The sequence below is a fragment of the Paenibacillus sp. B01 genome, assembly GCF_009649995.1.
Classification (GTDB): domain Bacteria; phylum Bacillota; class Bacilli; order Paenibacillales; family Paenibacillaceae; genus Paenibacillus_O; species Paenibacillus_O pasadenensis.
The window spans coordinates 4,326,728-4,440,386 of record NZ_CP045802.1 but is presented as its reverse complement, the minus strand read 5'-3'; the positions used below and the strand labels follow the sequence as shown (position 1 = coordinate 4,440,386).

Sequence of the window (113,659 nt, the reverse complement as noted above, 5' to 3'; positions counted from 1 at the left end):
GCAGAGGAAGGCAAGACGAAGCTCACCGTATGGGCGATGGGAGACAGCAGCAAGCCGATGGAGCAGATGGCGGCCGCGTACCAGAAGGAGAACCCGGACGTCTCGATCCAAGTGCAGGCGATTCCGTGGGGCAGCGCGCATGACAAGCTGCTGACGGCCGTCGCCTCCAAAAAAGGTCCGGACGTGCTTCAGATGGGCACGACGTGGATGCCGGAGTTCGCGGCGGCCGGCGCGCTGGCCGACCTGACCGCCGACCTGGCCGACTACCCGGAGCTGGCCGCGGACAATTTCTTCGACGGCACGGTCACGTCCACGCAGTTCGACGGCAAGACGGTCGGCGTGCCGTGGCTGGCGGAGACGCGCGTCCTGTTCTACCGCACGGACGTGCTGCAGTCGGTCGGCTACGATCATGCGCCGAAAACCTGGGATGAGCTGCTCGACGCTTCGAAGAAGCTGACCGAGCGGGGCAAGGACAAATACGGCATCGGCCTCGATCCCAAGGAGCCGACGCTCAGCTTCATGTTCGCCCGCCAGAACGGCTCCAAGCTGATCGAGGACGGCAAGGCCCAGTTCGATCAGCCGGCATTCGCGGAGACGGTCCGCTACCTGGACGGGTATTTCAAAAACGGCTACGCGCCGGTCGATCTCGGCCTCGATACGTCCCAGACGTTCGGCGGCGACGGCATGGTGCCGATGTTCATCAGCGGCCCGTGGATGATCAAGACGGTCGCGGACCAGATCCCCGACATCGAGGGCAAGTGGGCGACGGCGGTGCTGCCGTCCAAGGACGGCAACATGAGCTCGCTCGGCGGCTCCAACCTGAGCGTATTCGGCTTCACCGAGCAGAAGGCGGCCGCGATGAAGTTCATTGCGTTCCTCAGCAAGCCGGAGAACCAGCTGGAGTGGATGAAGCAGACCGGCGAGCTACCGGCGAACAAGAAGGCGTGGGAGGACCCGCAGCTGAGCGGCGATCCGAACATGGCCGTCGTCGGCGAGCAGCTGAAAAATGCCGAGCCGATGCCGCTCGTCAAGGCGTGGGACAACATTTCCCAGAACTTCCTCAAGACGTTCGAGGAGATCTACCGCGCGGACGCGGACATCGACGCCAAGCTGAAGGACTTCAACGAGCAGTCGCAGAAGCTGCTCGACAAGTAAACGAACGAGGCCGCGGCGGCGGCCGGAGGACGGGAGCAGCCCGCCGCCGGCTTCCGCCTGCCGTTCGGAGCGGCCACGACTTGCAAAGGAAGTGAGTGTATGAAGGGTTCCTCCAAAATGGCGCCGTATGTGTTCATCGGACCGACGCTGCTGCTGCTGGCGGTGTTCTCGCTGCTGCCGATCCTCGTCGCGCTGGGCATCAGCCTGACCGACATGGACCTCGCCGGGCTGGCCGACTATTCGTCCATCTCCTTCGTCGGCCTGGCCAACTATGCCGACGTGCTGGGCGATCCGGTATTCCTGCTGGCGCTGCGCAACACGCTGTTCTACGTCGTCATCGGCGTGCCGCTCGTCATCGCCTGCTCGCTCGGCGTGGCGCTGCTCATCCAATTCGGCCGCTCGCGGCTGTTCAAGGTGTTCCGCGTCGTCTACTACTTGCCGTCGGTGACAAACGTCGTCGCCGTGGCCGTCGTCTGGAGCTATCTGTACAACCCGGGCATCGGGCTGTTCAACTACATCCTGACGTCGATCGGCTTCGACAAGGTGCCGTGGCTGACGGAGCCGACGATCGCCAAGCTGTCGCTCATCCTGCTGGCGCTGTGGCGGAGCATCGGACTGAACATGATCATCTTCATCGCCGCGCTGCAGGGCATCGACCGCTCTTATTACGAGGCGGCGCAGCTTGACGGGGCGAGCGGCTGGCAGCAGCTGACGCGGATCACGCTGCCGATGATGCGCTTCGCGATCTTCTTCGTGACGATCACGACGATGATCGGCTGGCTGCAGTTTTTCGAGGAGCCCTTCGTCATGACGCAGGGCGGACCGCTGAACGGCACCGTCTCGGCGTCGCTGTTCATCTACCAGAACGGCTTCCAGTACAGCCACTTCGGCTATGCGGCCGCCGGCTCGTTCGTGCTGTTCTTCCTCATCATCGCCGTCACGATGGTCCAGCTGCGCCTGCAGCGGAAGCAAGCCGAGGAATAGGAGGAGGCTCTCATGAAACAAGCGACGACTCGAAAGCCCGCCTCGGCCGCTCCGAGAGGCCGGCTCCAGCAATGGGCCGCGGGCATCGTGCTGACCGTATTCGGCATCGCCATGGTGCTGCCGTTCGTCTGGATGGTGCTGTCCGCCTTCAAGACCGAAGGCGAGATCAAGCGCATCCCGCCGACGCTGTGGCCGGAGGCGTTCACCGTGGACAATTTCACCCGGCTGTTCACGGAGATGGACTTCGGCACGTACTTGGGCAACACGCTGCTCATCACGCTGTTCTCGTTCGTCGGCCTTCTGCTGAACGCGATGGCGGGATTCGGCTTCGCCAAGTACCGGTTCAAGGGGCGGGAAAAGCTGTTCCTGCTCGTGCTCGCCACGATGATGATCCCCGGCCAGGTGACGATGATCCCGGTCTACCTCATCCTGAACGGCGTCAGCCTGACCAATACGATGCTCGGCATCGTGCTGCCCGGCTTCACGAGCGCCTTCGGCATCTTCCTGTTCCGCCAGTTCATGAGCACGCTGCCGGAGGAGATCATGGAGGCGACGCGGCTCGACGGCGCGAGCGAGTACCGGCTGTTCGCGCAGGTCGTGCTGCCGATGTCCAAGCCGATCCTCGCCGTGCAGGCGATCCTGACGTTCATCGGCGGCTGGAACAGCTTCCTGTGGCCGCTCATCATCGCCAACGACGAGAAGCTGTACACGCTCTCGGTCGGCCTGCAGCTGCTCAAAGGGCAGAACACGACCAACTTCGCCCTGCAGATGGCCGGCGCGGCGTTCATGGTGCTGCCGATCATGGTCATCTTCATCTTCTTCCAGCGGCAGATCATCGAGAACTACAATATTTCCGGCATCAAGTGAACGGATGAGAAAAGGATGACAGCGAAAAGCGCCCCTTCAGGGCGCTTTTTTCGCTTTGTTGCAGATCAGCTTGTAATGCCGTCCGTAGCCTTTGCCGTACTCGACGATGCGCCGGATGATCGCCGGATCGTCGAGCTTGGTGAACGGGCATGGATCGGGCCGCGTGTTCACCTCGAGAATCCACGGCTTGCCGCTCGTATCGACCGCCAGGTCGAGGCCGAGCTCGCGCAGCGCCGGGTACGACCGGCCGAGCTCGCCCGCCGTCTGCAGCGCGATCCGGTCCATGCGGCGCAGCAGCGCCTCGGCCTCCGTCTGGCCGAAGGCGGGCGCGAGCAGACGCATCGGCTCGAAGATCGTGCCGCCCTGGCTGCCGTTGCTGACGATCTTGGCGGGATGGGCGACGCGCGCCGCGGTGCCGTTGCATGCCCATGCCCCCGACCGGTCCTGCTGGATCATGAGGCGAAAATCGAACGGACGTCCTTCGTGCTCCAGCATGCGGATGCCCCTCTGCACCAGATAGGGCGTATCGCCGATGCGCTTGGCGAGCGAGCGGTACAGCCCGCTGCGCGTCGCGAAGCGCCGCACCTTCTCTCCGCTCTGGTAAGCCCAGCCGCTGCCGGTCCGCTCGACGCGCATGACGCCGATGCCCATCCGGCCGACGTCGGGCTTCACGTAGACCATGCGGTGCTTGCGGAGCAGCTCGGCGAGCGACTCCTCGTTCAGCCAGCGCGTCGCGGGCACGGACTTGGCCAGCTGCGGATGCTGAAGCAGCCGCTGCGTCTTTTCCATCTTGCTGGCGACGGATCGCCGGGTGGCGTCGCCGCCTTCGCCGCTAGACATGCCGCTGGCTCCTCTCGCTAGGGATTGGTTCCAGTGTATGGGCAATTGGCGGCGGGCGACTGGGCGCGCGGGGAAGGATCGTGACCGTGGAGCTCGTAGAGCCCCATTTGCCGTTGGCGGCGGCGTTGCGGGCACATACGCACGAACCTGACAGGCGTCATGGGCATACGGTAGTGCGATGGGCGGAATCGACTCCGCCGACTAGAGGAGGGCGAAGCGATGCGGACAGCGGAGTGGAGCGCGGCGATCGGACGGCTGCGCCGGAGCTTTCCGTGGATCGATGGGCTGGCAGGGGCAGCCGTCGAGGGAGCGGCGGGCAGAGCGGATGCGGCGGCCGGGGCAGCGGAAGGAGCCGGCGACGGTCTGGCCGCAGCACTGCAGCTGCTGGAAGGCTTGCCGCTGCTGACGGCGTCGGCGCTGGAGCGGCACTACTATGCCGAGGGCAACCCGCTCGCCGCGCAGCCGGGCCTGAACGTGTACCGCACGTCCGGCACGAGCTCCGGCCGGCGCAAGGCGATCTACTACTCGCCGCAGGACGAGGCGGATTACCTGCGCGTCAAGCTCGACGTGTTCCGCGAGCTGCTGGCCGGCGGCGAGTGGCGGACGGCCGTCTCCGACATGGGCACCGGCCATGCCGAGGCGACGGCGGGCGAGGTGTTCCGCGAGCTCGGCCTGTCCGTGGAGACGCTGCCGTTCCGGCTGCCGATCACCGAGCATGTCGCCGCGCTCGAGCGGCTGCGGCCGGAGGTGCTCTACACGATGCCGTCGATTCTCGACCGCATCCTGGCGGCGGCGGCGCGGCCGGGGGAGCTCGGCATCCGGCGCGTGCTGCTCGTCGGCGAGCTGGCCTCGCCGGGATGGCGGCGCGCGGCAGCGGCTCGGCTCGGCTTGACCGAGCTCGACATCGCGGATACGTACGGCTCCATCGAGATCGGCACGATCGCCTCCTACTCCCCGGAGCATGGCCGCTATTTGCTGGCTGACGGGCTGCTTGCGGAGGGCGTGCCGGCGGAAGCGCTCGGCGACGGGCTGGAGCCGCTGCCGGAGGGCGAGGCGGTGCTCGTGCTCACCTCCGCGCTGCGCGAAGCGTTTCCGGCGCTTCGATATGTCACCTATGACGTCGTGCGCGACCTGCGGCCGATCGTCGCAGGCGGCCGGCTGCGCCAAAGCTTCGCCGGACTCGTCAAGCGCATCGGACCCGACCTCAAGCATGGCGAGAAGATCAGCCTCTATGACATCGAGGACGCGGTCAGCCGCCGGCTGCCGGACGCGCGGCTGCGCGTCGAGGTGCGGGGCAACCGGCTGGCAATCGGCATCGACAGTCCGTCCGCCTCGGACGAGGAGCTCGAGCTGGCGGGACGGGACGTGGAGGCGCGCATCCCGGCGATCGGGGAGATGATCCGCAGCGGCTTGCTGGAGAGCATCGCGGTGCGGCGGGTGCGGCTCGGGGATGAGGCGGCCGAAGGGCCGATCAAGCGCAAGAAGATCTTTTACGGAGAAGGAGAGACGCCGTGATGCGGGAACCGGATCTGAATGGAGGCATCGCGTCGGCGATCGGGCGGACGCCGCTCGTGCGGCTCTCGCGGCTGTTCGAGGGGGAAGCGTTCGAGGTCCATGCCAAGCTCGAAGGGATGAATCCGGGCGGCAGCGCCAAGGACCGGGCCGCGCTCCATATGCTGAAGGAGGCGATCCGGCGCGGAGAGCTGGCCGCCGGCGGCACGGTCGTCGAGTCCAGCTCCGGCAATCTGGCGATCAGCCTCGCCCAGCTATGCCGTCAGGCGGGCCTGCGCTTCGTCTGCGTCGTCGATCCGCGCACGACCGAGGCGCATAAGGCGCTCATCTCCGCTTACGGCGGAGAGATCGAGCTGGTGAGCCGGCCCGATCCGGCGACCGGCGAGTTCCTGCCGGCGCGCATCGCCCGCGTGCGGCAGCTGCGGGCGTCGATTGCCGGGGCGTACTGGACGAACCAGTACGCCAACCCGGACAACGCCGCCGCGCATGAAGCCACGACGATGGCCGAGATCGCCGAGAAGCTCGGCACGGTCGACTGGCTGTTCTGCGGCGTCAGCTCCTGCGGCACGATCCGGGGCTGCTCCGACTACATCCGCGGCCGCGGCTGGCCGACCCGGATCGTCGCGGTCGACGCCCAGGGGAGCGCGCTGTTCGGCGGGGGCAGCGGCGTTCGCCGCTTTCCCGGCCTCGGGGCGGCGCTGGAGCCGGGGCTGCATCGCGCGGACTTGGCCGACGAGGTCGTCCGCGTCAGCGACGCCGATTGCGTGCGCGGCTGCCGCAGCCTGCTGCGGCGCGAGGCGATCCTCGCCGGAGCTTCCTCGGGCGGCGTCGTCGCCGCGATCAAGCGGATGGCCGGCAGCCTGCCTGCCGGAGCGGTCGTGGCGGCGATCCTGCCGGACCGGGGCGACCGCTATCTCGATACGGCGTTCGACGCCGGATGGGCGAGCCGCGAGCTCGGCCTTGGACCGGACGAGGAGCTGGCCGCCGCGCCGTGACGGAGCGTTTGAGCGGCAGCGAGACGGGCAGCAGCGAGACGACGGTCGGGGAAAAGGCCAGGAAGCGCAGGAAAGAGGAGGAGAAGCGATGCTTTACTTGAACGACGAGCATATCCGCGAGCTCGGCTGGGACTGGAGCCGCTTGGCGGATCTCATCGAGGAAGCGGTGCGCACGATGGACGCGGGCGGTAGCGCCGCTCCGCTCAAAGGCTATCTGCGCTTTCCCGGCACGCCGAACCGGATCATCGCGACTCCGGCCTATCTCGGCGGAAGCACGGAGCTGGCCGGCATCAAGTGGATCGCCGGATTTCCCGGCAACCCGCAGCGCGGGCTGCCGCGCGCCCGCAACCTGATCGCGCTGAACGATCCGTCGACGGGCGAGCCGCTCGCCGTGCTGCGCAGCGATCGGCTGAACGGACTGCGCGCGGCGGCGGTCAGCGGCGCCATGCTGCGCTGGTACGCCGAGCTGCGTCCGGCGTCCGGGGGCGGCTTCACGGTCGGCATCATCGGCTGGGGGCCGATCGGCCGCCTGCATCTCGACATGGCGGCGGCGCTGCTCGGGCCGCGCCTGGAGCGGGTGCTGCTGCATGACGTGCGCGGCATCGCGGAGGACAGCATCCCGCCGGAGCTGCTCGGCCGCGTCGAGGCGACGACGGACTGGCGGGAGCTGTACCGGCAGTCGGACGTGACCGCGACCTGCACGGTCGCGCCGAGCCGCTACATCGACGAGCCGCCGCCGCAGGGAGCGCTGCTGCTGCATGTGTCGCTGCGGGACTACGAGCCGCACAGCGTCGCCGGCCTGCGCACGTTCGTCGACGACTGGAGCCAGGTATGCCGCGAGGATACGGACATCGAGCGGCTGCACGCGGCGGGGCTGCTGGCGGAGCCGGACGCGCTGACGCTGGCGGACGCCGTCTGCCGCGACGCGCTGGCTCCGCTCGCGGGCGAGACGATCTTTTTTAATCCGATGGGGCTCGGCATCTTCGACCTGGCGCTGGCGGGGGATTTCTACCGCCGCGCGCTGGCGGAGGGGCTTGGGGTGGGGCTGGATTGACCTGACGAGATCATTAAGGTCGCAAGGATGATTCTGCAGGAGGGGGAAGGGAGCACGTTGCGCCGCCAGGCGTGATGCGCTTCCAGACCCGCTAAGCTCCATGCCCGCCAAGCTCCAGACCTGCCGAGCTCCATGCCCGCCGCGCCGCTTCGCTCGCCCATCGGGGCGAGCGAAGCGGCGTTCCCATACGCCTGCTCCGCGATCTAATGATACTCACAGACCTTATTTCGTCCGATTGGCGCCGAATGAAATCCTAACGATACGGACAGACCTTATTGCTGCCCAAGTCGCTCCCGAAGCTGCTTTTTCGACAAAATAGCGCTCCTCCGTATCGTTGGCTGCGAAAAAACCATCAAAACCGCCGAATAGCGTTTCCTGGTATCATTGAGACGTCAAAAAGTTCGATCTGGCTGCATAACCAGCCCCTCCTCCCAACGAATCTTCGTTCATGAACCGTCCGCGGTCGGGTCATGCCCGCGAGCTTCCGCATAAGTTCATCATCGTCATCTGATGACGGGATATGACTCGTTCTCGATTCGCGCGATAGGATCGCTTTGCTTTGGAGGAAATTTTAAAGTTGACGATCTTGCTTTTCATCCCTAGAATAGGTTGTGCAAACGTTTTCTGTGAAAGCGCTTTATATTTATCCTGGTGCTTGCCGTCCCGTGGATTGCCTTCGTTCCTTGGACGAGCGGGTATCTTTTTCCACCCTTATGCAAACGTTTGCTTAACGATCATTGTCTTAGGAGTCATTCATTCAGAGGAGGGTCTAGTTGAACATGATCATGAGCGCTACGACGAAGCGTTTCGCTTCCATCACCGCCATTTTCGCGCTGCTGCTGTCGCTGTTCGCCGGGGCTTTGCCCGTGCAGGCGAACGCGGACGCGGCGGCTGGCGAAAACGCAGCCGTGCAGGCGGAAACGGCGCCGCCGGTGGCGGATGGCCATCTGCGCGTCCATTACCAACGTACGGACGGCAACTATGAGGGCTGGGGGCTATGGCAATTCGAGGACGTCGCCCAGCCGTCTTCGAACTGGCCGAACGGCGGCACGCCTTTCCCGGCCGGACAGGCCGACGGATACGGAGCGTACGTCGATATTCCGCTGAAGGCGGACGCCAAGAACGTCGGCCTCGTCGTCATGAAGCCGGCCAACGGCGACAAGGACGCCGGCGACAAGAAGTTCTCGCTGGCCTCGCCGGCGATGAACGAGGTGTGGCTGAAGCAAGGCTCAGATGCGGTACATAGCTTCGAGCCGGTCGAGCTGCCGGCCGATACGGTGCGCGTGCATTATCAGCGCTCCGATGGCGAGCATGCCAAATACGGCGTATGGTCGTGGGGAGAGGTCGCGGCTCCTCCGTCCACATGGCCGACCGATGCGGCGATGTTCTCCGGCGAGGACGCCTATGGCGGATTCGTAGATCTGAAGCTCAAGGAAAACGCCCAGGAAATCGGCTTTCTGCTGCTTGATCCATCCAAGGGCGACGCCGGCAAGGACGGCGGCGACAAGAAGTTCGCCTACGTGAGCAGCTACAAGCATCTGTTCGTGAAGCAGGGCGACGACAAGGTGTATATCTCTCCGTTCGGCGAGCTGCCGGTGAACGAAGGAGCGCCTGCGCTCCTGTCCGCTCAGCTGCTCGCCGGTGGCCGCATTCATGCGGACTTCACGCTGACGACAGGTCTGGATACGGCGGCGCTCAAGGAGGCGCTGCAGCTCAAGGACAAGAGCGGAGCGCAGCTTTCGATCGCTTCCGTCGAGATCGACAGCGCGACGTCGATCCGCATCCAGGCGGATTTCTCCGACGCCCAAGCGCCGCTGCAGCTGACCTACGAGGGCAAGACCGTCGCCGCCGCTGCCGGCTGGCGCATGATGGACGAGCTGTACGCCTACGACGGCAGCGATCTCGGCGCGACCTATGCCGCCGGCGGAGCGACGCTCAAGCTGTGGGCGCCAAAGGCGTCAAGCGTCACAGTCAACGTCTACGACAAGGACGACGCGACCGTCAAGGTCGGCTCCCTGCCGCTCGACCAAGGCGAGCGCGGCGTCTGGTCGATCCAGCTCCAGCCGAACGATCTCGGCGTGACGGATTTCAAGAACTATTTCTACCAATATGAAGTGACCAATGGCGGCGTGACGAAGCGCGTGCTCGACCCGTACGCCAAGTCGATGGCCGAGTTCCACGTCAATACGAAGGGCGAGACGGGAGCGGACGGCGACGCGGTCGGCAAGGCGGCGATCGTCGATCTGGCCGGCACCGATCCGGAAGGCTACGGCTTCGCCGACATCGACGGCTACGAGAAGCGAGAGGACGCGGTCATCTGGGAGATCCACGTCCGCGACTTCACGTCCGATCCGTCGGTCGAGAGCGACCTCCACGAAGCGACCTGGGGCACGTTCGACGCCTTCAAGCAGAAGGTCGACTACATCAAGTCGCTCGGCGTGACCCATGTGCAGCTGCTGCCGGTGATGGCCTGGTACTACGGCGACGAGGCGGCAATGAAGGAGCGCGAGCTCGCCTACTCGGCGATGAACAATGAGTACAACTGGGGCTATGATCCGCACAGCTACTTCTCTCCGGACGGAGCATACTCCGAGAATCCGGCCGATCCGGAGCTGCGCGTCCGCGAGCTGAAGGCGATGATCGACGCGATCCACGACGCCGGCATGGGCGTCATCCTGGACGTCGTCTACACGCATATGGCCAAGGCGGACTTCCTGAACGACATCGTTCCGAACTACTATGCGTTCCAAGGACCGAACGGCAACTTCCTCGGCGGGTTCGGCAACAACCTGGCGACGAACCGCAAGATGGCCGAGAAGCTCATGGTCGACTCGGTGAAATATTGGTTCGATGAATACAAGATCGACGGCATGCGCTTCGACATGATGGGCGACGCGACCTATGAGTCGATCCAGAACGCTTACGACGCGGCCGCGGCGATCAACCCGCAGGCGCTGTTCATCGGCGAAGGCTGGCGCACGTTCGCCGGCCATCAGGCAGATCCTTACCTGGCGGGCCACGGCGCCGATCAGGACTGGATGGACAAGACCGACGATGTCGGCGTCTTCTCCGACGAGTTCCGCAACGAGCTGAAGTCCGGCTTCGGCAGCGAAGGCGAGCCGCGCTTCATCACGGGCGGGGCGCGGGACATCAGCGTCATTTTCAACAATATCAAGGCTCAGGCCGGCAACACGAAGCAGGACGATCCCGGCGACATGGTGCAGTACGTCGAGGCGCATGACAACCTGCCGCTGTACGACATCGTGGCGCAGGCGATCAAGAAGGATCCTTCCGTTCCCGAGAACAATGAGGAAATTCTGAAGCGCGTCCGTCTCGGCAACCTGCTGACGCTCACGTCTCAAGGGACTGCGTTCCTGCATGCCGGTCAGGAATACGGCCGCACGAAGCAGTGGCTCGGCGAAGGCGTGCCGGAGCAGAAGTACCATGAGCTCAAGGATGAAAAAGGCGTTACGTTCGGCTATTTCGTCCATGACTCCTATGACTCCTCCGACGCGATCAACAAGTTCGACTGGGCGAAGACAACGGATGCGAACGTCTACGGCGAGAACGTCAAGACCGTCGAGTACACGAAAGGCCTCATCGATCTGCGCAAGTCGAGCGACGCGTTCCGCCTCGGCGACAAGGCCCTGGTGGACCGCAATGTGACGCTGCTCCAGGTTCCGGAAGTGAACGCGCAGGATCTGGTCATCGCGTACAAGAGCCAGTCCTCCGACGGCAAGGACGACTTCTATGTGTTCGTCAACGCCGACAGCAAGTCCCGGAAGCTGACGCTCTCCGAAGACCTGACCGGCGGTCTGGTCGTCGCGGACGACGACGAAGCGTTGGCGGCGGGCGTATCCGCTCCGAGCGGCTTCTCGCTCGAGTCCGGCTCGATCACGCTGCAGCCGCTGACCGCGGTCATCATCCGCACGGAGGGCAAGACGGCTCCTCCGACGGAGAAGCGCTACGTGCAGGTCAACTATATCCGTCCGGACAAGGGCTACAAGGACTGGAATATGTGGGTATGGAATACGGGTGTCAAGAACGACCAAATCGATTTCCAGACGTTCGACAACGGCATCGCTTCGGTGCTCATCGAGGTCGCGCCGCAAGCGACCAGCGTCGGCTTCGTGCTTCGCAGAGGCACCGATTGGAATACGGCGAAGCAGGATATTCCGGATGACCGCATCATCCCGCTCGTTCCGGGCGAGGCCTTTACGAAGGTCAACGTGACGAGCATGGTCCGCGAGCTCGACATCAAGCCGAGCCTGACCGGTCCGACGCTCGACGACGGAACGATCACGTTCCGCTATCGGGACGATGCGCTGTTCCGCACGAACCGCATGAATGAGATCGAGGGCGTGAAGCTCCTCATCGGCGGACAGGAGCATGCGATGGCGTATGTGCCGGAGCAGGAGCTGTTCCGCTACGTGCTGAGCGGCATCGAGCCGGGCACGCATGAGTATTCGTTCGCGGTGACGAAGAACGGCCAGACGGCCGAGATCACCGATCCGAAAAACACGGTGGATGGAAAGTCGACCGTCACTTATGTACGGCCGGATGTAGCCATCTCCGCATCGGCATCCCCGGCAGCGATCGCTGCAGGCCAGCACGCCGTGCTGGAAGTGGAAGCGGAAGCTTCCGAAGAAGTTGCATTCAAGGAAGCTTATCTGGATCTGACGGCGCTTGGCGGACCGGCCAAGGTGAAGCTGGACACGGAGCTCATGCAGCAGACGGTCGCCGTCAAGGACTCGGTGCCTGCGGGAGAGAAGATAATCCCGATTACGCTCGTCGATTCGTACGGCAATCGCCACCATGGCAGCGCCGAGCTGACGGTGCAAGCGAAGAGCGCGGCCGGAGGCAAGCTGGACTTCGACTTCGACGAGTCCCGCATCTACTTCGTGCTGACCGACCGCTTCGCGGACGGCGACGAGACGAATAACTTCAACGTGAACAAGAACCATCTGGAGGCGTATCATGGTGGCGACTTCCAGGGATTGATCGACAAGCTCGACTACATCGAGGATCTCGGCGTCAATACGCTGTGGATCACCCCGATCGTGGACAACATCGACTTCAACAAAGGCACCGACTTCGGCGGCGAGCAGTACGGCTACCATGGCTACTGGGCCAAGGACTTCGCCAAGCTCGACGAGCATCTCGGCGATCTGGACACGTTCAAGCAGCTCATCGACGAGGCTCATGACCGCGGCATCAAGATCATGGTCGACGTCGTGCTCAACCATACGGGCTACGGCATGAAGCCCGGAGATCAGTACCCTGGCGTGACGCAGGCAGACAAGGATCGCTTCGCGGGCATGCTTCGCACGGACGGCCTCTCCGCCGATACGGATGCGATCAAGGGCGAGCTGGCCGGCTTGCCGGACTTCCTGACGGAAAATCCGGACGTCCGCAGCCAGGTCATCCGCTGGCAGACCGACTGGCTGGAGCGCGCGAAGAGCGATCGCGGCGATACGATCGACTACTTCCGCGTCGATACGGTCAAGCATGTCGAGGACACGACGTGGAAAGCGTTCAAGAACGAGCTGACGCGCATCGATCCGAACTTCAAGCTGATCGGCGAATACTTCGGCGCGACCGTCGACAGCGACGGCGGCACGCTGCAGAGCGGCCAGATGGACAGCCTGCTCGACTTCGGGTTCAAGGGCCAGGCCAAAGCCTTTGTCGAAGGCAACGTAGAGGCGGCAGACGCTTATCTGGCGGAGCGCGCCGCCAAGCTGGACAATACGCGCGTCATGGGGCAGTTCCTGAGCAGCCATGACGAGGACGGCTTCCTGAGCGAGTATGTCGGCGGCGACAAGGCCAAGCTGATGGCTGCCGCGGCCATGCAGATTACGGCCAAGGGCCAGCCGGTCGTCTACTATGGCGAGGAGCTCGGCCGCTCCGGCAAGAACGCCCGCGACATGGGCAAGGGCGAGTTCAGCGAGAACCGCGGCGACATGCCGTGGGACAAGCTGGAGTCCGAGTCCAAGCTGCTGGCGCATTACCAAAAGCTGCTCGGCATCCGCGCCGACTATTCGAAAGTGTACGCCAAAGGCGAGCGGGTCAGCCTGGAGGCTTCCAATGAGAAAGGCTACATGGCCTTCCTCAACCGCTATGAAGGCGAGCAGCTCGTGACGGCGCTCGGCGTCAAGACCGCCGCGCAGGAAGTGACGCTGGCCGTGCCGTTCGCGGCAGGCAGCAGCGTGAAGGATCTGTACGGCGGCAAGACCTACGCGGTCTCTGCCGACGGCAAGGTGACGTTCTCGCTGCCAGCGATGGCGGATGGCGGCACGGTCGTGCTGGCGAGCGTGAAAACGACGCCGACGCCGACACCGGCAACCCCGACGCCGACGCCGGCAACCCCGACGCCGACGCCGGAGAATCCGACGCCGACACCGGCAACCCCGACACCGACGCCGGAGAACCCGACGCCGACGCCGGCAACCCCGACGCCGACACCGGCAACCCCGACACCGACGCCGGAGAACCCGACGCCGACGCCGGCAACCCCGACGCCGACACCGGAGAACCCGTCGCCGACACCGGAGAATCCGTCGCCGACGCCGGGGAATCCGTCGACACCGTCGCCGGTCACTCCGACTCCGACTCCGAGCGCCTCTCCTGCCAAGCCGGAGAACGTGGTCGAGCTGACCGCGGATGCGCTCAAAGCCTCGGCTTCCATCACGCTTGAAGCCGGGATCGCGGAACTCCGCCTGCCGCTTGACGCGAGCACGATTCTGGGCTCGAAGCCGCTGGAGCTGAAGCGCGAGGGACTGACGGTGCAGCTGCCGTCCGCTCTGCTGGCGCAGCTCGCCAAGCTGATGCCGGCAGGCGAGTCGGAAGGCGCGTACCTCCGCTTCCAGGCCGCCGAGCTGGATGCAGCGGCAGCCGCAGCGGCCGCGGATCAAGCGGCGACGAAGCTGGACGCCGAAGTCAAGCTCGGCAGCAAGCTGGTGGAGCTGAGCCTCGCCGTCGTGACGAAGGCAGGCCAAGCCTACTCGCTGGATCGCTTCGAAGCTCCGGTCCAGCTGACGTTCGCGCTGGACTCCGGCGTGAGCTTGCAGCTGGCCGGCATCTACTACCTGTCCGGCGAGCAGCCGGAATACGTCGGCGGCAAGCCGTCGGATGGACGTCTGACGGCCAGCGTAAGCCACTTCAGCCGCTATGCGGCGCTTGAAGTCGACAAGACGTTCGCCGATCTGTCCGGCCACTGGGCCGAAGCGGCCGTGAAGCGGCTGTCGGCGAAGCAGATCGTCGCCGGCACGAGCTCCACGACGTTCACGCCGGCCAAAGCCGTCACCCGCGCCGAGTTCGCCGCGATGCTGGCGAGAGCGCTCCGACTGGACGCGCCGGCAGCGGGCAGCGCGTTCAACGACGTTCCGTCCGGCGCCTGGTACGCCTCCGCCGTCGAGGCGGCTCGCCATCACGGCATCGTCAGCGGCAAAGGAGACGGAACGTTCCAGCCGCACGCGGCGATTACCCGCGAGGAGATGGCGCTGATGCTGGTCCGTGCCTACCGCGCGCAAGCGGCGGATGCCGCAGCTGCAGCTCAAGCGGCTGCTGTCCGCGATCTCGACCGCGTATCCGCATGGGCGGCCAAGGACGTGCAGGACGCGCTGGCGCTCGGCCTGCTCAAAGGCCGCGCCGACGGCAGCTTCGCGCCGGCGGCTTCCGCAAGCCGCGCGGACAGCGCGCAAGCGATCCTCAATCTGGCGGATCGTCTCGGGCTGTAGCGAGCCGAGGCGACTCCAGCAGCATGCTTCATGCAAAAAGGACTGCCCTTACGGGGCAGTCCTTTTTCGGTCTTCAGGTACAGGCTGATTTCCGCCTTCCGGGGAGAGAAGCACACAAGCGGCGCGTCTCCGCATGGCTTACGAGCTGAAAGACGAAGCAGTCCGAAGCGAGCATGCTGGATTTCATCGAGAGCGTAGACAACCCGCAGAAGCGCGAAGATGCCTATCGGCTGCTGGACCTGTTCACGGAAACGACCGGACAGGAGGCGAGGATGTGGGGGCCGAGCATCATCGGCTTCGGCTCCCCTATCCTTACAAGTACGCCTCCGGTCACGAATCGGTGCAGGGGCCTTCAACCAACCCCGTCACCTTTTCGCCCACGCCGGTTCATTCAAGGCTGGCTTTTATGAGCTGCTTCCGATAAGCCATCAGCTCCGCGATCGCTTGAAACTGCCGCTCCAGCTGACCGTTCAGCTTCTCCAGAGCGAGCTCGAAGGAAGTCTCGACGCTGGAGAGCTGCCGGCCGTCCAGCTCATCGAGCAGCTTTTTCATGTTGTCTATCGAATAGACCGATTGTCTCAAGCTGCTGATGACAAGGATCCGGCGCAGCTGGCGATTCGAGAACAGGCGGTAGCCGTTGGCGGGATTCCGCTCGGAGGCGATTAGCCCCTCCTTCTCCCAGTGGCGGATCGCGGATGGCCGGACGCCGGCCAGCTCCGCCGCTTCTCCGATCGTCCTTCCTTTCTTGCGGTCCGCTCTCTCTGGCGGATCCGACTCAGCCGACCGGATCCAGACGAGGAGCGACTCGACCCGCTCCTTTTCCGCCTGGATATCGGCTTGCTGCCGATTGACGCCCCACAGCGCCTGCCCGCCTCGTCCCTGCTTGAGGAGCCGCATCGTTTCGTAGGCGAGCGGGATCGAGCCGGCCTTCAGCAGAGCCCGGATCGTCTGAAAAGCTTGCCGATGAAGCTCGGCATAGCCTCTGCGTCCGCTTTCCGTTCGAGGCACATCCGGGATCAGGCCCAGATCCTCGTAGCGGCGCAGCGTCGTCGTGCTGACCTTCAGGAGCTCGGCCAGCTGGCTAGGCGCGTAGAGCTTCTGCATCTTCTGCATCTTCTGCATCGCCTCACCTTTCCTCCTTCATGTAGAACCTTGAAGCGCTACAACAACATTGAACCGGATTGAGACCCGCAAATCAAGGCTTTCCGCCCGTCGAACCGAAAGCTTGCCTTCATGTAGTAGCCTAATAAGGAGAGGGAAAAGGAAAGGAAGGATGCCGAATGGACCGAAAGGCGAAGCTGTCTCGCGGGGAGATCGATGTCGGGGTTGCGGGGAGGCCGGATGGCCGAGTCGTCCTGCTGCCGGGAGCAAAACGGAGCGTATACGGAAAGGAGGCCGATGCGCTCTTGCAGTGGGGAGTCGACCCGCTTCTTGGAGAGCGGTTCGTTCAAGGGCTGGCGGAATCGTTTCGGGTCGTATATTTCGACTATGAAAGCTATCTTTTCTCGAATCCGTATCCGGAAGGCTTGACTGCCGAGCGAGCCGCAAGGGACATGCTGGAGATCGCGGATGCCGCGGAGGTCGGGCGCTTCAGTTATTACGGGTACTCGTGGCTCGCTCTGGTCGGCTTGCAGGTGGCGATCCGCACCGATCGGATGGAAAGCCTCGTCATGGGAGGTTTCCCTCCTCTGGACGGGCCTTATGCAGAGATGCTTGAGGTGACCCGCCGCACGCATGAGCTGGCCCGGCAGAACTGGCTGCGGCCTGGCGCTTCCGTGCCGCCTCCAGAGTCTCCGCCATCCATGGAAGAGCATGACTGGGACAGCGCTCCGGTCACGGTCGATCCGCAGGTCGCGCTGCAGTTTCGGACGTTGTATGAAAGCCTGGCGGACTTCGATGATCGGCGCGTCCAGGACAAGCTGGGGATGCCGAGGCTGGTCTTTGCCGGAGAAAGGGACATGATCGCCTACGGGGAAAGGTTCGGCGGCGTGACCGTCGATATCGCCGGGCCGATCGAGCGCCATCGGAGATCCATGGAGCGGGCAGGATGGCGGGTGGAGCTTCTTCGGGGAGCGGATATGGACCATGTGAAAGCGATGCAGCCGGACGCCGCGCTGCCGCTGATCAAGCCCTGGCTGGAAAAAGCTCTGGCTCCCCGATGACCCGGCATCGGTCGCCCGAATAGCAAAAAAACGGAGGATCTCCATGCCAGGCATGGGGATCCTCCGTTCGTGGTTGCAGCCGTTTCTTAGAAGTCGGAAGCGACAGCCTTCACTTTGTCCAGACCTTCGCGCAGAATGTCGGCGGAGCGGTCGCGGAACTGGTTGTGGCCTTCGATGACGAGCTCTTGCACGTCGGCTCCGAACAGGCCGAATGCGCCTTTGAGCGGACGGACAGCCGCTTCGAAGTCGGCCATCGGACCTTCGGAGTACACGCCGCCGCGCGCGCTCAGCAGCACGACTTTTTTGCCTTTGGCCAGGCCTTCCGGACCGTTCGCCGTGTAGCGGAACGTCTTGCCGGCTTGGGCGATGTAAGCGACATAGTTGATCAGCGGAGCCGGAGCGGCATAGTTCCACAGCGGAACCGTGATGACGACCTTGTCGGCTTCGAGGAACTGGTTGACGTATTGGTTGACGCGATCGGCCGCTTCCTGCTCCTCGGCCGTCAGCTCCATGCCTTGCGCGCCTTTGAACATCGCGGTCATCGCCGTGTTGCCGTAGAACGGCAGGAGCTCCGTGTACAGATCAAGCTCGGTCACCGTGTCGCCGGCATGAGTGCTCTTATAAGAGTCCAGGAAGGCGTCGTACATTTGAACGCTGACGGCCTGATCCGAAGGACGGTCGTTTGCTTTGATGAATAGAACGTTTGCCATGAAAAAAATCGCTCCCTTGAAAATGAATTGTGACTGAATAAGTCACAGTATAGCGTGATAACTAAAAATGTGCAACTAACTTTTTTTAGGACTGAGGACAGGATCTGGGGATCGGTCCTGAGGATTCGATAGCTTGCCCGTTGGAAGCGATCTCAATGTGTCGATTCCGGGGCGGTCGGCATATTTACACGATAAGGAAAAATCTGTATGCTAGATCCATCGAAATGAGGTGGGTTCATTGAAGGATGGGTTGGCTTCGACCCTCGGCGAGCCGATCGGCAGGGGGAACACGGCGACGATTTACCGCTGGGGAAAAACGGAGGTCGTCAAACTATTCCATGACGGTTTGACGGCTCGTCAGGAAGCCGAGAAAGAAGCGGCCAAGGCCGTCTTTTTTCAGAAGCTCGGCTTGAATGCCCCTTCTTTTGGCGGATTCGTCGAGTTTGAAGGTCGGCCGGGACTGATTTATGAGCGGATCGAGGGCTTGACGATGCTATGGACGATCGAGCCGTCGGCGGCAAGCGTTTCCGCCCATGCCCGGATGATGGCTCGTCTGCAGAACGAGCTGCACGGCGTCCGCGCCGAGGGCGGTCCGGAGCTCAAGACGGATATGGCGCGGATGATCCAATGGGCGCCTTGGCTCACGGAAAGCGAAAAGCAGGCGTCTCAGGCCGTGCTGGACGTTCTGCCTGCAGGCGAGCGAGTATGCCATTATGATTTTCATCCGGACAATATCATCCTGTCTCCGCGAGGACCGGTCATCATCGATTGGATGAACGCGCTCGTCGGCGATCCGGCGGCGGATGTAGCCCGCAGCTCGATGATGCTCCAGGGGCGGTCGCTTCCGCCCGGCGCTCCGGAATGGGTGCGCCGGCGCGAGCTCAGGGAGCTATTTCATCACGACTATCGCCAGGAGTACTTCTCGCTGTCCGGGATGGACCCGGCGCTGGCGGATGCCTGGATGGTTCCGACCTTCGCGGTCCGCGCTGCGGAAATGGACCGTGGCGACGACGGCAGGCATGCGGCTCAGCTGCGCAGCCTGCTCGCCGCGACGCCAGGAGGATGGACATGATTCTAATCGTGCTTATCGCGCTTCTTATGCTGACGTTCAGCCTGTACCAGAAAACGAAGTCGGTTCAGGAGGATTTGACCGCCATTCGCGAAAAGCTCGGCCTGCTGCGGCCGGAGGAGCTCGCGGAGCGCGAGCTGAAGCGGGCGATGGAGGAGGAAGCGAAGCTTGCGGAGCGCGAGACGCATGATCCCGAGCTTGAGGCGTACAACCGCGAGATCGAGGAAGAGCTGGAGAGGATGCGCGGGCCAGAAGACCCCACCTCTAGCGCTGGGGGCTCGGGGCCTGGCGCGCAGGTGCGGCTGGTTCCGGCTGCCGTCGAGGATGCGCCGCGACTTGCGCAGATGAATCGGATGCTGATCGAGGATGAGCGCAGCTCGAACCCGATGAGCGACGAAGAGCTGCTGGAACGGATGCGCGGCTGGCTCCTCTCGGAGGAGTGGCACGCCCAATGGATCATGCTTGACGAGCGGACAGCCGGTTATCTGCTGCATCGGCGGAGCGAGGATGGGAACGGCCAGATCCGGCAGCTGTTCGTGGAACGGCAGCATCGGCGCAGCGGCATCGGGCAGCAGGCTGTCCGGCTGTATGTGGACCGCCATGCTCCTGCAGGCACGGAAGTGACCGTCGATGTTCTGGAGAGCAATCCCGAAGGGATGGCTTTCTGGAGAAGCGCTGGCTTTCGGCCCTATTCGACCCGGCTGAAACGGCCGACAAAATCTGCGGCCGAAAAAAATGCCGCTGAATCCGAGGAGGAGCAATGAATTCGGCTACCGGCTTTTCCGCATTTAGCTTCTTTTTGCCCCTTGGCATTGGCATCGTCTACCTGCTATTGATTGGTATTGGATTTTACGTGCTCTATCTTCTAATTAAGCTGCTGAAACGCGCTATCGCCGCGCTGGACATCTACCTGGACGAAAAGCGCAACCATCGGCTCTAGTTCCTTACGCCGATACAAAAAAATCCAAGGCTCTCATAAGCCTTGGATTTTTTGTTCAGCCGGCGTTGGCCGCTTGCCGGTTCAGCTGGCGGCGGATCGCCTGGACGGCTCCGATATGCAGTCCTTCGTGAAAGATCGTGCGCACAAGCACTTGCTCGATCGTATGCATCCCCATCTCCGTCGGCGGATAGCTCTCCTCGAGCCGATCGCCGTACCGCTCCCTCAGCTGCAGCGGCTGCTGCCGCAGCAGCTCCAGCAGCTGGCCGTACGAGGGGGTCTCGGCCGTGAAGCGGCTCGGGTTCGTGCCGTATCCGAACCAAGCGGGGAAGCCTGGCGGCAGGGGGACCTCCTCCTTCGTCAGCGCCCGGATCCACAGGTACTGGTCCGTGAACACATGTCCGAGATTCCAGCGGATGTTGTTGGCGAATCCGTCCGGGATCCGGTCGGCGGCGTCCTCGCCTGCCGCCTCGGCGAGTTCGAGCAGCTCGCTCCGATACGCTTCAAGCTGGTTGAACAACACTTCATGCCGGGTCTGCATCGCTCATTCCTCCTCCTTTTTCCACGACTACTTTGCCATCAGAGGACCGAATTCCTCCAGTCGTGTAAAAATCGGGGAGAAAATGTCGCGTCGTCGTCCCGATCAGGCTATGCGCTTAATGCGCGTGGTCATGCTCCACGCCATGCTCATGCTCTTCGCCGTGGGCATGGCCGCCCGCGCCGAGCAGCTGGATGCCGAGCAGGCTTTCCAGATCATGCTCCTGGATGTAGGCGGAGCCGCCGACGAGCCGGATCGGAGCATGCAGCTCCGCCGCCTTGCCACCTGCCTTCGCCGTCCGGCCGCCGATCGTCAGCTGCACGGACAGGCCCTCTCCGCTCACCGCGATGCCGGCGCCGGCTTGCCACTGCACGCGCAGGCCGAACGCCGCGGCCGTGCTGCGCAAAGGCAGCCAGGCATGATCGTCCTGCATCAGCGGAGCGGCCGCCAGCGGCACGGATTTATCGCCGCGCTTCAGCGCCGGCTCCGCTGCCGCTGGAGAAGCGGACGGCTCGGAGGCGGACGGCGCATCGTCGCCGCCCTTTTTCTCCAGCAGCTCCAGCCGGGTCGGCTCGCCGCCGACCTCCAGGTAGCGGACGAGCTTGCCGGAGGCCAGCTCGACCTGGGCGATCCGTCCCTCGCCGGGCAGGCTGACATAGGCGTAGCGCGCGCTCGTGGCGATATCCGGCAGCACCGCCTTGTCGACATGCTCATGGAAGTCGGCGCTCCAGCCTTGGCCGATCGCCGTCGCGCGCAGCAGGCTGCCGCTGGCCGAGTCGCGGATCTCCAGCGTGCCGGATCGGCGCAGGCTCAGCAGGTACGCCTGATCCGAGGAGACCGCCTGGCGGATCGACGGCTCGATCGCGACCGTCTCATACGCATAGGGCTGGCGGCTGGCGTCCAGCTTGTACAGCAGCGGCAGCGTGCCTTCCGTGTAGCCCCAGAACACGCGGTCCTTGCCCTCCAGGAAAGCGGCGACGCGCTGCTTCTCCGGATAGTCGATGCGCGCGACGGCCTTCGCCGTCTCCGCGCCCTGCGTGCCGACGACCAGCGTGCCGTTCTGGCAGCCGAACAGCAGGCGGCCGCTCGGCTCGTCCTCGGCGATTCCGTGCAGCACCGGGCAGCCGGCGATGCGCGTCTTTTCCTGGCCGCTCTCGAGGTCGAGCACCTGGACGAAGCCTTGCTGCAGATGGCCGACGTAGAGCAGGCCGCCCGCCTCGGCATAGTGGTAATGGGCGTTGCCCGCCAGCGCGAGCTTGCGTACGCTCACGCCGTCCAGCGAGTCGAGATCGCCGCTGAGCAGCAGCAGCTCCGCTTTGGATTCGTTGGCGATCGTCGGCAAGCCGGCCACGGGATGCGAGCTGTCGGGCGAGTAGCCCTCGAACGTGCGTGAGACGATCGGAGGACGGGCGGCGCCGGTCGCCGGATCGAAGCCGGTGTTCACGACGGTGACGTAATCCTTGTCCGTGTCGCGGCCGCGCGTGACGAACAGATGGCGGGCGTCCGGCGCCAGGCTCAGGCTCATGATCGAGGCCGGCGTGGACAGCCGCGAGACCGTCTTGCCGCTCGGCAGATCGATCGTGACGAGATCGCCATTCTGGCCGTCGGCCACGAACAGCCGGGCTTCGGCTGAGGTGCTTTCCGAAATGCGTTCTACCGTCCCGTGCGCCATGGCGCCGGATGCAGGCAGCAATAGAGCAAGCGCGCTCAGCGAAAGCGCGAATGCGGACAGCTTGTTCAATCCAACCCTCTCCTATATGTAAAAATTACAAACAAGGATGATGCTACAGCTATTCGGCAATGCTTGTCAATGCTTTTTTCAAGGAATGGCGGCTGAAGGATGGACGAGCCGGCGGTGCTGGCCGTATAGTGGAAAGTAAAATCGGAACCGCCGAACGGAAATGAGGACGGAAGCATGATTACGCTGCGAATGACCCAGTCGCTGCTGAAGGACATGAAGGCGAAGCCGGACGAGCAGGCGGCGGACGGCCTGTACAGCTGGCATGCGAACATCATCAAGCTGAACAACCGCAAGCAGATCCTGCTCGTCAACGACGAGACGCTGCTCTGCCTTTTTCTCGAGGGCATCCGCGCCGGCCAGCTCGACAAGCTGCAAAGCGCCTTCGTGCAGACGCTGCGGGAGTACCTGCTGCAGCAAAAGCTGGAGGAGCGGGCGGTAAGCCTCTACCTGGAAGAAGCCACGACTTTCTCCATCGCCAAAACGAACAGCCGCAGCGTCATCGGCACGATGACGGAAATCTCCTTCTTCCAGCGGGATGATTTTGCCCATCCGCTTGACCGCATCGGCTATCATAACCGCATCATCCGAAAGCCGCTGAACTACGACCGGCCGATCGAAGCTTTCCAGAAAGCGCTGTGGCTGAACATGAAAGCAAGAGCGGGCGGCTGACGTCCGGTGTTTCCCTGCTCAGACAAGCAAGCCGTCCCGTTCGCGCGGGGCGGCTTGCTTTCGCTTCCGATTCAGATGAATTTCCGGCTCGTCTTTTTGCCGTCGCAGCTGAAGACGATTTTTTTGTCCTCGACGACCGTCTCCAGATGGACCGCCTTGCCCCAGAGGTTGACGACATGCGGCAAGGTGCGCTCGACGTACTTCAGGTCGAGCTCGACGCCCTCGTACTTGTGCCCGAGATACAGCTCGCCGACGCGGTTGAAGTCCCCGTTCAGCACCTCGAGCACGGGGAAGCCGCCGTTGATGCGGGAGACGACGAGCTGCTCGCGGACGTTTTTCCACGTCTTGTCGGTGATTTTCCACTCCGGGCCCTTCTTCTCGAAAATGTACAGGTCCATGTCCTCGACGAGCTGCTTGGTCAGGTAGTTGCGGAGGAACGAGGTGTCGGAATCGAGCTCGCGCACCTCGAAGATCTTCTCGCGGCCGCGTCCCGGCTTGTAGCCGAAGCGGCGCCGGTCGTCCTCGCTCGGCTCATCCCAGCGCTTCTCGATGTCCTCGAAGATCTTCAGCCCCAGGTAGTACGGATTGAGGCTGCCGCGTCCGGGGATGACGACGGAGGAGTTGAGCTTGGCGAACTCGATCGTCTCCTCGCTCGTCAGGTCCATCTCGCGGATGATGCGCTGATGCCAGTAGGAGGCCCAGCCCTCGTTCATGATCTTGGTCTCCATCTGCGGCCAGAAATACAGCATCTCCTCGCGCAGCATGCTCATGATGTCGCGCTGCCAGTCCTGCATCGTCGGACTGTGCTCCTCGATGAACCAGACGAGATCCTTCTCCGGCTGGCGGGGGAAGCGGTGGTGGTCCGGCTGCACGTCCTGGTCGCCGGCATCGTCCTCGTCGAGCGACCAGAGGTCGTCGTAGGCGCCCGCGGGTGGCGCTTCGGCTTCCTCGGCTTCCCGGCGCAGGAACTCGCCCTGCAGCGACTTGTCGAGCTGGCGCGGCTTCACGAGCGCGGGATCGATATGCTCCTGGATGGCGAGCACCGAGTCGATGAACGCCTCGACCGTCTCCGTGCCGTACAGCATCTCGTACTGCGTCACGCGCTCGGCCGTAGCGGACATGCTCTCCACCATGTCGCGGTTCGTATTGCGGAAGCGGGCGTTGTTTTTGAAAAAGTCGCAGTGGGCGAGCACATGCGCGACGATGAGCTTGTTCTGGATGAGCGAGTTGCCGTCGAGCAGGAAGGCGTAGCAGGGGTTGGAGTTGATGACCAGCTCATAGATCTTGCTGAGGCCGAGATCGTATTGCAGCTTCATTTTGTTGAAGGACTTGCCGAAGCTCCAGTGGGAGAAGCGGGTCGGCATGCCGTAGGCGCCGAACGTATAGATGATGTCCGCGGGGCAGATCTCGTAGCGCATCGGGTAAAAGTCAAGGCCGAAGTCGGCCGCGATCTCCGTGATCTCGTCGATCGCCCGCTCCAGCTGGCGGATCTCGTCCTGAGTCATGTCCGTTCCATCCCTCCGTGCGAAAGTTGAGGTTCATACCCAATCTATGCGCCGGTGGACGGGACTATGAGGGATGGGGGCAAGTGCAGTCCCTGAAGAGATGGGGTATACTTTCCCTAGAACGATCCGAGGATGCAGGAACTCGAAGGAGGAGAGACCGATGTCATTTCCGGACGAAAAAGCCGTCTACAGCTACCAGGACTGGCAGACATGGGAAGGAAACTGGGAATGGATCAACGGGAAGGCGTACAGCATGTCTCCCGCCCCTACACCGCTCCATCAGTCCGTCGTCGGAGAGCTCCATTTCGCTTTGCGAGCTTACTTCCAGCGCAGAAGCTGCCAAGTCTTCGTCGCTCCCTTCCGCTTGGAGGCGGATGCCTGATGGGGACGATCGGCATCACCTCCGACCTCGTCCAGAGGCTGATCGCCCGCCAGTTCCCCCAGTGGAGCCGTCTGGAGGTGCGTCCGGTCGACGAGAGCGGCCATGACAACCGCACGTTCCGCCTCGGTCCGGAGCTGGCCGTCCGCCTGCCGAGCCATGAGCGCTACGCATCCGCCGTGGAAAAGGAGCAGAAATGGCTCCCCGTCTTTCAGCCGCATCTGACGCTGCCGATCACCGTGCCCGTCGCCAAGGGCGAGCCGGATGAGGAGTATCCGCTGCCCTGGTCGGTCAATCGCTGGCTGGCCGGCGAGCCGGTCTCCCGTGCGGCGATTCGCGATAAAATCGAGTTCGCCGAGGATCTTGCCGCTTTCCTGCTGGAGCTGGAGGCCATCGACGCGACGGACGGCGTGCCGGCAGGCGAGCAGAATTTTCATCGCGGCGGCGATCTCGCGGTTTATGAAGACGATGCCCGCTCCGTGCTGGCGAAGCCGGGCGCTCCGTTCGATGCCGCGCTGCTGACTGAGGTCTGGGAGAGGGCGCTGGCGGCGCCGTTCTCCGGCCAGCCGGTCTGGCTGCATGGAGACGTCGCGGTCGGCAACCTGCTGGCGAGCGGCGGCCGCCTGAGCGGCGTCATCGACTTCGGCACGATGGGCGTCGGCGACCGGTCCAGCGATTTGGTGATGGCATGGAATTTTTTTGATGACCCGAGCAGAGCCGTGTTCCTGGAGCGCATGGCCGCCGACGAGGGCGTGATCGACCGCGCCCGCGGCTGGGCGCTCTGGAAGGCGCTCATCACCTACGAGTGGCATGAAAAAGGCTCGGAGCTGTCCGAATGGGGCAGGCGCGTGATCGATGAGATCGCGGCGGAGTATCGCGGCCGGCGGAGCTGACGGATCGTCGGCTATCCGGGCCGATAGGAGGGGGACAGCGTTCGGGGCCGGCATCCGGCACCGAGCGCTCTTGACCGTTGCGCAGCGGAGTGATATAACCCAGTGAGTAAGTACTTACTTTTGAATCGGGAAGAATGAGGTGAACGGAGGTTGACCAGCAACCTGTTCCAGGAAATCCTGCTCTCCGGCGCATCCAAGCTGACGGTCAAGCAGGAGCGGATCGTCGAGGCGGCCATTCAATTGTTCGCCGAAAAGGGCTATTCCAATACCTCGACGGCGGAAATCGCAAAAGCGGCCGAGGTGTCGGAGGCGAGCATCTTCAAGCAATACGGGACGAAGGAGAAGCTGCTGCTTCATCTGCTCGTCCCTCGCGTCAAGGAAATCTTTCCGGTCATGGCGGAAGAGGTCATTGGAAGCATCGTCCGCACCAACTCGTCGCTCGAAGGGTTCCTGCGGGCGTTCATCCGCAACCGGGTCGATTTCGCGCTGGAGAACAAGGACATCCTCCGCGTCCTGATCAAGGAGCTGATCTACAAGGAAGAGCTCAAAAACGACATCCTGCCCTATCTGGCCGATGTCGCGGCTTCCCGGCTCATTCCGGTCATCGAGCTGTTCCAGCAGCGCGGGGAGCTCATTGAACTGCCTCCAGCTATGCTGCTCAAAAATCTGTTCACGTTCGTCGGCGGATTTTTCGCTTCGCGCCTCGTGCTCCTGAACCAGGACGTCATCGAGGACGAGGAGATCGAGGAAGCGGTCCGCTTTCTGCTCCGCGGAATTGGAAATCCATCGTCTATCTAAAGGGAGGGTCCTGACATGCAAGCCAAAGAAAAAAAGCTCGTTCTGCTCGCGCCGGTCATCGCGCTGCTGATCGTATTCGTATTCTCGCTCACGCTGTTCCCGAGCGTGCAGGTCAAGCCTCGGCAGCTGCCGATCGCCGTCGTCAACGAGGATCAGGGAGTCGAGATCTCCGGCCAGCCGAAGCTCAATATGGGCGAGACGATCGTCGAGACGATCCGGCAAGCGCCGACGGCCCCCGGCGAGGAGCCGGCTGTCGAGTGGGTCGTCGTGAAGGATGAGGATGCGGCGCGGCAAGGCCTGAACGACAAGGACTATTATGCCGCGCTCGTCATCCCGCAGGATTTCAGCGCCAAGCAGGCTTCGCTGCGGACTCCGTCTCCATCGTCGCCGGAGCTCCGGATCTACCTCAATCAGGGCCTGAACGCGGCGGCGGCTGCCGCGGCCGGCCAAGTGCTGAACGGCGTCGTCGATACGTTGAGCGAGAAGATCCGCGCGCAGGTGCTGGATGCGTTCCAAGCCCAGGGAGCGACGCTGTCGCCCGACCAGGCGGCCGCGCTCGCCGTTCCGATCGCCAAGAAGGTGACGAACGTCAACGAGATCGGCACGAAAAGCGCAAACTGCAACGCGCCGATCTCGCTGTTCCAGCCTCTCTGGATGGCGAGCATGGCCTGCTCCGCCGTCCTGTTCCTGGCATTCGGCAAATCCGCGGCCTCCGATCGCAAGCGGTCGCTCGCGACGAAGCTCGTCCACATCGGCGCGGGAGCCGTCGTGGCGCTGATCGTCGGCTTCGGCTTCGCCTGGATCGCGGAGGCTATGATCGGGCTTGCGATTCCGCAGTTCGTCGATACGGCTCTGTTCCTCGCGCTTGCCTTCTTCAGCTTTTTCCTGCTCATCACGGCCGTGGTGTCCTGGCTGGGGCTCAAGGGCATCGCCGTGTTCGCGCTGATGCTGTTCTTCGGCGCTCCGCTGCTCGCTCTGGCTCCGGAGATGATGTCGCCGTTCTACCGGGACTGGATCCATCCTTGGCTGCCGATGCGGTTCATGGTCGACGGACTTCGGGAGCTGTTCTTCTTTGGCAAAGGACTGAGCTGGAATCATGCCGTCGCCGCGCTGACCTGGATCGGAGCGGGCGGAGCCGCCGTCACGCTCGCTTCGGCTCTCAAGTCCGGCGCAGCCGAGAAGCGCCGCCGCCAAGACTCTGCTTTTCGCTGAAACAAGTCGGATATCTGTATGTCATCCCGCTCGTGAAGCCGTTATAATCCATTACAAACGACAGCATGCGGACGGAGCAGGCCGAATGTCCGCATGCTTTTCAGGAAATGGAGGGCTTGGACGGATGAACATACTGGCTTCCGCGGACCGGCTGAACCAGGTGGCGGATCGGGTGGTCGACTATACGTTCGGGATGGATCTGACCTGGGACTGGCCGGGCGGCGTCGCGTTTTACGGCGTCAGCCGGGCATACGAGGCGACGGGCGACAAGACGTATCTGGAGCGGATGATCCGCTGGGTCGACGAGTATATCGAGGTCGGCCTGCCCGGCTGGACGGTGAACACCTGCGCCATGGGGCATATGCTGCTCACTCTGTACGAGGAGACGAAGGATCAGAAATACCTCGACATCATCCTGAGCAAGATCGATTATTTGGAAAATCGCGCGCTGCGGTTCGGCGACCGGGTGCTGCAGCATACCGTGTCGTCCAAAAACGACTTTCCGGAGCAGTGCTGGGCGGATACGCTGTTCATGGCGGCGTACTTCATGCTGCGCGTCGGCGTCAAGCTGAACGAGAAGCGGCTGATCCATGACGGGCTGCATCAGTTCCTGTGGCACATCAACTACTTGCAGGACGAGGACAACGGCCTCTGGTACCACGGCTACACCCACGTCCACCAGAACCATATGTCCGGCATCCACTGGGCGCGCGCGAACGCCTGGGCGGCCTATACGATGTCCCGAGCCGCCGGCGAGGTGCCGGAGGGCTACCTGTATCCGCCGATGATGCATATCTGGAGCTCGTTGCGCGACCAGCTCGCGGCGCTCAAGAAGCTTCAGAAGGACGACGGCCTGTGGGGGACGGTGCTGGACTGCCCGGATGCGTACGGCGAGGTGTCGGCGACAGCGGGCATCGCCGCGGCGATGGTCCAGCAGGGCAACCCGCTTCATACGAAGTACGTTCAAAAGGCTCTCGACGGCGTGCTGGCGAATATCGCCGACAACGGGCGGGTCCGAAACGTGTCGGGCGGCACCGCCGTCATGAACGACGTCGACGCTTATCTTCAGATCGACCGCAAATGGGCGCAGGGCTGGGGCCAGGGGCTGGCGCTCGCGCTCCTCTCGTCCGTCATCCAGCGGGCGGCAAAGCGGAATGAAGCCGCAGCGGCCGGGCCGGCGGAAGAAGAGGCGGCAAGCGCAACGGAATAGAAGGACAACAGCGTCGGCGGATCCCGCCGGCGTTTTTGCTTGCGGGGAAAAAAAAAAGCGGCCCGCCGGTGGCAGCCGGCGAGCCCAAGATGATGCTCTATTCAAAGGGGGGTCATGTGTTCATTTTAAGCATCGAATCTTAAACCAACCTGAAGAAAAAATCTCAATCCCGTTACATCTCGTTTACAAATGAAACTGCCGGTGGAAAACAGGTTAAGCCGAATCGGGCCTCGCGGGGGAAGAGACGCGCCTCTATGATGGAGGGAGATGCAGAATAAAGGAGCAGGAACGACATGGCAATCGACAAGCGCGGCCGTCTGAACGAAGAAATATTTACCTATAAGCGCACCAAAAACAACGGGATATTCCTCTATTGGAATGGCAAACATGTAAAGACTCTCGCCGGCAAGGCAAGCGACAGGTTCTTGAGCGCGATTGCAGGCCAGGACCATAAAGGAACGCAGCTCGTCATGGCCAAGCTGACCGGAAACTTCAAGCACGGCAACGAGAAGGACGACAAGTCCAGTCATTGAGCCGCCTCCGCCGAAGAGCTCTTGCCGGCTGCAAGGGCTCTTCGGCGCGTTCAGGCCGAACGGGACGGCTCGAATTGCGTTTCGGAAGGATGGTTTTCGGTTGAAAGGAGAGAAGCAAGAAGCTTAGGTGTAAATGTTTATTTACAGCGATAAGGGCCGGGTGTAAGATACATCATGGCTCCGGCGCAGACGGGGCCGCCAGCACTCAACCATGTCAAGGCGCAGCGAGCGCAAAGGGGAAAGCAAGCATGATGGCAAACCGAATGAAACGGCTGCTGATCGGCCGGCCGATGAAAAGCAAGGAGCTCGAAGGAGAGAAGCTGGGGCGGCTGAAGGCGCTCGCCATCCTGTCCTCGGACGCTTTGTCCTCCGTCGCCTACGGCACGGAGCAGATCCTGATCGCCTTGATGGTCGCCGGCTTCGCCGCGGTCTGGTACAGCATCCCGATCTCGATCGCGGTGCTCGGCCTGCTGCTGATCCTCATCCTGTCGTATCGCCAGACGATCTTCGCCTATCCGATGGGCGGCGGCGCCTATGTCGTGGCCAAGAACAACCTCGGCACGACGACCGGCCTGTTGGCCGGCGGCTCGCTGCTGATCGACTACATCCTGACCGTCGCGGTCAGCGCCTCCGCCGGCACCGATGCGATCACGTCGGCGTTCCCGTCGCTGCACGACCACCGAGTGCTGATCGCGACGGTCGTCATCCTGTTCCTCACGCTCATGAACCTGCGCGGCGTCACCGAGTCGGCCTCGGTGCTCGCGATTCCGATCTATCTGTTCGTCGTATCCATCTTCGTGCTTATCGTCTCCGGCGTCATCCGCTACCTGACCGGCGGAGCCCATCCCGACATTCCAGAGCTCGGCACGGCCGTCAGCAACGTCAGCCTGTTCCTGCTGCTCAAGGCGTTCAGCTCCGGCTGCTCGGCGCTGACCGGGGTCGAGGCGGTGTCCAACGCCATCCCGAACTTCAAGCAGCCGGCCGAGCGCAACGCCGCCGCGACGCTCGTCATGATGGGCCTTATCCTCGGCGGCATGTTCCTCGGCATCAGCGTGCTGGCGTATTGGTACGGCATCACGCCGAGCCACAACGAGACGGTCGTGTCGCAGATCGCCGCCTCGACGTTCGGCCGCGGCTTCCTGTACTATTTCATCCAGGGCGTGACGGCGCTCATCCTGTTCCTGGCGGCCAATACGGCGTATTCGGCGTTCCCGCTGCTGGCGTTCATGCTGGCCAAGGACAAATACATGCCGCATGCGTTCATGGTGCGCGGCGACCGGCTCGGCTTTTCCAACGGCATTCTATTCCTCGCCGCGTTCTCGATCGTGCTCGTCGTGCTGTTCGGCGGCGATACGGAGAACTTGATCCCGCTGTACGCCGTCGGCGTGTTCATCCCGTTCACGCTGTCGCAGCTCGGCATGATGGTGCGCTGGGTGCGGCTGCGGCCCAAGGGCTGGGGAGGCAAGCTCGCGATCAATACGGTCGGCATGCTGACGACGCTGGGCATTACGCTCATCTTCATCTTCACGAAGTTCTCCCAGGTGTGGATGGTGTTCGTCTTCCTGCCGGTCGTCATGTGGCTGTTCCTGCGCATCCATCGCCACTACGTCAAGGTCGCCGACGAGCTGCGCATCGACCTCGCCGCCGACAAGCCGGTCATCAAAGGCAGCACGGTCGTCGTGCCGGTCGCCGGCATCACGCGCGTCGTGAGCAACTCGATCGGCTACGCCAAGTCGCTCACGGACAACGTCGTCGCCGTCTACGTCGGCTTCGACGACGACTCCATCGAGCGGATGGAGGCCAAGTGGGCGGAGTGGAACCCTGGCGTGCGCCTGATCGTGCTGCGCTCCAGCTACCGCAGCATCACGCGGCCGCTGCTCAAGTTCATCGACACGGTCGAGTGGAAGACGGCGGAGACCGACCATATTACGATCCTCATCCCGCAGTTCGTGACGAAGCACTGGTGGCAGCACATCCTGCACAACCAGACCGGCCTGCTGCTGCGGACGTATTTGTTCAACCGCAAGGACATCGTCATCGCGACGGTCCCTTATCATTTGAAGCATTGACGAGAGACAAGAGCGCTCCGCTCCGATCTCCTGCGGCCGGCTCGACTTTGAATGAAGCCGCTCGAAATGGATACGATAGGGAAGAGCCGAAAAGGGACGAGGCGGGCGCTGCTCGCAGCGTCCCTTTTTCATGGGAACGAATCGGATCCGCAGACGATTGCATCTATTTACTTTATGTATTATACTAACTAAAAATAAGTAACTAATGAGGTGCATCCATGATGAATAATCCTTTGCAGGGCTCGATCGATCCCGCCGTCCGCATCGGCAAGGTCCGGCTCAAGATCCGCGACCTGGACCGTTCCATCGCCTATTATCGCGACATCCTCGGCTTCCGCGTACTGAGCCGCAGCGGCGGCGAGGCCGCGCTGGGCCATGCCGGCTCGGACGAGGCGCTACTGGAGCTGGAGGAAAGGCCGGATGCCGCGGCGGTCGACCGCCGCTCGGCGGCCGGACTGTATCATTTCGCGGTGCTCGTGCCGGATCGCCGGTCGCTCGGGCTCGTGCTTCGCAACATGGCCGAGGCGGGCATCCACATCGGCCAGGGCGACCACTGGGTGAGCGAGGCGCTGTACATCACCGATCCTGACGGCAACGGCATCGAGATCTACCGCGACCGTCCGCGCAGCGAGTGGACGTACGACGAGAGCGGCCATGTGCGCATGGGCACCGATCCGGTCGACGTCGAGGGCTTGCTCGCGCTGGCGGAGGGCCAGCCGTGGGAAGGGCTGCCGGACGGCACGGTCATCGGCCATGTCCACTTCCATGTGGCGGAGCTGGAGGCGGCTCGCCAGTTCTACTGCGGCCTGCTCGGCTTCGATCTGATCGTCGACGGCTGGCAGTCGATGGGGGCGCTGTTCATTTCCGCCGGCGGCTATCACCATCATATCGGGCTCAACATCTGGGCCGGACGAGGCGCCAAGCATCCGCCGGAGAACGCCGTCGGCCTGAAGTTCGCCACGATCCTGTTCCCGGACGAGGCGGCGCGCCTGGCGGCGGCGGACCGGCTGCGGGCAGGCGGCGTCGACGTTCGCGAGGCGGAGGGCGGCCTTGAGGTCGTCGATCCTTCCGGCATCACGCTGCGCCTGTCGATCGGCTGAGCCGAGCGCGGCAGATGCCGGGAGGGGCGCGCTGTGGTATAATCGCCTGCGAGCAAGCTAGACGCGAGGGGAGGATGCCGCAATATGGCCAAAAAGAATCGGGGCCGCGCGCCGGAGCCGCGTCCGGAAGCGGCGGCGAAGCCGGCGACGCTGAAGGATCTGCTGCCGGCGGAGCTCGTCGACCGCCTGAAGAACCAGGCGGGAGACATGCGCGCGGAGCAGGAGCGCGTCCGCGAGGAAGAGCGCCGTCGCGCCGAAGAAGCGCGCAAGGCCGAGCAGAAGCGCAACGAGAGCAGCATGGAGTATCTGCTTGAGAACAGCAGCATGGACTGGAAGAAATTCAAGTAGAATCGAGCCCTTTTTCCGCATGGTCTGCGGCGGATGGACCCTTTCCTTTCCGGCAAGGCCCTTCCCTTCCATAAGGGAGGGCCTTTTCGTTGTTTCACTCGGGCTCGCGGTGGTAATAAAGGAAGCGGACGGCAGCGAGGGCTGCCCGGCTCGGAGCGAAACGAGCCCATCCGGACCGAAACGAACGCGAGAAATCAGGAGGTACGACAACGATGAATTCCATCATGATGACGATGAACGAATACAGAATGCAGGACGATCGGCTGAGCCAAGGCTTTGCCGCCAGCCAGGCCGAGCTTGGGGATCTGGAGGAGCTTGAGCTGACGCTGGCCGAGATGCGCCAATATGTCGAGCGCTACCCGGAGGACGAGACGGGGGTGCTGCATCTGCAGCAGTTCGAGCGCAAGCGCGCGGCGCTCGCCGGCGAGCTGGAGCTGCTCGATGCGGCGATCCTCGCCTGCTCGATCGGCGGCGCGGAGACGGCCGGCTCGCTCCATGTCTAGACAATGAGCGAATTTGCCAACTCCCAGTCCCGCCCGAAGCACCGGCGCAGGACCAAGGCGGCGATGTGGATCGCCGCCTCGCTGCTCCTGCTGGCTGCGGCCGGACTGATCGTGCTGAAGGCGCTAAGCTACGGTCCTGCTGCCGAGGCCGAGGAAGCGCTGCGGGCAGCCGACGTCGAGGTCGAGCAAACCGACTCCTTCATCGCCTTTGTCCCGACAGGCGATCGCAAGAGCCCGTCCGTCCTGCTGTATCCCGGAGCGCTTGTCGATGAGCGCAGCTACGCGCCGCTGGCGCTTGAGCTCTCCCGCCGAGGCTACCCGGCCTATCTCATCCGCATGCCGCTCGACCTCGCCGTGCTGGGAGGGAGCCGCGCCGACGGGGTGCTGGACTCGGCCCGGGACGGGAGCTTTGTCATCGGCGGCCATTCCCTCGGCGGCGTGATGGCGGCCCGATATGCGGCGGAGCATCCGGACCGGCTGGCGGGCGTGTTTTTCCTCGCCTCCTACCCCGACCCCAAGGGCGACCTGAACGGAAGCGGCCTGAAGGCTCTGTCCGTGTTCGCGACGAACGACGAGGTGATGGACCGCGGCGATTGGGGCCAGGCGAAGCGCTGGCTGCCGCCGGACACGGCGTACGTGCCGATCGAGGGCGGCAATCATGCCGGCTTCGGCGCTTACGGCGAGCAGCGGGGCGACGGCAAGTCGACTCTCCCTGCAGGCGCGCAGGCGCGTCACACCGCCGAAGCGATGGCCGCGTGGCTGGAAAGCCTGCCGTGAAAGCGGTCCTCCCGCAAGGCGCATGGCGCAGAGGAATGGAAGCAGCAAACGAGACGAAGCCGCAGGAAGCGGCTTCGTCTCGTTTGCGTTGCATCATTTTCTTGACGGCGCGGCTCGCCTGGCGGAGAAGCTTCGTTGCGGCCTGGCCGGTTCGCTTGTCGTCTCCGTGCTGGCTTGCAAGCAAGCAGCTGGAGTGATGCCGACGAGCAGCTGAACTGCTCCCGGCAAGCAGCCGGAATGATGCCGACGAGCAGCTGAACTGCTGCCGGCTGACGGCTTTCCGCGGCAACGATCCCTGGTGCGCTTAGAGACCCATATTCCGCCTTCATGATCGACTAACGACGCGTCATACGCTTAAACCGCTCCGACGCCCCCATTTCGCTCATTTTTTTCGTCTTTTTAACGGCTAAGCCCGCCACGCGTCGTTAGGCATGGAAATGGCGTCATTTCAACCTGCTAACGATCTGATTCGTCGTCAGCTCCCTGGCTTCGGCAAGAGAATTGCTTCGGCCGCTCGAGCCGCCGCTGAATCGTTCCAGATGGACGATGCCGACTTCGTCTAGAGCCGGTCGGCTTGCCCATTTGCGGACATTTCCATTCCATGATCTAGAAATACGTCCGGCATCTGCAAAAGGATGTCCTGGAAGCGCTTCCCTGAACCGAGTAGACTGGGCTTGGCGCATCTCGCATATGCGACCATCCCAAGGAGGAATCGATCATGATCAAACGCCTCGCCCTGATGGCCCTCGCCTGCTGCCTCGCCGTCACGCTGCTGCTGCCGCTCGGCGCCGAGCGCGCGCATGCCGCCCCGGTCTCGACCTTCTTCAACGTCATCAAGCAGGACGGAGCCGATCCGTGGATGTACAAGCATACGGACGGTTACTACTATTACACGCAGACGACGGGCGGCAACATCACGCTGTCCCGCTCCAGGACGCTCAGCGGCATCGACGCCGGCGAGAGCGCCGTCGTCTGGACGCCGCCCGCAGGCACGATGTACAGCTCCAACCTATGGGCGCCCGAGCTGCACTATCTCGACGGCAAATGGTACGTCTACTTCGCCGCCGACAACGGCAGCAACGAGAACCATCGCATGTACGTGCTGGAGAACGCCAGCGCCAATCCGCTGACCGGCAGCTGGACGCTCAAGGGCAAGATCAGCGACGCGACCGACCGCTGGGCGATCGACGGCACCGTGCTGACCGTCGGCGGCAGCCGCTACTTCCTCTGGTCGGGCTGGGAGGGGACGGTCAACGACAAGCAGCATCTGTACATCGCGCAGATGAGCAACCCGTGGACGATCAGCAGCGCGCGCACGCGCATCGCCACGCCGACGTACAGCTGGGAGACGAACACGACGCCGCAGGTCAACGAAGGCCCGCAGGTCATCGTGCGCGGCAGCACGATCAGCCTCGTCTACTCGGCGAGCGGCAGCTGGACCGACGGCTACTGCCTCGGCCTCATCACCGCCGGCACGTCCGCGAACCTGCTGAACGCTTCGTCCTGGACGAAAAAGAGCACGCCGATCTTCGCCAGCGCGAACGGCATCTACGGCCCCGGCCACCACAGCTTCACCAAGTCCCCGGACGGCGCCGAGGACTGGATCGTCTACCACTCCGCCCGCTGGCAGGGCGCCGGCTGGACGCGCCAGGTGCGCGCGCAGAAGTTCGGCTGGAACGCCGACAATACGCCGAACCTCGGCTCGCCCGCCGCGCCGAATGCGTCGATCGCCGTTCCGTCCGGCGAGCCGTCCCGCGAGCGCTATGAGGCGGAGAACGCCGCGCTCGGAGGCGGCGCGGCGGCGACCAACGAGGCCAGCGCCTCCGGCGGCCGCAAGGTCGGCTACATCGATACGGCGGCGAGCTACGTGCAGTTCACGGTCAGCGCTCCTGCGGCCGGCTGGTACGTGCTCGCGGCGCGCACCGGCAACGGCACGAGCGGCCAGCCGTGGGCGATCCACGGGCTGTCGGTGAACGGCGGAGCGGCCTCGAACTTCTATGTCGCCTACTCCGGCTGGAACAACTGGGGGACGTCCACGGCCAAGGTCTATCTGAACGCCGGCTCGAACACGGTGCGCTTCACCCGCGTCAGCAACTACGCCGAGATCGACAGCCTGGATCTGTTCCCGAGCCTCTGACCTGTAAAAATGTCCACTTCATCTGTAGAAGCGCCATTTTTCGAAGCGTCTCCTTCCCTTACGATAAGGCTATCCAACGAGCCTCGCTCGTGGAAGACCGACATAAAAGGGGAGTATCTCGGATGAGCAAACGCAACCGGAAAAAAGCCTCGATCCTCGCCATGACGCTGATGGTGCCGCTTCTGGCCACCGCCTGCTCGGGCAACGGAAACGGAAATGGAAACGGCAGCGGCAGCGCGGCCGAAAATCAGTCCTCCGGAGGAGGAAGCGGCAAAGCGACGGAAATTCTGTTCTGGTCTCCTTTCTCCGGCTCGGACGGCCCGTTCATGAAAAAGATCGTGGACCAATACAACAGCTCGCAGGACGCCTACAAGGTGAAATTCGTCATCCAGCCGAACGGCGAGTACTACAAGCAGCTCGACGTCGCGCTCAGCACCGGCAAGGAGCGGCCCGACCTGATGATCATGCACGTCGACTCCGTGCCGACGTACCAGAGCAAGGACCAGCTGCAGCCGGTCGACGACCTGGCGTCCCAGGCCGGCATCAACGCCGCGGACTTCGCCGAGGCGCCGATCAAGTACGCGACGATCGACAGCAAGCTGTACACGATCCCGCTCGACATCCACCCGGCCGTCATGTACTACAACAAGGATCTGTTCGAGCAAGCCGGCATCTCCGCTCCGCCGACGAACCGCGCCGAGTTCGACGCCGCCGTCGAGAAGCTGACGAACAAGGACAAAGGCGTGTACGGCTACGTCGTGCCGACGCTGTGGCCGCAGCAGTTCATCTTCCCTTCGCTCGTCTGGCAGAACGGCGGCGAGCTGTGGAACGGCTCCGACGTGGCGTACAACTCGCCGGAGGCGGTCGAGATGGTGCAATGGCTGCGGGATATGGTCGAGAAGGGCATCTCCCCGGGCAACGTGCAGCAGGACGGCGAGAACACGCTGTTCCTCCAAGGCAAAAACGCGATCCAGTTCAACGGTCCGTGGATGAAATCGCAGTTCGACGAAGCCGGCCTGAACTACGGCGTCGCCGTCATGCCGCAGATCGGCAAGGCGAAAAAAGCGGTCTACGCCGGCTCGCACGGCTTCGTCGTGCCGAAGGCGGTCACGGATGCGGATAAGCTCGCTGCGATCGGCGACTTCCTCAAGTTCGTCTCCGGCGACTCGCTCGCTTGGGCGGAGTCCGGCCAGGCGGTCGCTTCCAACAAGGTGCTGGAATCGCCGGAGTTCAAGGCGCTGGAGTTCCAGAGCACGGTCGCCGGCAGCTTCGCCGACGTGCAGTTCGCGCCGAACGTGCTCAACTGGGGCACGATCGTCGAGCCGCTGTGGGGCGAGCTGAGCAACGCGATCCTCGGCAAGAAGCCGGCCCAGCAGGCGATGGACGACGCGGTCGCCAAGTCCCGCCAGGCGATGAAATAATCCGGCTTGCCGGGAAGCGAAAGCGGAAGGACGGCAGAGCGGGCTGTGCGCTCTCTCGTCCTTCTTTCCTTCTCGCCCGCCCGCTGCCCATGAAAGGAAGGACCCATCCATGAAATGGACCTCGCGGCTCACCTCGTTCCTGTTCGTGCTGCCCTATCTGGCCTGCTTCGGCTTGTTCCTGCTGTTCCCGATCCTGTACGGGGTCGTCATCAGCCTCCAGGACTTCGAGCTGCTCTCGAGCGAGCATGCGTTCGTCGGCCTGAGCAACTACATCTCCATCCTCACGCCGGGCACGTACGAGAACAGCCTGTTCTTCCGCGGCCTGTGGACGACGGCGCAGTTCGTCCTCTACTCGGTGCCGCTGCTCATCTTCGTCGCGCTCGCCCTGGCCATGCTGCTGAACGCGCTGCCGGCGCGCGTGCGCGGGCTGTTCCGCACGTTCTACTTCCTGCCGTACGCGCTCTCGGCGTCGGTCATGGCCGTCATCTGGCTCATGATGCTCGATACGAACGCCGGCTTCATCAACAGCCTGCTCGCGCGGCTCGGCTTCGCCGGCATTCCGTGGCTCACCGACACGCCGTGGGCGTGGGTGTCGCTGATCGGAGCGACGATCTGGTGGACGATCGGCTTCAACATGATCATTTTCATCAACGCGCTCAACGAGGTGCCGGAGGAGCAGTACGAGGCGGCCTCGATCGACGGGGCGGGCGCCTGGTCGAAGTTCGTCTCGGTGACGCTGCCGACGATCCGTCCGGTCATGCTGTTCGTCATGATCACCTCGACGATCGCTTCGTTCAACATCTACGCGCAGCCGTTCCTGCTGACGCGCGGAGGGCCGGGCGACACGACGCGCGTGCTGCTCATCAACGTGCTCGACCAGGCGTTCGCGCGCAAGGACATCGGCTCGGCGTCGGCGATGGCGATCCTGATGGCGCTGCTCATCATGGCCGTGTCCGTCGTGCAGTTCAAGCTCACCAACCGAAAGGAGAAGGCTTAGATGACGACTTCGAAACGGAACCAGGCGATCCTTCTCCTGCTGGCCGCGATCATCGCCGCGGTCATGGTGCTGCCGCTGATCTGGATGCTCTCGACCGGCTTCAAGAACGACTTCGAGGCGCTGTCCGGACGGATGGACTTCCTGCCGCGCAAGCCGACGCTCGACAACTTCCGGCAAGGGCTCGGCGGCGAGCTGATGAACACGCCGGTGCTGCGCTGGATCGCCAACTCGCTGTCCGTCGGCGCGATCGGCACGGCGATCGTGCTGGTCATCGACTCGATGGCCGCCTTCGCGCTGGCGCGCCTGACCGACCTGCCGCTGCGCCGGCTGCTGCTGCCGATGTTCATCGCCTCGCTGATGATTCCGGGCGTGCTGACGTTCCTGCCGATGTACATGGAGTTCAACGCGCTCGGCCTCATCAACACGTATCCTGCGCTCATCCTGCCGGCGACGGCGGGCGCGTTCGGCGTGTTCCTGCTGTACCAGTTCTTCCTCTCGTTCCCCAAGGAGATCGAGGAGGCCGGGCGCATCGACGGCGTCAACAAATGGCAGCTGTACGCCCGCATCCTCATGCCGTCGGCCGTGCCGATCCTGGTGACGCTCGGCATCTTCACGTTCATGGGCATCTACAACGACTTCGTCTGGCCGCTCTACGCCACGACGTCGCCGGAGATGCGCACGATTACGGCCGGCATCGCGATGATGGCGACGGGCAGCTACACGCAGAGCTACGGCAAGCTGATGGCGATGACGACGGTCGCCGCGCTTCCGGTCGTGCTCATTTTCATCCTCGGGCAGAAGTCGTTCGTCCGCGCGATTACGAGCAGCGGCGTCAAATAAGGCAGCTTAGAAGGAGAACGAGGCGATGCGGCTGAAAAGGAATCGAGGGACGGCGACGCTGCTAGCGGCGCTGCTCCTGCTTTTGATCGCGGGAGGAGGCTATTGGATGTGGAGCAAGCAAGGACATCCGGATGAAACGGATGCGTCGTACGCCGGACACGGCGGCACGTTCAAGAACACGCTGGCCGAGATCGACACGCCGGATCCGAGCGTCGTCCATCACGGCGGATTCTACTACATGACGTTCACCCATGGCGGCACGGACATCATGGTCATGAAGTCGCGGACGCTCGACTTCCGCTCCGCCGAGCGCAAGGTCGTCTGGCATCCGCCGGTCGGCACCGCCTACTCGGCGAACCTGTGGGCGCCGGAAATCCAGCATGTGCGCGGAAAATGGCTGATCTACTTCGCGGCCGACGACGGCGACAACGCCAACCACCGCATGTACGCGCTCGAAGCGGCGACGGACGACCCGATGGGCGAATACGCCTTCAAGGGCAAGATCGCGGACGAGACGGACAAATGGGCGATCGACGGGCTCGTCATGGAGCATGAGGAGCGGCTGTACTTCATCTGGTCGGGCTGGGAGGGCGACGTCAACGAAGCCCAGAACACGTACATCGCTCCGATGAGCGATCCGCTCACGATCAGCGGGCCGCGCGTGCTGCTGAGCCGTCCCGACCTGGACTGGGAAAAGGCTGGCGGACCGCCGTACATCAACGAAGGGCAGTCGGTGCTGCGCCGGGACGGACGCGTCCATATCGTCTATTCCGGCGCCGGCAGCTGGACGCCGTACTACAGCATCGGCGCGCTCTCGCTGCGCGAGGGCGGCGATCCGCTGCGGGCGGAGGACTGGAGCAAGCATCCCGAGCCGCTGCTCGCGCCGGACGCGGAGGCCGGCGTGTACGGGCCGGGGCACAACTCGTTCGCGGCGTCGCCGGACGGCACGGAGACGTGGATCGTCTACCACGCCACGAGCGGCGAGTCCGACGGCTGGGCGAACCGCAAGGCGCGCGCCGCCAAGGTCGGCTGGACCGCGGACGGCCTGCCGGACTTCGGTCCGCCGCAGCCGCTGGAGGCGGCGATCGAGGCGCCGTCCGGCATGGGCGTCCTGCGGGCGGAGGACGCCCGGCCAGACGGCGAGGAGCTCGTGTTCAGCGACGTCGCCTCCACCGTCGAGACGGTCGTGCCGGTGCTGCTCCACTACCGGATGGCGGAGGGCGGCGCGGGACGCATCTCGCTGAGGTCCTCCGCCGGCAAGGCCGAGACGGCGGAGCTGGAGCCGACCGCGACGGGAGCAGTCGGCTATGCCTACGCCGAGCTGAAGCTGCCGGAGGGCGGCGGGGAGCTGCGGGCGCGGGCGAGCGGCGGCGCGGAGCTGCTGGCGCTGGAGCTGCCGCGCTTCGAGGCGGAATGGGGCGAGATGCTCGGCGGCGCGGAGGAGAACGAGAACGTGTTCGCCTCGCGCGGCGCGGCCGCGCTGCTGCATGAGGCCGGCGCCGGCGTGCGGCTGCCGAACGTGCGCGTGCCGAAGTCCGGCACGTACACGGTGTCCGTGGCCGTGCTGAACCCGGCGGACGGCTCCAAGCTGGAGATCTCCGCAGGCGGCGCGAAGTTGACGCTCGACATTGAGCCGCAGCAGCGGGGCGAGCTGCGGATGTACGAGGCGGAGCTGAAGCTGCCTGCCGGCGCGAGCGCCATCGAGCTGACGGCGCGAGCCGGCAGCCTGCGCGTCGACTTTGCCGACATCTGGATTCGTCCCGGCGGTTGACGGCAGCCGCCTTGCCGGAGGAAACTTAAGGCGACAACGATGAAGCGGCAGGGGGATGGCGCATGAGAAGCGGCGGACAGCTCGGCAGGAGCGGCGGACGGCATGGATGGAAGCGCGATGGCGGCAGCATGGACTGCGAAGCCGGAAAGACGCGGCGGGGCGGAGCGCGCGCAGCCGGAGACGGCGACAGGAGCGCCTGGAAAGGCAGCGGCGGCTGGAGAGGCTGGAGCGGCCGGAGAGGCTGGCGGAGGCTCGGATGGACCGCAGCGGCGGCGGCGCTGCTCGCGGCGGGCTGCTCCGGGGCGGCCGAGCCGCCGCCCGATCCGGGCCCGGCGGTCGAGCCGATCGTGCTCGAGTACTGGACGCCGTTCAGCGGCGGCGACAACATTTTCATGACGGATATCGTGGAAGCGTTCAACTCGGAGCATCCGGACATTCGCGTCGAGCAGATCAACTCGCGGCTGGACGACTACTACTCCCGCCTGCGCACGGCGATCCTCGCCGGCAACGCGCCGGATCTGGCGATCGTGCATGCGACGAACCTGCCGCAATTCGTGCAGAACGGCTACATCGAGCGGCTGGACGAGCCGGCGGCCGCGGCGGGGCTGGACTGGAGCCAGTTCAACGCCAACATCGTCGAATCGACGCTCTACGAGCAGGCCCACTATGCGGTGCCGCTCGACACGCATGCGCTCGTGCTGTACGCCAACCAGGCGCATCTGCGCCGCGCCGGGCTGCTCGGCGACGACGGCAAGCCGCTGCTGGAGCCGGGCAAGGAGGGCTTCCTCCGCTTCCTGGAGCGGCTCAAGGCGAGCAGTCCGCCCGGCGTCGCTCCGCTCGCGCTGCCGAGCACGCGCATCGACTCCGTATGGCTGTGGTGGAGCCTGTACAACCAGATGGACGGCGGCGGCGCGTTCTACAGCGCGGACGGCGGCAAGGCGGTATTCGACAATCCGCAGGCGCTCGAGGCGCTGGAGCTCGTCGACAGCCTTTACCGCAAGGAGCTCATCCCGTCCGGCATCAACGACGCGTTCCAGCTGTTCCACGACGGCGACGCGGCGCTGCTCGTCACCGGCATGTGGGGCACGGGCGCGTTCGAGCAGGCGCCGGGACTGGAGCTGTCGGTCGTGCCGTTCCCCGTGCTGTACGACCATGCCGCCGTCTGGGGCGACACGCATACGCTGGCGCTGCCGGCCAAGGCCGGCTTGACGCCGGAGAAGCGGGCGGCGGCGCTGACGTTCGCCAAGTGGGCGGTCGAGCACGGCGACCTGTGGGCCAAGGCCGGCCATGTGCCGAGCTCGAGCCAGGTCGTGGCGAGCGAGGCGTACGCGCGGCTCAAGTTCCGCAGCGACTATGCGGAGGTGGCCAACGACGTCGCCTACTGGCCGCGCCAGGTGAAGCAGTGGAGCATGATCGAGCTGCTCATCAAGGAGTGGGAGCGGATGATCTACCGGCAGCAGACGCCGGCCGAGGCGCTGCGGCGGGCGCAGGCGGCGGTCGACGCGGCGCTGGCCAAGTAGCGGGCGAAGGAGAGAGGCAGCATGAAGGCATTCGGCATCTGGTTCCGCAGCCTCGAGCTCGCGCGCAAGCTCATCCTCATCAACGCCGTGTTCATCGTCCTGCCGCTCGGGCTGATGGGCGGCTTCGCCTTCGCCCGCTTCTCGGAGACGACGGAGGCCAAGGTCGGCGAATCGCAGCTGCAGGCGATCAAGCAGATGACGCTGAACATCGACACCTATATGAACGAGCTGAACCGGCTGACGGTCATGCCGTACCAGTATCCCAAGGTGACGGCGTTCCTGGAGTCCAAGCGGACGCCGGGGCAGCCGCTCACGCTCGAGGAGATCAGCGAGCTCAACAATTTCGTGACGCAGGTGTTCCTGAACGGACGGGTCGACATCCTCGGGGTGTCGCTCTACGGCCGCGACGGCGCCTCCTATGTCGTCCTGCCGGAGAGCCAGTACGTGACGACCTACAAGCTCGACGAAAGCGTCGCCTGGCTCGACCGCTTCGAGGGCCATTACGGCGAGCCGGTATTCGTGCCGACGCATGACGTGCGCTCGACCGGCGGCATCGTCTACCAGGCGTTCTCGATCGCGCGCGAGCTGCGCAGCTTCGACAGCGGCCGGACGCTCGGCCATATCGTCATCGACGTCGATCCCAAGTTCATCCGCGAGATCCTCTCCAAGGTAAAGCTCGACGCGGAGGAGTCGCTGTACATCGCCGACGACGAGGGGAAGCTCGTCATCCGCAAAGGCGGGGGCGGGGCGGCAGCCGCTCCGCTCGACCTCGCCGGAGCGGGAGCGTCGCTTGTCGCCGGAGGCGACGGGCTGAGCCAGGTCGAGGAGCGGGGCCGCGGCCTGCTCGTCTCCCGCTTCAAGTCGGAGGTGACCGGCTGGACGACGGTCGGCGTCGTGCCGCTCGCCAGCCTGATGAAGGACGTCGACACGCTGCGCACGTTCCTGATCCTGTTCGGCACCGTCTGCGTCGGCCTCGCGCTGCTGCTCTACGTGTTCATCGCGTACCGCGTCACGCAGCCGCTGCGCAAGCTGAGCCGGCTCATGCGGGGCGTCGAGCGCGGCGACCTGAGCCAGCGCTTCCCGGCCGAGGGGCGCGACGAGGTCGGCGCGCTCGGGCAGTCGTTCAACGAGATGACGGCGAAGCTGAGCGAGCTCGGCTACCTGCTCTACGAGACGGAAATCCGCGAGAAGGACGCGCAGATCGCCGCGCTGCAGAGCAAGATCAACCCGCATTTTCTCTACAACACGCTCGGCTCGATCAGCATGTACGCGGAGATCGAGGGCAATCGCGAGATCATCACGATGGCCAACAGCCTCAGCCGCCTGCTGCGCTACAGCCTGAGCGGGCGCAAGGAGCGGGTGACCCTCGGCGACGAGCTCGACCATGTGCGCGGCTACATGAGCATCCAGCAGATGCGCTACGAGGAGCGCATCAAGTTCACGCTGGAGGCCGATCCGGCGCTGCTCGGCTGCGAGGTCATCCCGCTGCTCGTGCAGCCGCTCGTCGAGAACGCGATCAACCACGCGATCGACAAGGGCGCCGGCGAAGGCCGGATCGTCCTGAGCGCCGCGGCCGAAGGGCAGACGCTCGTCATCGCCGTCGCCGACGACGGCATCGGCATGACGGGCGAGGCGCTGGAGGCGCTGCGCGAGCATCTGCGGCATACGCGCGAGCTCGGCGGCAGCTCCGGCAACGGACTGCTCAACGTCCACCGCCGCCTCGTGCTGCACTATGGAGAGGAGTACGGCCTGCAGCTGGAGAGCATGCCGTACCGGGGCTTCCGCGCCGCGCTGCGGCTGCCGCTGCTGCCGCTCGATACCGGAAAGGAGGAGGATTCGGATGCCGAGCATCCTGATCGTCGATGATGAATCGATCTTCCGCAAAGGGCTCCGCAAAATGATCGGCGGCCTCGGCGAGGACTGGACGGTCGCCGGGGAAGCCTGCGACGGCCATGAGGCGCTGGACCGGCTCGAGGAGCTGGCGCCGGACGTGCTGCTGACGGACATCCGCATGCCGCGGATGGACGGCATCCAGCTGCAGCGGCTCGCCGCCAGCCGCCAGCCCGGCCTGCTGACCGTCGTCGTCAGCGGCTACGACGACTTCTCCTACGCGCAGCAGTCGATGCGCCAAGGGGCCAGGGACTACCTGATGAAGCCGATCGAGCGCGAGGAGCTGGCGCGCGTGCTCGGCCGGCTCGGGGAGGAGCTGCGGACGCGGCGCAGCGCCGAGCGCCGGGCGGAGGCCGGCTGGAAGGCGCAGCCGGAGGTGCGCCGCCATCTCGCCGGCCATCTGGCCGAGGCGCTGCTGGCGGGCCGGATCGGGCCCGGCGAGCTGGAGCTGCTGGAGCAGATGGGAGCGAGCTTCCGCCACCCGTACTTCGTCTGCCTCGTCATCAACCTCGACAAGCATTCGGTCGGCGAGGAGCGCTACCGCAGCGGCGATCCGTCGCTGTTCCAGCTGTACATCCAGCAGTTCGCCCAGGAAATGCTCGACCGCCATGCGGAAGGCATCAGCTTCGTGCTGTCGGAGACGAAGGTCGTCGCGCTCGTGAACCGGCCGACGCCGGAGCCGCTGCGCTCCGGCGCGGACTCGCTGGCGGAGATGATCCGCCGCCAGATCTCGTCGCTGTCGCGGCTGACGGTGACGATCGGCGTCAGCGCGCCGGCCGAGGGGCTGGGCGGCATCCCGCGCGCCTACGGCGAGGCGGAGATCGCCCTGCTGCACCGCCTGATCGCGGGCGGCGACTGCGTGCTCGACTACGCCGAGGTCGGCGGCCGCGGCTCGGCTGCCGGCGAGGCGGCCCGGCGCTCGGCCGACCGGCTGGAGCAGGCGGTGCTGGAGGGAGCGCCGGAGCGCATTGCCGCCGAGGCGGCCCTCTGGGTCGGCGAGCTGTGCGAGGCGGCCCGCTCGCCGGAGGCGATCCACCAGCAGCTGTGCAAGCTGCTGCTGCGCTACTACGAGCTCGCGGAGGAGCTCGGGGCGTCGTCCGCCTGGCTCGGCGGCCAGGACATCGGCAAGCGGCTCGCGGAGGTATGCGCGATCAGCTCGCGCGAGGAGCTGTCCGAGCGGCTGCAGGAGCTGCTCGTCCGGCTCGCGGCGGCGATCGCGCAGGCGCGGGCGCTGCAGGAGCGCGATCCGGTGGCGTCCGCGGCGCGCTACATCGCCGAGCATTACCGGGAGCCGCTGACGCTGCGCGACGTGGCGGAGGCGGTGTACCTGAACCCGGCCTATTTCAGCAATCTGTTCAAGCAGCGCACCGGCGAGACGTTCGTCGAGCATCTGACCGGACTGCGGCTGCGCGAGGCCGAGCGCCGTCTGGCGCTCACCTCCGACAAGATCCAGGCGATCGCCGAGGAGACGGGCTTCGCCCATGTGAGGCATTTCAACCGGGTGTTCAAGAGCCGGACCGGCGCATCGCCGAAGGAATATCGGGAACGCATGAGAGGGAGCGCCGAGGCGCGCTCCCGCTAACACGAGGAGGATTCGCAACATGGCAGAACAACCGCGCGCGGAGCATCCGCGGCCGCAGTTTTACCGCGAGGCATGGATCAATCTGAACGGGGAATGGGAGTTCCAGTTCGACGACGCCGACGAGGGCGAGAGCCTCGGCTGGCAGCGGGGAGAGACGGAGCTCGGGCGGCGCATCGTCGTGCCGTTCGCGCCGCAGAGCAAGCTCAGCGGCATCGCCGAGCCGGGCTTCCACGACATCGTCTGGTACCGGCGGGAGCTGGAGCTGCCGGAGGCGTTCGCCGGCAAGCGCATCCTGCTGCACTTCGGCGCCGTCGACTACGAGGCGAGCGTCTGGGTGAACGGCGCGCTCGTCGTCCGGCACGAGGGCGGCCATACGCCGTTCCGCGCGGACATCACGGACGCGCTGCGGGCGGCGGGAGCCGGGCCGCATCGGCTCGTCGTGCGGGCGGCCGACTACAGCCGGGACGTGACGCTGCCGCGCGGCAAGCAGTATTGGAAGGAAGACTCGGCCAGCATCTTCTACACCCGCACGACCGGCATCTGGCAGACGGTATGGCTGGAGGCCGTCGAGGCGACGCGGCTCGACCGAATCAAGCTGACGCCCGACATCGACGCCGACCGCATCGAGCTGCGCTCCTGGGTGAAAGGCCCGCTGCCGGACGGGCTGACGCTGCGCGCCGACATCTCGTTCGAGGGCGAGCCGGTGGCGAGCGACACGTTCTCCGTGCGGCGGGGCGAGGAGTCGCGCGCCATCGCGCTCGGCGACTTCAGCGACCACGGCCTCGGCCGCTGGTGGTCGCCGGAGAAGCCGCAGCTGTACGATGTCGCGCTGCGACTCGTGGACGGCGACGGCAAGACGCTCGACGAGGTGCAGAGCTATTTCGGCATGCGCAAGATTTCCGTGGAGAGCGGGCGGCTGTGTCTGAACAACCGGCCGTACTTCATGCGGCTCGTGCTCGACCAGGGCTACTTCCCGGACGGCAACCTGACGCCGCCGAGCGACGAGGCGATCCGCCGCGACGTCGAGCTGACCAAGGACATGGGCTTCAACGGGGCTCGCAAGCATCAGAAGCTGGAGGACCCGCGCTACCTGTACTGGTGCGACCGGCTCGGCCTGCTCGTCTGGGGCGAGGCGGCCAACGCCTACGCCTACTCCGAGGAGTATGTCGGCCGCTTCACGCGGGAGTGGCAGGAGAGCGTCGAGCGCGACTACAACCATCCTTGTCTCGTCGCCTGGGTGCCGCTCAACGAGAGCTGGGGCGTGCCGAACATCGCCGTCGACAAGCGCCAGCAGCAGCATGCGCTGGCGATGTACCATCTGACCAAGTCGCTCGACGCGACGCGGCCGGTCGTCTCCAACGACGGCTGGGAGATGGTGCGCACCGACCTGTTCAACATCCACGACTACGAGTGGCGGCGGGACGTGCTGCAGCAGCGGTACGCCACGGCGGAGAGCGCCGTCGCGGCCTCGCCGGCCGGCCGCGTGCTGGCGGTCGACGGCTTCCCGTACGAGGGGCAGCCGATCCTCGTCACCGAGTTCGGCGGCATCGCCTACAAGAAGAGCGACTGGGAAGGCTGGGGCTACTCCGGCGCGTCGAGCGACGAGGACTTCGCCGAGCGGCTGGACAACGTCATCTCGCCGCTGGCCGGCGGCGTCGTGCAGGGCTGGTGCTACACGCAGCTGACCGACGTCGAGCAGGAGATCAACGGCCTGCTGACGTACGACCGGCAGCCCAAGCTGCCGCTGGAGACGATCCGCGCGATCGTCGAGGGACGGTACGCGCAGGGCTGAGGCGGGGCAGCGGAAAGAAAAAGCAAGGACGGGAACGTTTAGCGCGACGGGACCGAGAACGGGACGAAGCCGACTCACGGGCTTCGTCCCGTTTTGTTGAGAGTCGACACATTGGAGATAAAGGGAGTATGGTGTTGGGGACTTAGAGTTTATCCTAAAAGATATAGGTAATAAAGGGGCCTGTCGGACGAATTCTGGGAGCTGATCCAAGAAGAGCTTCCGCAGCCAGCAAAGACATGGAAAGCAAGAAGGGAAACGCCCGCGTCGATGGATTGTTGAGACATTGTTTTCATGGCTCAATCGTTTCCGCAAGCTCCTTTTTCGGTTTGAAAAGAAGGCTCGCAACTACTTCGGACTCCTTCATTTTGCTGGCGGAATCATGGTTATGATACGAGTTTTAGCTGTTCATGCTCATTCATCTCTAAGTCTGAGCTAAGTTCTTTTTGACTTGCTTAAATCATATGGATATAAATAATACGAACATATATTCTGTTTTTTTTGCTTGGGAGGAAGATTTATATCATTTGTCGAAATAAAACTCTAACGTGTTAGACTTGGAGTGTAGCGAAATGGTACCGAATCCCACATTGATTTACCATATAACGAGTATTGAGAATCTTCATTCGATCCTCAGCAATAATGGTCTCGTTTGCATTAATCAATTACATAACGAGGGAAGCTCTTTCGTAAATATCGCTTATGAGCAAATTCAATCTAGACGCTCGGAAAAACAGGTTCCTTTGCGTCCGTTCGGTCATTTACACGATTATGTTCCGTTTTACTTTGCGCCGCGATCCCCTATGCTATATACAATTAATCAAGGGAATGTGCCACAGTATCAAGGTGGGCAAAAACAAATTATATATCTTGTATCAACCATACAACAAGTGCTATATCAGAAAATCCCGTTTGTATTTACAGACGGGCATGCGATCATTAACTATTCCAAATTTTATAATGATCCAGCTGATTTGAAACATATTGATTGGGGAATAATAAATTCCCGCTATTGGAATGATACTACAGAATATCCTGACAGGAAACGGAAACGTCAAGCGGAATTCCTGGCTTTAAGTTCTTTCCGATTGACGCAGTGCTTGAAATTGGTGTAATTAATGACATCTTGCAGGACCAGGCACATAAGATCATACAAAATAACTCAATTAATATTCCCGTGAAGGTACGTAGAGAATGGTATTACTAAGGTGGTGAGATTGTGATTGAGTATAAAAAAGGTAACTTGTTGGAATCTGAGGCCGAGGCTTTAGTAAACACAGTGAATTGTGTAGGAGTAATGGGGAAGGGGATAGCACTTCAATTTAAACAGGCCTATCCGGGTAATTTTAAAGAGTACGAAAAAGCGTGCAAAAACAATTTGGTAATTCCAGGTAAAATGTTTATTGTTGATACCGGGTCTAATCCTCGTTACATTATTAACTTTCCAACAAAGCGTCATTGGAAAGGGAAGTCAAAAATTGAAGACATACAGTCTGGATTAATCGATTTTGTCGAGAAAATTCGAGAGTATGGAATCAGATCAGTCGCAATTCCTCCTTTAGGCTGTGGTAATGGCGGTCTGAACTGGGGAGACGTACGGCTACTAATTGAGGAAGCGGCATTGAAGGTTCCTGAAGTTTTATTTATGGTGTATCCACCTCTGGGAAGTCCAGATCCTGATAAAATGCATGTTGGAACTGAAAAACCAAAGTTAACTCGTGCTAGAGCCTTGCTTATAATGCTAATGAATCTATATGCTGCACCTGGTTACAAATTGTCAATTTTGGAAATTCAGAAACTCGCTTACTTTTTGCAAGAGAGTGGAGAGAATTTAAAACTTAGATTCGTTAAAGCTCCGTTTGGACCGTATGCTGATCAATTAAATCATGTTCTTCAAAGACTTGAAGGACACTATATAAGGGGATATGGAGATCGAAATCGGGATGCCGAGATTTATCTTCTACCAGAAGTAACAAAGGAAGCGGAAGACTTTTTGAGTCAATTAAATGATGGGAGTACGGTTAAAAGGCTTCAGGATACCAAACAAATAATTGAAGGCTACGAGACCCCTTACGGACTTGAATTGCTGGCCACAACCGATTGGATTATTAAGCATCATCCTGATTCTAGAGATAATGTAAAAATTGCAATGGATCATTTTAAGGCCTGGAATGAAAGGAAAAAGAACGTCTTTAAAGATACACATATTGAGATGGCTTGGGGTCATTTAACTGCCATAGATTAATTCAGCAAACGATATGAATGCCCTGTCCAATTTAACATTGGAAGGGCATTTTTATCAAACTATCCGAAATGAGGAGAGATACTCCAACTTGGCTTCTCTATCATCGCCGTAGCGAGGATTTTTCCGTAGACGATTCGCAGCTGCTGGCCAGCAATTGAAAAAACAAACGAACAGGACGACACCGAGGGACCTCCCTCTGCATCGTCCTATTCGATTTCCATGAAGTTGAATCGGCTTCAGCTTCGCGCGGAGCTTTATTTCTTGCTCAGCGTGATGCCGAACGCCGAGCCGGGCTCGCCCGCGAAAACGACCGTTCCGCCCGCCGGCAGCACGACGGAGGTCGTGCCGATGGCGACGCTGCTGCCTGCGGGGAGGCCAGCGGCGTCATACACGGTGAATCCGCCTGCGGCCGGCAGCTTCACCGTCATCGTCTTGCCCGCTGCCGCAGCGGGGATCGTGAACCATCTGGCATGGCCGTCCTGCTGCACCGTCACGGCCGACTGCTTGCCCGGATGCAGCGGCTTAACCGCATCCTCGCTGATATAGCGGATTCCGGCCGATTCCAGGTATTCGGCGCCGGCCTGGCGGTAGAAGCGGTAGGCGGCCAGATCGCGGCCGCCCATGGCGGGAATCTGCAGCCGGCTTGCGGCGCTGTTCGGGCCGGTGATCTGCTTGTCGTTCGCATACCCGCCGAACTCGACGACGCGCCGGATGTCCTGCTTCGGTTTCAGCAGGTAGAGCATCGACGTGTATTTTTCATTGAGCGGGTAGTAGGTCTTGCCTTCCCGTTTCGCCCAGGCCGAGGCCGTCTCCCGGGGAAGCGGATTGCTGGCGAGCTTCTGCATCGTATAGTGGGACAGCGCGGTCTGTCCGAGTCCCGGCACCGAAATGTACTGGCGGACCCAGACATAGGTCTGGCCGTTCGTTTCCTTCACGAGCTCGATCTTGGCGGTTCCGGCTTCGTCCATGAACGTTCCGTCTGCCGTATACATATATTTCTCCGCGGGATATTCCGGCGCGTTAGGCAGCGTGACGGACATGCCGTCGCCCTTCAGCTCGACCTTCGCCAGCTGTCCGGACATGCCGTAGTAGCCGGCGAGCTTCTTCATGCCGGCCGGCAGAGGGGCCGGCACCGGCTTGCCGAACGATTTGTCCGGCTTGATGTCCGGGATTTCTCCTTTTTCCTTCAGCGCCTCCAAAAGAATCTGGTTCGCCAGCAGCTGGGCGGTCGAGCTGCTTCCGCCCGAGGACAGGACGGCCGCCGCCATGTCCTGCTCCGGCAGGACGACGAGCGACGCATGGTAGAACATCGTGTCGCCGCCCTTGGTCAGCGCCTGGATGCCGTAATCGCCGAACGGATACAGGCGGACGCTGTCCCAGCCGAGGCCGTAGTCGATGCTGTTGTCCGCTTCTTCGGGCCATAGCCCCCTCTTGTATTCGGGCTGCTTCATGGCCTCCGCCGCCTCGGCCGAGAGGATGCCCTGCTCCTCGTCCGTAAACAGCTGCGAGAACCGCGCCAGGTCCTCCGCCGTGGAATAGATGCCGCCTGCGCCGAAGATGTTGACCGTTTCATTCGGCAGCTGCCGCGCCATCGCCGGGAAGTACAGCCCCGCCATCCGGGCGGGATCGACCCCGTCCGCAGGCGTCCTCGTATGCTCCATGCCGAGCGGATCGGTGAAATGCCGGTGCACGAAGGCGGTGAAGGCGATGCCGCTCACGCGCTCCACGAGCAGCTCCGCGAGCGTGAAGCCGTCGTTGCAATACACGGAGAAGGCGCCGGGATCGGCTTTCAGGCTTTGCTCGGCCAGCTGCTGCAGCAATGTATCGTGGGCGTAGGAGTCCGGATCCTCGAACAGAAACACGTTGTTCAGGCTCGAGCCCGGCAGTCCGGAGGAATGGTTCAGCAGCATGCGCGGGGTGATCTGCTTATGCCGCTCGTCCTTCATCGTGAAGTCGGGCATGTACTGGACGAGCGGGACATCCAGGTCGATCTTCCCCTCGTCGACCAGCTTCATGACGGCTGCTGCGGCGAACATCTTGCTGACCGAGCCGATGCCGTACATCGTGTCCGCGGCCAGCGGAATTTTCCCTTGCTCGTCGTTCTTGCCGTTCTGGCCGGAGACGACGATGCTCCCCTCGTCGATGAGCGCGTACTGGACGCTGACCGTGCCGTACTGCTCGGTGAGCAGCCTTGCCTTGTCCGCGGCGATCCGCTCCAGTCCTTGTCCTTGGGCGGGAGCGGCCCCTTGCGGGGCGGACGGAGCCGCGGAGACGGGCAGCACGGGAGTCGCGACGAGCGCGGCGGCCAGCATCCAGGCGATCCTTTTTTTCATTGAAAATTCCCTCCTTTTGTAAGGCGATCCATCTTTCGTACGCCTGAAGCGCCGGCAAAGTTCAAGATCGGCGATAAAAAGGAGTTTGGTCGCAGCTTCAAGGCTCCTTCTAGGACCTGCCGGCTAGTACAGGTCCGAAGCAGCCCTCGCCCCGAGGCGGGGGCTCGAGCCGGCCCTCCGCCGGGGCGGGGTCCCGGTGTCAGCCCTCCGCCGGCATGCCGCCGCCGTAGCGCCGGACATACTGCGCCAGCACGCGCAGCGGCCAGATGTAGCGGCTGCTGCCGTAGTGCAGGTATACATGCCCCGGCAAGCCGCCGCCGGCGGGATAGCGTCCGCGCCAGTCGTCCGCCTCGAGCAGCGCGCACAGGCAGGCGATGCCGCGCTCGACCGCCTCCCGCGGCGCATGCGGATGGGCGAGCAGCCCCTCCAGCGCCCAGGCGGTCTGGCAAGGCGTGCTGGCGCCGAGCGGCACATACTTGCCCTCGACGTCGCTGGCGCAGGACTCGCCCCAGCCGCCGTCGCCGTTCTGCACGGAGAGCAGCCATTGCATGCCGCGGTACAGGGCGGACGCCGAGCGGGGCGCCTTGACGGCGAGCAGGCCGGCCAGCGCCGCGCCGGTGCCGTGCACGCGGCAGATGCCCCAGCGTCCGGCCCAGCTGCCGTCGCGGTCCTGCTGCGAGACGATCCATGCGCAGGCCCGGCGCACGGCGGCAGCGGCGGCGGCCGTTTCCGCATCGTCGTCCTCCGCCTGCAGCGCGGCGGCGAGCCAGCCCGGCAGCGGGGCGGAGGCCAGCGCCGCCCATTGGAGCGTGCGCGCGGTCAGGTCGACGGTCGGCGGATCGGTCACGATCTGCGCGCTTTGCTCGAACTGGATCAGCCCGATGAGCGGGCTGCCCGACTCGCGCTCGAACGCCGGCCAGCCGCCGCTGCGGTTTTGCAGCGCCCAGGCCCAGCGGCTGCCGCGCTCCTGCGCGGCCTCGCTCCAGTACGGAGCGCCGCCGCTCTTGCCTGCCGCCCGCTGCAGCAGCAGCAGCGCCGCCGTCGTATCGTCGACATCGGGATAGCGCGTATTGACGGCGCTGAAGCCCCAGCCGCCCGGCTTGACGCCGGGAACGCGGCGCCGCCAGTCGCCGGCCTCGCTCTGCTGCCGGGCGGCGACCCAGCGGGCGGCCCGCTGGATCGCGTCCGCTTCGGGGGGCATGCCGCTTTCCAGGAGGGCATTGGCGATCATGGCCGTATCCCACAGCGCGGAGTCGGCGATCTGCAGATGCGATCGCTTCGGCTGCGGCGCCGGGCCGGCCGCGGCATGCTCCGGCGGTGCCGATGCCGTTCCCGTGGACGCCGCCGCCGCCGCGATTTCCACAGCCTCGGCCTCTTCCGGCTCCTGCCAGACGAGCGAGCGGACGCCGTCCAGCGCGCGCCGGATCGTCTCGTCGCCGGGATCGTAGCCGATCGACAGCAGCGCCGCGACCATGAGCATCGTGGCGGTCGAGTACGTGAGCAGCGTGCCGTTCGGCTCGATCCGCTCCAGCAGGTAGCGCTCGGCGCGCTCCAGCGAGGCCGGGTAGAGCGGCGAATGGCCGTCCGCCATCGCCTGCAGCATGCCGGCGAGCGGCTCGGGCAGCAGCGTCGGCAGCGAAAAGCCGCGGTCCTCGCCGGCGATCAGCTCCGTCAGATGCGGCAGCCGGCCCTCGCCGAGGCGGAACGAGCCGGAGCTGAGCACGAGCACCGGCACGAGATGGGCGCGCGCGTGGCCGGACAGGTCGAACAGCGACAGCGGCAGCCAGGAGGGGGCGAGCAGCGCCTCGATCGGCAGCCGCAGCTCCTTGGGCCACGGCAGCTGGCCCGTCATCGCCAGCAGCACCTGCGTCATCATCGCCCGCACGCGGGTCAGGCCGCCCCGCTCGAGAATGAAGCGGCGGGCGTGGACGAGCGCGGGATCGCCGTATTCCAGCGCGCCGCTCGCGAGCAGCGCGTAATACGCCTCCACGCTCGACTCCAGATGGCCTTCGCGCTGATCGGCATGCAGCCGCCAGCCGCCGTCCTCGTGCTGCAGCGAGGCGATGCGGGCGGCGATGCGGCGGATTAGCTCCTCGTCCTGCGGCGGGCGTCCGAGCGCCTGCAGCAGGATGAGCAGGTAGGCGTCGCTCATGACGCCGCTTTCGCATATCATTCTCCAGGCGCCGTCGCCGCTCTGGCTGCGGATCAGCTCCTGCTGCAGCCTCGAGATGGCGGCCGAGGCGAGGCGGGCCGGGTCGGACATGGCGTTCAGGCCTCCTTTCAAGATCGGATCGTTCCGGCTGCAAGGGCATGGGCATGCGTCCAGAGCAAACGCCCGAACCGGGCATATGCTGGACTATTCAAGGCAAAAGGAGTGAAGCATCCATGTCATATGCTGCAGGAGCCGGGGCAGGCTGGACCAGCACGAGCGTTATCCTCGTCCTTTTCATTCTTCTCGTCATCATCAGCCGCATCTTCCTGGTGTAGCGCCTCGGGGCTGAAGCCCGGCGCGCCGCATCCCGCCAGCCAAAGGGCTGCGCATCTTCCGCGACCTGCATGCAGGTCGCGGAAGGGCGCAGCCCTTTTTCATGCCGGACGCCGGCGGACAGGCGGGGCGCCGGGCTCAGCCGGCGGGCTTGGCGAAAAACTTCTTGAGCGCGTCGTACACCTCGCTCTTGTCGCGGATGACGGAGAACAGGAATTTTTTGTCCTGGATATGCTTGTAGGCGGACATGAGCGTGCTGCTGCGGTTGTACTGGTTCACCTCGCCGTAGCCGAACAGGTTCGAGCGCTTCATCAGCTCGTCGATCAGCTTGACGCATTTCTCGTTGTCGGAGGTCAGGTTGTCGCCGTCGGAAAAGTGGAACGGGTAGATGTTCCAGTTCGCGGTCGGATAGCGGCTGTCGATGATGTCGAGCGCCTTCTGATAGGCGGACGAGCAGATCGTGCCGCCGCTCTCGCCGCGCGTGAAGAACTCGTCCTCGGTCACCTCCTTCGCCTCGGTATGGTGGGCGACGAAGACGATCTCCACATGCTCGTACTTGCGCCGCAGGAACTTCGTCATCCAGAAGAAGAAGCTGCGCGCGCAATATTTCTCGAACGAGCCCATCGATCCGCTCGTGTCCATGAGCGCCAGCACGACCGCGTTGGAGTGGGGCTTCATGACCTCCTGCCACGTCTTGTAGCGAAGGTCCTCGGGCGTGATGCCGCCGATGCCCTTGCGTCCGCTGCCCGCGTTGCGGCGCAGGTTCTCGAGCAGCGTCCGCTTCTTGTCGATGTTGCTCATGATGCCCTTCTTGCGGATATCCTGAAAGACGACGTCGGCCGCCTGCACGTTCTCCTTCTGCTTTTGCTCCAGCCGGGGGAGCTCCAGCTCCTCGAACAGCAGATCCTCCAGTTCATCCATCGTGACCTCGGTCTCGAAATAATCCTCGCCCGCCTGGTCGCCCGCGCCCTGGCCCTTGCCGGAGCCCTTGGCCGAGCTCGGATCGACGCCGAGCACGTCGCCGACCTGCGAGTCGCCGTCGCCTTGTCCGACATGCTGCTTCTTGTTGTAGTTGTACACGAACCGGTACTCGTCGATGCTCTTCACCGGCACCTTGACCGTCTCCCTGCCGTTCGACAGGATGATGCTCTCGTCGCTGACGATGTCCTTGAGGTTCTTCTTGATGGCCTCGCGGACCTTCTGCTGATGCCGGGTCTGGTCCTGATAGCCCTTGCGGTGCAGGGACCAGTCCTCGCGCGAGACGATGAACAACGGTTCCGTCATGCCGCTCACCCCGCTTCGTTCGATATTCAGAGTCCGCCGGACCTGTTCTCCAAGTATATTCAGATGGAGGACGATCATGACGGAGCGCCGGGCGGCGCGGACGGGACCGGCGCCGGCGGGTTGTGCTATACTACGGTAGAATCCGTTCCTTCCGGGACGACAGAAGAGGTGAGTCCAACCGATGTTTCCCCGCTACGTCGCCTTCGGCGCCCTTTACGCTCTTGCGGGCGTCGCTCTCGGCGCTTTCGGCGCCCATGGGCTGGAGGCTCATGTGGAGCCGGACCGGCTCGAGATTTTTGAAACGGGCGTGCGCTATCAGATGTACCATGCGATCGGCCTCATCCTGCTCGCCTTCGCCGCGAGCAAGCTCGGCGACCGGAGGCCGCTTCGCCTCGCCGGCCGCCTCATGCAGGCCGGCATCTGGATCTTCTCCGGCAGCCTGTACGTCCTCGTCCTGAGCGGCGTCACCTGGCTCGGCGCGATTACGCCGATCGGAGGCGTCTGCTTCATCGCCGCCTGGGGGATCGCCGCCTGGAGCGCCTGGAGGGCGAGGGGAGAAGGCTGATCTGCCGCATCGGCCCTTTATGCTTTAAAAAAGAAGACCTTGCCTCGGACAAGCATCGAGGCAAGGTCTTTTGAGTTGGGAAAAGGTTCGGGCCGCCAGCCGCCAGCCGGCGGCTACAGCAGGAAGTCGTCGATCTCGCCGATGCCGAACGTGTACACCTGCTTCTCGTCGACATGGTAGACGGTCAGCAGCGAGGACGGCTCGTCCCAGCGCAAGATCCGGCAAGGCACGCTCAGCCGCACGCCTTTGCCGCGGTTGATGCTGAGCCGGACGAGGCGTCCGTCATCGACGCAGCGCCGGATCAGATCGAGCGCGAGATCGCGCAGGCCGTCGGCAGGCTGGCCCGGAGGCGGGACGGGCGCGGCCGGGACGGTCGCGGCGCCGGATGCGGCAGGGGCGTCGGTGTCGGGCAGGAGCGAGAAGCCGATGAGGGTTCCTTTGCCGATCCGGTAGCGGTCGAGCCCCGCCTCGCCGAGGCGCTGCCTGAGCAGCGCCTCGGCCGCATCGCGGGTGCTTGCCTCGACGACCAGATCGGTCTGGAAAGAATAGGTATGGAGTCCTTTTCCATTCTTGATAGCCATAGTTCCTCCGTACTTGATTGAGATAGTTCATTAACTATATCATTGGAATTGTTGAACATATAGTCCTATTTTTCTCGGCATTTCAAGGCGCTCTTTGAATATGGTAGGATGGGTGGATGGACGTTTTTTCTCGCTCCATGCTGGGATGTACGGCAGCGACATTTCCGCCGAGGCGGTTAGGAAGAGGTGGATCATGGGCCAATCGATCATGGAACGGCTTCGCGGCCAGACCGCGGAGGAGCACGAGCGCATGGAGGAGAACCGGTATGCTCGGGCGATCATGGAAGGCACGCTGGATCCTGCGGGATATCGCCGCTATCTGGAGCTGTTCTACGGCTTCATCCAGCCGGCGGAGGAGCGGATCTATCCCGATGCGGAGCTGGAGTCGCTGGGGCTCGAGGCGGCCGTTCGGCAAAAGGCGCCGCTGCTTGAAAGCGATCTCGAGAAGCTGGGGTTGTCGAGGGAGGAGCTCGGCGCCATTCCGCGCTGCGCGGAGCTGCCCGACTTGTCCGATCCGGCGCGCAAGCTCGGCTATCTGTACGTCCTGGAGGGCTCCACTCTCGGCGGACAGATCATTTCCCGCAAGCTGGCGGCCAGCCTCGGGCTGGACGAGGAGCGGGGACTCGCTTATTTCCGCGCCTACGGAGACGATACCCGCAGCCGCTGGCTGGAGATGAGGAGCATCATCGAGCAGGGAGCGGCGGGACGCGAGGAAGAGACGATCGCCGCCGCCAAGGAGACGTTCGCCCTGCTGGAGCGCTGGGTCGCCGCCTCCGCCTGACGGACGCTGCGCGTTCCGCGAATCCAACCGCCTAGGAGGAGAATTCCCATCAAGAAGGAACGAGCAAGCATGGAGGAGGGGACGCTGGACCGGACTCTTCTGGACGAGGGAGGCGCAAAAGCGTGAAAAGGCCGCCGGCCCCCCCAAGCTTTCGCTGGGAGGCCGGCGGCCTTTCGCGTCCGGCTTCAGCCTTCGCCGAAGCCGAAGTAACGAGCGGCGTTGCCGTAGGAGATGTCGCGCACGAGCGCGCCGAGCGTCTCGGCGTCGTCCGGCGCTTCGCCGCGGGCGGCGTACTCGCCGAGCAGCTCGCACAGCACGCGCCGGAAGTATTCGTGCCGCGTGTAGGAGAGGAAGCTGCGCGAGTCGGTCAGCATGCCGACAAAGCGGCCGAGCAGGCCGTGGTCGGCGAGCAGCGTCAGCTGGCGGCGCATCCCTTCGCGCGTATCGTTGTACCACCAGCCGGAGCCGAGCTGCATCTTGCCGGGCACGTCCTTCTGGAAGCAGCCCATGAGCGCGAGCAGCGCCGGATAATCGTTCGGATTGAGCGAGTAGAGGATCGTCCGCGGCAGGCCGCTCGACGTCTCGGCCCGGTCGAGCAGCCGGGACAGCGCGGCGGCCAGCGGCCCGTCCTGGATCGCGTCGAAGCCGGTGTCCGGGCCGAGGCGGCGGCCCATCGGGGTGTTGTTGTTGCGGCTGGCATGGATATGCAGCTGCATCGTCCAGCCCTGAGCCTCGTACATGGCGATCAGCTCGAGCAGCAGCGCCGTCCGGTAGGCGGCCTTCTCCGACTCTTCCAGCTGCTCGCCGCGGATGCCTTTGGCGAAGATCCGCTCCAGTTCCTCCGGCCCCGCCTCGCCATAGGCGAGCGTATCGAGCGCATGATCCGACAGCCGGCAGCCCTGCTCATGGAAAAAGCCGACCCGCGCCCGCAGCGCCTGCACCAGCTCCGCATAGCTGCCGACCGCCGCTCCCGACGCCTGCTCCAGCCGTTCGATCCACGAGGCGAAGCCCTCGGCATGGATGTTCAACGCCTTGTCCGGACGGAAGGTCGGATAGACGGAGAACTCGCTCTCCTCCTCGCGCAGCAGGCGATGAAACTCGAGGCTGTCGGCGGGATCGTCGGTCGTGCAGATGACGCGCACCTGCGAGCGCTTGATCAGGCTGCGCCGGCGGAACGCATCCGTGGCCAGCAGCGCGTTCGCGCGCTCCCAGATATCCGGGGCGGTCCGCTCGCTAAGCAGCTCGTCGATGCCGAAAAAGCGCCGCAGCTCCAGATGCGTCCAGCTGTAGAGCGGATTGCCGACGGCGAGCGGAAGCGTGCGCGCCCAGGCGAGGAACTTGTCGTAGTCCGGCGCGTCGCCGGTGATGAGCTCCTCGGGGATGCCGTTCGCGCGCATCAGCCGCCACTTGTAGTGGTCGCCGGCGAGCCAGGCTTCGGTCAGGCTGCGGAACGGCTTGTCTTCGTAGATCTCTTTCGGATCGAGATGGCAGTGGTAGTCGATGATCGGCTGGCCTGCGGCATGATCGTGGTACAGGCGGCGCGCGGTGCCGGTCGTCAGCAGGAAGTCGTCGTTCAGAAAGCTCATCGCAATATCGCTCCTTGTCGATTGAGGATCGGCGTGCCTGCAGCGTCACGCCGGTATTGAAGGGGGACGTTCCGGGACGGTCTCGGAAGGCGTTCCGTGTTTCGGTTCCGATTTCGCACACGTTAACATCTTGCTGCAAAAAGCGGACGCTACCGCAGGTCCGCCACGCTGTCCCTCGCCATCAGCTCGGTCTTCACCAGCAGCTGGGACGCCGCGAGCGACGGATCGCGCATGAGCGCCAGAAGCTGCTCCGCTCCGAGCCGGGCGATCTCCGCCACGGGACGGCCGACGGTCGTCAGCGCCGGGCTGGCATAACGCGCATAGGGGATGTCGTCGAACCCGATCAGCGACATCCCGGAGGGAATCGCGACGCCTTGGGCATAACAGGCGTTCATCGCGCCGATCGCCATGTCGTCGTTGGAGCAGATGACGACGCTGGGGCGCTCCTTCAGCTCCAGCAGGCGGAGCATGGCGGCATGGCCGCTTTCGGGGCCGTAGTCGCCCTGGACGAAGCATTCCTCGCACAGCGGCAGGCCGTGGCGGATGAGCCCGTCGATGTAGCCGGCCCGGCGCTGCGCGGTCGAGCGGAAGCCGCTTCGTCCCTCGATCAGCGCGAAGCGGCGATGGCCTCTGGCGGCCGCGTAGGCGACCGCTGCGGCGACGCCGTCCCGGTCGCTGGCCGACACCGTCGCGACGCTGGGATCGTCCAGCTGGCGGTTGAGCACGACGAGCGGCAGCGACGCCTGCCGGACATGGTAGATGAAGCCGTTGTCCGCGTCGCTCTGGCTCATCAGCAGGATGCCGTCGTAGCGCTGCGGCGTGACGGAGTCGTAATGCTCCATCATGTCGAGGCCGGCGACGGACAGCAGGTAGTCCTCGCCGATCTGCTGGCGGATGCCTCGGAGCGCCTCGGCGAGGAAGCTGGCCGACGTGCCTTGCGCGATGCTGGAGAAGAACAGGCCGATCGTGTACGTCCTGCGCTGGACGAGGCTCTTGGCGCTGAAGTTCGGCGCGTAGTTCATGTCGGCGGCGATGCGGGCGATGCGCTCGCGCGTCTCTCGCTTGATCTGCGGGCTGCCGCCGAGCGCCCGCGAGACGGTCGTGTGGGAGACTCCGGCCGCGCGGGCGATGTCCTTGATGGTGACCATGCTGTCGTCGTCCTTCCTTTCCCGCCGCCGGCTCGATTCCGTCCTTCCTCCATTTGGCGACGCCTTCATTGTAGGCCCGGCCCGCGAGCCCGTCAAGAACCGGAAAGCGTTTTCCGCACACGTTTTAAAAATATTGGCAGATCATGGAATGCGAATTATAATAGGGCAAGAACTCTGAAGAGGGGCTCGTATCGCCATGACCATCCGGTTCCGCCAAGGCAAGACCTTCTACCGCATCTTCCTGCCGATCCTCGTGCTGGGTGTCGCGCTTGCTTCCGGGCTCGGCAGCTATATTTACATGACGACGACCCATTCGGTCATCGACAGGCTGGCCGCGGGCAAGCTGAGCTTCGTCTCCCAATCCAAAAATACGCTCGAGCAAAGCATACGCACGATTGAATACGCTTTCACGACCTACAGCACGACGAGCTCCTTCCGGGAGGCCGTCTCGCAGCCGATCAGCGAGCAGTCGTTCCAGGAGTTCCGGAGCGTCAACTCGCAGCTGAACTATATCGCCACGATGGGGATGGACGGCGCCGAGTATACGCTCATCAGCCTGCAGCAGCGCTGGCAAATCGCCAGCGGCAAGCTGACCCAGCTCTCGGACGAGGAGCTCCGGCGGCTGCAGGACGACTACATCGGCGGCCGCAGGACGGGCTTGTTCTGGACTCCGACGCAGGACGGCCTGAGGCTGGTCCATACGCTTCCGGCCTTCTCGATCGCCAAGACCGCCGTCGCGCTGTCGGACCTGCCGAAGGCGAGCCTCGACCGGATGCTGGCGACGCGCGAGGATTCGCCGCTGCTCATCCTCAACAGCGAGGGGACGCCGCTGTACGAGCCGCGTCCGCTCGGGCTGGACGCCGCCGCGGTCCGCCTGCTGGCCGGGGAAGCCGCCAAGGGGACATCCGGCGTCGTGACGCTGACGGACAGCTCCGGGCGAAGGACCCAGGCGGCTTACGTCCGCTCGGACTACAACAGCTGGGTATACGCGACGCCGCTGCGTCCGCAGGAGACGGCCCAGGCGCTTCGCCCCGCTCTGTACGGCCTCATCCTGATGGGAGCGCTCATCGCCGGCCTGATCGTCGTCGTCGCTTATTTCATCGCCTACTACTTCGCCAACTCGATCCGCCGCATCCAGGTCCGCCTGCCGAGATCCGCCGGAGCGCAGGCCGCCGACGCGCCGGCCAAGGACGAGATCGACTGGATCGTCCGCTCGATCGACCATCTGCTCGTCGAGAAGCAGAGCCTGGAGAGCCTGCTCGAGACGGAGCTGCCCAAGCTGGAGACGCAGCTGCTGCTGAACCTGTTCCGCGGCCGCATGGAGGCGGACGAGCTCGCTCACCAGCTCCGCCGGTTCGGCTACCGCCTGTCGCCCGAATGCCGCTATGCGGTCATGCTGATCCAGCTCGACAGCTACGGCTCGCGAGGAGCGGCGGACAAGGACATGCTGCTGCTGGCGGCCAGCCATCTCGTGGAGGAGCTCGTGCCGCGCGAGCGAAGGCTGCTGCCGATCGTGCTCAATGAAGGCACGCAGGCGACGGTGTTCACGTTCGACGGCTGGACCGACGAGGAGATCCAGCGCTGCCTGCAGCAGGCGGCCAAGCAGGCGATCGTCGGCGCGCGCGAGCGTCTCGGCGTCTCGATCAGCGTCGGCTTCAGCCGGATCTACCGGGATCTTGCCGGCGGCAGCAGGGAAGCCGTCGAGATGGGCAAGCAGGCGCTCCATCAGCGGCTGCATCTCGGCAAGGAATCGATCATCTTTTACGAGGATGTGGCGGAGGTCGTCTCCGGTCCGGTGCTGCTCCGCTATCCGGCGCAGCTGGAAAACATCCTGTTCGACGCGATCCGCCTCGGCGACGAGCAGGCGGCCGCGGCCGCGCTGTATCCGTTCCTCGCCGAGTGGATGAAGACGAGCAAGAACTCGACCGACTTCGAGGTGATGCTCGTCCGGTTCGTGCACGACCTGATCCAGCTGGAGCAGCTGCTCGGCATCCAGGTGCTGCTGGCGCCGGACAATGAGTCGCTCTACCAGCGCGTGCTGCAGATCCGCAATCCGGAGGAGATCGAGCGGATCCTGATGGAGGGCGCGGTGCTGCCGATGGCCCGCTCGATGAAGCAGAAGACGAACGAGCAGTTCCGCTCGCTGTCGGACCGGATCGCCGCGATCGTTCGCAGCGAGTACGACCGGGAGCTGTCGCTGGAGTCGATCGCGGACCGGCTGCATTACAATCCGAACTACTTGAGCAGCATTTTCCGCAAGGAATACGGCATCACGTTCAGCGAGTTCCTCATGAACTACCGGCTCGAGACGGCGAAAAAATGGCTGGCCGAAACGGAGCTGCCCGTCAAGGAGATCGCGGAGCGGCTGCAGTACCAGAATCCGCAGAACTTCATCCGCTCGTTCCGCAAGAAGGAGAACATGACCCCGGGCGCCTACCGCAAGGAGCGCCGCGGAGCGTGAGCCTCAAGCGGCGCCGCCCCGCGGGCCGCCGGCCGCGCCCGCAAAAAAAGCGAGGAGGGAGCCCGCCCAGGCAGGCTCTCTCCTCGCTTTTCTCATCCCTTGACCGCCCCGAGCAGCGCTCCCTTCACGAAATGCCTCTGCACGAACGGATAGGCGAGCAGCATCGGCAGCGTGGCGACGACGATGACGGCCATCTTGATCGTCTGAGCGGGAGGGACGACGTCGACGGAGCCGCTTTCGGCCTGCATGCCGCTCGAGACGATGACGATCTGCCGCAGCAGCACCTGGATCGGCCAGCGGACGGAGTCGGTGATGTAGAGGATCGCGGTCATGTAGGTGTTCCAGTAGGCGACGGCATAAAATAGCGAGATCGTCGCCACCGAGGGCAGCGCCAGCGGCAGCATGATCTTGAAGAAGATGCCGAGGTCGTTGGAGCCGTCGATCTTGGCCGATTCCTCCAGGCTGTCCGGGATCGCCTGGAAGAAGTTCCGCATGATGATGAGGTTGAACGCGTTGACCGCGACCGGCACGATCATCGAGGCATAGGAGTTGATCAGGCCGAATTCCTTGACGACGAGGAACGTCGGGATCATGCCTCCGCTGAACAGCATCGAGAAAACGACGATGAAGTTGATCGCTCCGCGGCCGCCGAGATAGCGGCGCGACAGGCCGTACGCCATGAGCGCCGTCAGCGCCATGCTGACGATCGTGCCGGCCGCCGTCACGCCGAGCGAGACGCCGAGTCCTTTGAACAGCGTCGGCGTGGAGAGGATGTAGCGGTAGGCATCGAGCGAGAACGTCGTCGGGAACAGGATGAAGCGCCTCGAGACGACCTCGGATGTCGAGGCGAACGAGCTGGCGATGACATGGATGAACGGCAGCACGCAGACGAGCGCGGCCGCACCCAGAAAGCTGTAGTTGAACACATCGAACAGCCGGCTTCCGGGAGCGGGACGGTGGGATCGGTTCATGCGAATTCCTCCTTGGAGATGGTCCATGCTCCGACTGTACCAAGGGAACGGAGTTCCGCCTATAATCACCAGGCGCGGATCTGCGATGCCGTCCGGAAGCGCCGCCGCGCGGCCCACGCCGCTGCGATGATCCTCAGCTGATTCCATGCGCTCCGTCTCAGCTCCATGACCGGAAAAGCCCGCAGCGGCAAGGAAAAGGCCACGATGATCAGCAAATGATTATAGGCGGAATGGCGGGAGCGGGCTATGCTGGAAACAGATTTGACAGCGCTTGCGAGGGGGCAGTGATTCATGAAGGATTCCTTGGCGGCACCGGCGAGCCGCTCGCCCGGAGCCGCTCTGAAAAGCAGGGCCGCGCATCGATGGAAAGGATGGCGGCGAGACAAGCTCCTCTATCTGATGATTCTCCCCGGCTTCCTTTATTTCGTCGCATTCAAGTATTTGCCCATGGGGGGGCTGATCATCGCCTTCAAGGACTATCAGCCCTTCCTCGGCCTCGGCGGCAGCCCGTGGGTCGGACTGAAGCATTTCGAGCGGCTGTTCGCCGAGCCGACGTTCCTGATGCTGCTGCGCAACACGATCGTGCTGTTCCTGATGGACGTGCTGCTCGTGTTTCCGCTGCCGATCCTGTTCGCGCTGCTGCTGAACGAGGCGCGGGCGAGGCGGTTCCGGAACGCCGTCCAGACGCTGCTCTATTTGCCCCACTTCATGTCCTGGGTCATCATCGTCTCCATCTTCTACGTGTTCCTGTCGGTCGACGGAGGCGTCGTCAACGAGGCGCTCGCCAGCGTCGGGCTGCCCCGAATCGACTTCCTCACCTCGCCGGAATGGCTCCGCTTCATGTACATCGGCCAGATCATCTGGAAGGAGCTCGGCTGGTCGACGATCATCTTCATCGCGGCGATCTCCGCCGTCGATCCGCAGCTGTACGAGGCGGCGGACATGGACGGCGCGAGCCGGCTGCGCAAGATGTGGCATGTGACGCTGCCGGCCATCCGTCCGGTCATCATCACGCTGCTGATCCTCAAGATCGGCCATACGCTCGACCTCGGGTTCGAGCATATGTATCTGCTGCTCAACTCCATCAACCGCGAGGTGGCGGAGATCTTCGATACTTACATCTATACGGCGGGGCTGAAGAACGGCCAGCTCAGCTACAGCACGACGATCGGCCTGTTCAAGGGGCTGGTCGGCCTGGCGCTCGTCATGCTGGCCAACCGGCTGGCGAAGAAGATGGGCGAGGACGGCGTCTATTGAATCAACCACATGGAGAAAAGGGGCGAACGACATGGAAACCAAACGAATGAAGCAGGCTGGACTGACGCTGCTCGGATGCGCGCTGCTGCTGTCGGCATGCAGCGGCAATGGGGCGGGAGGACAAGCGGAAGGCAAGGGCAGCGCAGGAGCGAATGCCGGAGCGGCAGGGACGGGCGGCGCGGCCGAGACGGTCGAGGCGGCGTCGATCACCTGGCTGAACGTGCTGCATACCGCCTCGCCTCCGACCGGCACGGTCGTGAAGAAGATCGAGGAAGCGACGAATACGAAGCTTAGCTTCTCCTGGATCCCGGACGCTTCCAAGGAAGAGCGGATCAATACGTCGCTCGCGTCGGGCTCGCTGGCCGATATCGTGACGCTGACGATTCTGGACAATTCCTCGGTGCGCAGCGCGCTCAAGTCCGGCATGTTCTGGGAGGTCGGGCCTTATCTGGACGAGTTCCCGAATCTGAAAGGGATCTCCGCCGATACCCGCAAGTCCGCCTCGATTGAGGGCAAGCTGTATGGCGTGCCGCTGCAGAAGGCGCTCGCCCGCAACGGCGTCATCATCCGCAAGGACTGGCTCGACAAGCTCGGCCTGCCGCTGCCGAAGACGACCGACGAGCTGCTGCAGGCCGCCAAGGCGTTCACCGAGCAGGATCCCGACGGCAACGGCATGGACGACACGACCGGCTTTACGGACCGCAGCGATCTCATTTACGGCGCGTTCAAGACGCTCGGCTCCTATTTCGGCACGCCGAACGTATGGAAGGTCGAGAACGGCAAGGCGACACCGGAATTCGAGACGGAAGGCTACCTGAACACGATGAACTACATGAAGCAGCTCTATGACGGCGGCTACATCAATCAGGACTTCGCCGTGACGGCCAAGACGGACCAGCAGCAGAAGCTGGCGCAGGGCAAGGCCGGCATCTACGTCGGAGCGCTGTTCGACAGCAAGAACCTGCTGAACATGGCCAAGGGCGTGCAGGACGGCATGGAGCTCGCGATGGTGAACGACATTACGGCGCCAGGCCAGCCGCGCGCGCTGTGGAGCGCGAACAACGGCATCGGCGGACTGCTGGCCTTCCCTCGATCGGAAGTGAAGGACGAGGCGGAGCTGAAGCGGGTGCTGAAGTTCGTCGACGATCTGATGAGCGAGGACATCTACGCGCTCACGACCTACGGCATCGAGGGCGTCCACTATTCGGTCGATGCCGACAAGGCGGCGACGATCACGAACCAGGATCTGTGGCAGCAGGAGGTGCAGCCGCTCGCCGGCTCCCGGCCGAAGGACTACGATTACGCCATCCATGACGCCGACAAGCTCAAGCAGGAGGCCGACCGGCTGATCGCCGAGAACGCGGATTACGCCGTGCTGAACCCGTTCTATTCGCTGGAATCCCAGACCTGGTCGACGCAGGGCTCCGAGCTGCAGAAGATCATCACGGACGCGACGTACAAATTCATCCTCGGCAAGATCGACGAGGCGCAGTTCAAGGCGGAGGTCGAGAAGTGGAGGAAGTCCGGCGGCCAGTCGATCATCGAGGAATACGAAGCGGCCTACAAGCAGGCGGGGCACTGACATGATCGAGTCGACCTGGGCGGTCCGGACGGCCGAGACGATCCTGCAGCGGACGCCGCTGCTGAGCCGCGACAAGGGTTATGGAGGCAAGTGGTCGTACGATTACGGCGTCGTGCTGCAGGGCTTCCTGCAGCTCTGGAAGACGACGGGGGAGAGCCGCTGGCTCGACTTCATCCGCACGAACCTCGACGAGTTCGTCGCGGAGGACGGCAGCATCCGCAGCTACCGTCTGGACGAGTTCAACATCGACCATATCAACAACGGCAAGCTGCTGTTCGACCTGCATCGCGAGACCGGGGAGGAGAAATACCGGCTCGCCGCCGGCAGGCTGCGCGAGCAGCTGCGCCGCCACCCCCGCACGGCGGAAGGCGCGTTCTGGCACAAGCAGATCTATCCTTATCAGATCTGGCTGGACGGCCTGTACATGGGAGCGCCCTTTTACCTGCGATACCTGCTCGAATACGAGGGCGGGGAAGGGCTGGACGACGTGACCCGCCAGTTCATCCTCAGCGAGCGCCGCACCCGGGACGAGAAGAGCGGCCTGCTCTATCATGCCTGGGACGAAAAGCGCGAGCAGCCGTGGGCGGATCCCGTCACCGGGCAGTCGCCGAGCTTCTGGTCGCGCTCGATGGGCTGGTATGCGATGGCGCTCGCGGACGTGCTGGAGCTGCTGCCGGAATCTCACCGCGATCGCGGAGAGCTGATCCGCATCCTGAAGGACCTGCTGCAGGCGCTGCGCCGCGTCCAGGACCCGGCCTCAGGCGTCTGGTTCCAGGTGCCGGATCAGCCCGGCCGCAAAGGCAATTATCTGGAGGCGTCGGCTTCGTCGATGATCGCGTTCGCGCTGGCCAAAGGACTTCGCCTCGGCGTGCTGCCGGAAGAGTGGCGGCCGATGCTCGATCAAGCGTTCGCCGGCATCGTGGCGGAGTTCGTGCTCGAGACGAAGGAGGGCTGGATCAACCTGAACAAGGTATGCCAGGTCGCTGGCCTCGGCGGCGCCGACAAGCGCGACGGAACCTACGCGTACTACATCAGCGAGCCGATCGTGGCCAATGATCAGAAAGGCTTGGGCGCGTTCCTCCAGGCCTGCGTGGAATATGAATGGAAGCTGCTGCAGGGAGTGCCGCCGTTGCAGGCGGGGCAGGCGGTCCAGACGCCAGGCGGGCCTGCCTGACGGCGGCACCATCCCTCCCCTGGCTCGCATACGATAGGGAAGCGAGCTTGGGAGGAGGTAGGGGAACGATGATGCAACTGGTTCCGATCCCGCTCGGGGACGGAATGACGGCGCTCGGCGTCGAGGTCAAGCTGCCCAAGACGACGCTGCTCGCCGTGACGACGGACAAAGGCTACATCATGTGCGGTGCGCTCGACGTAGCTCTGTTCGACAGCAATCCGAAGCTCAAGGAGCGGGGCGTGCTGGCCGCGCGGGCCGTCGGCGTGCGCACCTTGCAGGAGCTGCTGGACGCGCCGCTGGAGTCGGTCACGGAAGCGGCGCAAGCGGCGGGCCTGTCGGTCGGCATGACCGGCATCGACGCAGTGCGCAAGCTGGCTTCGCTTTAAGCGGGCCGAGTCGCGATGCCGCTCCGAAAAGGCTTGCACCGATTTCGCGCGGAAGAGGAAGGATCTGCGGAAAAATAGGCGCTTGGAACGAGGCGGGGCGATGCCCCGTCTCGTTCGTTTTTCAAGGGAGCCGGCAAAGGGTTCTATTTGACAAATAGAAGGAAAATTATATATAAAGTGGGTGGATAGATTCAGCTAGGGGAGGCGGAAAGCGTTGATTCGAAAGCTTCTGCTTGTCGCGTCAGCCGCATTGCTGCTAGGCGGCTGCGAGGAACCGATAAGCGATGTATCCACGCCTCGAATGATTCCGGCGTTGGAGGAAACGAGCGGCGATTGGATTCGGACCAAGGTGCATACGGACGGCATGCTGGCTGATCTAGGATATGGAACGGACCATCCGTTCCGCGTGAATCAGGAAGTGTTCGTTGCCCCTTATCAGGACGGCAAGAACGACATCCGGCGTGGTGATATCGTCTTGTTCGCGGTATCCAATCCCGATTCTCAGCAGAAAACCGATATCGCGCGCGTGGTAGGGCTGCCGGGAGAGACGATCGAAATTAGAAAAGGAACCGTATCGATCGACGGAACTCGGCTGGACGCCTTTTACGGCAGCGATTCCTCTATTTCGAACGGGGATTCCTGGTCGCCGGTCTCCCTGGGCGTCGACGACTATTACCTTTTGGCCGATATTCGTTGGCGGGGCTTCCACGACAGCCAGACATCCGGCGGATTCAGCAGCCAGGATATTCTGGGGCGAGTCGTAGGGTATCCGAAGAAATAAAAAAAAGGCATCGCGTTTTCCGAAATGGAAAGCGCGATGCCTTTTTTACGATGGCTCCTTCAGCCTCAGCTTTGCTTCAGCTCTTCGAACAGCTTTTTCAGGCTGTCGCCATACGGCGGGCGGATGACGCCCTTCTCGGTGATGATGGCCGTGACGTACTCGGCCGGCGTCACGTCGAACGCCGGATTGAACACCTTGACGCCCTGCGGCGCGGTGCGCTTGCCGAAGCCCTCGGTCACTTCCTCCGCGTGGCGCTCCTCGATCGGGATCTCGGCGCCGGTCGGCGTGCCCATGTCGATCGTCGACAGCGGGCAGGCGACGTAGAACGGGATGCCGTGCGCCTTGGCCAGAACAGCCACGCTGTAAGTGCCGATCTTGTTGGCGACGTCGCCGTTCGCCGCGACGCGGTCGGTGCCGACGATGACGGCGTCGATCCAGCCCTTGCCCATGACCATGCCGGCCATGTTGTCGCAGATGAGCGTCACGTCGACGCCGGCCTGCTGCAGCTCGAACGCCGTCAGGCGCGCGCCCTGCAGCACGGGGCGGGTCTCGTCGGCGAAGACGCGCAGGTTCATGCCCTGCTCCTTGGCCAGATAGAACGGCGCGAGCGCCGTGCCGTACTTGGCCGTGGCGAGGCCGCCGGCGTTGCAGTGCGTCAGCACGCCCATGCCGTCCTTCATCAGCTCGAGCGCATGCTCGCCGATGCGGCGGTTCGTCGCTTCGTCCTCGCTCTGGATGAGGATCGCCTCGTCCAGCAGCGCCTGCTTGGCCTCGTCCAGCGGCACGAGCGCTTCGGCGAGGGCGGCGGCGCGGGCCTTCATCCGGTCGAGCGCCCAGAACAGGTTGACGGCCGTAGGACGGCTCGTCGCCAGGTAGGCGGCCTTTTCCTGGACGCGTCCGAGCCAGGCGCCGAGGCTGTCGTCCGGCGCTTCCTGGCCGGGCAGGCCGCTGCCGAGGACGACGCCGTAAGCGGCGGCGATGCCGATCGCGGGCGCTCCGCGCACCTTCATGTGGCGGATCGCTTCCCAGACGCCCTCGGCGTCGGTCAGCGGCAGATAGACGGTCTCCTCCGGCAGCAGCCGCTGGTCGAGCAGCTGCAGCTGGCTGCCGGCCCAGATCAGCGAGATGAGGCCGGGATACGTGCTGGCAGTAGTCATGTTGAATGTTCCTCCATTTCAAATCGCCATGCGGTCAGGCCGGCATGAGGCGGCGGCCGGTCAGCGCGCGGCTGCGGTGAGGGCGATGTCGATCGCCTGCTCGATCGAGCGGATCGAGCGGTTCTGGCGGATGAGCTCCTTGCCGATGGCGAGGGCGAGGCGCTTGGCGCGCTCGCGGACGGCGTCGTCGGGAATCGTGTCGAGGTCCGCGACATGGGCGAAGCCGACGACGCGGCGCACCATCTTGGCGCCGGCGAAGCCGATCGTATCCTGAAGCAGCCGGTCCATATACAGGTCCTGATAGCCCGGAGCGTTGGAGAATACCGGGTCCTTGCCGTGCTCGTCCCACAGCGTGCGGAACTTGGCGCTGAACTGCGTCCACGTGCCGCGCACCGTCTCGAGCAGGAACTCGCGGTACTCCTTGCGGGACGCTTCGTCCGCGCTCCAATGCTCCTGGCCGGCGTAGTTCAGCAGCAGGTTGGCGATGACCGCGCCGATGTCGAAGCCCATCGGGCCGTAAAAGGCGAATTCCGGATCGATCACCTTGGTCGAATCCGGCAGGGCGAAGATGCTGCCCGTATGCAGGTCGCCGTGCAGCAGCGCCTCGCCGCGCGTCAGGAACTTCTCGCGCAGCAGCGCGATCTCCGTGCGCAGGGCGCCGTCGGAGCGGAGGGCGGCCGCCTCGTCGGCGATGGCGTCCTCGTAGTTGTTGCGCTCATGCTCGCGGTACGGCTCGTCGAAGATGAGGTCCTCCGTGATCTGGCACAGCTCCACGTTGACGAACGCCTGCTGGCGCAGCTTCTTCTCCTGCTGGCTCATGCCGAGGTCGGAGGTGAAGAACAGCGTCTGCGCGAGGAACGTCGAGATGTCGCCCGCGAAGCGCGGGTAGACGGTCCGGTCCATCAGCCCCTTGCGCAGGATGACGTGGTCGCTCAGGTCCTCCATGACGGTGATCGCCTGCTCATGGTCCGTCAGGAACACCTGCGGCACGAGCTCGGGCGCGAGCGCATGCTGGATCTTGAGCGCCTCGCCCTCGATGCGGGCGCGGTCGATCGACAGCGGCCATGATTCTCCGAACACCTTTACATAAGGAAGGGCCTGCTTGATGATGAGGCCCTTGCCCGTCGCCGGCTCGGTGATGTGGAAGACGAGGTTGAGGTTGCCGTCGCCGATCTCGCGGCAGCTCAGCTCCGCTTCGGGAGAAAATACGTCCGGGAACGAGCGCGCCAGCTCGATCGCTTCGGCTTCGCTGTAGGGATGATAACCTGGCATGATGGTTGAACCGCCTTTCCTGCTCCATTTAATAAGGATTGTCCAATTATAGCCCATCTTTTTTCGACTTGAAATAGCGGGATTTGGTATAATGGCACGAGACATGGAAGGATAAGGAGCGTGAGGACCGTGACGAACGGGGAAGCAGCGGAGGCGCGGACAGCCGAGGCTGCGCTCATGGAAGGACCGGCCGCCCTCAAGGAGTGGGCCGCCACCGTGCGGGCGCTCGAGCAGGGCCGCCAGATCGTCGTGCTGCGCAAGGGCGGCATCGCCGAGGAGACGCGACGCTTCCGGCTGGAGACGCCGGACTTCTATTTGATGCCCGCGTACGAGCATCAGCGCCGGGAGCTGCTCAAGCCGGAGGCGCAGAGCCTGCTGGACGAGGTGCTGGGCGAATGGGAGGGGCCGCAGGCGGGCGCGATCGCCATCTCGAGCCGCGCCCATGCGGCCGAGGACATCCTCGTGACCGATCCGGAGGCGCTGCTGCGCATCCGCGATCTGCATATCTGGACCGACGCGTTTGCCGAGGAGCGGCTGAAATGGAAAAAGCGCGAGCCGCTGCATGTGCTGCTGCTTCGGGTGTACCGGCTGGCGGAGCCGATCCGGCTGCCGATGGAGCCGGCGTTCACCGGCTGCAAGTCGTGGATCGCCGCCGGGCCGCCGATGGCAGGGGACGGCGCCGTGCCGGTGCTGGACGACGCCGAGTTCGCCCGGCGCAGCGACGAGATCCGCCGCCGGTTGGGAACAGCTGGCGAACATTGATTTATAACGAGTTTTATACTAAAATTATTATTGAGAATCAAATGAGAATGACTGTCCTCGCCGCGGATCCGGTCCGCGCGGGGACGATGCATGCGAATACCCGCTTGACCGCCAGCGGCGGCAAGTACTCATAGGTCGAAGGGAGCAAGGTTCATTATGGCAACGCAATTCACGATTGAAGGACTCAAGGCCGAGATCGAGGGCAAGGAAATTCTCAAGGGGCTCAGCCTGAGCATGAAGGGCGGAGAGATCCACGCGATCATGGGTCCGAACGGCACGGGCAAGAGCACGCTGGCCTCCGCGCTGATGGGACATCCGAAGTATGAGGTGACGGAGGGCTCCGCCGAGCTGAACGGCGAGGACCTGCTGGAGATGGGCGTCGACGAGCGCGCCCGCGCCGGCCTGTTCCTGGCGATGCAGTATCCGAGCGAGATCACCGGCGTGACGAACTCCGACTTCCTGCGCAGCGCGATCAACGCCCGCCGCGAGGAAGGCAACGAGATCAGCCTGATCAAGTTCATCCGCCAGATGGAAAGCAAGATGAAGGAGCTGGAGATGAACCCCGAGTTCGCCCACCGCTACCTCAACGAAGGCTTCTCCGGCGGCGAGAAGAAGCGCAACGAGATCCTGCAGATGATGCTGCTCGATCCGAAGGTCGTCATCCTCGACGAGATCGACTCCGGCCTCGACATCGACGCTCTCAAGATCGTCGCCCAAGGCGTCAACGCGATGCGCGCCGACGACCGCGCGTTCCTCATCATCACCCACTACCAGCGCCTGCTGAACTACGTCAAGCCTGACTTCGTGCACGTCATGATGCAAGGCCGCATCGTCAAGTCCGGCGGACCGGAGCTGGCGGAGCGCCTCGAGGCGGAGGGCTATGACTGGGTCAAGGCGGAGCTCGGCATCGTAGACGAAACCGTCGGCCAGGCTTAAGAGAGACGGGAGGGATTAGGATGAGCACACAACTGGACAATCCCGTCGGACGGGAATTCGCGGAGGCGCTGTCCCGCAGCAAGGGAGAGCCGGCATGGCTCACTTCCCTGCGCGGCGAGGCGGCCGAGCTGGCCGAGTCGCTGGAATGGCCCAAGCCGGAGAAGATCCGCATCGACCGCTGGAACCTGACGGCATTCGGCGAGTATGCCAAGCCGCAGGCGCTGTCCTCGGAGAGCGAGCTGCCGGAAGCGGCCGCATCGCTCGTCTCCGGAGACGGCGCGCTGCTCGTGCAGCGCGGCTCGGGCACGGTGCTGCGGCGCCTGCCGGAGGAGCTGAGCGCTCGCGGCGTCATCTTCACCGATCTGGAGACGGCCGCGGCCGAGCATCCGGAGCTGGTGCAGAAGCATCTGTTCCAGGCGATCGCCAAGGACGAGAACAAGCTGACGGCGCTGCACGCCGCCCTCTGGAACGGAGGCGTGTTCCTATACGTGCCGAAGGAAGTCGAGATCGACGTGCCGCTGCAGGCGCTGTTCTACAATGACGACGCGTCCGTATCGTTCGCGCCGCATATCCTCATCGTGGCCGAGCGCCACAGCCGCGTCACCTACGTCGACAACGCGCTGACGATCGGCGGCGGCGCGGATGCCGTGCACCACTCGATGATCGAGGTCATCGCCGGCGACTGCGCCAAAGTCGACGTCGCCTCGATCCACCAGCTCGGCGCCAACGTCATCGACACGACGATCCGCCGCGCGGTGCTGGGCAGCGACGCCCGCATCCAGTGGGTCATCGGCGACCTCAACGACGGCAACGTCCTCTCCGACACGCTGTCAGTGCTGAAGGGCAACGGCTCCTCGTCCGATGCGGCCGTCGTGAGCATCGGCGCCGGCAAGCAGCGCATGAGCCTGACGACGCAGGCCAAGCACTTCGGCCTGAACTCCGACAGCAACATGGTGACGCGCGCCGTCATGAAGGAAGAGGCGACGGCGATCATCAACGGCATCACCAAGATCGAGAAGGGCGCGACCAAGGCGAACGGCGTGCAGACCGAGAAGGTGCTCATGCTCAGCCCGAAAGCCCGCGGAGACGCCAACCCGATCCTGCTGATCGACGAGGACGACGTGACGGCAGGCCACGCGGCGAGCGTCGGCCAGGTCAACCCGGAGCAGGTGTACTACCTGATGAGCCGCGGCGTGACCAAGGCCGAGGCGGAGCGGCTGATCATCTACGGATTCCTGGCTCCGGTCGTGACGGAGGTCCCGATCGACGCCGTCCGCGAGCAGCTGCAGCAGCTGCTCGAAAGGAAGCTGGAGGCATGAACATAGAGGAAATCAGGAAGCAGTTCCCGATTCTCCATCAAGAGGTGAACGGGCATCCGCTCGTTTATCTCGACAGCGCGGCGACTTCCCAGAAGCCGCGCTCCGTCATTGAGGCGGTCAAGCGCTACTACGAGCTCGACAACTCCAACGTGCACCGCGGCGTGCATACGCTCGGCTCCCGCGCGACCGAGGCGTACGAAGGGGCGCGCGAGCGCGTCGCCCGCTTCCTGAACGCCCCGTCCGCGGAGCAGATCATCTTCACCCGCGGCACGACCTCGGCGCTCAACCTCGTCGCGACGGGCTACGCTCCGTCGGTGCTCCAGGAAGGCGACGAGATCGTCATCACGCCGATGGAGCATCACAGCAACCTGATTCCGTGGCAGCAGGCGGCGAAGCGCTCCGGCGCGGTGCTGAAGTACATCCCGCTGCAGCCGGACGGGACGATCGCGCTGGCGGACGTGGAGAAGGCGATTACCGGCCGGACCAAGATCGTCTCGGTCATGTACGTCTCCAACGTGCTCGGCGTCATCAACCCGATCAAGGAGATCGCCGAGATCGCCCATCGCCACGGCGCGGTCATGGTCGTGGACGGCGCGCAGAGCACGCCGCATATGCGGATCGACGTGCAGGCGCTGGATTGCGACTTCTATGCCCTCTCGGGCCACAAGATGTGCGGTCCGACCGGCATCGGCGCCCTCTACGGCCGCCGCTCGCTGCTCGAGAACATGGAGCCGATCGAGTTCGGCGGCGAGATGATCGACTTCGTCGACCTGTACGAATCGACCTGGAAGGACATTCCGTGGCGCTTCGAGGCGGGCACGCCGATCATCGCCGGCGCCGTCGGGCTGGCCGCGGCGATCGACTTCCTCGAGGAGATCGGGCTGGACAACATCGACCGCCACGAAAAGGAGCTGGCCGCTTACGCGTACAGCAAGCTGTCGGAGATCGACGGCATCACGATCTACGGCCCGCGCGAAGGACGCGTCGGCCTGATCACGTTCAACCTGGACGACGTGCATCCGCATGACGTCGCCACGGTGCTCGATTCCGAAGGCATCGCGGTGCGTGCCGGACACCACTGCTGCCAGCCGCTCATGCGCTGGCTGGATGTGACGGCGACCGCCCGGGCAAGCTTCTATCTGTACAATACCGAGCAGGACGTAGACCGGCTGGCGGCCTCGCTGCTCCGGACAAAGGAGTTCTTCGATCATGCAATTGGATGATCTGTACCGCCGGGTCATCATGGATCACTACAAGAATCCCCGCAACCGCGGCACGATCGACGAAGGATCCGTGACGGTCAACCTGAACAATCCGACCTGCGGCGACCGCATCTCGCTGCAGCTGCAGGTCGAGGACGGCAAGGTGTCCGACGCCCGCTTCACGGGCGAAGGCTGCTCGATCAGCATGAGCTCGGCCTCGATGATGACGGAGGCGGTCAAAGGCCGCACGCTGGACGAAGCCTACGCGATGGCGGAGAAGTTCTCCGCCCTCATGAAGGGCGAGCCGGTCGAGTTCGACGAGCTGGAGGACATCGAGGCGCTGTCCGGGGTCAACAAGTTCCCGGCGCGCATCAAATGCGCGACGCTCGCCTGGAACGCGCTGCGCAAGGGCGTCGAGTCGCAAGGCCAAGGCAAGCCGGAAGGGCATTGACCTTTCCATCCAAGCCCCACCACAAGGAGCGTGACCAAGATGGCAAAATCGATGCCGGAAATGGAAGAATATAAATATGGCTTCCGCGACGAGCACAAGGCGATTTTCCAGTCGGGCAAAGGCCTGACGCCGGAAATCGTCCGCACGATCTCGGAAATGAAGGGCGAGCCGGAGTGGATGCTGAACTTCCGCCTCAAGTCGCTCGACCAGTTCAACAAGATGGCGATGCCTAAATGGGGCGGCGATCTGGACGATCTGGACTTCGACGACATCCAGTACTACGTCAAGCCTTCCGAAAAGCAAGGCAAGACGTGGGAGGAAGTGCCGCAGGAGATCAAGGAAACGTTCGACAAGCTGGGCATTCCGGAGGCGGAGCAGAAGTTCCTCGCCGGCGTCTCGGCGCAGTACGAGTCCGAGGTCGTCTACCACAGCATGCAGGAGGACCTGGAGAAGCAAGGCGTCATCTTCACCGACACCGACACGGCGCTGCGCGAGCATCCGGAAATTTTCCGCGAGCACTTCGGCACGGTCATCCCGCCGGCGGACAACAAGTTCGCGGCGCTCAACAGCGCGGTCTGGTCCGGCGGCAGCTTCATCTACGTGCCGAAGGGCGTGAAGTGCGAGATTCCGCTGCAGGCTTACTTCCGGATCAACTCCGAGAACATGGGCCAGTTCGAGCGCACGCTCATCATCGCCGACGAGGACAGCTTCGTGCATTACGTCGAGGGCTGCACCGCTCCGGTGTACAGCACGAACTCGCTGCATAGCGCCGTCGTCGAGATCATCGTCAAGAAAAACGCGCGCGTGCGCTACACGACGATCCAGAACTGGGCGCCGAACATCTACAACCTCGTCACCAAGCGCGCCGTCGCCGACGAGAACGCGACGATGGAGTGGGTCGACGGCAACATCGGCTCCAAGCTGACGATGAAGTACCCGGCTGTCATCCTGCGCGGACGCGGCGCCAAGGGCATGGTGCTCTCCATCGCCGTCGCCGGCAAGGGCCAGCACCAGGACGCGGGCGCGAAGATGGTCCACCTGGCGCCGGACACGACGTCGACGATCGTCTCCAAGTCGATCTCCAAGCATGGCGGCAAGGTGACGTACCGCGGCCTCTGCTCGTTCGGCCGCGACGCCGAAGGCGCCAAGGCGAACATCAAGTGCGACACGCTCATCCTCGACAACCAGTCGACGTCGGACACGATCCCGTACAACGAGATCAAGAACGACAACGTCACGCTTGAGCATGAGGCGACGGTCTCCAAGGTATCCGAGGACCAGCTCTTCTACCTGATGAGCCGCGGCCTGAGCGAAGCGGAAGCGACGCAGATGATCGTCATGGGCTTCATCGAGCCATTCACCAAGGAGCTGCCGATGGAGTACGCGGTCGAGATGAACCGTCTCATCAAGTTCGAGATGGAAGGTTCGATCGGGTAAGCGATAAAAGGCGTAATTAAAGGGGGTTCAGGGTGTTTTTTGTGGCTCTGATACTGTGATGATACCGTTTAGTCGAAAGCGTCCATTGCCTGGTGTTTCATGTCGCATTAGCTCTTTGACGAGGTAGAAGTCCTTTCCTTTGTTGATGAGAATGAGACGCGTAGCTATGCCTTAAATCGTGTATTCGGGCTCGGGAAATACCTGTTTGTACTTTTTGCCTAAAGTGCGAATAATGGTACGGACTGGGCCTCCGAAAACATAGTAATTTTCGTTGAATCCGTAGAACTTTTCTGCGGATTTTTTTTATAAATGCGTAAATGGGCAAGTTCTTTGTAATAAAATTTTTAAGTTCAATTGCTCATTTATAAGAATCGTCACATTTAAAAAAATTTATCTTCGGCCATTTTAGTTGAATCTCGCTAACTACGAATGCTAGCCGTAAAATTACCATTTCTCACTGAACTCATCAGCTGGAGGGGGTTGCTATTTCAAGTCAATGTGATAAAATAGAACAAATGTTCCTAAGAACGTGAGTTCCAATTGTGTCGAGTTTCATAATCGGGGAATATAGTACTAGTATTTGTCGAATCTTACCTGATTATGAAGTGAGGGGACTTAATGGCGAAGAAATATGTACGGTTTAATTATTTTGAAGTGAAATTGGTTCTTGCAAGGCTAGCCTTGCAAGAAGATCTGAAACACGATGATGATGGAAATACTTTTGGAAAACCTGATTTCACCTCAGCTGATCTATGGGATATGGGACCGATGCTCGATTTTTTGGAATCGAGAAAAGGCGCTTTCGATACTTCTATAAAACTTGGAGATGAGAAGGCTGAGGTCGAACCGGATTCCTATATTTATGATCCTAAGTTCCAAGTGTACAGTTTTCAATTGTCAAAACTTCGCGATACAAACATTCCTTCAAAGAAGAAAATAGGTAAAATAAAAGAAGAAATCATGTTAGAGGATGACGAATACATAGGTGAATTTGTAAGTATTCTATATGACCACCAGTATAAAATATGCATGATTCAATCCAATTTCTACGGCCTTACTATAAAACAAATTGAAGCTCACTTGACGGAACTGCGGCTTCGGTATTTGGCCGAAAATGGTATGGAAGAGGAAGATCCGCTTCTTGTAAGACTTACTCCTATTATGGATTACTCCAAGGTTGGGGCAGCACTACAAGCTGACTATTATCGCAAAATTAAAATCAAGGCTAGCGATATTATGCTGGATTCAGTCCATGGAGACAATGGAATACTGTCAGACATGAGACGTTCAATAGGTAGATCTGCGGGGGTTAACATTGAACTGCAAATCTCAATGGGGTTTTCTGAAAAGACTGCATCATTGAATGCGGACGAGATTAGAGAAGTACTTGAAAAGTTTAAAGATCTTCCCGAGAGAAGTAGGCCCAAAATTGAGGTAACTGTTAAAGAACACGAAGATTCCGAAGTAGAGGTAATTAATTTAATTGAACCAAGAATGACTGATCGAATTGGTCTTGAAATAAAGCAAAAGTCTTCTATTGGCCATGAGTTTTTACACGCGAATATGCTTGAGAAATATAAGACAAGAAAGTCTGATATTAGAAGAATTATTGGAATCATTCAATAAGAGGTGGTGAGAAATATGGCCAAAAAAGATAGACTGAAAGAATTCACATTGAAGAGGATAAATAAGATTGAAGATATTTGGGTAAAGCATTCAATCATTGTATGTCTGATTATTGGGTTTCTTTCGGGTGCACTACACTTTTTTGGTCTTATCACCAATATACGGAACTTAATGGGTAATGTTGTGAGCTTTGCTTCAATTGTTATCGGGGTCACAGGCGTATTCTTAACTTTGCTTATTACTCTTGATGATAGCGATGTAATGAAGAGAATAAGAGAGTTCTTTCCTGCTTTTCGATTGAATCTTTATCATAGCCTTCGGAGCCAGATAAATCTAGGGTTAGCGGTAGTGGTGGGTTCAATAATTATTACTAGCCTTCCACAGGCACCATATAGATTTTTAGCATCTATTGGAGTAAGTATCTGGTCTTACTTCTTTTGGTATATGTCACTAGGAGCTTTTTATGCTGTTAAACTAGTTACTGATATTATAGTCAAGAATTTTGATTTTCCTCAAAGAAAATCAAGACAATAAAATAATTTTCATATGATCTATTAGATATTTCTATATCATGAAAAAGTATATAAGGAGGAAGAAAGAAGAACCGATCGTAGAGTTCGTCCCTGGACGAGTAGTTAAAACATTTCGTTGAGATCCACAATAGCAAGAGGTATCTATACAGGCAATATACTGGCTTTCATTGTTATAATTGCTCGAGCCGTGAAGCAGAAGCGTGAGGAACGGTTAGAGCGTTCTGACACTGCAGAATATCGATCAGAGGGTTGGCCGCCCATTTGAGCTTCATCTGAACCATCTGTTCAAAGCGAACGTTTACTCGGTAAAGTCACGCGGGCTACAAACGACTCTTAAACAGACCTCTTGGTTTGGAAGAAGGTGAAGAGAGTGCGTTCGAGCCAATGCGCTTCAGCAAGACTGTTTGTTGGGCTCAATTCCGTGCAATAGGTCTATGCGGCAGTAAAGCTTTACAATAGTCATTGTGTGTGGAAGGTTGGCAACCGAGGAGACTGCACCGACTAAGACTCGGCACGTTCAAACGGTGTGAGGCTCGTAGGTCCTAGGAACTGCGTCCTTGGCAACTGCGATTATTGCAAATGGGCTGGTTCGTAACATACCATGGAAAATGTGTGGCCGATGCACAGCAAGTTTCGCAACCGTTTTTCCCAAATATGAAATAAGCCTAGTTCATGTCGAGATGAAGGGCTCGATAGGCTAAGCCCTACCAGTGATAAATAAAAACCACGCGAGACCGTCCAAACGGTGTGCGTGGTTTTTTCTTGCGGTGAAAATCAGCGCTCGAACATCTCTACGACGCCGAGCGGATCGAAATAAAGCGTGAACCGGTCGAGGACGACCATCTGGCCGTACTTCTCCTGATAGTGGACGATCGACTCCTGCAGGAACGCCTCGGTCACCTCCAGGTAGTCGGCGATCTCAAACGCGTTGCGGCAGCCGGCGAGATAAGCGCCGATCAGCTCCGACAGCGGGACGAGCTTCTCATAGCCCCAGTTGCGCGCCAGCTTCTCCTGCTTGCGGTTGGCAATGATGGACTGGTCGGTGATGTCGCCCGCAGTCGTATGGTAGTGCCCGAGCTCCTCGGCGAGAATGCACGCCTTGTCGGCCGACGTGCGCAGGCTGCGGCTGAGCAGGATCGCCTGGACGGCGCGCGTCTCCATATACAGCCCCTTGATCGGTTCAGGCAAGTCGGCGTCCTCGCGAAGAAGGATGGGCGTCTGCTTCAGCAGGCGTTCATATTTGGACATAACCTCTCTCCTAAACGGGTCCTCGTGTCGTTCGTTACGGCTTGGCCAGGGCGATGCGCAGCGCAAGCTTGATCTGCTCCAGCTCCTGGCCGGTCAGCGGCCCTTCATGGCCGATCCGATGCGCGGCCAGCGTCAGGATCTGCTCCTCCGACAGCTCCAGCTCCAGTTTCTGAAGGCTCGGGGAGGCGGCAACCGAGCCGGCGAGCAAATAATCCGAGGAGACGCCGAGCAGCTCCGCCAGCTGGCTGAGCTTGTCGCTCGGCGGGGCGCTTTTGTCCCGTTCGTAGCTGGATATGTTCGCTTCCGACATTTGGAGCTTCGTCGCGAGCTGCATCTGGGTCAAGCCTCGTTTGACCCGGTATTCCCGAATTCGTTTGCCGAGCGACATGGCGGTCCTTCCTCCCTTTTCCATTTCCCTCTTGCTCAAATATAATTTGGGTGTTATGCTAGTATTCCGCAAGGATGCTCAAAGGAAATTCGTCTTTATGGATGCATTATACCTTGAAATAGGCTGATAGACAACAAGGGGTTGAAAAAAGGAATTTCAATGGCTTGAACTCAAATTAAATTTGAGTCAACGGAAAGGGGCTTGGAAAGAATGGAACGACTCGAAAATCGCGCTGAAGCGGAACGGGGACGGAGACCGCTCGATGAGCTGCTGGACGAGCTGGACAATCGGCAGCTGGAAAGCCTCGTCCGCGACGAATGCCGCCGCTGGCGAGAGCTGAAGATACAGGTGAAGGTGCTCGGCAGCTATTCGATCGGAGCCGGAATGACCGTCAGCCGCCTCAATCAGGAGGACCAGCTGCAGGACCTTCACCGCCGTCTGAAAGGGATGCCTTCTTATATGTATCTGAACGCTCGGGAGCAGAAGCTGGAGACGATCGCAAATGCGTACCTCGATCCGGACAAGCATCCGGTCGGCACGAAAGCGCAGCTGGCGGCGATCCCGACGAGAGGGAATGATCTCGAGGACGACCGGCTGCTGCGGGAGCTCAGAGGCAAGCTGGAGAAGGTGATCGAGGCTCGCGCGGGGCGGATCGGCGATTATGATGCCGTGCTGGAGCGGATGGCGAAGCTGCAGCGGCTGCAGGCCGAGCTGGAGCAGCTGGAAGAAACGATGCGGCTCGCGGAGGAGCAGCAGGAAGGGTACGGCAGCCTCATCCGGCTTTACTACGTCGAGAAGCGGACAGCCGAGGCTTGCGCGATGGCGCTTTGCATCTCCCGCCCGACGTTCTTCCGCTGGAAGCCGCAGGCGGCCCGGTTGTTCCTGCGGATTCTGGAATGGCAGCGGGATGGATAGAGGACCGCCAAGCGGCGGCAGCATAGGATGGAGAAAAGGACGGAGCGAAAAAGCGCTCCGTCCTTTTTCATGCGCCGAAACGACGCGAGAAGATCAGCCTCCCCCGGTGAGACTCCAATGAGACGGAGTGGAGACGCGAAAGAGACGGAGTTGAGCCGCTGAGGCCGTTTTGACCGTGGTAAGATGCTAGTATCAGGAACGATGACAAGAGACGAGCCGCCCCTAACCGGGCGGCTTTTGTCGTTCCTGTGCCTGTCGGAGGAGAAGAGGCCGAGAGGAGAGCTGACGATCGGTCTGCACGAGAAACGGCGGGAAGCAAGAGAAGGAAGGAGGAGCTGGCATGGGAGGAATCGCAGCTTGGAAGCTGGACGATCCGGACCAGCTGCTGCGCAAGCTGAGGGAGCTGGAAAAGCGGGCGCCGATCGTGCTGGAGCGGCATCTGCTGGAGCAGGCGGAAGCCGCGGCTCGATCCGCAGCGGCTCGAATGCCGCCGGGAAGCGGCGAGCTGGCGAAGGGCTGGCGCGTCGGACCAGTGAAGCGCGCGAGCCGGGTGCTGTCGGTGGAGATCAGCCACCCGGCGCCGGAAGCCGCCCGTCTCGAGTACGGGACGGAGGGCGAAGGCGGACAGCGGGGGCGCTTCATGCTGGCGCTCGCGCTGGCGGAGCTGGAGCGGGACTGGCCCCGGCGGCTGGAGAGCGTGCTCGAGACGCTGCTCTCCGGGAAAGGAGCAAGCCGATGAGCGAAAGCTGGATCGACGTGCTGCTGGACCGGCTGAGAGCGGCGTTCCCGGATTACGCCGTGTCCGTCGGTCAGTCGGAGCCCCCGCCTGCGCAGCCGAGCCTGGAGCTGGTGGAGCTGGCGGTCGAACGGCAGCGGCTGCTCGGCGGCCGCTGGCGAGAGGCGTGTCGACTGGCGCTGATTTGCCGGTCCGCGGAGCGGGCCGACCTCGTCGCGGAGCGGCTGCTGCCGCTGCTGGCGTCGGTGCCGCTGGCGGACGGGCGGTTCGCCAAGGGCTCCGCCGTAAGCCGTGAGCTGGCCGAGGGCAAGTTCGTTTTTACTTGGAGCGTACGCCTGGACGGAGCGGATGAGACGGATCGTCCGCCGCTCATGCGGAGCTTGCGCAAGGAGGTCGAGCCGAATGGCATTTAGGAAAAAGGCGGAAAAAACGGCTGACGCGTCCCGTGCGGACGTCAAGCCGCAGCAGCAGCAGCAGCAGGCGAGCCTGGAGCCGCGCTTCACGAAGGCGGCGCTGCTGGGGAGCCGCAGGTACGGCGCCAGCAAGGACTTGATTTCCGTGCTGGTCGGCGACGAAGAGCGCTGCGGGCATGAGGAAGTCGAACGGCGCATTCAAGCATTCATTAAAAAGGAGGCCGACTAAATGGCTGGAGGCATGTTTACGGCAATGAACAAGGTACGTCCGGGGGTCTACATCAATTTTGCGACGGAAGGCACGGCGGTGACGACGGGCGATAGGGGCACGCTGGCGCTGCCGCTGCCGCTGTCGTGGGGAGAGCCGCGGCGGATTACGGTGCTGGAGGGCGGCGAGAATCCGCTGGAGAAGCTCGGCTACGCGCTGAGCGCGCCGGAGCTGCTACTGGTGCGCGAGGCGATGAAGCGCGCGGGCAAGCTGCTCGTCTACCGCATCAATGGTGGAACGGCGGCCAAGGCGACGCTTGGCGGCGTCACCGCCGAAGCCCGCTATCCGGGCGTGCGCGGCAATGATCTGCGCGTCTCGGTCGAGGCGAGCGTGGACAAGCCGGGCCAGATGGAAGTCGCGACGTTTGTCGGCGGCTCGGAGGTCGATCGCCAGATCGTGCTGAACGCACAAGGCCTGAAGGCGAACGCGTGGATCGTCTGGACGGGCTCGGGAGCCCTCGAAGCCACGGCAGGCGTTCCGCTTGCGGGCGGTACGGACGGCGCGGCGACGAACGAGGATTATGCCGGGTTCCTGCAGGCGATCGAGCTGCAGGACTTCCATGTGGCGGTGTATCCGGGGACGGATGTCACGATGAAAAGCCTGTTCGCGGCGTTCGCCGCGCGGCTGCGCGAGGAGGAGGGACGCAAGATCCAGGTCGTGCTGGAAAACTACGCTTCGGCCAATCATGAGGGCGTCATCAGCGTGCGCAACGGCGTCACGCTGGAGGACGGCAAGACGCTGACGCCAGGACAGGCGGCGGTCTGGGTCGCGGCGGCGACAGCGGCGGCCGGTCCGGCCGCATCGCTGACCTACGCCGTTTATGAAGGCGCGAGCGACGCGTCTCCGCGCCTGACGAACTCGGCTACGGCGGCGGCGCTGCTCGGCGGCGAGTTCGTCTTCACGGCCCGCTCCGGCTCGGTCGTCGTCGAGCAGGACATCAACTCCTATCATAGTCCGACGCCGCAGAAGGGCCGCATTTTCGCCAAAAACTCTGCGCTGCGTGTGCTCGACGGGATCGCGACGGACTTCAAGGCGACCTTCGAGAGCCTGTATATCGGCAAGGTCGGCAACGATGCGAACGGCCGCGCGCTGTTCCGCAAGGACTGCGTGAAGCTGCTGGAGCAGTACCAGGAGCTGGGGGCGCTGCAGAACTTCGACGCCTCCAAGGACGTGACGGTGGAGCAGGGAGCGGAGGCGGACGCGGTTGTCGTATCCGTATCCGTGCAGCCGGTCGATGCGATCGAAAAAATCTACATGAAAGTACAGGTGAGCTAAATGAGCGTACTGAAAGCGGGAGACACGATTGCCGGGCACTCCGGGACGGCCTATGCGACGATTGGCGGACAGACGGTGGAGATGTTCTATGTGAAGAACCTGCGGGCAACCGCGAAAAAGAACAAGGCCGACATCAAGACGCTCGGCAGCCGCAACGTGCAGAAAAAAGCGGCCGGCTGGGAAGGCACCGGCACGATGACGCTGTATTACGTGACGTCCCGCTTCCGCGAGATGATGCGCGATTACATCAAGACCGGCGTGGACACCTATTTCGACATCCAGGTGACCAACGACGATCCGGCCTCGGCTGTCGGCAAGCAGATCGTCACGCTGATCGGCGTCAATCTCGACGAGGTCGTCATGGCCGCGCTCGACGCGGAGTCGGATGCGCTGGACGAGGAAATTCCGTTCACGTTCCATGACGTCAACATCGGCGAGCCGTTCAAGGACATCCAGGGACTGGGCTGATCGGGCGCGACGAGCCGACTCCAGGCAGAGCAAGCGTCCCGCCGATCCGCCGGCCTCATTCGCGGTCATTTGCCGGGAGCGTCCGTCACGGACGCTCCCGCTTCATTCGATTTTCCATTCCAAGGAGGAACTGTTCATGTCCATGAAGCTGTTTTTTGCCCACAATGCCGTCGCCGCCGAAACGCAGGAGGTCGTCGTCTCGGACCGATTCCGCGACGAGTCGGGCCGGCCCGCCGCCTGGAAGCTGCGGGCCATCTCGGAGGAGCTGAACGAGGAGCTGCGCTCCGCGTCGATGAAGCGGACGAAGGGAAAGGGCGGCCAGGCGATGCCGGAGATGGACTACAACGCTTATCTCGGCCGCATGGTCGCGGCTTGCGTCGTGCATCCGGATCTCAATGACGCCGAGCTGCAGCAGTCGTACGGCGTGCGCGGCGCGGCGGCCGTCGTGCGCAAGATGCTGCTGGCGGGCGAGTTCGCCAACCTGGCGGCCAAGGTGCAGGAGATCAACGGCTTCGACCGCGAGGTCGGCGAGCTGGCCGAAGAAGTAAAAAACGACTAGAGGAGGGGGAAGGCGAGTGGAATTATGCGTACTTCGCTCTCAATGAATACGGGGTGCTGCCATGGGAATTCGCAGAGCTGGGAACGCGGCGCAAGGCCGCGCTGATCGGCATGATCCGCGTGCGGCTGGAGGCCGAGAAGCAGGCGCGGCTCCAGTCCTCGCGGAGCGGCAAGCGCCGATGACGGAAAGGAGGGGGTGAAGCGATGGCGACTTTGCAAGCGACGATCCGGCTGTATGACCGCTTCAGCGGCGAGCTGCGCAAGGTGAATCAGACGCTGGAGCGCACGATTCAGCTGAGCGACAAGCTGCAGCGCCAGCTGGCGAAGCCGCTCAAGGTGTCGGTGCAGACGAGCGGCGCGCATCAGGAGATCAATGGCGTGATGCAGCGGCTCGGACGGCTCCGGCAGTCCCGCCTCGCGCTGCAGGTCCGCCTGAACGTGCCGGAGGAGGACATCAGCCGGCTGCGCAAGCAGATTCAGAAGCGGCTGGACGAGCCGTTCAAGGTGAGCGTGAAGGCGGCGGGGGATGGAGCGCAGAGGGATCCAGGCGGTGGATTCGGCAAAATGGACCGCGTTACGAGCATTTTTCGGTTCGTCGCTGGCGCTAAGGACTTCCTTAAAGCGCTCCCGGAGCTTACGAAAATGTTCCTGGCCTTCCGTGCGGGCGGGCTGAAGGCGCTGCTTGGGCTTGGCGCCGCTGGAGCCGGAGCTGCCGGAGCGGGCGCTCTGGGCGCCGGCGTGCTGGGAGGAGCGGCTGGCGCGGCCGCGGCAGGAGCGTCGCAGGCCGGAGAGGGAGCACCGAGCGTCGCTCAGCTGATGACAAGCGGCCTGACGGCGGCATTCCGAGCAGCGGTGCCGTTGTTCAAAAGCTCCGTCGGGGGCGCGATGGTGCAGCAGGAGACGATCGACCGCTACTCGGTGGCGGCAGGCAGCGACGCCGGCGGCCAAGCGATCTTCGATGCGGTGAGCAGGCAAGCGCTCGGCGCGAACGTGAATCCGGCGGAGGCGCAGCAGACGGCGCTGTCTTTCCTCAAGGTGACGACCGACCCGACGCAGGTGGCCGCTCTCAACCGGATGGCGATGCGGATGCAGAAGCTGAACCCTCAGAGCAGCCTCGAAGAATCGGCCGGCGCGATGAGCGCCATGATGGCGGGCGATCCTGCGGAACTGCTGAAAGGGCTTAATCTGTCCGAGAAGCAGCTGCAGGAGAGCGGAGCCGGCAAGGCCGTCGCTTCGGGCGACATGGACGGGTTCTTGCGCGCTATGGATGGATTGCTCGCCAAGCAAGGCATGAGCGACGCCGGCTTCGACAAGCTGACCTCCACCCCGGGAGCCAAAATGGAAGGCATCCAGCAGAGAGCGCAGTTCAAGCTCGGCGAAGCCGGCATGCCGGCGATGGAGACGCTCATTCCGGTTCTGGACAAGATCATGGCTGTATTCGACTCCGGCAAGCTCGATCCTTTCTTCGACGCGCTTTCCGCCGGACTGTACATCATGGCGGAGCTGCTCTCCGCAGCGGCAGATGCCGCGCTGTTCCTGATTAACCTGTTCGTCTCGAACGGGGATGCGATCGGCGACGTGCTGACCGTGCTGACGGCGGTGCTGCTGCCGCTCATGGCCGTCTGGCTATGGAGCATGGTGGCGCCGATCATGGCGATGGCCGCTGCCTTCTTCATGGCGAACTGGCCGCTGCTGCTCATCATTGCGATCATCGGGCTGCTCGTTTACGCGCTGCTCCAGACGGGGACGAGCGCAGGCGAGATCATCGGCTTCATCGTCGGGCTGTTCTTCTTCCTAGGGGCCACGATCTATAACATGATCGCGTCTGCCTGGAACTTGTTCGCGACTTTCGCGGAGTTCCTGATCAATCTGTTCATCGATCCGGTATATGCGGTTCAGAAGCTGTTCTACGATCTGGCGATGATGTTCGGCAACGCCTTGTATGAAATGCTGCTCATGACGGAGTCCTTCGCAGGCGGCTTCATGAAGATCATTCTGGAGGGAATCAACGGAGTCATCGGCTTGGTGAACGGGCTGGGAGCCGGCATGGCGAAGCTGTTCGGCAAAGAATACAAAGGCATCGCAGAGCTGGACGTAAAGGATCCCCATGCCCTGAGCAGCAAGCTGAAGGGCATGCTGGATAAAATCGAGCCGCCGACTTCGGAGAAGGACCCCGTCCGCATCGGACGGTTGGACGCGCTGGATCCATCAGCGGCAGGCAAGAAGGGCTACGACTTGGGCAAAGGAGCGCTGGACAAAGCAGGCTCGCTCTTCAACGGGGAGAAAGATCCTCTGAAGGAAATGTTCAAAGGGGAAAACAAGCTGGGCGGCGGAGGCGGCATGGCCGACAAGCAGAACAGCATGATGGGCGGCGCCGGAGCAGGAGCCGCGCCGGGCGGGAACATTCCCAACATCGGCAAGGTCAACGAGGTCGGCAGCATCGGCAGCGAGGTCGACATCGGCAGCGAGGAGCTGAAGGTGATGCGCGATCTGGCCGAGATGAAGGCGATCCAGAACTTCGTCACGCTGACGCCGACGGTGCAGGTGACGACGGGACCGATCCACAAGCAGGTCGACGTCGACGACGTCGTGCGCAAGATCGCCGCGAGCATGGAGCAGGAGATCGAGTCGTCCGCCCACGGGGTGTACGCCCGCATTTAGCAACATTACGAAGCGCAGCATTGCGCGGAAAGGAGGTCGCCGATGGCTATACCGATTCGGGTCAGCCCTCAGCCGGCCAAAGCGTTCGCCGGCATCCGGCTCGACTTTAATCACGGCACGGAGGGCTGGGAGCTGCCGGTGCTGCCGTCCAAGCTGTCGATCCGCCGAAGCGGCTCCGGCAAGGACTACAATCTGCTCGGAGCGGGACCGATCGCGACGATCGAGAAGCCGGGACTGGCCGAGGTCGAGTTCGAGAGCTTTTTTCCCAGCCAGCCCGGCCCTTACGTCGCGACCCGGTCCATCCTGAAGCGTCCGGAGCAGTTCGCCGACGACATCGGCCGCTGGATGCGCTCCGGCTATCCGCTGCGGTTCATCTATGCCCGCCATGCCGACCGGTTCGAGAATCCGTACACGCTGCAGATTCCGATGACGATCACCGGCTTCGATCGCTGGGAGGAGGCCGGCTCGCCGGGCGACGTGTTCTACACGCTTAAGCTGAAGGAATACGTGTTCTACGCGCCGGTGAAGCTGCAGGCGGTGAAGACGGCGGACGGCTCGACCGCCGTGGCGAAGGAGCCGGACAAGCGGCCGGACCTGAAGGTGCCGCCGAAAGCCTACACGATCGTCAAGGGCGACACGCTCAGCGGCATCAGCATGAAGCTGTACGACGGCGACAGCAGCCGCTGGCCGGAAATCCAAAAGCTGAACGGCATCGGCAACTCGGAGCTGAAGCGGCTGCAGATCGGCCGCGTGCTTCAGGTGCCGCCGCCGAAGGAGTGAGGGCATGCTGAAGATTGAGCTCGACCTCCGCGACGGACGGCTGTGGGACGTCACCGGCATGGCCACCGAGCTGAGCTGGAAGACGTCCCGCATCGGCAAGGCGGGCACGCTGGAGTTTTCGATGATGCGGGGGCCGAGCCTGGCGGCGCAAAGCCAGCTGCCGATCGCTCCCGGCAACGTCGTACGGGTGAGCGACGGCGGCGTGCGGCTGTTCTACGGCTATGTGTTTACCCTGGAGGAGGACGAGGATCGGGTCGTGCGGGTGAAAGCCCAGGATCAGCTCCGCTATTTGCTGGAGACGGATACCTACGTCCGCACGAACGTGACGGCGACTCAGGTCATCCGCGACCAGGCGCTGGCCATCCAGGCCCGGCTCGGCCCTATCGCGGATACGGGCCATCCGATTCCGAAGTTCAGCCAGGACGGGCAGAAGCGGCTGGACATGATCTTCAAGGCGCTGGACGAGACGCTGCTGGCGAAGGGGAAGCTCTTCGTCTTTTATGACGATGCGGGCCTGCTGACGCTGCGCGACGTGGCCGACATGAAGGCGAGCGTCGTCATCGGCGAGAACAGCCTGCTGACGGGCTATTCGTCCAGCCGCAGCATCGACAGCGAGACGTACAACCGCATCAAGCTCGTGCGCGACAACAAGCAGACGGGCGGTCGGGACGTCTATATCGAGCAGGACGGCGCCGCGATCGCCCGCTGGGGACAGCTGCAATATTACCAGAAGGTGGACGAGGGCCTCAACGAGGAGCGGATCAAGGAGATGCTGAAGCAGCTGCTCCAGCTGAAAAACCGCGAGCAGCGGAAATTCAGCCTGGAGGCGCTCGGCCATCCGACGATCCGCGCCGGCTCGGTCGTGCAGGTGACGATTCCTCGCTTGCAGCTGAACCGCAACTTTCTCGTCGAGGAATGCACGCACGCCTATTCCGGCCGCTCGCACACGATGCAGCTCGAGCTGTACGTCATCGACGGCATGGTAAAGGAAGGATGAAGCATGAGCATCAACGATTCGATCAAGCAGATCATGGCGCGCTCGCTGGAGGCGCAGCAGCTGACGAAGGCGGTATTCGGCAAGGTGACGGGGCTCGAGCCGCTGGAGGTGGCCGTCGAGCAGCGCTTCACGCTGCCGGCGGAGCTGCTCGTCGTGCCCGAGCATCTGCGGGAGCTGGCGGTGGAGCTGGGCGGGGAGCGCGTCGTGCTGCGGCGCGGCCTTGAGCTCGGCGACCGGCTCGTCCTGCTGCGCTCGGAGGGCGGCAGCCCTTACGTGGCGTTGGGGAGGGTGGAGGCATGAGCGTGCCGGAGCAGACGGGATTGGACTGGACGGCGGCGGAGGCGGTCGAGCGGCCGAGCCTGACGTACCCGATCCATTTGGACGGACGCACGGGGGGAAGGATCGACGGGCTGGCCGCGATGCGCCAGTTCGTCTTCAAGCAGCTGTCGACTGTGCGCTGGGAGCATGAGGTGTACACGGGAGAGGTCGGGCTCGAGCGGTCGAGCTACGACATCGCCGCCGCGGTCGAGGAAGCGCTGCTGGCGGACAGCCGCGTGCTGGCGGTCGAGGACATGCAGATGAGGCGGGAAGGAGACGGCGTGTCCTTGACGTTCACGGTGCGCACCGTCTTCGGCTCGTTCAAGGAGGAGGCGATGGCCGGTGTATGAGCATCAGACGTACCGCGAGATCATGGGCCGCATGCTGGCCCGGATTCCGGATGAGCTGGACAAAAGGGAAGGCAGCGTCATCTTCGACGCGCTCGCGCCCGCAGCGGCCGAGCTGGCGGCGCTTTACGCCGAGCTGGACGTGCAGCTGGCGCTTTCGTTCGCCGATACGGCGGACGGGGAGTATTTGACGCGCCGCGCCGCCGAGCACGGCGTGCGGCGCAAGGCCTCGAGCCGGGCGATGCGCCTCGGCCGGTTCTTCGGCGCGGCCGGAGGCCCGGCGGAGGTGCCGCTGCGCTCGCGCTTGGCGGCCGAAGGGACCGCCTACGAGGTGGCGGAGCGGCTCGCGCCGGGGACGTATCGCCTCGTGGCCGAGCTGCCCGGCCGAGCCGGCAACGAGGTGGCGGGAGCGCTGCTGCCGCTGGACTACATCGACGGCCTGGCTCGCGCCGAGCTGGCGGACGTGCTCGTGCCGGGCGAGGACGAGGAGGGAGACGCCGAGCTGCGGGCCCGCTTCTGGCAAGCGGTCAGCGAGCAGCCTTTCGGCGGCAATATCGCGGATTACCGGGCGAAGATCGGCGGCCTGCCCGGAGTCGGCGGGGTCAAGATCCATCCCGCTTGGAACGGCGGCGGCACCGTGAAGGCGACGGTAATCGCCAGCGACTTCGCTCCGGCGGCGGCCGCGCTGGTGCAGGAGGTGCAGGCGGCGATCGACCCGGAGTCGGCGGGACAAGGCATCGGTCTCGCCCCGATCGGCCATCGGGTGACGATCGTGGCAGCGGACGCGGTTCCCGTGGACATCGCCACGCAGCTCACGCTGCGCGCCGGCGTGAGCGCGGTCCAGCTGGAGCGGGACATCGAGGCGGCGGCGGAAGCGTATCTGCTGGAGCTGCGGCGAGCCTGGGCGGGAGAGAGCCGGCTGATCGTGCGCATCTCCCAGCTGGAGACGAGAGTGCTGGCGCTGCCAGGCGTCGAGGACATCGGCGGCACGACGCTGAACGGCGCGCCGGCCAATCTGGAGCTGGAAGCCGACGAGGTGCCGACGCTCGGGACGGTGACGCTGAATGGCTGAGCCGCTGATCGGAAGGCTGCCGGCGTTTTATTCGGACAGCCGCGAGATGACGGAGCTGTTCCGTTCGGAGGATGAAGAGATAGCCTCGGCGGAGCAGGCGCTGGAGCGCCTGCTGGATGACCGCTTCGTGCTGACCGCGTCCGTGGAGGCGATCCGCCGCCACGAGCGGCTGCTCGGCATTCGGGCGGACGAGGCGCAGGAATCGCTGGCATTTCGGCGCGTGCGCGTCGTCAACCGGTATTCCACGAAGCCTCCTTTTACCCTGCGGTATCTGCAAGAGAGGCTGGACGATCTGGTCGGGAAGGGCCGCGCGCTGGCGCAGGTAGACCTGGAGGCGCAGGTGCTGACGATCTCGGCCGCGATCCAGAACGCGCCGCTGTTCCGCGAGGTGGAGCAGACGGTGACGGCGCTGAAGCCGGCGAGTCTGGTCTATGTGCAGCAGACGGCGGTTGCGGATACGCTGCGCCTGAGGGAGGGCATCCGCTATCGGCGGCTGGCCCGCGAGACGAGGCTCGGCAGCTGGAAGCTCGGCGCGACCGGATTCACGACAGAGAAGGAAGAGGTGATCGTACGATGATGGAGGCTTCGCTGATCCAGGACGTGGCCGCATATGTGGACGGTCGGATCGCCCGCGTCTCGCTCAACGGCGGCGCGGTGCTGCTGACGGAGTTCACGCTGAAGCGGGCGTCGCAGGGAGTTGTCGAGCTGAGGTATTACATTCCGGCGGAGGCGGTAGGCACGGTGCATCGGATCGAGCTGCAGGATGCGTCCGGCAAGACGCTGAGCGTAAGCGAAGTGCAGATCCCGATTGCGAGCGATACGCTGATGCTGCAGTCGATCACGGTAGAGGAGGGATGACGATGGCCAAGACGGATTGGAAATTCAACGATGTCGTCACCGAGGCGGATCTGAACGCGCTCGGCGGCGAGGTGAACGCCGCGTCCGCCCATGCGGCGGTCGTGGAGGGCGCGCATGGGGCGACGAGCGCGGCATCGCCAGGCAAGCTCATGCAGCGCGACTCCGCCGGCCGCGTCAAGGTGGCCGCCCCGGCGGCCGCGGACGACGCGGCGCGGAAGGCGGAGGTGGATGCGGTGCAAAGCAGCTTGACCGCGCATGCATCCAGTCAAGCATCTCACGTTTCGACTGCCGACCGGGCTAAATGGAACGGCGGCGCAGGATCGGGGCTCAATGCGGATATGGTGGACGGATATCATTTTGATCAGGATGTTCGGAAATCAGCGATTCCAAGCTTTGATTCCATCAACACGACGCAAGGAACCTCAAGTGGTGGGAATGTTCATTTGGCAATGAAGAATAATGGAAATATTTATGGGGGAATTGGTCTTGATGGAGCTAGTTCCGCTGGCAATGGGGGAGGGAATCTTTCTTTTTGGACCTATGACAATAACGGCGCATTCATCACAAAAGGACTGGATATAGCTCGGTCCACCGGCAATGTGACAATCCCTAAAAAGCTGAACTTGGGAGGAGGAAGCAACTCCAATTTCAACCTTGCCGACTCGCCAATCTATTTTCGCGGACAAAATGCGACAGATGGAAAACATTACGCGGTATATGAAAACATAGGCTCAACAGATGGTATCCGAATGGTAGGCAACAATACGATCCGTTTGGGAACTTTTTACGACACCATCAACTGGACTCCGATTCTAACACTTAGCGGTCCGTCCGCTTCGAACGGAACTGCCGTTCAAATTGAACGCCACGGTCATGCAAAAGCAGCCAACTCAGCTCCGGCGTTCCCTCCGGCAGGCATTACTCCAGCTTCTTCGATCGTGAACTGGCAGGATCATCCGGCCGCTGTTGGATTGATCGTTGCAAGCAGATATATGGCCGACTCGAATGCTATTCTAGATGTTGGAACTGTAGGAGGAGGGGTTTGGCAGCCTTTCTTTAAAGTAACTGGGTTGGGGAACGCGCGGGTGTCGGGCACACTTGCGGTAGGGTTCAATGGAGGTTCAGGAAGAAACAATATGAACAGCCAAGCCGCTCTCGATCTATCGATTGGTGATCATGATACAGGGCTCTTATGGAATGGCGACAACAGCATCTCGATGTACGCAGCAGGTCAGCAAAGCGCCTACTGGGATGCCTTAGGAGTCCGAGTTCAAAAATCGTTCAGTGTGGCAGGAACCAAATCGGCTGTCGTATCAACTTCCACTTATGGGGATCAATATCTGTTTGCTATAGAGTCGCCCGAAAATCGGTTTGAGGATTATGGTGAGGCCATGACGGATCAAGAAGGCCAGGTAATCGTTTCAATGGATCCTATCTTTCTCGAAACGGTTGAAATCAAAGGGGAAGACTACCACGTTTTCATTCAAAGCATTGATGAAGGAGCGTTCTATGTTCCCGAACGCTATACGGACCGCTTTATGGTTAAGGGGAAACCCAACTCGCGGTTCATGTACCGAATAGCGGCATGGAGAAGGGGATACCATTCTCTGCGGTTCAACCATGCACAAGGCTTTTAACTCTTAAGGAGGCTAAGTCAATGGGGAAAAAAATCAAATTGCTGGCGGTAACGCAGAACTTCGACATGGAGGGGAATGTAAGCCAGTTTCGAGTCAGCTATCAAGTCATTGAATCCGGATCAATTCTTCTTAGCAATGCAATGTTGGTTTTGCCTTTAAATGATGAGCTGGACTTGTCTGATAGTCTGGCTCTTTCTCCAAATACGTTCAACGGATATACGGACGGAATCAGAAAAATCGGAGAGAGCAATGTGCTGAGCTACTATTCCATTTTGCTCAACTATTTGACTACGAAAATCAAGATTAAGGAAGGCGTAGATGAAGGTTTAGTTCCGTCTGGAGTCTGATAAACCCGTCTCCCTCCCCCGTTCGAAAGGAGAAACCCGGCATGAGCAGACCCGAGAACCAGCTCCAGGCGATCGTATCCCAAGTGGTGAAGCTCGAGACGCTGCAGGAAGTCAACACTCGGGCTCTCGGCGAGTTGGCCTCCGGAGTCGCGCGGCTCATCGAACGCCTGGAAAAAAGCGACGAGACGGCGCGCGAGGCCGCCCAGAGGGCGCGCGCCGCGCATCACCGGATCGACGAGATCCGAGCCAGCATCGACGGCATCAAGCAGGGCCAGCGCTGGCTGATCACGACCTCGTTCACGCTTATCGGCCTGGCGGCCTCGCTGCTGGGCCTCGTTTTCAAAATACTCGAATAAAGCGAAGCCAAAGGAGGAAGCCAGATGGACTGGACGCTCATCCAATCGATGATCCATCCTGAGCTGGCCGGCGTCGTCGCCGTCTGCTGGATCATCGGCTACGGCCTCAAGCGGACGGCCGGCATCCGGGACTGGATGATCATCTACTTTGTCACCGCGGCCGGCATCGTCTTCGCCGGCTTCACGGCCGGCTGGACCGCCGACGGCGTCATGCAGGGCATCTTTTGCGGCGCCGTCGCCGTCTACGGCAACCAGCTTGTGAAGCAGACCGCGCAGGCGCTGCGCAAGGAAGACGCCCATGATTGACCTCGGCTATCCGATCGAGCGCCGCTACATCCGCATCCGTCCGCAGACGAGGCCGGGCCTTCGGCTGACCGCCGGAAGCCCGGCTTTTTTTGTCGCTCATGATACGGGCAACCCGGGCGCGACGGCCGAAGCCCATTACCGCTATTTCGACCGCCAGACGGAGCGGACCGCTTCGGCCCATGTGTTCATCGACGACACGCGGATTTTGGAGATCATCCCGACGGGCACGGGAGACGACCCGGCGGAAAAGGCGTACCATGTGCAAAGGCAGGCGCCGGAGGACAACCGCCGCTTCGGCGCAGACGCCAACGACGCCGCGCTCGGCATCGAGCTGTGCTACGGCGGCGCGATCCGCTTCGAGGCGGCCTACGACCGCTATGTCGCTTATCTGGCCTATTGCTGCGCCAAGTGGAGCAAGGTTCCTTCGACGCATATCGTGAGCCACGGCCAGCTCGATCCGACGCGCAAGCGCGACTGCGAGCAGGCGCTGGCGACGGCCGGCCGCACGCTCGCCGATCTGATCCGCGACGTCGAGCGCAAGCTGGCGGCGGCCGTCCAAGCGGAGGAATCCTCCGCCCGCCCAGCCGAGCCTTCCTCCGCCGGCTCCAGCGGGCGGAATCAAGCAGGAGCGGCCGCCGATTCGGCCAAGACGCAGCAAGACGGCGCGACTGCGGCCTCTTCGCCGGCTGCCCTTTCTGCCGCCACCTGTTCCCATCTTGTCCGCTCCTACATCCAGCCGGCGTGGCACGAGCGTATCCAGGCGGGAGACAGCGAAGGCGCCGCGCACTACGCCCGCTTGGCCGAGCGCCTGCGCCGCTGCGTGGACGGAGAAAGGCTGCTTAAAAGCAACGCGCAGGAAATCATCGTCGGCTGGCTGTCCCCGGCTTGGTTCAAGACCCGCGCCAAGGGCGAGAATCCGGACCGCTTCCGCGCCATGGCGGACGAGCTGCGCCGCTGCGCGGCCATTCCCCCGAGCGGATCCGCGCTATGGTAAGATAAGGCTATCTTTTCTTCCTCTTCGAAAGGAGAAGCCGATGACTCCAAGCTCCCTTTTTCTGCTCGCTCTCTTCGCTCTGCTCGTCCTGTCCCTCGTATCGGCTCGAACGAAAACTCGCCGATCGGCGGAGCGTCCCTTGTCCTCCTCCAAAAATCCGCGTCGGAACGCGGTCGCCGAGGCCGCCCGCGAAACCGCCGGCTGGCTGGATCTCGGCGCCTTGCCGGACGCGCCGCTGCAAGCGACGGCGGCCAAGCTGGACAAAGCTTTGCCCGCCTCCTATGTCGAGCAGCTCCGGCAGCGCTATTTGACGGAGCATCCCGACTGCTCGCCAGAGCGGTTCGAGCTGCTGCTGCTGGAGCTGAAGCGCTATTTCGTGCTCTGCTCGCTGCTGCGTACCGTGCCGATGTTCGGCGACGAGGTGGACGGGGTCTGGCATGAGATGCTGATGTACACCCGCGAATACGAGCGCTTCGGCAAAGAACTGATCGGCGGACCGCTGCATCACGCGCCGGCGGCCGAAAGCGTCCCGGATCCCGGAGGTCGCGCCTGGTTCGATCTGGCCTATGCGGCGCTGTTCCGTTTCCACGCTTTCGCTCCTGTCGCCTGGGGAGCCTTTTTCCGCCATCCGCTCAATGCAAAGAGGCTGGAGCGGCTGCAGGACGCGGAGCCGCGAGAGCTGCGCTCGGAGCTGTTCCGTCCCGAAGCGGACGAGCGGCTCGTCTCCTATATGCTGGATAAGCTCCGCCGTCAGGCCGCCGACGCGCGCGAGGCTCGAAGCGCCGATCGCAGCGACTCGCCTGGCCGATTGTCCGGGAGCAGCTATGCCGATCCCGGCTACGGAGCGATGCTGGGAGGAGCGCTGCTCATGAGCTCGATGGGCGGCTCGTTCGACGAGCAGATGGAGCGGCATCTGCCGGAGGCGGAGCGCGAGCGTTCCCAAAGCGGCTGCTCGGCATCGGGCTGCGCGGGCGGCGACTCGTTCGACGAACGGGGAAGCGGCAGCTCGGACAGCGGCGGAGATGGCTCTTCCGACGGCGGTTCCTCCAGCAGCTGTTCCTCGAGCAGCTGCAGCTCGAGCAGCTGCTCGTCCAGCAGCTGCGGCGGAGGAGACTGACGAGGGACAGCGAACGTCCGGGCCGACGCCCTGCATGCAAAAGACCCCCTAGCCGCCTCATGGCGGCTAGGGGGTCTTTTCAATTTACATATAAATCTGCGTAATCTCCAGCTCCCGCTGCTCGGACAGGTCGAGGAAATCCTCGCCGACCTGGATGAGCGGGCGGAAAAACTCGCTCGGATGCGTCATGATGAAGGTTCCGAACTGTCCGTTGTCGAGCTCGACGCTTTTGCCGATGAAGTTCGGAATCATATGGCGGATGAACGTGTGGGTCGTGTGCGGATCCAGCTCGTGGAAGCTCATGCGGTACAGCTCGCGCAGCACGTAGAGCAGGTCGCGCTTCTGCTGGTAGGAGCGGGTGGAGATCATGGCGCTGTACACGTCCGCGACGGCGACGATCTTGGCGATCGGGGAAATCTCGATGCCGTCGATGCCGTGAGGGTAGCCGGTGCCGTCCATGCGCTCATGATGCTGGAGAGCGGCGGAGGAGAGGAACGGATCGTCGTAGGTGCTGAGGATGATCTCTTCGCCGTACAGCGTGTGGCGCTTGATCTCGCGGTACTCCTCGCTCGTCAGCTTCTCCGGCTTGTTGAGGATGTCCTTGGAGATTCGGCATTTGCCGATGTCGTGCAGGAAGCCGGCCTTGCCGATGCGCGCCGCCTCTTCCTCCGGGAAGCCGAGCCAGGAAGCCAGGTAGTAGGACAGCATGCCCACCTGGACGGAATGCTGGTACGTATAGTCGTCGTCCGTATTGAGCAGCAGCAGCATCGAGACGACGTCTTTCTCCATCTGGAAGCTGGACATGAGCGGACCGAACGACCGGTCCACGTCCTCTTCGCTCACTTTGCCTTCTTCCAGCGCCTTGCGGAAAAGATTTTCGCAGCCGGAGATGGCGTTCTCGTAAAGGGGCTTTATGGACGGCAGCCAGCGCGGCGGCAGGCCGGACTCGATCGTCCGGTATCCGGCGGCGACAGGCGCCTCCATCTCGACCTCCACATAGTCGATGCTGTGCTGCGTCAGCTTGGCGATCTCGTAGGAGGTCAGCCGGGTTCCTTTGGCCATGACATTCAAGCCAAAATGGTTGAAGGCGTCGCTAGACAGCAGATCGCCTTCCTTTAGATCGGAAATATGAACCCTCATGGTGCACCTCGGCAAGGTTAGTCTTGGACGGCATCGTGCCGTCTGCTACTATTGTCGGATCTGAAAGCGGGGCAATATCGTTCGTCCGACCTATTATCATCCTAGTATATCGGCATAAACGGCTTTCGCTTTAATAGGATCTTCCAAGCCTTGGATGAGCGCTCTCGAATCGGGGAAAAAGACGACCGAAATCCGCTCGTCCCGCTCGTACCGGAGCGAGTAGGGAGTCAACCGGACTTCTCCCGCCATCGCGAGCCGTTCGGCCAGCGCGGGCAGATCGAGCGGCCGGCTGCGGGCCGGCCGGATCTGCACGGTGGCGCGCCCGCACAGCGCCGCCGCCATGTCCTCCTCCGGCTCGAGAAACGGAAATTCGCGGCGTCCGCAGCATTCGCAGTCGGAGCGCCTGGCTCCGGCTACGCCGAGCGGCATCCACGAGTTGCGCCAAAGATCCAGCTGCAGCAGGTCTCCCCGCATCTCCTCGCGCCGGCCGGAAAGCCACTTGATCGCCTCCATCGCCTGCAGCGAGCCGATCACGTCGACGAGCGGCGAGACGACGCCTGCCGTCTCGCAAGTATCCGCCAGCCCCGAGGCGGGCGGCTCGGGGAAGAGGCAGCGGTAGCACGGACCGGCGTCCGGCAGCACGCTCATCGTCATGCCCCCGGCTCCGACCGCGCCGCCGTAAATCCAGGGAATGCCGGCGCGCACGGCATAGTCGTTGAGGAGATAGCGAGTGTGGAAATTGTCCGTGCCGTCGAGGATCAGGTCCGTACCCCCGAGCAGCTCGTCGGCGTTGCCGGCATGCAGGTCCGCCGCATAGGCGCGGATGGAGACGCTGCTGTTGGCGCGGCGCAGCTTCGCCGCGGCGGCCTCCGCCTTGGGTAGGCTGGAGGCGGCATCGTCCTCGTCGTACAGCAGCTGCCGCTGCAGGTTGCTGAGCTCCACGATGTCGCGGTCGATCAGCCGCAGCTCGCCGACGCCGCCGCGCGCCAGATGCGAGGCGATGACGCAGCCGAGCGCGCCGACGCCGACGACGGCGACGACGGAGCCTCCGAGCCGCTGCTGGCCGTCCGGGCCGATCGGCGCGAAACGCGTCTGGCGGATGTAGCGGTCCGGGAGCGCCGGCCGGCTGCCTTCGCTCATTCGGATAGCTCCCGCTCGGCTCCGACCGCAGCCGCGGCTTCTTCCGCAGGAAGCTTGTCCGAGGCTGCGGGCGGGACCGGCGGAGCCAGGTCCGAGAGCGGATTCCAAGGCCCCGTCTGATGTCCTTTCCACTCCGAGCCGTCCTCCCACACTTCCTTCTTCCAGATCGGAACGATCTGCTTGAGGCGCTCGATCGCGTAGCGGCTCGCCTCGTAGGCGGCCGCCCGATGCGGCCCGGAGACGGCGATGACGACGCTCGCCTCGCCGATGCCGACGACGCCGATGCGATGATGGATCGCGCAGCGCGTGCCCGGCCAGCGCTCGTCCAGCTCGCGGCGGATCTGCTCCAGCGTGCGCAGCGCCATCGGCTCATAGGCTTCGTACTCGAGCTTGACCGTCCGCTGTCCGGCGGTCCACTCGCGGGTCGTGCCGATGAAGACGATCGCCGCCCCGTGGTCGGGATGCTCGACCAGCGAAGCGACCGCGGCCGCGTCGAGCGGCTCGGCGCAGATGCGGCAGGCGGCTGCCGCCGCGATAGGAGCGCCGCTGCCGTCGCCGCCGGATACCGGCGGCAGCAGCGCGAGCTCGTCGCCGCAGCGGACGAGCTCGCCGTCGGCGGCATAAGCTTCGTTGCGGGCCGCGAAGCAGACGGCGATCAAGCCGGCGTGGGCGGGATAGGCCTCGCTCAGCGCGGCCTTCAGCTCGCCGACGGTCATCTCGGACCGGTCGGATGAGAGCTCGGCCTGCCGCGTCCCGAGACGCTCCGGCAAGCCGGCGAACAAAGCGATGCTCCAGCTGTAGCTCATGGTAGATAACCTCACCTGTCCCCGCGGGGTTTTGCTTCCAGCATATCATAAGTCCGCCAAAAATGATAAACTGATAGACACGAAACTGCAGGCTTCCGGCAGGAAGCCCGGCCGAGGGGGAAACGCGATGCTGAGGGACCGATTCGGAAGAATACACGACTATTTGCGCATCTCGGTGACGGACCGCTGCAACCTGCGCTGCCTCTACTGCATGCCCGAGGAAGGAATGGAGTTCGCCGACTCGTCCGAGCTGCTGAGCTACGACGAAATCGTCCAGGTCGTCGAGGCCGCGGCCGGCCTCGGCTTCCGGAGGTTGCGCATCACCGGCGGCGAGCCGCTCGTGCGGCCGGGCCTGGACGGTCTGATCCGCCGGCTCAAGGCGATCCCCGGCATCGAGGAGATCTCGATGACGACGAACGGCATGCTGCTCGCGAAGCAGGCGGCCGCGCTGAAGGCGGCCGGCCTCGACCGCGTGAACATCAGCCTCGACACGCTGGATGCGGCCCGCTTCCGCTTCATCGCGCGGCGCGGCGGGCTGGAGCAGGTGCTCGCGGGCATTCGCGCGGCCGGCGAAGCCGGGCTCGGCCCGATCAAGCTGAACTGCGTGCTGCTGAAGGGCATCAACGAGGACGAGATCAAGAGCTTCCTGCGCCTGTCCGTCGAGCAGCCGCTCCATGTGCGCTTCATCGAATACATGCCGATCGGCCATGCCGACGAGCAGTGGCGCAGGACGTACCTGCCGCTGACGGCGGTCATGGACGCGGCGCGCGAGCTCGGCCTGCCGATGGCTCCGCTCGAGGAGCTCCGGGGCAACGGCCCTTCGGAAAACTGGGCGTTCGAGGGGGCGGCCGGCTCGTTCGGCCTGATCCATCCGGTCAGCGACCGTTTCTGCGCGCGCTGCAACCGGCTCCGGCTGACGGCGGACGGCAGCCTGCAGCCTTGCCTCTACTGGGTGGACGAACTGAACGTCAAGCCCGCGCTCGGCAGCCGCGCGGCGCTCGAGGCGCTGTTCCGGCGCGCCGCGGACATCAAGCCGGAGAACCATGAGATGGCGGCGAGGCTGCACGGCGAGGCGCTCAGCCATAGCCCGACGTCGCGGCGGATGTCGCAGATCGGCGGCTGAGCAAGAGTGCAGCGGATAGGAGAGATGGAGCATGGCAAAGGAAATTGAAATCCGGCAGCAGCGTCGGGGCGTCCGGGCCGCTGCGCCCGAGTCGCTCTCGGCGCGCATGATGGCGGAGCAGGCCGGCGCCGTCTTCCCGCTGTTGGAGCGGGTGCCGGACGGCAGCGGCGAGGCTTTCGGATTGATCGACTGGCATCGGGGCTGGCTGGAGCAGGCGGCCGCAGCCGGCAGAGAGGACGTCGTCGCGGCGCCGACCCATGTGAAGGTCGTCGCGGATGACCGCTTCGAAGCGGTCATTTCTTGGCGCGAGGCCGCTCAGGCGGCGTTTCTGTTCGCCCGCGAAGGCGTGCCGCTGGAGCGCGAAGGGCCGCTGCGCCTCTATGTGCCGGACGGCAGCAGCAAATGCCTGAACGTCAAGCGGGTCGTCTCGCTGACGCTGCTGGAGGAGCCCGAGCTCGGCGGCGACGCTGCGTACGGCTTCAAGTCGGATTTTTCGCCGGAGGACCTTAGGAAACGCCGCTGAAGCCGCCCGCCGGCCGGCACGCAGGCGAAAAAGGGCAGGCATGGAAGGAGCGCGCGCATGGAACGATCAACGGACAACAAACGAAGCCGGCTGCTCCTGCTGCACAGCAACGACGTGCACAGCCGCCTGGAGGAGGCGGGGCGGATCGCCGCCGCCGTCAAGGACGCGCGCCGGGATGAGGGCGAGCAGGGCGTGCTGTACGTCGACATCGGCGACCATCTCGACCGGATGCGGCAGGAGACCGAAGGCACCGGAGGCTCCGTCAACATCGCGCTGCTGAACGCGGCGGGCTGCGAGGCGGCCGTGCCGGGCAACAACGAAGGGCTGACGTTCACCCGGGACGAGCTGGAGCGCATCTACGCGGGCGCCCGCTTCCCGATCCTCTGCTGCAATCTGCTCGATGCGCGCACAGGCGAGCGGCCGGAGTGGCTGCTGGCCGGGACGGTGCTCGTCAAAAACGGGCTGCGCGTCGCGCTGATCGGCGCGACTGCGGCCTACCCGGCCTTTTACAGCCTGCTCGGCTGGACCGTCACCGATCCGCTCGAAGCGGTCCGCGAGCAGGTCGGCCGCCTGCGCGGGGCGGCGGACGCGGTCGTCGTGCTGTCGCATCTCGGCTTGCCGGTGGACCGCCGGCTGGCCGAGGAGATCGACGGCATCGACGTCATTCTCGGCGGCCATACGCATCATCTGCTGGAGGAGCCGGAGCGCGTCCGCGGCGCGCTGCTGTGCGGAGCCGGCAAGTTCGGCGAGCGGCTCGGCCTCGTCGAGCTCGGCCTCGATCCGTCGAGCGGGCGGCTCGAGGCGGCCGGCCGCCTGCTGCCGATCGCCTCGCTGCCGATCGACGAGGAGGCGGCCGAGCTGCTGAGCGAGCACGGCGAGACGGCCCGGCGCGAGCTGTCGCGTCCGGCCGCCACGCTCGAGCGGCCGCTCGAGCTCGACCCGGCCCGCGAATCGCCGCTCGCGAACCTGCTGGCGGCCGGCGTGCGCGAGTGGACCGGGGCGGACATCGGCCTCGTCAACGCCGGGCAGCTGCTCGGCGGGCTGCCGGCCGGAGAGATCAGCGAAGGGCTGCTGCATGCGCTATGCCCGTCGCCGGTCAATCCTTGCCGCATGCGGCTCATCGGCCGGCGCATCCGCGAGGCCGTGGAGCAGTCGCTGCAGCCGGAGTTCTACGGCAAGGAGCTGCGCGGCTTCGGCTTCCGCGGCACGGTGCTCGGCACGCTGGCCGTGGACGGGCTTGAGATCGACTGGAGTCCGGCCGCGGACGGAGGCGGCCGGATCGTGTCGATCCGCTGCGGCGGCCGCGAGCTGGAGGACGAGCGCGAGTACGACGTCGGCACGCTGGACATGTTCACCTTCGGCGCCGGGTATTTGCCGCTCAAGGAAGGGCGGGACGTCCGCTATTTTTTGCCGGAATTCATCCGCCAGGTGCTTGCCGCCGAGCTGAACAAGCCGGAGGCGCTGCGGCGCTGCGGCGAGCCGAGGTTCAGGCTCGTCCGCTGATCTGTCGAATCGACGCCGATCGGCTCGAAAAACGCTGTCGAATCTAATGTTTTTCCTCATCGATGTCGATAGATAACAGGATAGGATTCTAATCGTACCCAGGGAGCGACCCGTCCATGATACTGATGCCCCTAAGCATGTGCCGGCCCGGGATGAGGCTGGCCAAAAAGGTTCTCTCCGGGGAGGGACTCGTCCTGCTTGGCGAAGGCTTCGAGCTGACGAGCCGGCTCATCGAGCGGCTCCAGGAATGCCAGATCAATTTCCTTTTCATCCAGGACGAGGCGACAGACGACATCCTGATCAACGAGCTGATCAGCGAGGATACGATGCGGGTCGCGATGACGGAGATCCGGGCCAGCTTCCGGCAAATGATGGATTTGCCCCAGCGCAGGCGCGGAGCGGCCTATCCGTTCGTCGGACCGCAGCTGCGCGACGTCATGAATCGGGTCATCGACGACCTGTCCGCGCACAAGGAATCCGTCGTCATGCTCATGAACATGGCGTCGGTGGACAATTATCTGTACCAGCATTCGTTCAACGTCTGCGTCTACTCGACGATGCTCGGCATCCATCACGGCTACTCGCGCGACGAGCTGACCGTGCTCGGCATGGGAGCGCTGCTGCATGACGTCGGCAAGACGATGGTGCCGGTCGAGCTGCTCAAGAAGCCCGGTCTGCTGACGCGGGAAGAATTCGAAGAGATGAAGCGCCATACGGAATACGGCTACGAGCTTCTCCGCCATGAGGCGGGCGTGCCGGCCGCCGCCGCGCTGTGCGCGCTGCAGCATCACGAGCGGCTCGACGGCAGCGGCTATCCGTTCGGCCTCAAGGGCAAGGAGATCCACGAGTTCTCCAAATGGATCGGCATGGTCGACTCGTACGACGCGATGACGACCAACCGGATCTACCGCGAGCCGATGCTGCCGCATCAGGCGGTCGAGGCGCTGTACGCCGGCACCGGCACCCAGTACGAGCAGTCGATGGTGCAGCTGTTCCGCGACAAGGTCGCCATCTATCCGGTCGGCATGACCGTCCGCCTCAAGACCGGCGAGATCGGCGTCGTCGTCGACGTGCGGCCGAGCTGCCCGCATCGGCCGGTCGTGCGCGTCCTGCGCGACGACGAGGGCGTGCGGCTGCGCGCGCCGTACGAGATCGACATGTCGCTGCAGCTTACCCGCATGATCGCCGGCGTCAACGACGAGTTGCCCGAGGCGCAGCTTGCGGGCGCGCCGTCCTGAACGTTCCGGCAGCATCAGGCAGCGGTTTCGGGGAGCCTTCGGGCTCCTTTTTTTGCGTTGGCCGCGCCCGGCGGTTTGATTCGATCGGGAAGGGGAAGTACAATAAAGGCCAAGTGTTTCATTAATAAACGATAAGGTGCTGGATCGAACATGAACCCAGAAATGACGCTTCAACCGCTGCTGACGCCGCTGTCCCCGCAAAACGACCCGTGGGACCCGCTCGGCAGCCTGGAGCGCTTCGGCCGACATGCCCTGACGAGCGTCGAATTCACGGTCACGAACCTGTGCAACATGCGCTGCGAGCATTGCGCGGTTGGCGACACGCTGACGATGCGCGAGCCGGACAAGCTGCCGCTCGAGCTGATGCTCTCGCGGCTCGACGAGGTCGAGCAGCTGCAGACGATCAGCATCACCGGCGGCGAGCCGTCCTATTCCGAGCGGACGGTGCGCGACTATATCGTGCCGCTGCTGAAGTACGCTCGCAGCCGCGGCATCCGCTCCCAGCTCAACTCCAACGTCACGCTCGACTATTCGCGCTACGAGCTGATTGCTCCTTACCTTGACGTCATGCATATCTCGTTCAACTACACGTCGGCGGACGACTTCCATGAGGTGGGCTTCGCGCGCTCGGGCCATTCGGTGCCGCGCTCGGCCGCGGTCCGGATGTACGAGCGGATGATCGACAACGCGCGCCGGCTGAGCGACGCGGGCGTGCTCGTCTCCGCCGAGTCGATGATCAACTACCGCACCTGGCGCAAGATGCCGGAGATCCACCGGCTCATCCGCGAGATGGGCTGCGAGCGCCATGAGGTGCATCCGATGTATCCGAGCGCCTGGGCCGGCGGTCTGCCCGCACTGAGCAAGGAGCAGATGCGTCAGGCGGTGGAGGAGCTGCTCGACGCGCGCGACCCGCAGCTGTGGATGCTGTTCGGCACGCTGCCGTTCTACTCGTGCAGCTCCGATCCCGCCGACCGCGACCTGCTGGCGCGGCTCGGGCGCGAGCCGAACGTGACCGTGCGCAACGATCCCGACGGCCGCAACCGGCTCAACGTCAACCTGTTCACGGGCGAGGTGTTCGTGACGGACTTCAGCGACATCCCGGCGTTCGGCAACGTGCAGGACGAGCGGCTCGACGACGTGTTCGCCCGCTGGCTGGACCATCCGCTCAGCCGCAGCGTCAGCTGCCATTGTCCGGCTGCCGCCTGCTGCGGTCCGAACCTGCTCGTGAAGCAGATGTATTACGAAGAGGTCGATTTCATGAAGCAGAAGGCCGTGCTCTAGGGCGGTGTTTGCAAACACGCCCTGGCCGGCGCATTCTGCCCGTAACGGAGGCCGAACGTCATGACAACCGAGTTCCATCCGGGCGATATCGCGCTGAACCTGCTCGTCGTCGTCGTGCTCGTGCTGCTGAACGGCTTTTTCGTCGCGGCGGAGTTCGCCCTCGTCAAAGTACGGACGACCAGGCTGACGCAGCTCGCCTCGGAGGGCAGCAAAAAAGCCGGCTACGCGCTGCGCATCGCCCATCGCCTCGACGCCTATCTGTCCGCGACTCAGCTCGGCATCACGCTCGCCTCGCTCGGCCTCGGCTGGGTCGGCGAGCCGGCGATCTCCCATCTGATCGCCGAGCCGCTGCTGCACCGAATCGGCATCGCCGACGAGACGGTCGTCTCGACCGTGTCCATCGTCATCGGCTTTCTCGTCATCACGTTCCTGCACATCGTCATCGGCGAGCTGGCGCCGAAGTCGCTCGCGATCCAGAAGTCCGAGGGCGTGTCGCTCTGGCTGTCCGCGCCGCTGCTGTTCTTCTATGCGATCTTCAAGCCGGCGATCCTGCTGCTGAACGGGGCGGCGAACCGGCTGCTGCGGCTGATCGGCATCGAGCCGGCGAGCGAGCACGAGTCGGCCCATACCGAGGAGGAGATCCGTCTGCTCGTCAACCAAAGCGCGCAGAGCGGCATCATCGACGACAACGAGATGAAGCTTGTCGGCAATGTATTCGACTTCGGGGACCTGCTGGCGCGCGAGGTGATGCTGCCGCGGACGGACATGGACTGCCTGTTCACGACGCGCTCGCTCGAGGAGAACCGCGAGATGGTGTATCGGACCCGGCATACCCGCTATCCGGTGGCGATCGAGGAGAAGGACCAGATCATCGGCTTCGTGCATATCGCCGACCTGCTGACTGCGGACCGCGGCAGCGTGCCGGATCTGCGCAAGCTGATCCGGCCGGTGCTGAACGTGCCGGAGTCGATGGAGGTCAGCCAGGTGCTGCAGCTCATGCAGGCGCGCCACAGCCAGCTCGCCGTCGTCGTCGACGAGTACGGCGGCACGGCGGGCATGCTGACGGCCGAGCTGATCCTCGAGGAGATCGTCGGCAAGATTCATGACGAGTTCGACGAGGCGCCGCCGGCGATCACGGTCCAGGGGGAGGCGACGACCGTCGACGGCCGCATGCTGATCGACGACATCAACCGCCTGCTGCAGCTCGATCTCGAGGACGAGGAGGTCGATTCCATCGGGGGGTGGATGTTCCGCCGGCTGGGCGGCACCCCCGAGCAAGGCAAGAAAATCGGCTATCGCGAATATACATTCGAGGTAGCGGAATGCCAGCCTCTGCGCGTGCTGCGCGTCCGCATCTACCGCAATCCCGAAGCCGCTGCAGATCGGGACGAGCCGGCAGAGGAGAGCTAGCGCGGAGCGTCCGGAGAGCTTCTTTTCGGGAGCCCGGCAGCGGCCAGCCTCGCCGGAAGGGAGATCTGCGGGGACTGCAGCCCCGGGGAGAATGGCCTTGCCGATCAAAACGCTCGTTTTCATTGCCGTAGGCTTGCTGCTGCTGTACCTCAGCTTCACCGTCGGCGCGCCGTTCCTGCTCGCGCTTGTCGTCGCCATCTTTTTGGAGCCGCTCAACCGGCTGCTGATGCGCAAGGCCGGCATGAGCCGGCTCGCGGCCGCGGCCGCGAGCAGCACGCTGTTCACCGTGCTGCTGCTGGCGCTTGCCGCCGGCATCGGCTTCAAGCTGGCGGCGGAGCTGATCGCCTTTTGGAACCGCGCGCCGGCGATGGTGGCGGATGCGAACGTCTTTTTCCGAGAAAAGTTCGAGCATGCCAAGGACGTCTACATGACGATCCCGCCGGAGACGGCCGTGCAGCTGGAAAAGGTGCTGAACGGGCTCGCCAGCTCGCTGACGGGCATGGCGACCGCGCTCTCAGGCTCGGTTGTCGCCGTCGCCTCGGGCCTGCCGGGAATGTTCATCTTCACGATCGTGTTCCTCGTCGCGGTGTACATGTTCAGCTTCGGCCTCGACACGATGAGGGCGTCGTTCCTGTCGCTGTTCCACGAGGACTCCCAGCCGCAGCTCGGGCAGGTGCTCGATAACCTCAAGGACTCGATCTTCGGCTTCCTGCGCTCGCAGCTGCTGCTCAGCCTCGTGACGTACGTCCTGACGCTGATCGGCCTGGCGAGCATGGGCATCGACTACGCGATGGCGATCGCGCTGCTCGTCGTCGTCGTCGACATCCTGCCGATCCTCGGCACCGGGTCGGTGCTCGTGCCGTGGGCGGCCTACATGCTGCTGGCCGGCCACAGCGGCACCGCGTTCGGCCTCGTGCTGCTGTTTCTCGTCATCACCGTCGTGCGGCGCATCATCGAGCCCAAAATTCTCGGCGACTCCGTCGGCATCGGCGCGATCTCCGCGCTGATCAGCCTTTATGTCGGCTTCAAGCTGGTCGGCGTCATCGGCGTTTTTCTCGGCCCGCTCGTCGTCATCATCTACATGGCGGCGCGCAAGGCCGGCCTGTTCCAGCTCAAGATCCGCCTGTAGCCGCCTTCGGCGCAGGCGAAAAAGCCCGCTTTTCCCGACTGTCGGGAGAAGCGGGCTTTGGCGCGTACGGCCTTCCTCAAGGGAACCGCCTAAGGCGACGGGGCGCGGGCCGGCTCCCTTCCGCGCCGTCCGCTTCGCGCGAACGGCAGGTAGAGCAGCAGGAACAGCAGTAGCGCGACGGCCTCGAGCGACAGGATGTACCACGGGTACGGGCCGAGATAGTCGAGCAGCGACGAGCTCGGCGGCTTGCGGGCGAGGAACATGTAGTTCGCTCCGGTCAGCCGGTTGACCGCGAACACGACGGCGGCGATCGCGTTGACCGCTCCCCAGGCGATGAACGGCGAGCGCAGCGTCGGGCGGAAGCCTTCGACCCAGACCATGTAGAGGGCCGCCAGGAGCAGCAGACCGTGCGCGGCAAAAAACTCGAGGAAGCGGAAATGCGGAAACGCATAGCCGAGCACGGGCGTGGCAAGCGCCTGCAGCGCGCCGCCGATCGCGGTGAAGTAGACGATCTGGAACAGCAGCCGGCTGCGCAGCAGCAGCATGATGACGGACAAATAAAGCGAGATGCTGCACAGCTCCAACGGAAGGGTGGCCTCCGGGCGGAACACGCCGTTCGAGACGTACCAGACGTTCAGCAGAATCTCGCAGGCGGCGAGCAGTCCGGCCAGCGCGTAGCGACCGGACGCGGGGCGGCGGCGGGCCAGCGGCCCGCGGAAGGCGAACAGCAGCAGGACCGCGGCGAAGATGAGTCCGAGGCTGATCAGATGGGCAGGACTGTAGGCGACGAAGCGCTCGGTAATGTCGGAATCGAACATGGCGACCTGCCTTTCGGACGGAGTTGGGAGGAGGCGCAGGGAGCGCGATCGCTTCTACTTCGCCGTAGCCCCGGCAAAGTCCTATCGGATGGCATCGCCAAAAAGTAAAAGGCAAGTTGGAAAAGCCCCGGCTCATACGCTTTAAGGAGCAGCACAGCATCCGGCCTGCAGCCGCTGCGTCGACAGAAGGAGGCTCGGCCGGGCAAGGAGGCAGGACATGAGGCTACAGGCAGCAAGAGGTATGTTCGGAGGCGGCCAGGGCGGTTATGCCGGCCAGCCCGGCGGCGTCGCGTATGGCGCCCCGGCCTATGCCGGCGGGGCCCCTGGCTTCGGCGCCCCGCAGCAGGCTTACCGCAGCGAGGCGGAGCTGGCGGCCGCGGCCGCTTACGGCCAGCCCGCATACGGCGCGGCGACGGGCTACGGAGCGCAGGCGGGAGCAGCGGGCGAGCTGCCGCCGCCGGGCGTGCCGGGAGCCGGCTACAGGGAATGGCTTCCATTCCGGGGGGCATGCGATCCGTGCCCGCCGATCGGCGTCAGGCGGTATGTCATTCCGCCGAATCAGTACATCCTGTACCAGCCGACGGGGTTGCCTCAATATCCGCTCGAGGAGGCGCTGCGCCTCGGCACGCTGTGGCCGGCGCTGTACAGTCCTTATGAGCCAGGCTGCGGAAGGAGCTGAACGGATTCGATGAGCGAGGAGCAGCAGAAGCAGGCATTCGACAAGGAGGCCTATCAAGCCGGACTGAAGGAGCTTCAGGTGCTGGATTTTGCGCTGGTGGAGCTGAACCTGTACTTGAACACGCATCCGGGGGACTTGCAGGCGATCCAGCAGTTCAACCAGCTGGCGCAGAAGCGGCAGGCCGTGGCGCAGCAGTTCGAGCTGCAGTTCGGACCGCTGGTCAACTTCGGCAACAGCTATTCCCGGTATCCTTGGCAATGGAACGAGACGCCGTGGCCTTGGCAGGTATGAGCATGGACGATCGGCGCGGAGCGGCGGAGCGGCCGCCCGGCCCGGCGGAGCGGCATGCGGCGCTGGCGGCGGAGCCGGGATGCAGCAGAGCCTGCTCCCGCCCGTGTCCGCGCAGGGAGGCGAGGGCCCGTGCCGAGGCGGCGGAGCGCGCGCCGCAGGCGGCCGGGCATGGACGAGAGCAACAATCGCGGATGGACGCCAGCGAGGGGGGATGAGGGCATGTGGCTGTATGAGAAGAAGCTGCAGTATCCGGTAAAAGTCAGCAAATGCGACCCGATGATGGCGAAGTTCCTCGTCGAGCAGTACGGCGGCGCGGACGGCGAGCTCGCGGCGGCGCTGCGCTACCTGAACCAGCGGTATACGATTCCGGACAAGGTGATCGGAGTGCTGAACGACATCGGGACGGAGGAATTCGCGCATCTCGAGATGATCGCGACGATGATCTACAAGCTGACCAAGGACGCGACGCCGGAGCAGCTGCGCGAGGCGGGCCTCGGAACCGACTTTGTCAATCATGGCGGGGACTTGTTCTACAACAGCGCGGCCGGCGTGCCGTGGACGGCGACCTACATCGCGGCCAAAGGCGATCCGCTCGCGAATCTGTACGAGGATATCGCGGCCGAGGAAAAGGCGCGGGCGACCTATCAGTGGCTTATCGACTACACCGACGACGTCGACTTGCAGGACAGCCTGAAGTTCCTGCGCGAGCGCGAGATCGTGCATGCGATGCGCTTCCGGGAATCGGTCGAGATCATCAAGGCGGATATGGGGCAGAAGAAGATTTACTGACGGCTGCCCGACATAACAGGAAGGCACGGACATAGAGGCAGACGGCAAAAACGCCCGGAGGCAGGCTCCCGGCGTTTTTGCGCATGATCAGGGAATGATGCGGTCAAAGATGGACGGACGATGGCCGCCGCCATGGAAGCCGCCGCCGCCGTGGAAGCCGGGGCCGCCGGGACCGCCGGGACCGCCCGGGCCGAAGCCGGGACCGCCCGGGCCGTGAAAGCCGGGACCGAAGCCCGGACCGAAGCCGGGACCGAAGCCGGGACCGAAGCCGGGACCGAAGCCGCCGATCGGCAGCGGTATCGGCAGCGGCAGCACCTCCGGATAAGGAGGGTAGGGATACGGGTAGGGATAAGGATAGGGATAGGGAGGATAGGCGGGCGGTACGGGAACAAAGGACATGGGATGCGCCTCCGTTGCAATGGGATGCTACAGCTTATGCGGGGGAGGGCTGGGAGGACACTCGCCTATTTGATCGCCGGCTTCCAATAGGCAGATTTTGGCTTGCTAACCGGGACTGGAGCCGCTACATTCATGTCAACGGGCAACGATTGCCGATCATGCCGCATGGACGGGGGGACAGCGCGATGGACAGAGAGCTGCGGGAAGAGATGGATCTGGCTTTGCTCTGGGACAAGGTGGAGGAAGCGGTGTACGTGCTGGATCCGGAGTGGAGGTTCATCTATGCGAATCGGATGACCGAGCAATTTGCGGGCAAGCCGCGGGAACAGCTGATCGGCACTCTGCTGTGGGATCTGTTTCCGGCGAATTGGGTCGAGCGGGCGAAGCCCGTCTTCGAGCAAGCGGCTGCGACAGGCCGCTCGGCCCGCTTCGAGGAATATTCTCCCGAGTCCGACCGCTGGTACGCCGTGCAGGCGCTGCCGCTGCCCCCGGGGCTGGCCGTCGTCTTGCGCGAGATCACGGCGGAGCGCAAGAACAGCCAGCGTCTCGATCAGCGCTATGAGTCGCTGTTCCGGCAAAATCAGGACTCGGTGTTCCAGATGGATCTGGAAGGGCGCTTCGTGCTCGTCAATCCCGCGATGGCCGCGATCACCGGCTACTCGGAGAGAGAGCTGATCGGCAGCAGCTTCGAGCCGCTGCTTCATCCGGACGAGCTGCCTGAGGCGAGGGAGCACTTCCGGCTCGCCGCTGCCGGCCAGCCTCAGTATCGCGAA

108 protein-coding genes and 2 pseudogenes (2 of these 110 cut by a window edge) are annotated in these 113,659 nt (G+C 63.3%); 88 read left to right on the top strand and 22 right to left on the bottom strand.

Features of this window, described 5'->3' with window-relative positions; all coding sequences use genetic code 11:
• The 3 genes from GE073_RS19015 to GE073_RS19005 all read left to right on the top strand — a co-directional run.
• Positions 1 to 1,155: the 3' portion of a sugar ABC transporter substrate-binding protein gene (locus GE073_RS19015; RefSeq protein ID WP_028599216.1), read on the top strand. The gene continues 87 nt to the left of window position 1, outside the view; 1,155 of the gene's 1,242 nt are visible here — the last part of the coding sequence; the start codon falls outside the window, past its left edge; the stop codon is at positions 1,153 to 1,155.
• A gap of 99 nt (positions 1,156 to 1,254) precedes the next feature.
• A complete protein-coding gene (locus tag GE073_RS19010) occupies positions 1,255 to 2,139 on the top strand; it encodes a carbohydrate ABC transporter permease (RefSeq protein ID WP_028599215.1) in 885 nt (294 codons plus the stop codon).
• A 12-nt stretch (positions 2,140 to 2,151) separates the two neighbouring features.
• Positions 2,152 to 3,006, top strand: a complete 855-nt coding sequence (locus tag GE073_RS19005; RefSeq protein ID WP_028599214.1) for a carbohydrate ABC transporter permease — start codon at positions 2,152 to 2,154, stop codon at positions 3,004 to 3,006.
• A gap of 36 nt (positions 3,007 to 3,042) precedes the next feature.
• Here GE073_RS19005 and GE073_RS19000 read toward each other — a convergent pair whose 3' ends face one another.
• Positions 3,043 to 3,846 (bottom strand): YheC/YheD family protein, encoded by an 804-nt coding sequence (locus GE073_RS19000; RefSeq protein ID WP_028599213.1) that lies wholly within the window; start codon positions 3,844 to 3,846, stop codon positions 3,043 to 3,045.
• Positions 3,847 to 4,065: 219 nt separating this feature from the next.
• On the opposite strand from GE073_RS19000, the gene GE073_RS18995 reads away from it, so the two are divergent.
• From GE073_RS18995 to GE073_RS25550, 5 genes and pseudogenes are all read left to right on the top strand, one after another.
• Positions 4,066 to 5,361: a phenylacetate--CoA ligase family protein gene (locus GE073_RS18995; RefSeq protein ID WP_153784110.1), complete on the top strand. Its 1,296-nt coding sequence runs from the start codon at positions 4,066 to 4,068 to the stop codon at positions 5,359 to 5,361.
• Positions 5,361 to 6,353 (top strand): 2,3-diaminopropionate biosynthesis protein SbnA, encoded by a 993-nt coding sequence (gene sbnA / locus GE073_RS18990; protein WP_043111411.1) that lies wholly within the window; start codon positions 5,361 to 5,363, stop codon positions 6,351 to 6,353. Before GE073_RS18995 ends, sbnA begins: the two co-directional genes overlap by 1 nt.
• Before the next feature lie 88 nt (positions 6,354 to 6,441).
• Positions 6,442 to 7,407, top strand: a complete 966-nt coding sequence (locus GE073_RS18985; protein ID WP_028599211.1) for an ornithine cyclodeaminase — start codon at positions 6,442 to 6,444, stop codon at positions 7,405 to 7,407.
• A 779-nt stretch (positions 7,408 to 8,186) separates the two neighbouring features.
• Entirely contained in the window at positions 8,187 to 15,143 is a 6,957-nt protein-coding gene (locus GE073_RS18980; RefSeq protein WP_228551895.1) for a pullulanase, read from the top strand.
• A gap of 173 nt (positions 15,144 to 15,316) precedes the next feature.
• A pseudogene (locus GE073_RS25550) lies at positions 15,317 to 15,480 on the top strand (DUF1801 domain-containing protein); the annotation flags it as partial.
• Between the two features lie 50 nt (positions 15,481 to 15,530).
• On the opposite strand, the gene GE073_RS18975 reads toward GE073_RS25550, so the two are convergent.
• A complete protein-coding gene (locus GE073_RS18975) occupies positions 15,531 to 16,265 on the bottom strand; it encodes a MerR family DNA-binding transcriptional regulator (RefSeq protein WP_228551645.1) in 735 nt (244 codons plus the stop codon).
• A gap of 158 nt (positions 16,266 to 16,423) precedes the next feature.
• Here GE073_RS18975 and GE073_RS18970 point away from each other — a divergent pair, with 158 nt between their 5' ends.
• Positions 16,424 to 17,305: an alpha/beta fold hydrolase gene (locus tag GE073_RS18970; RefSeq protein WP_153784108.1), complete on the top strand. Its 882-nt coding sequence runs from the start codon at positions 16,424 to 16,426 to the stop codon at positions 17,303 to 17,305.
• An 86-nt stretch (positions 17,306 to 17,391) separates the two neighbouring features.
• Here the strand turns inward: GE073_RS18970 and GE073_RS18965 are convergent, their stop codons facing one another.
• Positions 17,392 to 18,015, bottom strand: coding sequence for an FMN-dependent NADH-azoreductase (locus GE073_RS18965; protein WP_028599207.1), 624 nt, complete (start codon positions 18,013 to 18,015; stop codon positions 17,392 to 17,394).
• A gap of 238 nt (positions 18,016 to 18,253) precedes the next feature.
• Between GE073_RS18965 and GE073_RS18960 the strand changes: the two genes are divergently transcribed.
• The 3 genes from GE073_RS18960 to GE073_RS18950 are packed head-to-tail and all read left to right on the top strand — an operon-like array spanning position 18,254 to position 20,024.
• The gene (locus GE073_RS18960; RefSeq protein WP_228551642.1) at positions 18,254 to 19,087 is read left to right on the top strand and encodes a phosphotransferase family protein; all 834 of its coding nucleotides are present in this window, start codon (positions 18,254 to 18,256) and stop codon (positions 19,085 to 19,087) included.
• Positions 19,084 to 19,848 (top strand): GNAT family N-acetyltransferase, encoded by a 765-nt coding sequence (locus GE073_RS18955; RefSeq protein WP_194843408.1) that lies wholly within the window; start codon positions 19,084 to 19,086, stop codon positions 19,846 to 19,848. Before GE073_RS18960 ends, GE073_RS18955 begins: the two co-directional genes overlap by 4 nt.
• Positions 19,845 to 20,024: a hypothetical protein gene (locus tag GE073_RS18950; protein WP_028599205.1), complete on the top strand. Its 180-nt coding sequence runs from the start codon at positions 19,845 to 19,847 to the stop codon at positions 20,022 to 20,024. Before GE073_RS18955 ends, GE073_RS18950 begins: the two co-directional genes overlap by 4 nt.
• A 55-nt stretch (positions 20,025 to 20,079) precedes the next feature.
• On the opposite strand, the gene GE073_RS18945 is transcribed toward GE073_RS18950, so the two are convergent.
• Together GE073_RS18945 and GE073_RS18940 are read right to left on the bottom strand one after the other, a co-directional pair.
• Positions 20,080 to 20,562, bottom strand: a complete 483-nt coding sequence (locus tag GE073_RS18945; protein WP_153784105.1) for a DinB family protein — start codon at positions 20,560 to 20,562, stop codon at positions 20,080 to 20,082.
• 115 nt (positions 20,563 to 20,677) lie between these two features.
• The gene (locus tag GE073_RS18940; protein ID WP_153784104.1) at positions 20,678 to 22,300 is read right to left on the bottom strand and encodes a stalk domain-containing protein; all 1,623 of its coding nucleotides are present in this window, start codon (positions 22,298 to 22,300) and stop codon (positions 20,678 to 20,680) included.
• Between the two features lie 174 nt (positions 22,301 to 22,474).
• Between GE073_RS18940 and GE073_RS18935 the strand changes: the two genes are divergently transcribed.
• Entirely contained in the window at positions 22,475 to 22,969 is a 495-nt protein-coding gene (locus GE073_RS18935) for a DUF6933 domain-containing protein (RefSeq protein WP_028599202.1), read from the top strand.
• A 71-nt stretch (positions 22,970 to 23,040) separates the two neighbouring features.
• Here the strand turns inward: GE073_RS18935 and GE073_RS18930 are convergent, their stop codons facing one another.
• Positions 23,041 to 24,474, bottom strand: a complete 1,434-nt coding sequence (locus tag GE073_RS18930) for a SpoVR family protein (protein ID WP_153784103.1) — start codon at positions 24,472 to 24,474, stop codon at positions 23,041 to 23,043.
• 160 nt (positions 24,475 to 24,634) lie between these two features.
• Here GE073_RS18930 and GE073_RS18925 point away from each other — a divergent pair, with 160 nt between their 5' ends.
• The 24 genes and pseudogenes from GE073_RS18925 (at position 24,635) to GE073_RS18815 (ending at position 50,488) form a co-directional block, all read left to right on the top strand.
• Complete coding sequence (locus GE073_RS18925) at positions 24,635 to 24,856, top strand: Uma2 family endonuclease (protein WP_153784102.1); 222 nt, start codon at positions 24,635 to 24,637, stop codon at positions 24,854 to 24,856.
• Positions 24,856 to 25,746: an aminoglycoside phosphotransferase family protein gene (locus GE073_RS18920; RefSeq protein ID WP_153784101.1), complete on the top strand. Its 891-nt coding sequence runs from the start codon at positions 24,856 to 24,858 to the stop codon at positions 25,744 to 25,746. Before GE073_RS18925 ends, GE073_RS18920 begins: the two co-directional genes overlap by 1 nt.
• A gap of 150 nt (positions 25,747 to 25,896) precedes the next feature.
• Positions 25,897 to 26,544, top strand: a complete 648-nt coding sequence (locus GE073_RS18915) for a TetR/AcrR family transcriptional regulator (RefSeq protein ID WP_052333311.1) — start codon at positions 25,897 to 25,899, stop codon at positions 26,542 to 26,544.
• 15 nt (positions 26,545 to 26,559) lie between these two features.
• A complete protein-coding gene (locus GE073_RS18910; protein WP_153784100.1) occupies positions 26,560 to 27,756 on the top strand; it encodes a YhgE/Pip domain-containing protein in 1,197 nt (398 codons plus the stop codon).
• Positions 27,757 to 27,880: 124 nt separating this feature from the next.
• A complete protein-coding gene (locus tag GE073_RS18905) occupies positions 27,881 to 28,966 on the top strand; it encodes a glycoside hydrolase family 88/105 protein (protein ID WP_052333310.1) in 1,086 nt (361 codons plus the stop codon).
• A gap of 293 nt (positions 28,967 to 29,259) precedes the next feature.
• Positions 29,260 to 29,499: a hypothetical protein gene (locus GE073_RS18900; protein ID WP_028599196.1), complete on the top strand. Its 240-nt coding sequence runs from the start codon at positions 29,260 to 29,262 to the stop codon at positions 29,497 to 29,499.
• A 251-nt stretch (positions 29,500 to 29,750) separates the two neighbouring features.
• Positions 29,751 to 31,568, top strand: coding sequence for an APC family permease (locus tag GE073_RS18895; RefSeq protein WP_028599195.1), 1,818 nt, complete (start codon positions 29,751 to 29,753; stop codon positions 31,566 to 31,568).
• Between the two features lie 221 nt (positions 31,569 to 31,789).
• Positions 31,790 to 32,668 (top strand): VOC family protein, encoded by an 879-nt coding sequence (locus GE073_RS18890; protein WP_153784772.1) that lies wholly within the window; start codon positions 31,790 to 31,792, stop codon positions 32,666 to 32,668.
• A gap of 84 nt (positions 32,669 to 32,752) precedes the next feature.
• Entirely contained in the window at positions 32,753 to 33,016 is a 264-nt protein-coding gene (locus tag GE073_RS18885) for a DUF3886 domain-containing protein (RefSeq protein ID WP_028599193.1), read from the top strand.
• A 212-nt stretch (positions 33,017 to 33,228) separates the two neighbouring features.
• Entirely contained in the window at positions 33,229 to 33,519 is a 291-nt protein-coding gene (locus GE073_RS18880) for a hypothetical protein (RefSeq protein ID WP_153784099.1), read from the top strand.
• Positions 33,520 to 33,522: 3 nt separating this feature from the next.
• Positions 33,523 to 34,296, top strand: coding sequence for an alpha/beta fold hydrolase (locus tag GE073_RS18875; protein WP_153784098.1), 774 nt, complete (start codon positions 33,523 to 33,525; stop codon positions 34,294 to 34,296).
• 718 nt (positions 34,297 to 35,014) lie between these two features.
• Positions 35,015 to 36,433, top strand: a complete 1,419-nt coding sequence (locus GE073_RS18870; RefSeq protein ID WP_153784097.1) for a family 43 glycosylhydrolase — start codon at positions 35,015 to 35,017, stop codon at positions 36,431 to 36,433.
• A 122-nt stretch (positions 36,434 to 36,555) separates the two neighbouring features.
• Positions 36,556 to 37,854, top strand: coding sequence for an ABC transporter substrate-binding protein (locus tag GE073_RS18865; RefSeq protein ID WP_028599187.1), 1,299 nt, complete (start codon positions 36,556 to 36,558; stop codon positions 37,852 to 37,854).
• A gap of 109 nt (positions 37,855 to 37,963) precedes the next feature.
• Positions 37,964 to 38,851, top strand: coding sequence for a carbohydrate ABC transporter permease (locus GE073_RS18860; RefSeq protein ID WP_153784096.1), 888 nt, complete (start codon positions 37,964 to 37,966; stop codon positions 38,849 to 38,851).
• Complete coding sequence (locus GE073_RS18855) at positions 38,852 to 39,691, top strand: carbohydrate ABC transporter permease (protein WP_028599185.1); 840 nt, start codon at positions 38,852 to 38,854, stop codon at positions 39,689 to 39,691. It abuts the gene before it with no gap.
• Between the two features lie 25 nt (positions 39,692 to 39,716).
• Positions 39,717 to 41,462 (top strand): glycoside hydrolase family 43 protein, encoded by a 1,746-nt coding sequence (locus GE073_RS18850; protein WP_153784095.1) that lies wholly within the window; start codon positions 39,717 to 39,719, stop codon positions 41,460 to 41,462.
• 62 nt (positions 41,463 to 41,524) lie between these two features.
• Positions 41,525 to 42,982, top strand: a complete 1,458-nt coding sequence (locus tag GE073_RS18845; protein WP_228551639.1) for an extracellular solute-binding protein — start codon at positions 41,525 to 41,527, stop codon at positions 42,980 to 42,982.
• Positions 42,983 to 43,003: 21 nt separating this feature from the next.
• A complete protein-coding gene (locus GE073_RS18840) occupies positions 43,004 to 44,848 on the top strand; it encodes a cache domain-containing sensor histidine kinase (protein ID WP_153784094.1) in 1,845 nt (614 codons plus the stop codon).
• The gene (locus GE073_RS18835; protein WP_194843407.1) at positions 44,823 to 46,454 is read left to right on the top strand and encodes a response regulator; all 1,632 of its coding nucleotides are present in this window, start codon (positions 44,823 to 44,825) and stop codon (positions 46,452 to 46,454) included. Before GE073_RS18840 ends, GE073_RS18835 begins: the two co-directional genes overlap by 26 nt.
• 19 nt (positions 46,455 to 46,473) lie before the next feature.
• The gene (locus GE073_RS18830) at positions 46,474 to 48,246 is read left to right on the top strand and encodes a glycoside hydrolase family 2 protein (protein WP_153784092.1); all 1,773 of its coding nucleotides are present in this window, start codon (positions 46,474 to 46,476) and stop codon (positions 48,244 to 48,246) included.
• Positions 48,247 to 48,496: 250 nt separating this feature from the next.
• Positions 48,497 to 48,682, top strand: a pseudogene (locus GE073_RS18825) (hypothetical protein); the annotation flags it as partial.
• A 133-nt stretch (positions 48,683 to 48,815) separates the two neighbouring features.
• On the top strand, positions 48,816 to 49,358 hold the full coding sequence (locus GE073_RS26080; RefSeq protein ID WP_416362094.1) for a type II toxin-antitoxin system toxin DNA ADP-ribosyl transferase DarT: 543 nt from the start codon (positions 48,816 to 48,818) through the stop codon (positions 49,356 to 49,358).
• A complete protein-coding gene (locus GE073_RS26075) occupies positions 49,340 to 49,450 on the top strand; it encodes a hypothetical protein (RefSeq protein ID WP_416362093.1) in 111 nt (36 codons plus the stop codon). Before GE073_RS26080 ends, GE073_RS26075 begins: the two co-directional genes overlap by 19 nt.
• A gap of 12 nt (positions 49,451 to 49,462) precedes the next feature.
• Positions 49,463 to 50,488, top strand: a complete 1,026-nt coding sequence (locus GE073_RS18815; protein ID WP_153784091.1) for a type II toxin-antitoxin system antitoxin DNA ADP-ribosyl glycohydrolase DarG — start codon at positions 49,463 to 49,465, stop codon at positions 50,486 to 50,488.
• A 254-nt stretch (positions 50,489 to 50,742) separates the two neighbouring features.
• Here GE073_RS18815 and GE073_RS18810 read toward each other — a convergent pair whose 3' ends face one another.
• Positions 50,743 to 52,821: a serine hydrolase domain-containing protein gene (locus GE073_RS18810; RefSeq protein WP_153784090.1), complete on the bottom strand. Its 2,079-nt coding sequence runs from the start codon at positions 52,819 to 52,821 to the stop codon at positions 50,743 to 50,745.
• Positions 52,822 to 53,020: 199 nt separating this feature from the next.
• Entirely contained in the window at positions 53,021 to 55,084 is a 2,064-nt protein-coding gene (locus tag GE073_RS18805; RefSeq protein ID WP_153784089.1) for a prenyltransferase/squalene oxidase repeat-containing protein, read from the bottom strand.
• Between the two features lie 122 nt (positions 55,085 to 55,206).
• Here GE073_RS18805 and GE073_RS18800 point away from each other — a divergent pair, with 122 nt between their 5' ends.
• The gene (locus GE073_RS18800; RefSeq protein WP_028599177.1) at positions 55,207 to 55,308 is read left to right on the top strand and encodes a hypothetical protein; all 102 of its coding nucleotides are present in this window, start codon (positions 55,207 to 55,209) and stop codon (positions 55,306 to 55,308) included.
• A gap of 136 nt (positions 55,309 to 55,444) precedes the next feature.
• Here the strand turns inward: GE073_RS18800 and yhbH are convergent, their stop codons facing one another.
• Complete coding sequence (gene yhbH / locus GE073_RS18795; protein WP_028599176.1) at positions 55,445 to 56,590, bottom strand: sporulation protein YhbH; 1,146 nt, start codon at positions 56,588 to 56,590, stop codon at positions 55,445 to 55,447.
• A gap of 181 nt (positions 56,591 to 56,771) precedes the next feature.
• On the opposite strand from yhbH, the gene GE073_RS18790 reads away from it, so the two are divergent.
• Complete coding sequence (locus GE073_RS18790; protein WP_028599175.1) at positions 56,772 to 57,155, top strand: DUF423 domain-containing protein; 384 nt, start codon at positions 56,772 to 56,774, stop codon at positions 57,153 to 57,155.
• A 113-nt stretch (positions 57,156 to 57,268) separates the two neighbouring features.
• Here the strand turns inward: GE073_RS18790 and GE073_RS18785 are convergent, their stop codons facing one another.
• On the bottom strand, positions 57,269 to 57,736 hold the full coding sequence (locus GE073_RS18785) for a hypothetical protein (protein ID WP_028599174.1): 468 nt from the start codon (positions 57,734 to 57,736) through the stop codon (positions 57,269 to 57,271).
• A gap of 193 nt (positions 57,737 to 57,929) precedes the next feature.
• On the opposite strand from GE073_RS18785, the gene GE073_RS18780 reads away from it, so the two are divergent.
• Positions 57,930 to 58,517 (top strand): biliverdin-producing heme oxygenase, encoded by a 588-nt coding sequence (locus GE073_RS18780; RefSeq protein ID WP_028599173.1) that lies wholly within the window; start codon positions 57,930 to 57,932, stop codon positions 58,515 to 58,517.
• 185 nt (positions 58,518 to 58,702) lie between these two features.
• Here GE073_RS18780 and uxaC read toward each other — a convergent pair whose 3' ends face one another.
• Both uxaC and GE073_RS18770 read right to left on the bottom strand, forming a co-directional pair.
• Positions 58,703 to 60,103 carry a glucuronate isomerase gene (gene uxaC, locus GE073_RS18775; protein ID WP_153784088.1) on the bottom strand — a complete coding sequence of 467 codons (1,401 nt, stop codon included), beginning with the start codon at positions 60,101 to 60,103 and terminating at the stop codon, positions 58,703 to 58,705.
• A 149-nt stretch (positions 60,104 to 60,252) separates the two neighbouring features.
• Positions 60,253 to 61,251 (bottom strand): LacI family DNA-binding transcriptional regulator, encoded by a 999-nt coding sequence (locus tag GE073_RS18770; protein WP_153784087.1) that lies wholly within the window; start codon positions 61,249 to 61,251, stop codon positions 60,253 to 60,255.
• 196 nt (positions 61,252 to 61,447) lie between these two features.
• On the opposite strand from GE073_RS18770, the gene GE073_RS18765 reads away from it, so the two are divergent.
• Complete coding sequence (locus tag GE073_RS18765; protein WP_153784086.1) at positions 61,448 to 63,712, top strand: helix-turn-helix domain-containing protein; 2,265 nt, start codon at positions 61,448 to 61,450, stop codon at positions 63,710 to 63,712.
• A gap of 92 nt (positions 63,713 to 63,804) precedes the next feature.
• Here GE073_RS18765 and GE073_RS18760 read toward each other — a convergent pair whose 3' ends face one another.
• The gene (locus GE073_RS18760) at positions 63,805 to 64,683 is read right to left on the bottom strand and encodes a carbohydrate ABC transporter permease (protein ID WP_028599169.1); all 879 of its coding nucleotides are present in this window, start codon (positions 64,681 to 64,683) and stop codon (positions 63,805 to 63,807) included.
• 399 nt (positions 64,684 to 65,082) lie between these two features.
• Between GE073_RS18760 and GE073_RS18755 the strand changes: the two genes are divergently transcribed.
• From GE073_RS18755 to lepB, 5 genes are all read left to right on the top strand, one after another.
• Positions 65,083 to 65,940, top strand: a complete 858-nt coding sequence (locus GE073_RS18755) for an ABC transporter permease (protein ID WP_228551893.1) — start codon at positions 65,083 to 65,085, stop codon at positions 65,938 to 65,940.
• 31 nt (positions 65,941 to 65,971) lie between these two features.
• On the top strand, positions 65,972 to 67,522 hold the full coding sequence (locus GE073_RS18750) for an extracellular solute-binding protein (protein ID WP_153784084.1): 1,551 nt from the start codon (positions 65,972 to 65,974) through the stop codon (positions 67,520 to 67,522).
• Between the two features lies 1 nt (position 67,523).
• On the top strand, positions 67,524 to 68,696 hold the full coding sequence (locus tag GE073_RS18745) for a glycoside hydrolase family 88/105 protein (protein ID WP_153784083.1): 1,173 nt from the start codon (positions 67,524 to 67,526) through the stop codon (positions 68,694 to 68,696).
• 68 nt (positions 68,697 to 68,764) lie between these two features.
• Positions 68,765 to 69,082, top strand: a complete 318-nt coding sequence (locus GE073_RS18740) for a YunC family protein (RefSeq protein WP_153784082.1) — start codon at positions 68,765 to 68,767, stop codon at positions 69,080 to 69,082.
• Positions 69,083 to 69,296: 214 nt separating this feature from the next.
• Positions 69,297 to 69,863: a signal peptidase I gene (lepB, locus tag GE073_RS18735; protein ID WP_153784081.1), complete on the top strand. Its 567-nt coding sequence runs from the start codon at positions 69,297 to 69,299 to the stop codon at positions 69,861 to 69,863.
• Between the two features lie 65 nt (positions 69,864 to 69,928).
• Here the strand turns inward: lepB and mtnA are convergent, their stop codons facing one another.
• Together mtnA and mtnK are read right to left on the bottom strand one after the other, a co-directional pair.
• Positions 69,929 to 71,020: an S-methyl-5-thioribose-1-phosphate isomerase gene (gene mtnA / locus GE073_RS18730; RefSeq protein WP_028599164.1), complete on the bottom strand. Its 1,092-nt coding sequence runs from the start codon at positions 71,018 to 71,020 to the stop codon at positions 69,929 to 69,931.
• 60 nt (positions 71,021 to 71,080) lie between these two features.
• Complete coding sequence (gene mtnK, locus GE073_RS18725) at positions 71,081 to 72,292, bottom strand: S-methyl-5-thioribose kinase (RefSeq protein ID WP_028599163.1); 1,212 nt, start codon at positions 72,290 to 72,292, stop codon at positions 71,081 to 71,083.
• A 129-nt stretch (positions 72,293 to 72,421) separates the two neighbouring features.
• Between mtnK and GE073_RS18720 the strand changes: the two genes are divergently transcribed.
• The 8 genes from GE073_RS18720 to GE073_RS18685 all read left to right on the top strand — a co-directional run bounded on the left by GE073_RS18720 (position 72,422) and on the right by GE073_RS18685 (position 80,559).
• Positions 72,422 to 73,054, top strand: a complete 633-nt coding sequence (locus GE073_RS18720) for a DUF1802 family protein (RefSeq protein WP_228551637.1) — start codon at positions 72,422 to 72,424, stop codon at positions 73,052 to 73,054.
• A gap of 156 nt (positions 73,055 to 73,210) precedes the next feature.
• Positions 73,211 to 73,990: a Fe-S cluster assembly ATPase SufC gene (gene sufC, locus GE073_RS18715; protein ID WP_028599161.1), complete on the top strand. Its 780-nt coding sequence runs from the start codon at positions 73,211 to 73,213 to the stop codon at positions 73,988 to 73,990.
• Between the two features lie 20 nt (positions 73,991 to 74,010).
• A complete protein-coding gene (gene sufD / locus GE073_RS18710; RefSeq protein WP_153784080.1) occupies positions 74,011 to 75,309 on the top strand; it encodes a Fe-S cluster assembly protein SufD in 1,299 nt (432 codons plus the stop codon).
• Positions 75,306 to 76,532: a cysteine desulfurase gene (locus tag GE073_RS18705; RefSeq protein ID WP_028599159.1), complete on the top strand. Its 1,227-nt coding sequence runs from the start codon at positions 75,306 to 75,308 to the stop codon at positions 76,530 to 76,532. Before sufD ends, GE073_RS18705 begins: the two co-directional genes overlap by 4 nt.
• On the top strand, positions 76,519 to 76,962 hold the full coding sequence (gene sufU / locus GE073_RS18700; RefSeq protein WP_028599158.1) for a Fe-S cluster assembly sulfur transfer protein SufU: 444 nt from the start codon (positions 76,519 to 76,521) through the stop codon (positions 76,960 to 76,962). Before GE073_RS18705 ends, sufU begins: the two co-directional genes overlap by 14 nt.
• A gap of 39 nt (positions 76,963 to 77,001) precedes the next feature.
• On the top strand, positions 77,002 to 78,399 hold the full coding sequence (gene sufB / locus GE073_RS18695) for a Fe-S cluster assembly protein SufB (RefSeq protein WP_028599157.1): 1,398 nt from the start codon (positions 77,002 to 77,004) through the stop codon (positions 78,397 to 78,399).
• Between the two features lie 618 nt (positions 78,400 to 79,017).
• On the top strand, positions 79,018 to 80,025 hold the full coding sequence (locus tag GE073_RS18690; protein WP_153784079.1) for a DUF6731 family protein: 1,008 nt from the start codon (positions 79,018 to 79,020) through the stop codon (positions 80,023 to 80,025).
• A gap of 15 nt (positions 80,026 to 80,040) precedes the next feature.
• Positions 80,041 to 80,559, top strand: a complete 519-nt coding sequence (locus tag GE073_RS18685; protein WP_153784078.1) for a hypothetical protein — start codon at positions 80,041 to 80,043, stop codon at positions 80,557 to 80,559.
• Between the two features lie 773 nt (positions 80,560 to 81,332).
• On the opposite strand, the gene GE073_RS18680 is transcribed toward GE073_RS18685, so the two are convergent.
• On the bottom strand, positions 81,333 to 81,806 hold the full coding sequence (locus GE073_RS18680) for an ImmA/IrrE family metallo-endopeptidase (protein ID WP_153784077.1): 474 nt from the start codon (positions 81,804 to 81,806) through the stop codon (positions 81,333 to 81,335).
• Positions 81,807 to 81,840: 34 nt separating this feature from the next.
• Entirely contained in the window at positions 81,841 to 82,194 is a 354-nt protein-coding gene (locus GE073_RS18675) for a helix-turn-helix domain-containing protein (RefSeq protein WP_153784076.1), read from the bottom strand.
• A gap of 210 nt (positions 82,195 to 82,404) precedes the next feature.
• Here GE073_RS18675 and GE073_RS18670 point away from each other — a divergent pair, with 210 nt between their 5' ends.
• The 22 genes from GE073_RS18670 to GE073_RS18570 all read left to right on the top strand — a co-directional run bounded on the left by GE073_RS18670 (position 82,405) and on the right by GE073_RS18570 (position 98,617).
• A complete protein-coding gene (locus tag GE073_RS18670; protein WP_228551635.1) occupies positions 82,405 to 83,109 on the top strand; it encodes an RNA polymerase subunit sigma-24 in 705 nt (234 codons plus the stop codon).
• A 340-nt stretch (positions 83,110 to 83,449) separates the two neighbouring features.
• A complete protein-coding gene (locus GE073_RS18665; RefSeq protein WP_153784075.1) occupies positions 83,450 to 83,848 on the top strand; it encodes an HK97 gp10 family phage protein in 399 nt (132 codons plus the stop codon).
• Positions 83,845 to 84,258: a hypothetical protein gene (locus GE073_RS18660; protein ID WP_153784074.1), complete on the top strand. Its 414-nt coding sequence runs from the start codon at positions 83,845 to 83,847 to the stop codon at positions 84,256 to 84,258. Before GE073_RS18665 ends, GE073_RS18660 begins: the two co-directional genes overlap by 4 nt.
• The gene (locus GE073_RS18655) at positions 84,248 to 84,487 is read left to right on the top strand and encodes a hypothetical protein (protein WP_153784073.1); all 240 of its coding nucleotides are present in this window, start codon (positions 84,248 to 84,250) and stop codon (positions 84,485 to 84,487) included. The genes GE073_RS18660 and GE073_RS18655 overlap by 11 nt, the downstream gene beginning before the upstream one ends.
• Positions 84,488 to 85,801, top strand: coding sequence for a phage tail sheath family protein (locus GE073_RS18650; RefSeq protein ID WP_153784072.1), 1,314 nt, complete (start codon positions 84,488 to 84,490; stop codon positions 85,799 to 85,801).
• Entirely contained in the window at positions 85,802 to 86,269 is a 468-nt protein-coding gene (locus GE073_RS18645; protein ID WP_101807993.1) for a phage tail tube protein, read from the top strand.
• A gap of 136 nt (positions 86,270 to 86,405) precedes the next feature.
• Positions 86,406 to 86,828 (top strand): phage tail assembly chaperone, encoded by a 423-nt coding sequence (locus tag GE073_RS18640; RefSeq protein WP_043111402.1) that lies wholly within the window; start codon positions 86,406 to 86,408, stop codon positions 86,826 to 86,828.
• Between the two features lie 53 nt (positions 86,829 to 86,881).
• Entirely contained in the window at positions 86,882 to 87,010 is a 129-nt protein-coding gene (locus GE073_RS25835; protein ID WP_255309683.1) for a hypothetical protein, read from the top strand.
• Between the two features lie 21 nt (positions 87,011 to 87,031).
• A complete protein-coding gene (locus GE073_RS18635) occupies positions 87,032 to 89,488 on the top strand; it encodes a hypothetical protein (protein WP_153784071.1) in 2,457 nt (818 codons plus the stop codon).
• 42 nt (positions 89,489 to 89,530) lie between these two features.
• Complete coding sequence (locus tag GE073_RS18630) at positions 89,531 to 90,268, top strand: LysM peptidoglycan-binding domain-containing protein (protein ID WP_153784070.1); 738 nt, start codon at positions 89,531 to 89,533, stop codon at positions 90,266 to 90,268.
• Positions 90,269 to 90,272: 4 nt separating this feature from the next.
• A complete protein-coding gene (locus GE073_RS18625; RefSeq protein WP_153784069.1) occupies positions 90,273 to 91,265 on the top strand; it encodes an XkdQ/YqbQ family protein in 993 nt (330 codons plus the stop codon).
• Positions 91,266 to 91,268: 3 nt separating this feature from the next.
• Positions 91,269 to 91,565: a DUF2577 domain-containing protein gene (locus GE073_RS18620; protein WP_153784068.1), complete on the top strand. Its 297-nt coding sequence runs from the start codon at positions 91,269 to 91,271 to the stop codon at positions 91,563 to 91,565.
• Positions 91,562 to 91,933 (top strand): DUF2634 domain-containing protein, encoded by a 372-nt coding sequence (locus GE073_RS18615; RefSeq protein ID WP_052333303.1) that lies wholly within the window; start codon positions 91,562 to 91,564, stop codon positions 91,931 to 91,933. The genes GE073_RS18620 and GE073_RS18615 overlap by 4 nt, the downstream gene beginning before the upstream one ends.
• The gene (locus GE073_RS18610) at positions 91,926 to 93,002 is read left to right on the top strand and encodes a baseplate J/gp47 family protein (protein ID WP_153784067.1); all 1,077 of its coding nucleotides are present in this window, start codon (positions 91,926 to 91,928) and stop codon (positions 93,000 to 93,002) included. The genes GE073_RS18615 and GE073_RS18610 overlap by 8 nt, the downstream gene beginning before the upstream one ends.
• The gene (locus tag GE073_RS18605) at positions 92,995 to 93,579 is read left to right on the top strand and encodes a putative phage tail protein (protein ID WP_153784066.1); all 585 of its coding nucleotides are present in this window, start codon (positions 92,995 to 92,997) and stop codon (positions 93,577 to 93,579) included. Before GE073_RS18610 ends, GE073_RS18605 begins: the two co-directional genes overlap by 8 nt.
• Complete coding sequence (locus GE073_RS18600) at positions 93,576 to 93,860, top strand: ketopantoate hydroxymethyltransferase (RefSeq protein WP_153784065.1); 285 nt, start codon at positions 93,576 to 93,578, stop codon at positions 93,858 to 93,860. The genes GE073_RS18605 and GE073_RS18600 overlap by 4 nt, the downstream gene beginning before the upstream one ends.
• Before the next feature lie 2 nt (positions 93,861 to 93,862).
• Positions 93,863 to 95,497, top strand: coding sequence for a hypothetical protein (locus GE073_RS18595; protein WP_153784064.1), 1,635 nt, complete (start codon positions 93,863 to 93,865; stop codon positions 95,495 to 95,497).
• Positions 95,498 to 95,517: 20 nt separating this feature from the next.
• Positions 95,518 to 95,844 carry a hypothetical protein gene (locus tag GE073_RS18590; protein WP_153784063.1) on the top strand — a complete coding sequence of 109 codons (327 nt, stop codon included), beginning with the start codon at positions 95,518 to 95,520 and terminating at the stop codon, positions 95,842 to 95,844.
• A gap of 41 nt (positions 95,845 to 95,885) precedes the next feature.
• Entirely contained in the window at positions 95,886 to 96,200 is a 315-nt protein-coding gene (locus tag GE073_RS18585; RefSeq protein ID WP_028599139.1) for a hypothetical protein, read from the top strand.
• A gap of 24 nt (positions 96,201 to 96,224) precedes the next feature.
• Complete coding sequence (locus GE073_RS18580; RefSeq protein WP_101807991.1) at positions 96,225 to 96,506, top strand: phage holin family protein; 282 nt, start codon at positions 96,225 to 96,227, stop codon at positions 96,504 to 96,506.
• The gene (locus GE073_RS18575; protein ID WP_153784062.1) at positions 96,499 to 97,500 is read left to right on the top strand and encodes a peptidoglycan recognition protein family protein; all 1,002 of its coding nucleotides are present in this window, start codon (positions 96,499 to 96,501) and stop codon (positions 97,498 to 97,500) included. Before GE073_RS18580 ends, GE073_RS18575 begins: the two co-directional genes overlap by 8 nt.
• A gap of 40 nt (positions 97,501 to 97,540) precedes the next feature.
• Positions 97,541 to 98,617, top strand: coding sequence for a glycine-rich domain-containing protein (locus GE073_RS18570; protein ID WP_101807989.1), 1,077 nt, complete (start codon positions 97,541 to 97,543; stop codon positions 98,615 to 98,617).
• An 84-nt stretch (positions 98,618 to 98,701) separates the two neighbouring features.
• Here the strand turns inward: GE073_RS18570 and GE073_RS18565 are convergent, their stop codons facing one another.
• From GE073_RS18565 to GE073_RS18555, 3 genes are all read right to left on the bottom strand, one after another.
• Positions 98,702 to 99,757 (bottom strand): HD-GYP domain-containing protein, encoded by a 1,056-nt coding sequence (locus GE073_RS18565; RefSeq protein WP_153784061.1) that lies wholly within the window; start codon positions 99,755 to 99,757, stop codon positions 98,702 to 98,704.
• Between the two features lie 96 nt (positions 99,758 to 99,853).
• Positions 99,854 to 100,897: a ThiF family adenylyltransferase gene (locus GE073_RS18560; protein ID WP_101807987.1), complete on the bottom strand. Its 1,044-nt coding sequence runs from the start codon at positions 100,895 to 100,897 to the stop codon at positions 99,854 to 99,856.
• Positions 100,894 to 101,703 (bottom strand): molybdenum cofactor biosynthesis protein MoaE, encoded by an 810-nt coding sequence (locus GE073_RS18555; RefSeq protein WP_153784060.1) that lies wholly within the window; start codon positions 101,701 to 101,703, stop codon positions 100,894 to 100,896. The genes GE073_RS18560 and GE073_RS18555 overlap by 4 nt, the downstream gene beginning before the upstream one ends.
• Positions 101,704 to 101,830: 127 nt before the next feature.
• Here GE073_RS18555 and moaA point away from each other — a divergent pair, with 127 nt between their 5' ends.
• The 7 genes from moaA to ytvI all read left to right on the top strand — a co-directional run bounded on the left by moaA (position 101,831) and on the right by ytvI (position 109,910).
• Positions 101,831 to 102,826 (top strand): GTP 3',8-cyclase MoaA, encoded by a 996-nt coding sequence (moaA, locus tag GE073_RS18550; protein ID WP_101807985.1) that lies wholly within the window; start codon positions 101,831 to 101,833, stop codon positions 102,824 to 102,826.
• A 31-nt stretch (positions 102,827 to 102,857) separates the two neighbouring features.
• Entirely contained in the window at positions 102,858 to 103,349 is a 492-nt protein-coding gene (locus tag GE073_RS18545) for a hypothetical protein (RefSeq protein WP_101807984.1), read from the top strand.
• Between the two features lie 57 nt (positions 103,350 to 103,406).
• A complete protein-coding gene (locus GE073_RS18540) occupies positions 103,407 to 104,852 on the top strand; it encodes a bifunctional metallophosphatase/5'-nucleotidase (RefSeq protein ID WP_153784059.1) in 1,446 nt (481 codons plus the stop codon).
• 116 nt (positions 104,853 to 104,968) lie between these two features.
• On the top strand, positions 104,969 to 106,090 hold the full coding sequence (locus tag GE073_RS18535) for an HD-GYP domain-containing protein (protein ID WP_028599130.1): 1,122 nt from the start codon (positions 104,969 to 104,971) through the stop codon (positions 106,088 to 106,090).
• Between the two features lie 150 nt (positions 106,091 to 106,240).
• Positions 106,241 to 107,371 carry a radical SAM/CxCxxxxC motif protein YfkAB gene (gene yfkAB, locus GE073_RS18530; protein ID WP_153784058.1) on the top strand — a complete coding sequence of 377 codons (1,131 nt, stop codon included), beginning with the start codon at positions 106,241 to 106,243 and terminating at the stop codon, positions 107,369 to 107,371.
• Between the two features lie 60 nt (positions 107,372 to 107,431).
• Positions 107,432 to 108,781 (top strand): hemolysin family protein, encoded by a 1,350-nt coding sequence (locus GE073_RS18525; RefSeq protein ID WP_153784057.1) that lies wholly within the window; start codon positions 107,432 to 107,434, stop codon positions 108,779 to 108,781.
• A gap of 97 nt (positions 108,782 to 108,878) precedes the next feature.
• Entirely contained in the window at positions 108,879 to 109,910 is a 1,032-nt protein-coding gene (gene ytvI, locus GE073_RS18520; protein WP_028599127.1) for a sporulation integral membrane protein YtvI, read from the top strand.
• Positions 109,911 to 109,999: 89 nt separating this feature from the next.
• On the opposite strand, the gene GE073_RS18515 is transcribed toward ytvI, so the two are convergent.
• Positions 110,000 to 110,728, bottom strand: coding sequence for a YwaF family protein (locus GE073_RS18515; RefSeq protein WP_043111400.1), 729 nt, complete (start codon positions 110,726 to 110,728; stop codon positions 110,000 to 110,002).
• 463 nt (positions 110,729 to 111,191) lie between these two features.
• On the opposite strand from GE073_RS18515, the gene GE073_RS26070 reads away from it, so the two are divergent.
• Genes GE073_RS26070 through GE073_RS18495 form a run of 4 tightly spaced genes read left to right on the top strand, consistent with a single transcriptional unit; the run spans position 111,192 to position 112,487 of the window.
• Entirely contained in the window at positions 111,192 to 111,407 is a 216-nt protein-coding gene (locus GE073_RS26070; RefSeq protein ID WP_028599125.1) for a spore coat associated protein CotJA, read from the top strand.
• A gap of 9 nt (positions 111,408 to 111,416) precedes the next feature.
• On the top strand, positions 111,417 to 111,698 hold the full coding sequence (locus tag GE073_RS18505) for a spore coat protein CotJB (protein ID WP_028599124.1): 282 nt from the start codon (positions 111,417 to 111,419) through the stop codon (positions 111,696 to 111,698).
• Positions 111,699 to 111,700: 2 nt separating this feature from the next.
• Positions 111,701 to 111,913 (top strand): hypothetical protein, encoded by a 213-nt coding sequence (locus GE073_RS18500; RefSeq protein WP_153784056.1) that lies wholly within the window; start codon positions 111,701 to 111,703, stop codon positions 111,911 to 111,913.
• A 4-nt stretch (positions 111,914 to 111,917) separates the two neighbouring features.
• Positions 111,918 to 112,487 carry a manganese catalase family protein gene (locus GE073_RS18495; protein WP_028599122.1) on the top strand — a complete coding sequence of 190 codons (570 nt, stop codon included), beginning with the start codon at positions 111,918 to 111,920 and terminating at the stop codon, positions 112,485 to 112,487.
• A gap of 87 nt (positions 112,488 to 112,574) precedes the next feature.
• Here GE073_RS18495 and GE073_RS25115 read toward each other — a convergent pair whose 3' ends face one another.
• Positions 112,575 to 112,886 (bottom strand): hypothetical protein, encoded by a 312-nt coding sequence (locus tag GE073_RS25115; protein WP_194843405.1) that lies wholly within the window; start codon positions 112,884 to 112,886, stop codon positions 112,575 to 112,577.
• A 185-nt stretch (positions 112,887 to 113,071) separates the two neighbouring features.
• Between GE073_RS25115 and GE073_RS18490 the strand changes: the two genes are divergently transcribed.
• On the top strand, positions 113,072 to 113,659 hold the 5' portion of the coding sequence (locus tag GE073_RS18490) for a PAS domain S-box protein (protein WP_194843404.1). The gene runs 1,290 nt beyond the window's last position; 588 of the gene's 1,878 nt are visible here — the first part of the coding sequence; the start codon lies at positions 113,072 to 113,074; the stop codon falls past the right edge of the window.

Coding starts and splice junctions, on each gene's coding strand:
- GE073_RS19010 (WP_028599215.1), top strand. CDS start 1,255: ATGAAGGGTTCCTCCAAAATGGCGCCGTATGTGTTCATCGGACCGACG.
- GE073_RS19005 (WP_028599214.1), top strand. CDS start 2,152: ATGAAACAAGCGACGACTCGAAAGCCCGCCTCGGCCGCTCCGAGAGGC.
- GE073_RS19000 (WP_028599213.1), bottom strand. CDS start 3,846: ATGTCTAGCGGCGAAGGCGGCGACGCCACCCGGCGATCCGTCGCCAGC.
- GE073_RS18995 (WP_153784110.1), top strand. CDS start 4,066: ATGCGGACAGCGGAGTGGAGCGCGGCGATCGGACGGCTGCGCCGGAGC.
- sbnA (WP_043111411.1), top strand. CDS start 5,361: ATGCGGGAACCGGATCTGAATGGAGGCATCGCGTCGGCGATCGGGCGG.
- GE073_RS18985 (WP_028599211.1), top strand. CDS start 6,442: ATGCTTTACTTGAACGACGAGCATATCCGCGAGCTCGGCTGGGACTGG.
- GE073_RS18980 (WP_228551895.1), top strand. CDS start 8,187: ATGATCATGAGCGCTACGACGAAGCGTTTCGCTTCCATCACCGCCATT.
- GE073_RS18975 (WP_228551645.1), bottom strand. CDS start 16,265: ATGCAGAAGATGCAGAAGATGCAGAAGCTCTACGCGCCTAGCCAGCTG.
- GE073_RS18970 (WP_153784108.1), top strand. CDS start 16,424: ATGGACCGAAAGGCGAAGCTGTCTCGCGGGGAGATCGATGTCGGGGTT.
- GE073_RS18965 (WP_028599207.1), bottom strand. CDS start 18,015: ATGGCAAACGTTCTATTCATCAAAGCAAACGACCGTCCTTCGGATCAG.
- GE073_RS18955 (WP_194843408.1), top strand. CDS start 19,084: ATGATTCTAATCGTGCTTATCGCGCTTCTTATGCTGACGTTCAGCCTG.
- GE073_RS18950 (WP_028599205.1), top strand. CDS start 19,845: ATGAATTCGGCTACCGGCTTTTCCGCATTTAGCTTCTTTTTGCCCCTT.
- GE073_RS18945 (WP_153784105.1), bottom strand. CDS start 20,562: ATGCAGACCCGGCATGAAGTGTTGTTCAACCAGCTTGAAGCGTATCGG.
- GE073_RS18935 (WP_028599202.1), top strand. CDS start 22,475: ATGATTACGCTGCGAATGACCCAGTCGCTGCTGAAGGACATGAAGGCG.
- GE073_RS18930 (WP_153784103.1), bottom strand. CDS start 24,474: ATGACTCAGGACGAGATCCGCCAGCTGGAGCGGGCGATCGACGAGATC.
- GE073_RS18925 (WP_153784102.1), top strand. CDS start 24,635: ATGTCATTTCCGGACGAAAAAGCCGTCTACAGCTACCAGGACTGGCAG.
- GE073_RS18920 (WP_153784101.1), top strand. CDS start 24,856: ATGGGGACGATCGGCATCACCTCCGACCTCGTCCAGAGGCTGATCGCC.
- GE073_RS18910 (WP_153784100.1), top strand. CDS start 26,560: ATGCAAGCCAAAGAAAAAAAGCTCGTTCTGCTCGCGCCGGTCATCGCG.
- GE073_RS18905 (WP_052333310.1), top strand. CDS start 27,881: ATGAACATACTGGCTTCCGCGGACCGGCTGAACCAGGTGGCGGATCGG.
- GE073_RS18900 (WP_028599196.1), top strand. CDS start 29,260: ATGGCAATCGACAAGCGCGGCCGTCTGAACGAAGAAATATTTACCTAT.
- GE073_RS18895 (WP_028599195.1), top strand. CDS start 29,751: ATGGCAAACCGAATGAAACGGCTGCTGATCGGCCGGCCGATGAAAAGC.
- GE073_RS18890 (WP_153784772.1), top strand. CDS start 31,790: ATGAATAATCCTTTGCAGGGCTCGATCGATCCCGCCGTCCGCATCGGC.
- GE073_RS18885 (WP_028599193.1), top strand. CDS start 32,753: ATGGCCAAAAAGAATCGGGGCCGCGCGCCGGAGCCGCGTCCGGAAGCG.
- GE073_RS18880 (WP_153784099.1), top strand. CDS start 33,229: ATGAATTCCATCATGATGACGATGAACGAATACAGAATGCAGGACGAT.
- GE073_RS18875 (WP_153784098.1), top strand. CDS start 33,523: ATGAGCGAATTTGCCAACTCCCAGTCCCGCCCGAAGCACCGGCGCAGG.
- GE073_RS18870 (WP_153784097.1), top strand. CDS start 35,015: ATGATCAAACGCCTCGCCCTGATGGCCCTCGCCTGCTGCCTCGCCGTC.
- GE073_RS18865 (WP_028599187.1), top strand. CDS start 36,556: ATGAGCAAACGCAACCGGAAAAAAGCCTCGATCCTCGCCATGACGCTG.
- GE073_RS18860 (WP_153784096.1), top strand. CDS start 37,964: ATGAAATGGACCTCGCGGCTCACCTCGTTCCTGTTCGTGCTGCCCTAT.
- GE073_RS18855 (WP_028599185.1), top strand. CDS start 38,852: ATGACGACTTCGAAACGGAACCAGGCGATCCTTCTCCTGCTGGCCGCG.
- GE073_RS18850 (WP_153784095.1), top strand. CDS start 39,717: ATGCGGCTGAAAAGGAATCGAGGGACGGCGACGCTGCTAGCGGCGCTG.
- GE073_RS18845 (WP_228551639.1), top strand. CDS start 41,525: ATGAGAAGCGGCGGACAGCTCGGCAGGAGCGGCGGACGGCATGGATGG.
- GE073_RS18840 (WP_153784094.1), top strand. CDS start 43,004: ATGAAGGCATTCGGCATCTGGTTCCGCAGCCTCGAGCTCGCGCGCAAG.
- GE073_RS18835 (WP_194843407.1), top strand. CDS start 44,823: ATGCCGAGCATCCTGATCGTCGATGATGAATCGATCTTCCGCAAAGGG.
- GE073_RS18830 (WP_153784092.1), top strand. CDS start 46,474: ATGGCAGAACAACCGCGCGCGGAGCATCCGCGGCCGCAGTTTTACCGC.
- GE073_RS26080 (WP_416362094.1), top strand. CDS start 48,816: ATGGTACCGAATCCCACATTGATTTACCATATAACGAGTATTGAGAAT.
- GE073_RS18810 (WP_153784090.1), bottom strand. CDS start 52,821: ATGAAAAAAAGGATCGCCTGGATGCTGGCCGCCGCGCTCGTCGCGACT.
- GE073_RS18805 (WP_153784089.1), bottom strand. CDS start 55,084: ATGTCCGACCCGGCCCGCCTCGCCTCGGCCGCCATCTCGAGGCTGCAG.
- GE073_RS18800 (WP_028599177.1), top strand. CDS start 55,207: ATGTCATATGCTGCAGGAGCCGGGGCAGGCTGGACCAGCACGAGCGTT.
- yhbH (WP_028599176.1), bottom strand. CDS start 56,590: ATGACGGAACCGTTGTTCATCGTCTCGCGCGAGGACTGGTCCCTGCAC.
- GE073_RS18790 (WP_028599175.1), top strand. CDS start 56,772: ATGTTTCCCCGCTACGTCGCCTTCGGCGCCCTTTACGCTCTTGCGGGC.
- GE073_RS18785 (WP_028599174.1), bottom strand. CDS start 57,736: ATGGCTATCAAGAATGGAAAAGGACTCCATACCTATTCTTTCCAGACC.
- GE073_RS18780 (WP_028599173.1), top strand. CDS start 57,930: ATGGGCCAATCGATCATGGAACGGCTTCGCGGCCAGACCGCGGAGGAG.
- uxaC (WP_153784088.1), bottom strand. CDS start 60,103: ATGAGCTTTCTGAACGACGACTTCCTGCTGACGACCGGCACCGCGCGC.
- GE073_RS18770 (WP_153784087.1), bottom strand. CDS start 61,251: ATGGTCACCATCAAGGACATCGCCCGCGCGGCCGGAGTCTCCCACACG.
- GE073_RS18765 (WP_153784086.1), top strand. CDS start 61,448: ATGACCATCCGGTTCCGCCAAGGCAAGACCTTCTACCGCATCTTCCTG.
- GE073_RS18760 (WP_028599169.1), bottom strand. CDS start 64,683: ATGAACCGATCCCACCGTCCCGCTCCCGGAAGCCGGCTGTTCGATGTG.
- GE073_RS18755 (WP_228551893.1), top strand. CDS start 65,083: ATGATTCTCCCCGGCTTCCTTTATTTCGTCGCATTCAAGTATTTGCCC.
- GE073_RS18750 (WP_153784084.1), top strand. CDS start 65,972: ATGGAAACCAAACGAATGAAGCAGGCTGGACTGACGCTGCTCGGATGC.
- GE073_RS18745 (WP_153784083.1), top strand. CDS start 67,524: ATGATCGAGTCGACCTGGGCGGTCCGGACGGCCGAGACGATCCTGCAG.
- GE073_RS18740 (WP_153784082.1), top strand. CDS start 68,765: ATGATGCAACTGGTTCCGATCCCGCTCGGGGACGGAATGACGGCGCTC.
- mtnA (WP_028599164.1), bottom strand. CDS start 71,020: ATGACTACTGCCAGCACGTATCCCGGCCTCATCTCGCTGATCTGGGCC.
- mtnK (WP_028599163.1), bottom strand. CDS start 72,292: ATGCCAGGTTATCATCCCTACAGCGAAGCCGAAGCGATCGAGCTGGCG.
- sufC (WP_028599161.1), top strand. CDS start 73,211: ATGGCAACGCAATTCACGATTGAAGGACTCAAGGCCGAGATCGAGGGC.
- sufD (WP_153784080.1), top strand. CDS start 74,011: ATGAGCACACAACTGGACAATCCCGTCGGACGGGAATTCGCGGAGGCG.
- GE073_RS18705 (WP_028599159.1), top strand. CDS start 75,306: ATGAACATAGAGGAAATCAGGAAGCAGTTCCCGATTCTCCATCAAGAG.
- sufU (WP_028599158.1), top strand. CDS start 76,519: ATGCAATTGGATGATCTGTACCGCCGGGTCATCATGGATCACTACAAG.
- sufB (WP_028599157.1), top strand. CDS start 77,002: ATGGCAAAATCGATGCCGGAAATGGAAGAATATAAATATGGCTTCCGC.
- GE073_RS18690 (WP_153784079.1), top strand. CDS start 79,018: ATGGCGAAGAAATATGTACGGTTTAATTATTTTGAAGTGAAATTGGTT.
- GE073_RS18685 (WP_153784078.1), top strand. CDS start 80,041: ATGGCCAAAAAAGATAGACTGAAAGAATTCACATTGAAGAGGATAAAT.
- GE073_RS18680 (WP_153784077.1), bottom strand. CDS start 81,806: ATGTCCAAATATGAACGCCTGCTGAAGCAGACGCCCATCCTTCTTCGC.
- GE073_RS18675 (WP_153784076.1), bottom strand. CDS start 82,194: ATGTCGCTCGGCAAACGAATTCGGGAATACCGGGTCAAACGAGGCTTG.
- GE073_RS18670 (WP_228551635.1), top strand. CDS start 82,405: ATGGAACGACTCGAAAATCGCGCTGAAGCGGAACGGGGACGGAGACCG.
- GE073_RS18665 (WP_153784075.1), top strand. CDS start 83,450: ATGGGAGGAATCGCAGCTTGGAAGCTGGACGATCCGGACCAGCTGCTG.
- GE073_RS18660 (WP_153784074.1), top strand. CDS start 83,845: ATGAGCGAAAGCTGGATCGACGTGCTGCTGGACCGGCTGAGAGCGGCG.
- GE073_RS18655 (WP_153784073.1), top strand. CDS start 84,248: ATGGCATTTAGGAAAAAGGCGGAAAAAACGGCTGACGCGTCCCGTGCG.
- GE073_RS18650 (WP_153784072.1), top strand. CDS start 84,488: ATGGCTGGAGGCATGTTTACGGCAATGAACAAGGTACGTCCGGGGGTC.
- GE073_RS18645 (WP_101807993.1), top strand. CDS start 85,802: ATGAGCGTACTGAAAGCGGGAGACACGATTGCCGGGCACTCCGGGACG.
- GE073_RS18640 (WP_043111402.1), top strand. CDS start 86,406: ATGTCCATGAAGCTGTTTTTTGCCCACAATGCCGTCGCCGCCGAAACG.
- GE073_RS18635 (WP_153784071.1), top strand. CDS start 87,032: ATGGCGACTTTGCAAGCGACGATCCGGCTGTATGACCGCTTCAGCGGC.
- GE073_RS18630 (WP_153784070.1), top strand. CDS start 89,531: ATGGCTATACCGATTCGGGTCAGCCCTCAGCCGGCCAAAGCGTTCGCC.
- GE073_RS18625 (WP_153784069.1), top strand. CDS start 90,273: ATGCTGAAGATTGAGCTCGACCTCCGCGACGGACGGCTGTGGGACGTC.
- GE073_RS18620 (WP_153784068.1), top strand. CDS start 91,269: ATGAGCATCAACGATTCGATCAAGCAGATCATGGCGCGCTCGCTGGAG.
- GE073_RS18615 (WP_052333303.1), top strand. CDS start 91,562: ATGAGCGTGCCGGAGCAGACGGGATTGGACTGGACGGCGGCGGAGGCG.
- GE073_RS18605 (WP_153784066.1), top strand. CDS start 92,995: ATGGCTGAGCCGCTGATCGGAAGGCTGCCGGCGTTTTATTCGGACAGC.
- GE073_RS18600 (WP_153784065.1), top strand. CDS start 93,576: ATGATGGAGGCTTCGCTGATCCAGGACGTGGCCGCATATGTGGACGGT.
- GE073_RS18595 (WP_153784064.1), top strand. CDS start 93,863: ATGGCCAAGACGGATTGGAAATTCAACGATGTCGTCACCGAGGCGGAT.
- GE073_RS18590 (WP_153784063.1), top strand. CDS start 95,518: ATGGGGAAAAAAATCAAATTGCTGGCGGTAACGCAGAACTTCGACATG.
- GE073_RS18585 (WP_028599139.1), top strand. CDS start 95,886: ATGAGCAGACCCGAGAACCAGCTCCAGGCGATCGTATCCCAAGTGGTG.
- GE073_RS18580 (WP_101807991.1), top strand. CDS start 96,225: ATGGACTGGACGCTCATCCAATCGATGATCCATCCTGAGCTGGCCGGC.
- GE073_RS18575 (WP_153784062.1), top strand. CDS start 96,499: ATGATTGACCTCGGCTATCCGATCGAGCGCCGCTACATCCGCATCCGT.
- GE073_RS18570 (WP_101807989.1), top strand. CDS start 97,541: ATGACTCCAAGCTCCCTTTTTCTGCTCGCTCTCTTCGCTCTGCTCGTC.
- GE073_RS18565 (WP_153784061.1), bottom strand. CDS start 99,757: ATGAGGGTTCATATTTCCGATCTAAAGGAAGGCGATCTGCTGTCTAGC.
- GE073_RS18560 (WP_101807987.1), bottom strand. CDS start 100,897: ATGAGCGAAGGCAGCCGGCCGGCGCTCCCGGACCGCTACATCCGCCAG.
- GE073_RS18555 (WP_153784060.1), bottom strand. CDS start 101,703: ATGAGCTACAGCTGGAGCATCGCTTTGTTCGCCGGCTTGCCGGAGCGT.
- moaA (WP_101807985.1), top strand. CDS start 101,831: ATGCTGAGGGACCGATTCGGAAGAATACACGACTATTTGCGCATCTCG.
- GE073_RS18545 (WP_101807984.1), top strand. CDS start 102,858: ATGGCAAAGGAAATTGAAATCCGGCAGCAGCGTCGGGGCGTCCGGGCC.
- GE073_RS18540 (WP_153784059.1), top strand. CDS start 103,407: ATGGAACGATCAACGGACAACAAACGAAGCCGGCTGCTCCTGCTGCAC.
- GE073_RS18535 (WP_028599130.1), top strand. CDS start 104,969: ATGATACTGATGCCCCTAAGCATGTGCCGGCCCGGGATGAGGCTGGCC.
- yfkAB (WP_153784058.1), top strand. CDS start 106,241: ATGAACCCAGAAATGACGCTTCAACCGCTGCTGACGCCGCTGTCCCCG.
- GE073_RS18525 (WP_153784057.1), top strand. CDS start 107,432: ATGACAACCGAGTTCCATCCGGGCGATATCGCGCTGAACCTGCTCGTC.
- GE073_RS18515 (WP_043111400.1), bottom strand. CDS start 110,728: ATGTTCGATTCCGACATTACCGAGCGCTTCGTCGCCTACAGTCCTGCC.
- GE073_RS18505 (WP_028599124.1), top strand. CDS start 111,417: ATGAGCGAGGAGCAGCAGAAGCAGGCATTCGACAAGGAGGCCTATCAA.
- GE073_RS18500 (WP_153784056.1), top strand. CDS start 111,701: ATGGACGATCGGCGCGGAGCGGCGGAGCGGCCGCCCGGCCCGGCGGAG.
- GE073_RS18495 (WP_028599122.1), top strand. CDS start 111,918: ATGTGGCTGTATGAGAAGAAGCTGCAGTATCCGGTAAAAGTCAGCAAA.
- GE073_RS25115 (WP_194843405.1), bottom strand. CDS start 112,886: ATGTCCTTTGTTCCCGTACCGCCCGCCTATCCTCCCTATCCCTATCCT.